The sequence below is a fragment of the Flavobacterium notoginsengisoli genome, from assembly GCF_042686225.1.
Taxonomy (GTDB): domain Bacteria; phylum Bacteroidota; class Bacteroidia; order Flavobacteriales; family Flavobacteriaceae; genus Flavobacterium; species Flavobacterium notoginsengisoli.
The window spans coordinates 57,672-173,014 of the sequence record NZ_JBHUOT010000009.1; the positions used below are offsets into that span (position 1 = coordinate 57,672).

89 protein-coding genes (2 of these 89 cut by a window edge) are annotated in these 115,343 nt (G+C 34.4%); 39 read left to right on the plus strand and 50 right to left on the minus strand.

Annotated features, from left to right (window positions below; translation table 11 throughout):
* The 3 genes from ACFS3A_RS19125 to ACFS3A_RS19135 form a co-directional block, all read left to right on the plus strand.
* Nucleotides 1-18, plus strand: the 3' portion of a protein-coding gene (locus ACFS3A_RS19125) for a hypothetical protein (RefSeq protein WP_379827166.1). 1,203 nt of this gene lie to the left of the window's left edge; the window shows 18 of its 1,221 coding nt (coding positions 1,204-1,221); the start codon falls outside the window, past its left edge; its stop codon occupies nucleotides 16-18.
* A 10-nt stretch (nucleotides 19-28) separates the two neighbouring features.
* Complete coding sequence (locus ACFS3A_RS19130) at nucleotides 29-1,078, plus strand: XAC2610-related protein (RefSeq protein WP_379827167.1); 1,050 nt, start codon at nucleotides 29-31, stop codon at nucleotides 1,076-1,078.
* A gap of 102 nt (nucleotides 1,079-1,180) precedes the next feature.
* Complete coding sequence (locus tag ACFS3A_RS19135; RefSeq protein WP_379827168.1) at nucleotides 1,181-2,614, plus strand: hypothetical protein; 1,434 nt, start codon at nucleotides 1,181-1,183, stop codon at nucleotides 2,612-2,614.
* A gap of 89 nt (nucleotides 2,615-2,703) precedes the next feature.
* Here ACFS3A_RS19135 and ACFS3A_RS19140 read toward each other — a convergent pair whose 3' ends face one another.
* From ACFS3A_RS19140 to trhO, 5 genes are all read right to left on the minus strand, one after another.
* Nucleotides 2,704-2,934, minus strand: coding sequence for a ferredoxin (locus ACFS3A_RS19140; RefSeq protein ID WP_379827169.1), 231 nt, complete (start codon nucleotides 2,932-2,934; stop codon nucleotides 2,704-2,706).
* Nucleotides 2,934-4,175, minus strand: a complete 1,242-nt coding sequence (locus ACFS3A_RS19145) for a peptidase U32 family protein (protein ID WP_379827170.1) — start codon at nucleotides 4,173-4,175, stop codon at nucleotides 2,934-2,936. The genes ACFS3A_RS19140 and ACFS3A_RS19145 overlap by 1 nt, the downstream gene beginning before the upstream one ends.
* Nucleotides 4,176-4,285: 110 nt before the next feature.
* Nucleotides 4,286-4,807 (minus strand): hypothetical protein, encoded by a 522-nt coding sequence (locus tag ACFS3A_RS19150; RefSeq protein WP_379827171.1) that lies wholly within the window; start codon nucleotides 4,805-4,807, stop codon nucleotides 4,286-4,288.
* A gap of 208 nt (nucleotides 4,808-5,015) precedes the next feature.
* Nucleotides 5,016-5,450, minus strand: coding sequence for an IS200/IS605 family transposase (gene tnpA / locus ACFS3A_RS19155; protein WP_379827172.1), 435 nt, complete (start codon nucleotides 5,448-5,450; stop codon nucleotides 5,016-5,018).
* A 25-nt stretch (nucleotides 5,451-5,475) separates the two neighbouring features.
* Nucleotides 5,476-6,834 (minus strand): oxygen-dependent tRNA uridine(34) hydroxylase TrhO, encoded by a 1,359-nt coding sequence (gene trhO / locus ACFS3A_RS19160; protein ID WP_379827173.1) that lies wholly within the window; start codon nucleotides 6,832-6,834, stop codon nucleotides 5,476-5,478.
* Nucleotides 6,835-7,107: 273 nt separating this feature from the next.
* Between trhO and ACFS3A_RS19165 the strand changes: the two genes are divergently transcribed.
* From ACFS3A_RS19165 to ACFS3A_RS19175, 3 genes are read left to right on the plus strand one after another with little or no spacing between them, the layout of a single operon-like run.
* Nucleotides 7,108-8,262: an efflux RND transporter periplasmic adaptor subunit gene (locus ACFS3A_RS19165; RefSeq protein ID WP_379827174.1), complete on the plus strand. Its 1,155-nt coding sequence runs from the start codon at nucleotides 7,108-7,110 to the stop codon at nucleotides 8,260-8,262.
* 3 nt (nucleotides 8,263-8,265) lie between these two features.
* A complete protein-coding gene (locus tag ACFS3A_RS19170) occupies nucleotides 8,266-11,412 on the plus strand; it encodes an efflux RND transporter permease subunit (protein WP_379827175.1) in 3,147 nt (1,048 codons plus the stop codon).
* The gene (locus ACFS3A_RS19175; protein ID WP_379827176.1) at nucleotides 11,409-12,773 is read left to right on the plus strand and encodes an efflux transporter outer membrane subunit; all 1,365 of its coding nucleotides are present in this window, start codon (nucleotides 11,409-11,411) and stop codon (nucleotides 12,771-12,773) included. The genes ACFS3A_RS19170 and ACFS3A_RS19175 overlap by 4 nt, the downstream gene beginning before the upstream one ends.
* A gap of 332 nt (nucleotides 12,774-13,105) precedes the next feature.
* On the opposite strand, the gene ACFS3A_RS19180 is transcribed toward ACFS3A_RS19175, so the two are convergent.
* The 9 genes from ACFS3A_RS19180 to ACFS3A_RS19220 form a co-directional block, all read right to left on the minus strand.
* The gene (locus ACFS3A_RS19180) at nucleotides 13,106-13,516 is read right to left on the minus strand and encodes a BrxA/BrxB family bacilliredoxin (protein ID WP_179003802.1); all 411 of its coding nucleotides are present in this window, start codon (nucleotides 13,514-13,516) and stop codon (nucleotides 13,106-13,108) included.
* Nucleotides 13,517-13,652: 136 nt separating this feature from the next.
* Nucleotides 13,653-14,096 carry an ArsR/SmtB family transcription factor gene (locus ACFS3A_RS19185; RefSeq protein WP_379827177.1) on the minus strand — a complete coding sequence of 148 codons (444 nt, stop codon included), beginning with the start codon at nucleotides 14,094-14,096 and terminating at the stop codon, nucleotides 13,653-13,655.
* A 99-nt stretch (nucleotides 14,097-14,195) separates the two neighbouring features.
* Complete coding sequence (locus ACFS3A_RS19190; protein WP_379827178.1) at nucleotides 14,196-15,365, minus strand: lycopene cyclase family protein; 1,170 nt, start codon at nucleotides 15,363-15,365, stop codon at nucleotides 14,196-14,198.
* Between the two features lie 104 nt (nucleotides 15,366-15,469).
* Nucleotides 15,470-16,666 carry a glycosyltransferase gene (locus ACFS3A_RS19195; protein WP_379827179.1) on the minus strand — a complete coding sequence of 399 codons (1,197 nt, stop codon included), beginning with the start codon at nucleotides 16,664-16,666 and terminating at the stop codon, nucleotides 15,470-15,472.
* 318 nt (nucleotides 16,667-16,984) lie between these two features.
* The gene (locus ACFS3A_RS19200) at nucleotides 16,985-17,449 is read right to left on the minus strand and encodes a thioredoxin family protein (RefSeq protein ID WP_379827180.1); all 465 of its coding nucleotides are present in this window, start codon (nucleotides 17,447-17,449) and stop codon (nucleotides 16,985-16,987) included.
* Between the two features lie 176 nt (nucleotides 17,450-17,625).
* Complete coding sequence (locus ACFS3A_RS19205; RefSeq protein WP_379827181.1) at nucleotides 17,626-19,878, minus strand: TonB-dependent receptor; 2,253 nt, start codon at nucleotides 19,876-19,878, stop codon at nucleotides 17,626-17,628.
* 216 nt (nucleotides 19,879-20,094) lie between these two features.
* Complete coding sequence (locus tag ACFS3A_RS19210; RefSeq protein ID WP_379827182.1) at nucleotides 20,095-21,009, minus strand: NAD(P)/FAD-dependent oxidoreductase; 915 nt, start codon at nucleotides 21,007-21,009, stop codon at nucleotides 20,095-20,097.
* A 12-nt stretch (nucleotides 21,010-21,021) separates the two neighbouring features.
* Nucleotides 21,022-22,227 (minus strand): GTP-binding protein, encoded by a 1,206-nt coding sequence (locus tag ACFS3A_RS19215; RefSeq protein ID WP_379827183.1) that lies wholly within the window; start codon nucleotides 22,225-22,227, stop codon nucleotides 21,022-21,024.
* Nucleotides 22,224-22,577 carry a MerC domain-containing protein gene (locus tag ACFS3A_RS19220; protein ID WP_379827184.1) on the minus strand — a complete coding sequence of 118 codons (354 nt, stop codon included), beginning with the start codon at nucleotides 22,575-22,577 and terminating at the stop codon, nucleotides 22,224-22,226. Before ACFS3A_RS19220 ends, ACFS3A_RS19215 begins: the two co-directional genes overlap by 4 nt.
* Before the next feature lie 92 nt (nucleotides 22,578-22,669).
* Here ACFS3A_RS19220 and ACFS3A_RS19225 point away from each other — a divergent pair, with 92 nt between their 5' ends.
* From ACFS3A_RS19225 to ACFS3A_RS19235, 3 genes are all read left to right on the plus strand, one after another.
* Nucleotides 22,670-23,062 (plus strand): Fur family transcriptional regulator, encoded by a 393-nt coding sequence (locus ACFS3A_RS19225; RefSeq protein WP_068841836.1) that lies wholly within the window; start codon nucleotides 22,670-22,672, stop codon nucleotides 23,060-23,062.
* 74 nt (nucleotides 23,063-23,136) lie between these two features.
* A complete protein-coding gene (locus ACFS3A_RS19230; protein ID WP_379827185.1) occupies nucleotides 23,137-25,008 on the plus strand; it encodes an Nramp family divalent metal transporter in 1,872 nt (623 codons plus the stop codon).
* A 103-nt stretch (nucleotides 25,009-25,111) separates the two neighbouring features.
* A complete protein-coding gene (locus ACFS3A_RS19235; RefSeq protein WP_179003815.1) occupies nucleotides 25,112-25,765 on the plus strand; it encodes a metal-dependent transcriptional regulator in 654 nt (217 codons plus the stop codon).
* Between the two features lie 477 nt (nucleotides 25,766-26,242).
* Here the strand turns inward: ACFS3A_RS19235 and ACFS3A_RS19240 are convergent, their stop codons facing one another.
* From ACFS3A_RS19240 to ACFS3A_RS19270, 7 genes are all read right to left on the minus strand, one after another.
* A complete protein-coding gene (locus tag ACFS3A_RS19240) occupies nucleotides 26,243-26,644 on the minus strand; it encodes a hypothetical protein (RefSeq protein ID WP_379827186.1) in 402 nt (133 codons plus the stop codon).
* A gap of 128 nt (nucleotides 26,645-26,772) precedes the next feature.
* Nucleotides 26,773-27,555 (minus strand): enoyl-CoA hydratase/isomerase family protein, encoded by a 783-nt coding sequence (locus ACFS3A_RS19245; protein WP_379827187.1) that lies wholly within the window; start codon nucleotides 27,553-27,555, stop codon nucleotides 26,773-26,775.
* Between the two features lie 11 nt (nucleotides 27,556-27,566).
* Nucleotides 27,567-28,982, minus strand: a complete 1,416-nt coding sequence (locus ACFS3A_RS19250; protein ID WP_379827330.1) for a sensor histidine kinase — start codon at nucleotides 28,980-28,982, stop codon at nucleotides 27,567-27,569.
* Between the two features lie 128 nt (nucleotides 28,983-29,110).
* Nucleotides 29,111-29,659 (minus strand): CopD family protein, encoded by a 549-nt coding sequence (locus ACFS3A_RS19255; RefSeq protein ID WP_379827188.1) that lies wholly within the window; start codon nucleotides 29,657-29,659, stop codon nucleotides 29,111-29,113.
* Nucleotides 29,660-30,232, minus strand: coding sequence for a hypothetical protein (locus ACFS3A_RS19260; protein ID WP_379827189.1), 573 nt, complete (start codon nucleotides 30,230-30,232; stop codon nucleotides 29,660-29,662).
* Nucleotides 30,233-30,250: 18 nt separating this feature from the next.
* Nucleotides 30,251-31,264 (minus strand): ferrochelatase, encoded by a 1,014-nt coding sequence (gene hemH / locus ACFS3A_RS19265; protein WP_379827190.1) that lies wholly within the window; start codon nucleotides 31,262-31,264, stop codon nucleotides 30,251-30,253.
* Between the two features lie 195 nt (nucleotides 31,265-31,459).
* Nucleotides 31,460-32,335, minus strand: coding sequence for a helix-turn-helix domain-containing protein (locus ACFS3A_RS19270; RefSeq protein WP_179003821.1), 876 nt, complete (start codon nucleotides 32,333-32,335; stop codon nucleotides 31,460-31,462).
* Between the two features lie 227 nt (nucleotides 32,336-32,562).
* On the opposite strand from ACFS3A_RS19270, the gene hemA reads away from it, so the two are divergent.
* The 11 genes from hemA to ACFS3A_RS19325 all read left to right on the plus strand — a co-directional run bounded on the left by hemA (nucleotide 32,563) and on the right by ACFS3A_RS19325 (nucleotide 43,204).
* Complete coding sequence (gene hemA / locus ACFS3A_RS19275) at nucleotides 32,563-33,813, plus strand: glutamyl-tRNA reductase (RefSeq protein ID WP_379827191.1); 1,251 nt, start codon at nucleotides 32,563-32,565, stop codon at nucleotides 33,811-33,813.
* Between the two features lie 103 nt (nucleotides 33,814-33,916).
* The gene (gene hemC, locus ACFS3A_RS19280) at nucleotides 33,917-34,840 is read left to right on the plus strand and encodes a hydroxymethylbilane synthase (RefSeq protein ID WP_379827192.1); all 924 of its coding nucleotides are present in this window, start codon (nucleotides 33,917-33,919) and stop codon (nucleotides 34,838-34,840) included.
* On the plus strand, nucleotides 34,840-35,505 hold the full coding sequence (locus tag ACFS3A_RS19285) for a uroporphyrinogen-III synthase (protein WP_379827193.1): 666 nt from the start codon (nucleotides 34,840-34,842) through the stop codon (nucleotides 35,503-35,505). The genes hemC and ACFS3A_RS19285 overlap by 1 nt, the downstream gene beginning before the upstream one ends.
* 106 nt (nucleotides 35,506-35,611) lie before the next feature.
* On the plus strand, nucleotides 35,612-36,637 hold the full coding sequence (gene hemE, locus ACFS3A_RS19290; protein ID WP_109191131.1) for a uroporphyrinogen decarboxylase: 1,026 nt from the start codon (nucleotides 35,612-35,614) through the stop codon (nucleotides 36,635-36,637).
* Between the two features lie 82 nt (nucleotides 36,638-36,719).
* On the plus strand, nucleotides 36,720-37,406 hold the full coding sequence (locus tag ACFS3A_RS19295; protein ID WP_379827195.1) for a hypothetical protein: 687 nt from the start codon (nucleotides 36,720-36,722) through the stop codon (nucleotides 37,404-37,406).
* Nucleotides 37,407-37,412: 6 nt separating this feature from the next.
* Complete coding sequence (locus ACFS3A_RS19300) at nucleotides 37,413-37,790, plus strand: hypothetical protein (RefSeq protein ID WP_379827196.1); 378 nt, start codon at nucleotides 37,413-37,415, stop codon at nucleotides 37,788-37,790.
* Nucleotides 37,791-37,792: 2 nt separating this feature from the next.
* Nucleotides 37,793-38,356 (plus strand): GNAT family N-acetyltransferase, encoded by a 564-nt coding sequence (locus tag ACFS3A_RS19305; RefSeq protein WP_379827197.1) that lies wholly within the window; start codon nucleotides 37,793-37,795, stop codon nucleotides 38,354-38,356.
* A complete protein-coding gene (locus ACFS3A_RS19310) occupies nucleotides 38,353-40,218 on the plus strand; it encodes a hypothetical protein (RefSeq protein ID WP_379827198.1) in 1,866 nt (621 codons plus the stop codon). The genes ACFS3A_RS19305 and ACFS3A_RS19310 overlap by 4 nt, the downstream gene beginning before the upstream one ends.
* A gap of 12 nt (nucleotides 40,219-40,230) precedes the next feature.
* Nucleotides 40,231-41,133 (plus strand): oxygen-dependent coproporphyrinogen oxidase, encoded by a 903-nt coding sequence (gene hemF / locus ACFS3A_RS19315; RefSeq protein WP_379827199.1) that lies wholly within the window; start codon nucleotides 40,231-40,233, stop codon nucleotides 41,131-41,133.
* A gap of 157 nt (nucleotides 41,134-41,290) precedes the next feature.
* Entirely contained in the window at nucleotides 41,291-42,229 is a 939-nt protein-coding gene (locus ACFS3A_RS19320) for a DUF4421 family protein (RefSeq protein ID WP_379827200.1), read from the plus strand.
* Nucleotides 42,230-42,316: 87 nt separating this feature from the next.
* Nucleotides 42,317-43,204: a fructose bisphosphate aldolase gene (locus ACFS3A_RS19325; protein WP_379827331.1), complete on the plus strand. Its 888-nt coding sequence runs from the start codon at nucleotides 42,317-42,319 to the stop codon at nucleotides 43,202-43,204.
* A 259-nt stretch (nucleotides 43,205-43,463) separates the two neighbouring features.
* On the opposite strand, the gene ACFS3A_RS19330 is transcribed toward ACFS3A_RS19325, so the two are convergent.
* Together ACFS3A_RS19330 and ACFS3A_RS19335 are read right to left on the minus strand one after the other, a co-directional pair.
* Complete coding sequence (locus ACFS3A_RS19330) at nucleotides 43,464-45,260, minus strand: hypothetical protein (RefSeq protein WP_379827201.1); 1,797 nt, start codon at nucleotides 45,258-45,260, stop codon at nucleotides 43,464-43,466.
* Nucleotides 45,261-45,263: 3 nt separating this feature from the next.
* Nucleotides 45,264-45,896, minus strand: a complete 633-nt coding sequence (locus ACFS3A_RS19335) for a hypothetical protein (RefSeq protein ID WP_379827202.1) — start codon at nucleotides 45,894-45,896, stop codon at nucleotides 45,264-45,266.
* A 241-nt stretch (nucleotides 45,897-46,137) separates the two neighbouring features.
* Between ACFS3A_RS19335 and hemB the strand changes: the two genes are divergently transcribed.
* Nucleotides 46,138-47,130 (plus strand): porphobilinogen synthase, encoded by a 993-nt coding sequence (gene hemB, locus ACFS3A_RS19340; protein WP_379827203.1) that lies wholly within the window; start codon nucleotides 46,138-46,140, stop codon nucleotides 47,128-47,130.
* Nucleotide 47,131: 1 nt separating this feature from the next.
* The gene (locus ACFS3A_RS19345) at nucleotides 47,132-47,530 is read left to right on the plus strand and encodes a c-type cytochrome (RefSeq protein WP_379827204.1); all 399 of its coding nucleotides are present in this window, start codon (nucleotides 47,132-47,134) and stop codon (nucleotides 47,528-47,530) included.
* Between the two features lie 261 nt (nucleotides 47,531-47,791).
* Here the strand turns inward: ACFS3A_RS19345 and ACFS3A_RS19350 are convergent, their stop codons facing one another.
* On the minus strand, nucleotides 47,792-49,852 hold the full coding sequence (locus tag ACFS3A_RS19350) for a M13 family metallopeptidase (protein WP_379827205.1): 2,061 nt from the start codon (nucleotides 49,850-49,852) through the stop codon (nucleotides 47,792-47,794).
* Nucleotides 49,853-50,030: 178 nt separating this feature from the next.
* Nucleotides 50,031-52,088, minus strand: coding sequence for a M13 family metallopeptidase (locus ACFS3A_RS19355; RefSeq protein ID WP_379827206.1), 2,058 nt, complete (start codon nucleotides 52,086-52,088; stop codon nucleotides 50,031-50,033).
* A 180-nt stretch (nucleotides 52,089-52,268) separates the two neighbouring features.
* On the opposite strand from ACFS3A_RS19355, the gene ACFS3A_RS19360 reads away from it, so the two are divergent.
* The 4 genes from ACFS3A_RS19360 to ACFS3A_RS19375 all read left to right on the plus strand — a co-directional run bounded on the left by ACFS3A_RS19360 (nucleotide 52,269) and on the right by ACFS3A_RS19375 (nucleotide 56,784).
* Nucleotides 52,269-52,934: an SCO family protein gene (locus ACFS3A_RS19360; RefSeq protein ID WP_379827207.1), complete on the plus strand. Its 666-nt coding sequence runs from the start codon at nucleotides 52,269-52,271 to the stop codon at nucleotides 52,932-52,934.
* 104 nt (nucleotides 52,935-53,038) lie between these two features.
* Nucleotides 53,039-53,278, plus strand: a complete 240-nt coding sequence (locus ACFS3A_RS19365; RefSeq protein ID WP_341694300.1) for a FeoA family protein — start codon at nucleotides 53,039-53,041, stop codon at nucleotides 53,276-53,278.
* A complete protein-coding gene (gene feoB, locus ACFS3A_RS19370; RefSeq protein WP_379827208.1) occupies nucleotides 53,278-55,377 on the plus strand; it encodes a ferrous iron transport protein B in 2,100 nt (699 codons plus the stop codon). Before ACFS3A_RS19365 ends, feoB begins: the two co-directional genes overlap by 1 nt.
* Before the next feature lie 516 nt (nucleotides 55,378-55,893).
* Nucleotides 55,894-56,784 carry a DUF4349 domain-containing protein gene (locus tag ACFS3A_RS19375; RefSeq protein WP_379827209.1) on the plus strand — a complete coding sequence of 297 codons (891 nt, stop codon included), beginning with the start codon at nucleotides 55,894-55,896 and terminating at the stop codon, nucleotides 56,782-56,784.
* A 408-nt stretch (nucleotides 56,785-57,192) separates the two neighbouring features.
* Here ACFS3A_RS19375 and ACFS3A_RS19380 read toward each other — a convergent pair whose 3' ends face one another.
* The 3 genes from ACFS3A_RS19380 to ACFS3A_RS19390 form a co-directional block, all read right to left on the minus strand.
* Nucleotides 57,193-57,846, minus strand: coding sequence for an HD domain-containing protein (locus ACFS3A_RS19380; protein WP_379827210.1), 654 nt, complete (start codon nucleotides 57,844-57,846; stop codon nucleotides 57,193-57,195).
* Between the two features lie 185 nt (nucleotides 57,847-58,031).
* The gene (locus tag ACFS3A_RS19385; RefSeq protein WP_379827211.1) at nucleotides 58,032-59,024 is read right to left on the minus strand and encodes an acyl-ACP desaturase; all 993 of its coding nucleotides are present in this window, start codon (nucleotides 59,022-59,024) and stop codon (nucleotides 58,032-58,034) included.
* Nucleotides 59,025-59,068: 44 nt separating this feature from the next.
* On the minus strand, nucleotides 59,069-59,815 hold the full coding sequence (locus ACFS3A_RS19390; protein ID WP_379827212.1) for a lysophospholipid acyltransferase family protein: 747 nt from the start codon (nucleotides 59,813-59,815) through the stop codon (nucleotides 59,069-59,071).
* Nucleotides 59,816-59,940: 125 nt separating this feature from the next.
* Between ACFS3A_RS19390 and rnpA the strand changes: the two genes are divergently transcribed.
* The 4 genes from rnpA (at nucleotide 59,941) to ACFS3A_RS19410 (ending at nucleotide 63,714) form a co-directional block, all read left to right on the plus strand.
* A complete protein-coding gene (gene rnpA, locus ACFS3A_RS19395) occupies nucleotides 59,941-60,345 on the plus strand; it encodes a ribonuclease P protein component (protein WP_379827213.1) in 405 nt (134 codons plus the stop codon).
* Between the two features lie 70 nt (nucleotides 60,346-60,415).
* A complete protein-coding gene (locus tag ACFS3A_RS19400; protein WP_379827214.1) occupies nucleotides 60,416-61,267 on the plus strand; it encodes a DUF4349 domain-containing protein in 852 nt (283 codons plus the stop codon).
* 2 nt (nucleotides 61,268-61,269) lie between these two features.
* Nucleotides 61,270-62,907: a S41 family peptidase gene (locus ACFS3A_RS19405; RefSeq protein WP_379827215.1), complete on the plus strand. Its 1,638-nt coding sequence runs from the start codon at nucleotides 61,270-61,272 to the stop codon at nucleotides 62,905-62,907.
* 3 nt (nucleotides 62,908-62,910) lie between these two features.
* On the plus strand, nucleotides 62,911-63,714 hold the full coding sequence (locus ACFS3A_RS19410; RefSeq protein WP_379827216.1) for an OmpA family protein: 804 nt from the start codon (nucleotides 62,911-62,913) through the stop codon (nucleotides 63,712-63,714).
* A 468-nt stretch (nucleotides 63,715-64,182) separates the two neighbouring features.
* On the opposite strand, the gene ACFS3A_RS19415 is transcribed toward ACFS3A_RS19410, so the two are convergent.
* Complete coding sequence (locus ACFS3A_RS19415) at nucleotides 64,183-64,560, minus strand: hypothetical protein (protein ID WP_379827217.1); 378 nt, start codon at nucleotides 64,558-64,560, stop codon at nucleotides 64,183-64,185.
* A gap of 279 nt (nucleotides 64,561-64,839) precedes the next feature.
* On the opposite strand from ACFS3A_RS19415, the gene ACFS3A_RS19420 reads away from it, so the two are divergent.
* The 4 genes from ACFS3A_RS19420 to ACFS3A_RS19435 all read left to right on the plus strand — a co-directional run bounded on the left by ACFS3A_RS19420 (nucleotide 64,840) and on the right by ACFS3A_RS19435 (nucleotide 68,486).
* Entirely contained in the window at nucleotides 64,840-65,895 is a 1,056-nt protein-coding gene (locus tag ACFS3A_RS19420; RefSeq protein ID WP_379827218.1) for a hypothetical protein, read from the plus strand.
* Between the two features lie 6 nt (nucleotides 65,896-65,901).
* Entirely contained in the window at nucleotides 65,902-66,963 is a 1,062-nt protein-coding gene (locus tag ACFS3A_RS19425; protein WP_379827219.1) for a hypothetical protein, read from the plus strand.
* Between the two features lie 32 nt (nucleotides 66,964-66,995).
* Nucleotides 66,996-68,021 carry a hypothetical protein gene (locus tag ACFS3A_RS19430; RefSeq protein WP_379827220.1) on the plus strand — a complete coding sequence of 342 codons (1,026 nt, stop codon included), beginning with the start codon at nucleotides 66,996-66,998 and terminating at the stop codon, nucleotides 68,019-68,021.
* Between the two features lie 129 nt (nucleotides 68,022-68,150).
* Nucleotides 68,151-68,486 (plus strand): helix-turn-helix domain-containing protein, encoded by a 336-nt coding sequence (locus ACFS3A_RS19435; RefSeq protein WP_379827221.1) that lies wholly within the window; start codon nucleotides 68,151-68,153, stop codon nucleotides 68,484-68,486.
* A gap of 163 nt (nucleotides 68,487-68,649) precedes the next feature.
* On the opposite strand, the gene ACFS3A_RS19440 is transcribed toward ACFS3A_RS19435, so the two are convergent.
* The 19 genes from ACFS3A_RS19440 to ACFS3A_RS19530 form a co-directional block, all read right to left on the minus strand.
* The gene (locus ACFS3A_RS19440; RefSeq protein ID WP_379827222.1) at nucleotides 68,650-69,204 is read right to left on the minus strand and encodes a TlpA family protein disulfide reductase; all 555 of its coding nucleotides are present in this window, start codon (nucleotides 69,202-69,204) and stop codon (nucleotides 68,650-68,652) included.
* 197 nt (nucleotides 69,205-69,401) lie between these two features.
* Complete coding sequence (locus ACFS3A_RS19445) at nucleotides 69,402-71,069, minus strand: S41 family peptidase (protein ID WP_379827223.1); 1,668 nt, start codon at nucleotides 71,067-71,069, stop codon at nucleotides 69,402-69,404.
* 145 nt (nucleotides 71,070-71,214) lie between these two features.
* Nucleotides 71,215-71,658 (minus strand): GNAT family N-acetyltransferase, encoded by a 444-nt coding sequence (locus tag ACFS3A_RS19450; protein ID WP_379827224.1) that lies wholly within the window; start codon nucleotides 71,656-71,658, stop codon nucleotides 71,215-71,217.
* A gap of 238 nt (nucleotides 71,659-71,896) precedes the next feature.
* Nucleotides 71,897-72,553 carry a DUF1579 domain-containing protein gene (locus ACFS3A_RS19455; protein WP_379827225.1) on the minus strand — a complete coding sequence of 219 codons (657 nt, stop codon included), beginning with the start codon at nucleotides 72,551-72,553 and terminating at the stop codon, nucleotides 71,897-71,899.
* A gap of 249 nt (nucleotides 72,554-72,802) precedes the next feature.
* Nucleotides 72,803-73,771 (minus strand): DUF4837 family protein, encoded by a 969-nt coding sequence (locus tag ACFS3A_RS19460; protein ID WP_379827226.1) that lies wholly within the window; start codon nucleotides 73,769-73,771, stop codon nucleotides 72,803-72,805.
* A gap of 47 nt (nucleotides 73,772-73,818) precedes the next feature.
* On the minus strand, nucleotides 73,819-75,624 hold the full coding sequence (locus ACFS3A_RS19465) for a LysM peptidoglycan-binding domain-containing protein (protein WP_379827227.1): 1,806 nt from the start codon (nucleotides 75,622-75,624) through the stop codon (nucleotides 73,819-73,821).
* Nucleotides 75,625-75,734: 110 nt separating this feature from the next.
* Entirely contained in the window at nucleotides 75,735-76,922 is a 1,188-nt protein-coding gene (locus ACFS3A_RS19470; RefSeq protein ID WP_379827228.1) for a phosphoglycerate kinase, read from the minus strand.
* Between the two features lie 259 nt (nucleotides 76,923-77,181).
* Nucleotides 77,182-77,688 (minus strand): hypothetical protein, encoded by a 507-nt coding sequence (locus tag ACFS3A_RS19475; protein WP_379827229.1) that lies wholly within the window; start codon nucleotides 77,686-77,688, stop codon nucleotides 77,182-77,184.
* Entirely contained in the window at nucleotides 77,685-78,389 is a 705-nt protein-coding gene (locus tag ACFS3A_RS19480) for a pirin family protein (protein ID WP_379827230.1), read from the minus strand. The genes ACFS3A_RS19475 and ACFS3A_RS19480 overlap by 4 nt, the downstream gene beginning before the upstream one ends.
* An 18-nt stretch (nucleotides 78,390-78,407) precedes the next feature.
* On the minus strand, nucleotides 78,408-79,148 hold the full coding sequence (locus ACFS3A_RS19485) for a dioxygenase family protein (RefSeq protein ID WP_379827231.1): 741 nt from the start codon (nucleotides 79,146-79,148) through the stop codon (nucleotides 78,408-78,410).
* A 478-nt stretch (nucleotides 79,149-79,626) separates the two neighbouring features.
* On the minus strand, nucleotides 79,627-80,316 hold the full coding sequence (locus tag ACFS3A_RS19490) for a LytR/AlgR family response regulator transcription factor (RefSeq protein ID WP_379827232.1): 690 nt from the start codon (nucleotides 80,314-80,316) through the stop codon (nucleotides 79,627-79,629).
* Nucleotides 80,313-81,404: a sensor histidine kinase gene (locus tag ACFS3A_RS19495; RefSeq protein ID WP_379827233.1), complete on the minus strand. Its 1,092-nt coding sequence runs from the start codon at nucleotides 81,402-81,404 to the stop codon at nucleotides 80,313-80,315. Before ACFS3A_RS19495 ends, ACFS3A_RS19490 begins: the two co-directional genes overlap by 4 nt.
* Nucleotides 81,405-81,570: 166 nt before the next feature.
* Nucleotides 81,571-82,539 carry a PorP/SprF family type IX secretion system membrane protein gene (locus ACFS3A_RS19500; protein ID WP_379827234.1) on the minus strand — a complete coding sequence of 323 codons (969 nt, stop codon included), beginning with the start codon at nucleotides 82,537-82,539 and terminating at the stop codon, nucleotides 81,571-81,573.
* Between the two features lie 43 nt (nucleotides 82,540-82,582).
* The gene (locus ACFS3A_RS19505) at nucleotides 82,583-100,498 is read right to left on the minus strand and encodes a T9SS type B sorting domain-containing protein (RefSeq protein WP_379827235.1); all 17,916 of its coding nucleotides are present in this window, start codon (nucleotides 100,496-100,498) and stop codon (nucleotides 82,583-82,585) included.
* A 120-nt stretch (nucleotides 100,499-100,618) separates the two neighbouring features.
* A complete protein-coding gene (locus tag ACFS3A_RS19510) occupies nucleotides 100,619-104,944 on the minus strand; it encodes a PorP/SprF family type IX secretion system membrane protein (protein WP_379827236.1) in 4,326 nt (1,441 codons plus the stop codon).
* 1 nt (nucleotide 104,945) lies between these two features.
* On the minus strand, nucleotides 104,946-106,409 hold the full coding sequence (gene sprC / locus ACFS3A_RS19515; RefSeq protein WP_379827237.1) for a gliding motility protein SprC: 1,464 nt from the start codon (nucleotides 106,407-106,409) through the stop codon (nucleotides 104,946-104,948).
* The gene (locus tag ACFS3A_RS19520; RefSeq protein ID WP_379827238.1) at nucleotides 106,406-106,819 is read right to left on the minus strand and encodes a hypothetical protein; all 414 of its coding nucleotides are present in this window, start codon (nucleotides 106,817-106,819) and stop codon (nucleotides 106,406-106,408) included. Before ACFS3A_RS19520 ends, sprC begins: the two co-directional genes overlap by 4 nt.
* Before the next feature lie 102 nt (nucleotides 106,820-106,921).
* A complete protein-coding gene (locus ACFS3A_RS19525) occupies nucleotides 106,922-108,214 on the minus strand; it encodes a hypothetical protein (protein WP_379827239.1) in 1,293 nt (430 codons plus the stop codon).
* Between the two features lie 190 nt (nucleotides 108,215-108,404).
* Complete coding sequence (locus ACFS3A_RS19530; RefSeq protein ID WP_331139605.1) at nucleotides 108,405-108,857, minus strand: hypothetical protein; 453 nt, start codon at nucleotides 108,855-108,857, stop codon at nucleotides 108,405-108,407.
* Between the two features lie 435 nt (nucleotides 108,858-109,292).
* Here ACFS3A_RS19530 and ACFS3A_RS19535 point away from each other — a divergent pair, with 435 nt between their 5' ends.
* The 4 genes from ACFS3A_RS19535 (at nucleotide 109,293) to recA (ending at nucleotide 112,619) form a co-directional block, all read left to right on the plus strand.
* The gene (locus ACFS3A_RS19535) at nucleotides 109,293-110,441 is read left to right on the plus strand and encodes a DNA polymerase III subunit (RefSeq protein WP_379827240.1); all 1,149 of its coding nucleotides are present in this window, start codon (nucleotides 109,293-109,295) and stop codon (nucleotides 110,439-110,441) included.
* 7 nt (nucleotides 110,442-110,448) lie between these two features.
* Nucleotides 110,449-110,832, plus strand: a complete 384-nt coding sequence (locus tag ACFS3A_RS19540; RefSeq protein ID WP_379827241.1) for a DoxX family protein — start codon at nucleotides 110,449-110,451, stop codon at nucleotides 110,830-110,832.
* 117 nt (nucleotides 110,833-110,949) lie between these two features.
* Complete coding sequence (locus tag ACFS3A_RS19545; protein ID WP_109194728.1) at nucleotides 110,950-111,459, plus strand: acyl-CoA thioesterase; 510 nt, start codon at nucleotides 110,950-110,952, stop codon at nucleotides 111,457-111,459.
* A 152-nt stretch (nucleotides 111,460-111,611) separates the two neighbouring features.
* On the plus strand, nucleotides 111,612-112,619 hold the full coding sequence (gene recA / locus ACFS3A_RS19550; protein WP_379827242.1) for a recombinase RecA: 1,008 nt from the start codon (nucleotides 111,612-111,614) through the stop codon (nucleotides 112,617-112,619).
* 554 nt (nucleotides 112,620-113,173) lie between these two features.
* Here the strand turns inward: recA and ACFS3A_RS19555 are convergent.
* Entirely contained in the window at nucleotides 113,174-113,920 is a 747-nt protein-coding gene (locus tag ACFS3A_RS19555; RefSeq protein ID WP_379827244.1) for a lysophospholipid acyltransferase family protein, read from the minus strand.
* Nucleotides 113,921-114,058: 138 nt separating this feature from the next.
* Nucleotides 114,059-114,442 carry a GxxExxY protein gene (locus ACFS3A_RS19560; RefSeq protein ID WP_379827246.1) on the minus strand — a complete coding sequence of 128 codons (384 nt, stop codon included), beginning with the start codon at nucleotides 114,440-114,442 and terminating at the stop codon, nucleotides 114,059-114,061.
* A gap of 311 nt (nucleotides 114,443-114,753) precedes the next feature.
* Here ACFS3A_RS19560 and trpS point away from each other — a divergent pair, with 311 nt between their 5' ends.
* Nucleotides 114,754-115,343, plus strand: partial view of a tryptophan--tRNA ligase gene (gene trpS / locus ACFS3A_RS19565; protein WP_379827247.1) — the 5' portion only. Its footprint extends 385 nt past the window's final position; the window shows 590 of its 975 coding nt (coding positions 1-590); it begins with the start codon at nucleotides 114,754-114,756; its stop codon lies off the right edge, out of view.

Sequence of the window (115,343 nt, forward strand, 5' to 3'; positions counted from 1 at the left end):
TCTTTGGGCAATCAATAATATTAAAACTATGAAATTAAAAATCATTTCGTTTTTTCTACTCTTTTCAATAGCAACCGCGAGTGCTCAAAAAGCTTATCTCATTCATGATTTCATGAAAGGTTATACTTTGTATTTTATTCAGCAAAAAGCTGGCTCCCAAATAAAAGAATATTACAAACTTACCGAAGATAAGAGCACAAAAATGGTTTTAGAGTTTGGTGCGAAGGAATTGGCGAAACCACAAACAATCAAAACAGCCAAAGAAGTAACTTTCAAAAGTCTTTCTGACAAGAATATTCAAATTCTAGGCGATGTAAATTTTGATGGCAAACCTGATATTATTATTCATGAAACACAAATTAATGATGATGATGGCTGTTATTATCCAAGGGCATCATCTCATATTTTTATTAATACAGAAAACACATTTACAATTAGTCAAAGTATTAGCGATGTTTATAATGATGCTAATTGTATGCGTGGCGGTTCGTTTGATATCGATGCAAAAAACAAACGTATTATTACATCGAGTACCTGCGGTGCAGCTTGTCATGGTTGTGAGCATTACAGCGTCTCGGGTAAAGAGGCTAAAATGATTTCCAGCTTTGATGAAGATGGATTTGCCCAAGGGCCTTTCTCTAAAATAACAGGTAAGAAATTAGAAAACAACAAATGGGTTTCTTTCAATTCTTTATCTATTTACGAACCAAATTTAGATCCGGACAAAATACTTGCTTTTGATACCAAAAATGGCAAAGGGCGTATATTGTTGTTTAAAATAGATACTATCTTATATTATGCTTTTCAACAAAACGACGAGTATAAATTTATTTCTTTTGCTCATCCGTCCAGTCCTGAAAAAGCCAATAAAGCCATCTTTAAATTTAGAAAACAAAATGCAGGTTATGAACTTGAATTTAACAGTGGCAGCATAAAATATCTGGTTTATGAAACAGCAAATGGCCTCGGCATTAAAATTAATGTCAACGGAAAAATTTCCGACTGGCAGGGAATGACTAAAACTGGAAGTTTAGAAGCATTGGTTAAAAACAAATTTAGTAATGTTATAAAAGAGTAATTGGTTTTTAAAACAAGAACTAAAATTTGTTATGTTTACTTACGCTAAACATATAAAAAAGAACATAATATCCCATTTTAAATAAACCCAAAACTAACCAAAATGAACACCGAAAATGTACTTGACCAGCCAAAAGAGGAAACAAACTATTTTTATCACTTTAATTTTTCAAAGTTTAAGGCGATCACTTTTCCTCTGGCAATTATTGCCGTGCTTTTTGTTATTAAACAACTTATCATAAATAATTTTTCCGTTTCCAGTGCTGGAGGAGCTGGATTATCAGGTATGCTAATCTCTTTTCGAGGGCCTCAAAATTTACCTTTATGGGCAAATATTTTGAATACAATAATCAATGCCCTAATCTTAATAATAGCACTTTGCTGGGAAGCTGTCAATGAGAAGAAATTCGATAAAATAAAATACCTTCTTTTGTTATGCCTGCCAGCAATATTATCAGACATCATCTCTACCTTTACAGACCTTCATGAATCTTATGATAACAGTTTTTTTTATATAATTTATTTTACTCTTGGTTATTTGTACCCTTACGCACTATATGGTGCGCTAAGAGGAAAAATACTTTATGGGAAAAAAATCAATTTTTTAGGCTATTTAATAGGAATGTTTACTTCTATAAATCTAGATGCTTTATACCAAAAAATAGTTTCTATATTAACTTTCCGTGATTTTTACGGCTCGGTTTCGTCTTATGAAATAATATTTTCAAAATTATTTACGATACTGTCTTTTTTCTATTTTATACTTTTACTAGAGGCGGGATTTTCTTTTAAGAATTTTATAAAAATGCCTGCTACTGCTTTTCTAAACTATAAAAAATTCGCGATACATTTTTCCTTGCTGTTTACTTCATTCCTTGCTGTTCATTTTGTTTTTACAGAACAATTCTCTGTGAATTGGTTCAGTTCTTTGGCACCAAGTATTTCGAGAACTTACTATGATATATATACCGTTATTCGCGTGCTTTTTCAACTTACATTTGTCTATTTATTATTCTCCCAACTATTGCTTTTACAGTTAGGTGCTTTACGCAGAAGACCTTTTTGGATTTACCTGGCGAGCTTTATACCTGTAATTAATTTAATTCCGTTATTATTCTTTTTTCGCAAAAATACTCCATTGACAGATGCTGAATATTTAGAAATAGAACAAGATGAAAATCAAAGAAAATTATACTTCCAGGCATTTCTTTTGTTTATAATAAGCGTTTATGCATTTTACAAATTTATAGGACTTGGCTTAAACCGTCAGGACTTAATTTGCTTAACCGGGATCGTTATAGCATTGTATATTTCTATAATCTATTTTAGAAAAGGTGTTTGGATAGGTTTTGCCGTATTAGCTCTAGGAATTTTATTCTTTTTCTATCAGGAAATCCCAAGTGGTTTCTATTATTTCTGCGTCTTTTCTTATGGGGCAATTGGAATATATAATCTTCATATTGCCATATTTTGGGAATCTCCAGAATGGGCTGAAATTGAAGAGAATATTGAAACAGTAAAAACTGAAGAAGCATAAACATTATCATCGTAATAAATTCTTACAACGCATTTTAACCAAAAAGAGTCGCAAAATTGCGACTCTTTTTTTATGTGATTCAAATATTCCTAAGTCTCTTTAACCGTAATAATCTTCACTGGACAAGCTTTCGCCGCCAATTCACAACTTTCAACAATAGTATGATTTGGAGATTTCAACGTAAAAAAACCTTTTGCATTTACAGAATGAATCAAAACCGATTTCCCATCTTTTTTTGACATTTGAAAATGAACAGGATCCATTTCAACGCAATAATTACAGCCAATGCATTTATCTCTTTGTAAAGTTACAACAACCATTATGCTTCAACAATTTTATACAGTTTATCAGACATTCTGATTCTAAATGGCAGTTTGAAACTGCAGTCATCGCCTTTTGTAGCTTTTTTTCCAGCTGCATCGTTTACAAACATTTCATCGATAATCATTTCCTGAGCGCCTGTAGTTGGTCCTGTAACTAAAATTTTATCTCCAATTTTAATATCATAGGCTTCAATCTTAAACTGCCCAATCTCAGCTTTCGGGAAATAGTGTGTTCCTTTACCCACATAAACCTTCTTCTGAGTTGCTGCAGATCCTGGAATATCACTCCATTCTCCTAATTCCTGACCTAGATAATATCCCGACCAGAATCCTCGATTGTAAACGGTTTCTAAAGCTTTCATCCAATCTGCGGTTTTTTCTTTGGAGAAAGTTCCATCATAATACGCATCAATAGCTTCACGATAGGTTTTGGTTACCGTTGCTACATATTCCGGCGCACGGCCTCTTCCTTCTATTTTTAAAACTTTAATCCCTGAATCGATAACCTGATCTAAGAAATCAAGTGTACATAAATCTTTTGGCGACATCATGTATTCGTTATCCAATTCGATTTCGAAACCAGTTTCCTGATCAATAACGGTATATTTTTTTCGGCAGTTTTGTTTGCAGGCGCCGCGATTCGCAGAGGAGTTATGCGAATGCAGACTCAAATAACATTTTCCCGAAACTGCCATACATAAAGCTCCATGTCCAAAAATTTCGATTTCGACTAAATTTCCGTTTGGCCCTTTAATCTGTTCTTTCTCAATTTGATCGGTAATATTCTTTACTTGGCGTAAGCTTAATTCTCGACTTAAAACCATTGTATCGGCAAACAAACTATAGAATTTAATGGTTTCAATATTCGTGACATTCAACTGAGTTGAAATATGAACTTCCATTCCAATTGATCTTGCCATTGCAATTACCGCCTGATCGGAAGCAATTACGGCTGTAATATTCGCTTCTTTGGCTTTGGTTAATAATGTTTTTACAACCGATAAATCGTGATCGTAAATAATCGTATTTAACGTCAAATAACTTCGAACGTTTTTAGCTTCGCATCTATTGGCAATTTCTTTTAAATCATCAATTGTAAAATTCACTGTCGAACGTGCACGCATATTAAGCTGTTCCACTCCAAAATATACGGAATCACAGCCATTATCTAAGGCAGCCTGAAGCGACTCAAAATCTCCCGCTGGAGACATGAGTTCAATTGTATTGTTAATTGTCATTTTTGATTCTATTATTTCAATGAAATGATTTTTCAATCAGTCATCTAACAATTGACAAAAATAATGTGGGTGTAGATTAGATTCCTATGATTTATATCATAGTTTATATTTTAAAAATTATTTGTAGTGGTATTAATTATTTTTGTCGATATCCGTTGTGTTCCTGCGGTTTCAACCGCAGGATATGTTTTTTCTTTGCGTATGTTTTTTAAAATATAGCCCGTGGTTGAAACCACGGGAAACGTATCAGATTCAATCCTACGAAATAAATAATCATGGCGGACATGCGTTGCGTTCCTGCGGTTGAAACCGCAGGCTATATTTTTATTTGCGTATGTTTTTAAAATATAGCCCGTGGTTTCAACCACGGGAAACGTATCAGATTCAATCCTACGAAATGAATAATCATGGCGGACATGCGTTGCGTTCCTGCGGTTGAAACCGCAGGCTATGTTTTTATTTGCGTATGTTTTTAAAATATAGCCCGTGGTTTCAACCACAGGGAATGTATAGGATTCAATCCTACAAAATACACAATCGTTGTCAATATACGTCGTGTTCCTGCGGTTGAAACCGCAGGCTATGTTTTTATTTGCGTATGTTTTTAAAATATAGCCCGTGGTTTCAACCACAGGGAATGTATAGGATTCAATCCTACAAAATACACAATCGTTGTCAATATACGTCGTGTTCCTGCGGTTGAAACCGCAGGCTATGTTTTCTTTGCGTATGTTTTTAAAATATAGCCCGTGGTTGAAACCACGGGAAACGTTTCGTTGTCGACATTCATTGCACCCATGCTGTTGAAACCACAGGGAAACGCATCGTTAAACCAAGCAATCATTTATCCCCCAGCCCATGTAGTTTTACAAATCCATCAAATTCATCTTGCGTATTTTTCGTAAGATGATGTTCCTTTTGATTTTTAATGTAATTGTAAACAACATCTAACTGAGATTCACTAACAGAAAAGGCTGCAAATCCAGTTTGCCAAGCAAATTTTTCAAGGATAAATTCTCCTCTATTCATAAAATGAGAAGAACTTCCTTTAATTTGCTTTACAATGTCTGAGATTGTTTTTTGCGGGTTTTGTAAAAATAAAACATGCACATGGTCGGGCATTCCATTAATAATTCTAACAGGACATCCAAGTTCTGTTAACTCTAGCCAAATAAAATCGTACAGTTGTTTCTCAATTGAAAGATCAATTAATTCCTGACGATTTTTGGTTGCCCAAATGACATGAACCCATAATTTGGTAAACGATTGCGACATAAATAAATTAGCATAAAAATTTATGCTAATTTACAATTTTATACAATTTATCTGACAAACGAATGCGAAATGGAACCTCAAAAGTAACTTTATCACCAATTTTAGCTGACTGAGTTTCTTCACCATTAACAATGATTCTATTCAAAACCATTTCCTGATCACCCGTAGTTGGGCCGGAAATTAAGATTTTATCACCACTGTTTAACTCTTGGTTTTCGATAGTAAACTGTCCAACCTGAGCTTTTACATAATAATGCTCCGCTTTTCCAAGAAGGACTTTCTTTACTTTTATTTTCTGACGAATATCGGCTGGCTTTTGAGCTGTTGCCAAAGCAGTTTCTGGTAGTTCTCCTGAATGTTTGAATTTTAAGTTTTCAGATTTTCCTTTTCTGAATACTTTGTTTCCAACTTGTTTACCCGTTCTTAAACGAACCTGATCTACTAAAGGCATGTGAATTATTTCTAGACATTCTGTAGAACAGCAGTTTTCCATTGCAACTTTACAATCATCACACTGAATGAACAATAAATGACAACCATCATTTTCGCAATTCGTGTGATTATCGCAAGGTTTTCCGCATTGATGGCATTGCGAAATAATATCATCTGTAATTCTTTCGCCAAGACGATTATCAAATACGAAGTTTTTACCAATGAATTTGCTTTCCAAACCTTCTTCTTTCAATTGTTTAGCATAATTAATAATGCCACCTTCCAATTGATAAACGTTTTTGAAACCTTGGTGTTTGAAGTAAGCACTTGCTTTTTCACAACGAATACCTCCAGTACAATACATTACCAGATTTTTATCGTCTTTGTGATCTTTAAGCTGTTCGTTGATAATAGGTAAACTTTCTCTGAAAGTCTCCACATCTGGAGTAATCGCACCTTTAAAATGTCCTACTTCACTTTCGTAGTGATTTCTAAAATCTACTACAATTGTGTTTGGATCATCAAGGATTTCGTTGAATTCTTTGGCTTTTAAGTGAACGCCAATATTAGTAACATCAAAAGTATCATCATTTAAACCGTCGGCAACGATTTTATGACGCACTTTGATAGTCAATTTCAAAAAGGAATGATCATCTTGCTCTACGGCAACATTCAATCGTATGTCTTTCATGAAATCATAAGCTTCTAAAGTTTCTCTAAAAGCTTCAAAATTTTCTGCAGGAACACTCATCTGAGCATTAATTCCTTCATGGGCAACATAAATTCTTCCTAATGCATCTAGTGCATTCCAGGCAATGAATAAATCGTTACGAAATTTTTGTGGATCTTGAATTTTGGCATACGCATAGAAAGACAACGTTAGTCGTTGTTTACCGGCATCATCAATCATGATGGCTCTTTCTTCTGCGCTCAAAGTGTTATACAGTTGCATGCTATAAACAGTTTTAAGTTAAGAATAAATAAAATACGAATCTATAAATGGAATAAAATCGGGCGCAAAGGTAAGGCTTTCTTTTCAATTTTAAAAATGATAAAAACTGCTGATTTTTGAAACCATATTAAGAGATGTAAGCTCATATAAATTTAACTATTAAATCAAATTCTTAAATAGCAACAAAGTTGCGTTATTAAAAAATAGATTGTTTATCAGATTGTTACAAAAATTTCATTAAATTTATGTGGTACAATTTTAACATTTATGATTATGAATGCTTTAAAACTACCAAAACCAATCCTTCCCCTCTTCTTTCTTTTAACCTTATTTTCTTCCTGTAAAAAAGAACAACCCAAAGCGCCGCCTCCCATGCAGGCTCCTTTTGTTACGGTCAAAAGTGAAGATGTCCCCATTTACAAAGATTTTGCGGGACAGACTTTTGGAGATTTAGACATTGAATTAATCGCCAGGGTTGATGGTATTTTAACAGGTATTCATTTCAAAGAAGGTCAAAGAGTCAAAAAAGGCCAGCTTTTATATACCATCGACCCGTTAGAATATGATACCAAAGTAGAGCAGGTTCGCGGACAAGTTGCGGGCGCTCAAAGTAATTTGGTAAATGCCGAGGAAGAACTCAAAAGAATTCGCCCCCTTGCTGATATAAATGCAGTCAGTAAACGTGAGTTGGATGCGGCTGTAGCCAAAGACAAAGCGGCGCGATCAAACTTAAACAGTGTTCAAGCCAGTTTAAGAAACCAGCAGATTGAACGAAGTTACTGCGATATTCGATCTCCTATTGATGGTGTAATCGGACTTTCGAATGCGCGATTAGGTGATTATATTACCCGAATTGGAAATGATGCCAAACTCAATACCGTTTCCAAACTAGAAAAAGTCAGAGTGCAATTTACAGTCAGCGAATCTGATTATTTACGATATCAAAAGCAGGTCAAAGCCGGAGAACGTATTACTGATCTTGCTTTAATACTTTCTGACGGAAGTACCCATTCTGAAAAAGGAAGCCTTAATTTCTCAGATACCAAAATAGATCCTACAACCGGAACTGTAACTATCGAAGCGCAGTTTCCAAACCCGGACGGTACTTTACGATCTGGACAATTTGCAAAAGTTCGTGTTTTACTGAGAACTCAAAAAGATGCAATAGTAGTTCCTCAAAAGGCGGTAACCGAAATTCAGGGACTTTTCCAGGTTTCGATTATAGATGAAAAAAACACTATTCAAACCCGAATGGTCGAAGTCGGACAAAAAATTGGTGTCGACTGGATTATTACCAAAGGTTTAAAACCCGACGAAAAAGTCGCTATTATTGGCAATCAGTTTATTCAGCCCGGATCAACTGTTGTTCCAGTTCCTTACGTAGCCGACAAAGATAAAAAGCAGATTGCATCATCTCTAAACAACTAGATTATGGATAATTTCTTTGTACGCAGACCAATCGTTGCTATTGTTCTCTCCATTTTCATTGTTTTAATTGGAGGTCTTTCTGTCCTTTCGACTCCTATTGCTCAATATCCGGAAATTGCACCGCCTTTGGTACAAGTTTCAACGAGTTATCGTGGTGCAAATGCCTTAAATGTGGAGCAGGCCGTTGCAACTCCTATCGAGCAAAAAGTAAACGGAGTTGAAAACATGCTTTACATGCAATCCACCAATACAGGTGATGGGAGTATGACGTTAAATATTACATTTGATATGGGAACCGATCTGGATAATGCCACCATGCTAACCCAGAACCGAGTTAACGAAGCGACCAACAAACTTCCAAATGACGTTAAAACCACAGGAGTTACCACGAAAAAGTCGCTCTCAATGCCCATGCTGATTTTGTCCTTGTATTCTCCCAACAAAACCTTCGACGGAAACTTTCTGACCAATTATGCCAATATCAACATTGTAGATGCTTTGGCACGTATTAAAGGAGTTGGAGAAGTTACGCTTTACGGAGGAAGTAATTATGCGATGCGAATTTGGGTCAAGCCTGATATCATGGCCAAATACAATTTGACGGTGCCCGATATTATACGATCAATCCAAGATCAAAATGCCATTGCGCCCGGAGGAAAATTTGGCGCTCCGCCGGCAACCGAAAATAACGAGTTTACCTATAATGTCATGCTGAAAGACCGTTTGGTCAATCCGGAAGATTTTGAAAATATCATTTTAAAATCAAACATCAACAATCAGCAGGTTCGTTTGAAAGATATTGGAACCGTAACTTTAGGTACAGAAAGTTATGCTTCGATTGCGAAATTGAATGGAAATCCCGCAGGAACAATCGGAATCAAACAAATGCCCGGTTCTAATGCTTTGGAAGTGGCGGAAAATGTAAAAAACACAATCGAAAAACTCAGCAAAAGATTTCCGCAAGATTTAAAGTACCGAGTTTCATTAGATACCACTTTAGCCATTTCTGAAGGAATTAATGAAATCATGCATACTTTGGTCGAAGCGATTATTCTGGTAATTATCGTGGTTTTTATATTTCTGCAAAACTGGCGAGCGACTTTAATCCCGCTTTTGACTGTTCCTGTTTCGCTGATTGGGGTTTTTATGCTTTTTCCGTTACTTGGATTTTCCATAAATGTACTTTCCCTTTTAGGATTAGTATTGGCCATCGGAATTGTCGTCGACGATGCCATTGTGGTTGTTGAAGCAGTAATGCATCATATCGAACACGGAATGTCTCCACGGGAAGCTACCAATCAGGCCATGAAAGAGGTTTCGGGACCTGTAATTGCGATTGCAATTGTATTGACCGCCGTATTTATTCCTGTAGCTTTAACACCCGGAATTACAGGACGCCTCTATCAGCAGTTTGCTATTACAATTGCTATATCGGTAATTTTCTCTGCTTTAAGCGCTTTGACGTTAAGTCCCGCTTTATGTTCTCTTTTATTAAAACCCAATCAAGAAGCAAAGGGCTGGCTTGGAAAATTCTTTCACTGGTTTAATGATAAATTTGGAAAATTCACTAATAAATACACTGGTTTTTCTGGTTTTCTAATTAAAAAAACTGCCCGAAGCTTAATCTTCATTGGAATTGTCGTTGGGGCGATTATTCTTTTGGGAGGAAAAATTCCGGGCGGTTTTGTACCCGAAGAAGATCAAGGTTATATGTTTGTAAACATTGAGCTTCCCGGCGCTTCTTCATTAGAACGAACAGGAAAAGTGATTCAGAAAGTAGAGCATATTCTTTCTCAAAATAAGGGAGTTGAATATTATACTTCGGTGGCTGGATTTAGTTTAATCAAAAACTCGGTGGCAACCAACAACGGATTTTTCTTTGTCGCTTTAAAAGAATGGAAAGAACGTGAACAAGATGTTTTTCAGATATTAAAGGAAGTCAACGGAAAAGTAGTTTTCGGAATTCCCGAAGCAACCGTTTTTGCATTTGGCCCTCCGCCGATTACCGGAATTGGAAATGCTGCCGGATTCTCCATGATGCTTCAGGATCGGGAAGGAAATACACCGCAGTATCTTTTTGAAAATGCACAGCAATTTATGGCCGAAGCCAAAAAGAGACCCGAAATTGGAACAATTCGAACGACTTTTAACCCGAATGTACCTCAGATTAGTCTAGACATTGATCGAGAAAAAGTAACCGAACTCAATCTTTCTTTATCGGATGTGAATATCGCCATTGGCGCCAGTTTAGGAGGGCAATACATTAATGAATTCAATAAATTTGGGCGACAGTATATCGTACTGCTTCAGGCGGATCCAAGTTACACCGTAAATCCCGAAGACATTAATAAGATATTTGTTCGGAGCAAAGACAACAAAATGATTCCGATTTCGAGTATTGCCACAATTCGAAAAGTAAGCGGTCCCGAGTTCACAACCCGTTTCAATTTGTATCGAGCTGCGGAAATCGGCGGAACACCCGCTCCTGGATTTACTTCGGCGCAAGCCATGAATGCTTTACAGGAAACAGCAAGTAAAGTACTTCCCGCAGGAATGGGTTACGAATGGGCGAATATGAGTTATCAGGAAAAACAAGCCGAAGGAAAAGGAAATACCGTTTTTATCATGGCACTTCTTTTCGTGTTTCTAATTCTCGCCGCACAATACGAAAGCTGGAAACTGCCTTTCAGTGTTTTGCTCGGAACGCCTTTTGCTGTTTTCGGTGCTTTTCTCGGCTTATACATCTGTAGATTATTAAGTCCCGATTATGTGAATAACGTTTTTGCCCAAATTGGTTTGGTCATGTTAATTGGTCTTGCTGCCAAAAATGCGATTCTGATTGTAGAATTTGCCAAAGAAGAATATGAAAAAGGAATGCCTGCAAAAGAAGCGGCTTTATTCGCTGCAAAATTGCGCTTCCGCCCTATTTTAATGACGGCCTTCGCTTTTATTTTAGGAGTAGTTCCCTTATTAACGGCAACTGGAGCTGGAGCTCAAGCGAGAAAAGTTATGGGAATGACCGTTTTTAGCGGTATGCTCGTTGCCACTATTCTAGGAGTTTGCTTGATTCCTGTGTTGTTTGTTTTTATTGAAACCTTCGGAAAGAAAAAAACCGATGAAACCGATGAACCTAAAAAGGATGAACAATGAAAACTCTAAAAATACTTCTAGCGATATTTTTGATAGCTGTTTTTCCTTACGGATGTATGGTTGGGCCAAAGTATACCAAACCAGAACAGCCTCAGACAGATTCTTTCCGTTATAGCAATCAGCCTGCCGATAGCACAAAATCGGTTACAACTATAAAATGGTCGACTATATTTAATGACGATGTTTTAATTGGTTTAATCGAAAAAGGAATTCAGAATAATTACGATCTAAAAATTGCCATTGCACGTTTAGAACAAGTACAAGCTAATCTCGGAATGGCAAAAGCCGATTTATATCCTTCCTTTCAATATACAGGTCAGGTCAATAGTGCAGAAACCTTTATGCAGCCTTCTTCTGTATTTGCCAATATGTCTTGGGAATTGGATTTCTGGGGAAAATATCGTCATCAGACTAAAGCTTTACAAAATGAACTGTTAGCTTCTGATGAAGCCCGAAAAGTAGTGTTGTCTACTATTGTAAGTACAATTGCCATTTCTTATTTTGAACTGCGTGACTTTGATAATCAATTAGAAATTACCATTCACACTTTAGAAACCAGACAAAAAGCTTACGATATCATAAATGAGCGTTTTATAAGCGGTTATGTTGCGGAATTAGATAAAGTACAAATCGAACAGCAGGTTGCCATTGCCGAAGCTAATATTCCGTTAATTAAAAGACAGATTACGGCTTTAGAAAATTCAATTTCTGTTTTGGTTGGACAAGTTCCACAGGCTATTGCAAGAGGAAAAACCAACAGTGAATTAGTAGTTCAATCTGATTTCCCAACATCAGTTCCATCTGCTTTATTAGAAAACAGACCCGATGTGAAACGTCAGGAATATTTGTACAAAGCCGCTTTTGAAAGAATTGGTGTTGCCCAAGCTATGCGTTATCCATCATTTAATATTGGTGCACTTGCCGGTTTTGCGAGTATTACGGTTGGAGATTTATTTAACGACGGTTCTTATACGCAAAATGTTGGCGCTGGAGTTGCAGGCCCAATCTTCAACTTCGGAAAAAACAAACGCCGTGTTGAAGTGAATAGACAAATTGCAGAAGAAATGAAATTCAATTTCCAAAAAACCTATTTAACTGCTATATCTGAAGTAGAAAACTCACTTCAAAATGTTGCGATGTTTAAAGAAGAATGGACAGCCAGAAACCGACAAGTCGTAGCGGCTCAAAAAAACTATGATTTGTCTAATGCAAGATATTATAACGGTTATGTTTCTTACCTAGAAGTTTTGGATGCACAAAGATCTTTGTTTGAAGCACAATTAAGCCTTTCGCAGTTAACCCAAAAGCAATTGAGTTCTATGGTTCAGCTGTACAAAGCGCTGGGCGGAGGATGGAATTAGTTCTTTTGAGTTGCTAAGGTTCTAAGGCGCTAAGATGCTAAGTTTTTTACATTGAGTTATCATTCCGTAGGAATGTTTCATCGGTAGAAAAAAAAATTGTAATCGCCCATATTTGCGTTCCGTAGGAACGTTTGATGTGATCAGGATTAAAAAAACAATACCAAAATCAAACGTTCCTACGGAACGTAAAACATAACAACAATACATTTTTTTTCTACCGACGAGATGTTCCTACGGAACATATAAAAATAAAAAGGTCTGTTTCAAAATTTTGAAACAGACCTTTTTTAATCTTTGTACCTCTGTACCTTTGCCTCTTTGAACCTAACGAATTAACAAAACTCGTTAAACGCATCTTGCAAATTCTCAGCGATCAATTCAGCTGGACGGCCTTCGATGTGGTGACGCTCTAACATGTGAACCAATTCTCCGTTTTTGAACAAAGCCATAGATGGCGATGATGGAGGAAAAGGAAACATATGTTGTCTTGCAGCATCAACCGCTTCTTTGTCAACACCAGCGAAAACTGTGATAAGGTGATCTGGTTTTTTAGCTCCTTCTAAACTCATCTTTGCTCCCGGACGTGCATTTCTGGCAGCACAACCGCAAACAGAGTTTACAACAACTAAAGTGGTACCTTCGGCTTTGATAGCATTCTCAACAGCTTCAGCACTATGTAAATCTTGAAAACCTGCAGCTGTTAATTCAGCTTCCATTGGTTTTACCATGTCTAGTGGATACATATTCTTGTCTTTTAAATTTTACTTTTGAACTGCAAAGTTACAAAGTTTACTCGCAACTAGTTAATTTGAAGTATAAAGTTTTGTTATAGTTCGATATTAAATTTTAGTATCAAATTATCAAAAACACAAACGCTTTCTATTTTTTATGTCGAAATTGATAGTTGTATTGTTTCAAATGATGGTTTCTGCCTATTACATTGTGCGTCGTCAAAACTGTCGATTTTTTCACTTCCGAAACTTCAATTGTTGAAAGATAACTGCTAAAATATTTCTTAAGTATTTGGATATTATCTTTTTCAACAGAATAAATTATCTTCTTACCTTCATTTTTTATGTTTACCAGATTTGCTTTTTTCAGTTCCAGTAAATGTTTTGATATTGTAGATTGTGCCAATGGAATTAAATCGACAATTTCCCCGCAAGTCCTGTTATCTCTTTTCCATAAAAGTGTCATAATCTGAATTCGTGCAGGATGTCCAAGTGCTTTACAGATTTTACCTATTATTTCTGTTTCCACATCAAATTCTATGTGCTTTGAAATCCCCATATCTATATCTGTTAATTCATCATCGCAAAACATCGATTATATTTTGTGACGAACAAATCTAACTGATCCGGATATTCTTCAGCACCCTTAAAAAGTTATTAAACAAAAGAATAAGCCAATCTATTCTTTTTATCAAAGAATATCTGTGCGAAATAACGCTTTGATAAATGGTATTTTAGGACATTTTAAAATCACTTTTAAATCTTCAACAATATTGGTTTCTTCATCCAAAAATTTAAATATCAGAGCTGGTTTTCCTTTTTTAAATAAGGAAGAGAAAACCGAACTTCCTAATTCATTGTGACGGTATAAAATATCCAAAAGCAATGCATCATAAAACCAAAATCGGTTTTTTTTATGAAACTTAGTCATATTGAGCGAAGTCAACGTTTCACTTTGAAGAAATTCAATAAGTTCTGAAGATCTTTTATCGGAATTTTTAAATGTATAACCAGTACTTGCTTTTGTCCAGCCGCCGGCAGTACCAATATTTAAAACTCTTTTGGTGTTTTTATTCCAAAACGGAAAACAAGTCATTGGAATACTCCCCTCTTCTTTTTCCAATATTTGATATTTGCTTACATCAAGTTTTTTCAGGTAAATTTCAATTTCGTTTTCATATTCTTCTTTAGCGAGAAGCTTTTCTGAAAACAAAGTATATTCAATCAAAGCTTCGGATTTTGAAATGGGCAAAACATACATAAATCTTGTATTTCCTTTTTGTTCAACCGAAAAATCCATAAAAGTTACTTTATCCGGATTAAAAACCTCATTTTCCACTTTTACAAACCAACCCACAAAATGTTGTTGCAAAACGGGATATTTGTTTTGATTTTGAGTGTATATCTTTGTATAAATACTGTTGAATAAATAATTACAGGTGTATCTGTTTTCTTCTGTACCTACAAAAACATGTGTTTCGAGTTCGTTGATATCTGTTACCTTTTCGTTTAAGAACGTGATATTAGATTGTTTTAAAATCGCTTCGAAGACGAAATTATAAAAATCAATTCCATTAATTTTATTGTAATGATAAGGCTTCAACGCTAAATCACGATTAAAATCCTGATTAACAAAAACAGCTTTGTCCCATTTTTTAGAAATAACGGAATTCCAGACAGTTTCACCTTTTTCCCAAAAACACCAGGTCCTGTCACTGGTTTTCTTCAAATCCTGATCCAGTAATAAAATGGATTTATCTGAGAATTTCCCGGACAGAATCATTTTGTAAACCGTCATTAAAGATGCCAGTCCCGTTCCGGTAAAAATGTAGTCGAAATGTTTAATCTCTGAAGAATTCATTCTCAAAAATAATGAAAATTTATTTTCTCAATTCTTTAAGATTGGATTCTTCGGGATTTTTAATAAATATTGATCTTGATTGGTTTAGTCAAAATGGCATTTGACTACAAAACATCAAATCTGGAAAACACGGTTTCTAATACCTGAATCGAAAATGGCTTAAGGCTTTCTTCAGAGTTTTGCTGTAATTCTAACCAAAGTTTTTTATTGTTATACAGTTCAATTATTCCAGATGCAAATTCTTCTTTATCATTATAAATCAGGGCATTTTTCTCATGAATTAATTTCATCCCTTCTGCCCCTACAGGAGATGTTACAACTGGCAGATAATATTCGAAAGCCTGTCCAATCTTGCCTTTTACTCCGGCGCCATAACGCAAAGGAGCAACCATGAGTTTATTGCTAATAAAAAACGGTTCTATATCCGGAACATAACCATGAAAAATAAATCTTGGATCAACTATATCTGTAATTCGCTCCCGTACATTTCCAATAATATTGACTTTTATTGTAGCATCTTTCTGCCAGACAATTGGCATTATATCATTATGTAAATAATAAATTGCATCAATATTAGGTTCGTGCTGAGAGCCTATAAAAAGTATATCCTCGCGATCATCAAATGGAAGTACCTCATCAATAGTACTTTTTTGATAATGAATATTAGATAATGTAATCAGTTTACTATTATCAATATATTTTGTCATAATTTCTTTTTCGAAATCAGAAACTGTGATTACAAAATCTACATTTTGCGCTAATTTCGTTTCAATAAAAAGAAATTTTTTGTAATTTTTTCTAAGTGAAATTCTTTTTGGATCAATTTCAATGGCTCTTTTATAACGAAGAAAGTGAATATCCGTCATATCAAAAACTGATTTTGATTCGGGAAAAATACGTGATATTTTTTTAAAATTATAATCGAAAGCCCTTGCTCCGTAGTACCATACAAAATCTACTTTAGAAATTGTCTTTAAAAAATCAAAGTACGTACGGTATTGATTGGTTTCTACATATACAATAACTCCTAAATCGCTAAAATCACCTACATCCTTATTGGTTCTGGCAGTATTATTCGAACAGATAATGCAATTATACCCTTTACTTTTAAAAAACAAAATAATCTCTTTAAGCCTGTTAGAACCTGAATCCTGATCCGGAGAAGGCATACTAAGATTAAAAAAGACAATTGTTTTATTTGATGAATTGTAAGTATTAAAGTTTGGTATTGATTGATCTGATTGATTCTTAATTATTTCTTTTCTTTTATAGTAAAGCTTAATGCTTTTAAATATCCCCATCGATAGTTTGTTATTTGCTAATTTAATTATCTATATGTTTTAACAATGAATCAGTTATAACAAAATGACCCCCTTCTTCAATTCTCGTATTAGACGCTGTATTAGATTAAAAACTCATTTCACTATTTTTTTATTATCCAATAAAAAAATTAACAAAATGCAAAATGCTAATTCACAGTGCTAGTGGTAAGAAAAATTATATTAATAGAATTTAACTTTTTTGCAAATTAATAACAAAAATAATTTATAATAAAAATTATCTTAAAATTTCTTAAATATTTTCATTATTAATGAAATTAACTCTTTTTATTGATTATTTTATTCTTTTAATTTATTGAGAAGAATAAAAAATTCCTTTAAGTTTAAATAATTGGTATGCTGAAAAATAATCTCATTTCTTTCATTTAAAACGCATAAAACCGGATAAGTTATTTGATTGTTAATCGTTCCAAGCTGTAAAGCCAATTCATGAACGCCAACATTATTTCCCGAAGGTTTGTATTGAAAGGTCAGATTATTAAAAGTAATATCTCGTTTTTCTTCGGCATTAAAATCAATGAAATAGAATTCTGAATTAAGTTTTTGAATGATTTCCTGATTTTTAAAAGTCGTCGCTTTCATTCTTTGGCAAAATTGACACCAGTCGGTATGTATAAAAACAATGATTTTTCGTTTTTGAATTTGCTGTAAGCTATCCATTTCTTCAAAAGAATGGCTTTTCAGCTGACCAAAACCGGTTGCTGAAATTCCGAAGAAGAAAATAAATAGAATTAGCTTTTTCATTTGTTTTTGTTAATGACTCTGATTTCTATTACTAAAAATTTTTAAACACATAGAAACATAGATTTTTCTATAAAAAGATAAAAGAAGAAGCTAGCTTCCACACATAGCTATGTGAATTGATGCAAGTGAAACGCCTTTCTACACAAAGCTAAACTATGTTTCTATGTGTTTAAATTTTACCTCAAAGTATATCGCAATCCCAGAAACCCACGAATTGTTTGATTTTGCCCATAAACATACGTTGTATCAAAAGTCAAACCGTATGGATTATCTGGCGTAACCAATACTTTTCCAGCCGAATCATATTGCACATTTTTATCGAAAGGATCATTGGTTCTCGAAATCAAAAACGGATTATTTTGTTTGGGAGTAAAGTTCAACAGATTTTTTACTCCTCCATAAACTTCAAAATTCTTCCAGCCTGTATAGGTAAACTGAATATTCTGAATGCTGTACCAAGGCGAATTGGGATTTCTCGGATCGTATTCGCTCAACAAAGGCAGTTTCATCGGACTGTAAACATTTCCGGTATAATCCAACAATAAATTCCAGGGCTCAATTTTGTATGAAACAGTCCAGGTACCGGTAAATCGTTCTGTTAGAAAAGGTCTTTCTGAAATTCCGTCCTGAACATTTTTATTGTCCAAAACCGTTGCTCCCAATATAAACTTTAAACCATTGGTAAAATTAACATCCACATTGGTGCTGATTCCCTGACTGATCGCATAACCATCAATATTGTCATAAATGATTTTATTTGGATCAGTTTCGTAATCTGAAATGATTTTATTGCTAAAACGGGTATAAAAAGCTGTAGTTTCAATTCCCATAAAAGTTCCATTTCCGAAGTTTATTTTCTGAATATAATTCAAATTCACATTTACAGATTTCTCTGGTTTCAAATCATTTTCAATCACAACATCTCTCGAACCCGTTAACGCTGCGTGATCTTCTGTAAATAAATTGACCACTCTAAAACCTGTTCCGGCATTTAAGCGGAAAATAGTATTATCATTGGCTTTAAAGCGATAGGCAAATCTTGGTGTAAAAATCGAACCGTGAATTGAATTATAATCGTAGCGTGCGCCCAGCAAAACCTGACTTTTTGGAGAAAAAGTTATTTCATCCTGCACAAAAATTCCTGGAAGCCAAGTACTTTCAGCATCTTTTGTGGCTGGTGTATTATCATCGTAATAGGTATATCGGCTCGCGATTCCCGCCAATAAATCGTTTCGTCCAATTTTTTTATCCCAAGTTAATTGAAGAAACCCAATTTTTTGATTGGCGATATACGAAGTGGTTCCGTAACGACTATCCTGATAATGCACATTTCCAGAGAAAGAAAGCATTAATTTCTCCTCAAATGGCAATTGATAACTTCCAATCAATTCTGCTCTTTTGGTATAAATGCTTTCTCCGTAAATTTCGTCTCCCCCACGATATTTTTTCTCCCAGCGAACGTCTCCGCCCCAGCGATCTTCGTACATAGCACGTGCCGCAATGGTAAAAAGCCGATTATTATTACGCTGAAAACTCCATTTATTAAAAACCGAAATTCGTTCAGAAAGCGTTACATCGGTAAAATTATCTTTGTCTTTATCAATTACCTGGTCATAATTGAAGTAATTAATTCCTAAAAGTGAAATCGCTTTTTTGCCAACATTAAACTTCGTTCCTAAATCGAGGTTGCTTTCAAAATAAGAAGTCGTAAAATAATCTGCTGAAAACACGGGTGCATTAGTTGGATTCTTAGTAATAATGTTGATCAAACCTCCAACCGCTTCGCTTCCATAAAGTGATGATGCCGGCCCTTTCACGATTTCTATTCGTTCCACCAAAGAATTCGGAATTCCCGATAGGCCATAAACTGTCGAAAGACTGCTCACAATTGGCATTCCGTCAATCATAACTAAAGTATATGGGCCTTCTAAACCATTGATATGAATATCTCCCGTATTACAGACACCACAATTCAACTGCGGACGAACTCCATTTATATTCTGCAATGCATCATAAATACTTGGAGTTGGATTTTTCTTAAAGAAAGTTGGCGAATAAACCTCAACGGGAACCGCGCTTTCTAAACGTTTTACTGGTTTTAAAGTTCCTGAAACTACTACTTCATTTAGTTCGTTCTGATCTTCTTTTAATTCAAAATCCAGATTGAGATCTTGATTTTCTGATATTGTTATTTTTTGGGTTAAAGTTTTGAATCCAGTCGAGTTTACCGCAATTTTATAAGTTCCCGCCGGAATATTTTCTAACTGATAATGACCAATTGAATCTGCTTGAGTTTTAAAGTTTGTATTTAACAAACAAACATTAATTTCCTGCACAACAGGAATATCTGCCATTATCTTTCCAGATATATTTTGTGCGTAAATACTTTTTGTTAAAATTATTAATATTGTCAAAAATAAATATTTCATTCTTTTAAAATTAAATTTAGACAAAACTAAAAATTAAATTTGACAAATAATGATTCTCTGAGCGTAAATTTTTAAACGGATTGAATTCAATATGTTAGAATTTTGTTTTCGATCGAGCAAAGTCACAAAACACAAAGTTTTTTTAAACCATATAAGTTATATAAGAAAATGTAAGTCTAGTTTTAAATGAACTTATATAAATTATATGGTTTATTTTCATTTTGCGTAATCTTCGTCAATTAGTTCTTTATTAATGACCGCTCCGGCAAAAGATCCTGTAGAAACGGCAATCGCCACAGATCGCATTGGAGTTGTACAATCTCCGCTCGCATAAATTCCGGCAACGTTTATTTTCTGCATTGCATCAACTTTTAATAAACCTTGTTCGTTTATATCACAGCCCAGAGTTTCAGGAATTGCACAATGTTGTTTAAAAGGCACTCTCGCATAAATGGCTTTTACTTCAACTTTTTGCTGATTTTTGAAAACGATATTTTGGATATATCCCTCTTTATGTTCAAACGAATCTATTTCATCTTCAAAAATCTGAACGCCATGATTTTCTAAAGTTTTGATTTGTTCCAAAGTCAATTCTGATTTTCCATTCGTGCATAATCTCAAGTCTTTTGTCCAATTCGAAATTAGTTTAGCGTATTCAAAGCCCATTTCACCATTGGCAATGATGGCTGTTTTTTCGTTCTTAACTTCATAGCCATGACAATACGGACAATGTAAAACCGAAATTCCCCAGCAATCTGCAAAGCCTTTAATTTCTGGAAGCAGATCTTTAACACCGCTTGCAAACAGGATTTTTCTTGAATTGAAAGTTTTACCAGATTCTGTAAAAACCTCAAATCCATTTTCATTTTTAATCGCTTTTACCGCAAGTCCGTTAAAAAAATGAATTGTTTTATAAAGATCGACTTGTAATTTGGCTTTCGCCGAAATCACAGCGGGTTTTTCTCCGTCTTGCGTAATAAAATTGTGAGAATGTGGCGTTTGTCGGTTACAAGGCAAACCACTGTCAATAACCAAAACCTCACGCAAAGCACGTCCTAAACTCATTGCTGCCGATAAGCCACTGTAGCTGCCACCGATGATAATCACATCATATGTATAACTGTCTTTCATAATTTTAACGATTTAAGATATTCTTGATATTGGAAAAAGATCCTTTTTTGGAAATAAACCTTCCTGATAATCTACAATTTCATCTTCTGTACAAAGACATTTTTTAAGTTCGTTGAGAATCTCCGTCTCTTTTATTTTCTGTCCGATAAAAACAAGCTCATTAAGTCTGTCTCCAAAGTTAGCCGTCCATCGTTCTTCTATAATATCCTGAAATTCAACAAAATTATTAAATGTCATTCGCTCACTTAACGGCATACTCGCCCACCAAACTCCTGCTCCTTCCGCTTTCATAGAGCCACCGGCCTGGCTCCAGTTAATTGCCTGCTCTGGTCGGGATGCCATCCACAATAATCCTTTACTTCTAATGATATTCTCTGGAAAATCTGAAGTAATAAAATTCCATAATCGATTGGGATGAAATGGCCTTGAATCTCTAAACACAAAAGAATTGATTCCGTATTCCTCAGTTTCAGGTGTATGAATTCCTTCTAATTCTCTGATCCAACCTGCTGAATTTTCCGCTTCCTCATAATTGAATAATCCCGTATTTATAATTTCGTTCAGGTTTACTTTTCCTAAAACCGAAGTGATTATTTTCGCCACAGGATTCAACTTCTGAATTGACGCTTTCAACATTTGTAATGATGCTGCATCAATAAGATCGGTTTTATTCAAAATAATAACATTCGCAAATTCGACCTGATCTACCAAAAGATTAACTATCGTGCGAGTATCGTTTTCAATACTGGATAAATTTTGTTCCTGTAAAGTTTTAGCCGAACCAAAATCTTTAAAAAAGTTAAAACTATCCACAACAGTTACCATTGTATCGATGTAACTAAACCTTGATAAATCAATACTAGCCTCTTCATTTACAAATGAAAAAGTCTGAGCAACTGGAATTGGTTCGCTAATTCCTGTACTTTCAATAAGCAAATAATCAAATCTGTTTTCCTTTGCTAATCTTTCTACCTCAACCATTAAGTCTTCACGCAGCGTACAGCAAATACAGCCATTTGTCATTTCAACTAACTTCTCTTCCGTTCGTGATAACGTATTTTGATTTTTTACAAGTTGTGCATCAATATTAACTTCACTCATGTCGTTAACGATTATGGCTACTTTTAATCCTTCTTTATTATGAAGAATGTGATTTAGAAGCGTCGTTTTTCCTGCTCCAAGAAATCCGCTTAACACCGTAACAGGGAGTTTTCTCATTTGTGTAAGTTTTTATGATTTTTATAATTAATCAAATGACCGATGATCATTCCAAAGCCACCGAAATAAATGAGATCCAAATGAATCTCTAAGAATAAATCGGTCAAAATAGTAATCCAAATTAAGCTCATGGAAACAATCAAAATGGAAGAAACCAAAAGAGTTGATTTTTTCGTAATTTTGAAAATTGCAAACAAACCTATTGAAGCAAATAGTAAATCGATAATTGGATTGTGACTCAACCCTAAAGGAAGAATCGTTAAAAGAGGAAAAATCAAACAATGAACGAGACAAATCGTCGCGCTTGAAATTCCTAAAATATCGTAAAAGGGTGTCGTTAATTTCTTCATTTTATGTACTTTTACTTAATGCAATTTTGTTGCAAATATACAGATTAAATTCAAATGCAACATTGTTGCGTTAATATTTTTAATTTATAAAAATGAAAACAACACGTAATACTACCGCGAAAACAGCTGTATTAGAAGTATTTGAGAATTCTAAAACGGCATTATCCCACACCGAAATTCAAAAACAATTGAACGATGTCTGCGATCGCGTGACCATTTATAGAATTTTAGATCGTTTGGTTAACGATGATATTATCCATAAAATCTCCAATTTGGACGGCACGGTAAAATATGCCAAATGCAATCATTCACATCAGCGCGTACACATTCATAACCATGCTCATTTCAGCTGTGAAAACTGTCACGAAATTACCTGTCTTGAAAATGTGAAACCGAGCTACATTATGCCACACAATTATAAAGTGAACGAAATAAACTTTACATTATCAGGATTGTGCCCAAAATGTTTGAATTCTAACATTTAAATTTTAGACTCGCCTAAAAATATTGTTCCGCGAATATCATTTTTCTATATATTTGTGAAAACAATACATTTACAATGAGTAAATCTTTAGAAGAAGTCCACGAATCGGTTTCTACAGAACATAAAAAAACAGGTTTCAGAAAAATATTAGCCTTTTTAGGCCCGGCTTATTTAGTAAGCGTTGGTTATATGGATCCAGGAAACTGGGCTACAGACATTGCCGGCGGAAGCCAATTTGGTTATACTTTGGTCTGGGTTTTATTGATGAGTAACTTAATGGCTTTGCTTTTGCAAAGTTTAAGTGCCAGACTCGGAATCGTGACACAACGAGATCTAGCACAGGCTTCGCGAGAAACTTATTCCAAATACATCAACTACATTTTATATTTTCTGGCAGAAATTGCAATTGCCGCCTGCGATTTGGCCGAAGTGCTCGGAATGGCGATCGGAATTAACCTCTTATTTGGAATTCCACTTTTTGAAGGCGTTTTGATTACTGTTTTAGATACTTTTATTCTCTTATTCTTAATCAATAAAGGAATCCGTAAAATGGAGGCTTTTATTATTGCTTTGGTAGCGATTATTGGTTTTTCTTTCATTTTTGAAATGATTTTTGCCGAACCTGAAGTTTCTAAAATTATCGCTGGATTGGTTCCTTCGATTCCAAACTCAGCTGCTTTATACATTGCAATCGGAATCATCGGGGCAACTGTAATGCCTCACAACCTTTACTTACACTCTTCTTTGGTACAAACCAGAAAATTCGATAGAAGTCCAGCGGGAATCAAACAAGCTTTAAAATACAATTTGATTGATTCAACAATTGCTTTGAATTTGGCTTTTTTCGTCAATGCTGCCATTTTAATTTTGGCAGCCGCCACTTTTCATAAAAACGGAATGTTTGAAGTTGCCGAGATTCAGGATGCACATCAATTTTTGGAACCTTTATTAGGCACAAAATGGGCGCCAATCTTATTTGCCGTTGCTTTAATCGCTGCTGGACAAAGTTCAACCGTAACGGGAACACTTGCAGGACAGATTGTGATGGAAGGTTATTTACACTTAAGAATTCAGCCTTGGGTTCGTAGAATTATAACCCGTTTGATTGCTATAGTTCCTGCTTTAATTGTGATTTGGATTTATGGCGAAGATGTAACGGGAAAATTATTGATTTTAAGTCAGGTCATTTTAAGCCTTCAATTAGGATTCGCGATTATTCCGCTGATTCATTTTGTGAGTGATAAATCGAAAATGAATGGTTTTCATATTTCCAGAACTACACAAGTGGTTTCCTGGATAATTGCTTTGATTATTGTTTCATTGAATGCCAAATTGGTTTATGATGAAATTACTTCATGGCTTGCAAACTCCGATCATCCAATAATTTTATGGGTTACGGTAATACCGCTTGCGATTGCTTTTGCTGGATTACTGCTTTATATCGTTTTTAAACCTTTTATTGCAAAAGCCAAATCTAAAAAAGTTATTAATCACTCGCCGCATAACCTCAAGCTTCACTTTACGCCAAAAGAAAGTCAAAGCATTAAAAATATAGCCATTTCTGTAGATTTTTCTCATGCAGATGAAGCCGCATTAAACAAAGCCTTTGAATTGGGTGGCATTGATACGGAATATACTTTGATTCATATCGTTGAAACTGTGGGTGCGTTAATGTACGGCGTTCATGTTCACGATCATGAAACAACAATAGATGAAAAACTATTATTGAAATACAAAGAAATGCTTTCGGAAAAAGGATTCAAGATCAAAACAGAACTTGGTTTTGGAAAACCCAACAATGTAATTCCGAAAATTATAAACGAAGGCAATTTCGACATTCTCGTTATGGGAACCCACGGCCACACTGGATTGAAAGATATTCTTTTTGGCACAACGGTAGACAAATTGAGACATAAAATTTCAATACCTTTGTTGATTGTTAAATAAAGGTGCTGAGATGCTAAGGTTCTAAGATTCTAAGTTTTTTTTATTAAAGACCTCAAATGAAACTTAGAATCTTAGCATCTCAGAACCTTAGAACCTCAAAAAAATGACCTTTTCAGAAGAAAACTACCTTAAATCGATCTATCACTTAACGGCGGCTTTGGAGACAGAAGTCAGTACGAATGCTATTGCAGAAATCATGGAGACCAAAGCTTCTTCGGTAACGGATATGTTGAAGAAACTGGCGGAGAAAGATTTGGTTAATTATAAAAAATACCAAGGGGTTTCGTTAACCGAAAACGGAAAACTGGCTGCCAAAATGATTGTGAGAAAACATCGTTTATGGGAAGTGTTTTTGGTGGAGAAACTTAATTTCAGCTGGGATGAAGTTCACGATATTGCAGAACAGCTGGAGCACATCAAATCGGAACAATTGATTAACCGATTAGATGATTTTCTTGGAAATCCGACTGAAGATCCACATGGCGATCCTATTCCAGATGCTAACGGCCGAATTATTAAGATTGAAAAACATTTACTTTCCGAGTTATCTGATAACCAAACTGGAGTTTGTGTTGGTGTGAAAGATACTTCTTCGGAGTTCTTGAAATATCTCGATAAACAAGGAATTGCTTTGGGTTCCAAAATCGAATTTCTTTCTAAAGAATCCTTCGATTTATCGGTCAAAATTAAGGTTGATGAAAGGGAATTGTCGATTTCAAATAAAATTGCTTCTAATTTGTTTGTAAAGCTGGTTTAGCGAGTTATTCTGCGGAGATGCACAAAGAAGTTTCGCAGAGATACACTAAGAATTATATGGGTTGAACCTACGGCTCTCTATTTTTCTTATTGACAATTACGACGGATTGAAATCCGTCGCTATAAAATTTAACGAGCCTATGGCTTTTTCCTATTATAATCTGCAAGTCAAATAATAATATCCAGATACCTAACAGGTTTTAAAAACCTGTTAGGATAAAATATCATGCAAAAAGTTCCGAAGGAATGAAATATATTGTAGCAACGGATTTTAATCCGTTGTTGAAATGTCTGCAAATCAACAGAGTTCCGTAGGAACGGAACATACTATTTACATTTAATGCTCTAAAAAACATTCGGAAAAACAAAATTGTTATTTTGAAACCGAGTGTCCTAGCCCCGATAGAAGTGAAAATCCTTTTGTGGCGGGGTTCGCCACAAAAGATTGAAACGGATAGCGGGATTAGCTCCTAAAAATTTAAACAATCCCTTTTTCAACCATTTCCAGCATAACCGGAGAAGCATTTTTAAATGTAGGCGGCTGTTCGATAATACTTCCAGCATTCTTTTTATTTACTTTAAAAGTAACGTCATTATCTGTTGTAAACAAAAGTGCAGTTAAAAACGGTTTTTTGATGTAAGTTCCTAAAACCAATAAAGCTTCATCTAAAGTATGAATACTTTCGATTTCTTCTGTTTTGTAACGAGAAGTTAATGAAATAGAAAAAGTATTGTCTTCGTTGAGAACCAATCGGAAGTAAATGTTTTTGATTTCGGTGTCGCCCATCGTTTTGGCCAAAGTCAGTTTGGCGAAAGTTCCGTTTTGGATGCTTTCTTTAACTCGTTCACAAAAAAGGGCAAATATTGGTTCGTAAGACATATTGTTATGTTTATTTAAACGCAAAGGTCGCAAAGATTTACGCAAAGGACACAAAGATTTTAGAAAAACTTGCTCCCGATAGCTATCGGGATTGCGCTGTCCCTTGCGACCTTTGCGGTTAGAAAATTTTATTTCCCTGTAAATTCAGCTTTACGTTTCTCTAAAAAGGCTGTTGTTCCTTCTTTAAAGTCTTGGGTTCCGAAACATTCTCCGAATGATTTTATTTCAGTATCGAAACCATTTTTACCATCTTTAAAGTTGGCATTGATGGCTTTTATGGCTTTTCCAATTGCAAATGGCGCATTTTTAATTATTTTTTGAGCGATTACGTTTGTAAACGACAGCAATTCTTCCTGAGGTACGACATGGTTTACTAAACCATAATCTTTTGCTTGTTCGGCAGTTATCATCGCTGCAGTCATAATCATTTCCATGGCACGGCCTTTTCCTATTAACTGCGGCAAACGCTGTGTTCCTCCGTAACCTGGAATTAAACCTAAGGTTACTTCTGGAAGTCCCATTTTAGCATTGTCTGAAGCTACTCTGAAATGACAAGCCATCGCCAATTCTAATCCGCCGCCAAGAGCAAAACCGTTAACGGCTGCAATAACTGGTTTTCTTAGATTTTCTATGAAATCAAATAACGACTCTTGTCCTTCTGCCGCTAATTGTGCACCTTCAACAGTGGTATAATTCGCAAACTCCGAAATATCAGCTCCGGCTACAAAAGCTTTCTCTCCGCTTCCGGTTAAAATAATTACTCGAACATCATCATTTTTGGATAATGAATCAACAGCATTACTCAGGTCACTAATTGTTGCTTTGTTTAAAGCATTTAATTTTGTAGGTCTGTTAATTGTAATGGTTGCAACTTTTTCTTCAATAGAAATTAAGATATTTTCGTAGTTCATAACAGCTGGTTTTATGAGTTTGTGATGGGTAAAGAAACCCTGAAAGTTGTTCCTTTTCCGTAAGTTGATTCAAAGGTAATTGTTCCTTTGTAATTTTCTATAATGTTTTTGATAATTCCGAGTCCAAGTCCCATACCGCTGGTTTTGGTGGTAAATTTGGGCTCGAAGATTCGTCCGATGTCTTGTTTTTGGATTCCGATTCCGTTGTCTTTTACAGCAATTTCTACATTATTGTTACGTCGTTTTACGGTAACTACAATAGACTTTTGAAATTGACTTTCCGGAATTGCCTGTGTTGCATTTTTAACCAAATTGGTAATGACACGAATCAGTTGTGTACGATCCATTTTGGAAATGATTTCTTCTTCTTCTTTTTCGAAAACAATATAATCTTCGTTAAAAATATCCAAGGCTAATTCTACAACCTCAACCACATTTAAAGTTTCATTTTGCTGCGCCGGCATCGAAGCAAAGTTCGAAAATGCCGAAGCCACGGAAGTCATCGTATCAATCTGTTGAATTAAGGTTTCGGAGTAATCATTCATTTTCTGCTTCACGTCTGGATCACTTGGATCAAACTTTCTTTGGAAACTTTGAACCGTCAAACGCATTGGAGTAAGCGGATTTTTAATTTCGTGTGCGACTTGTTTTGCCATTTCGCGCCAAGCTTCTTCACGTTCACTTTGTGCCAATTTAATGGCACTCGTTTCGAGTTTATCCACCATTCCGTTATACGCTTTGATAAGGAAATTGACTTCTTTGCTATTCGCTTCCAAAACAATCTTTTCATTTTTCTGATCCAGATTGGTTTCTTCCAAACGATCTGAAATGGTTTTTAATGATTTTGTGATATAAGTCGAAAGGAAATACGCCAAAGCAAAAGCCACAATCAGCATAAAAGAATACACCTGACTCAGACGAATCAAGAAAGTATTCAACTCATTATCGTAGTAACCGTCGTCTTCTAAATACGGAAGGTTTAGAATGCCAAGAGGTTTGAATTTTTCGTCTTTTATTAAACTGTAAGATGATCGGTTTTTGATTCCGTCAATCGTCTTAATGTCTACAAAACGTTTCTCAATTGAGGAACGAACTAATTTCAGAATATATTCGGGAATTGGAGGAGCAATTTTATCAACCGCAAAAGACTCTTTGGATGATTTAAGCAGTTTCCCGTCGAGACTGTAAATATTGATTTCGATTTTATGAATCTGCGCTAATTCGTGGATTTTGTCTTTAAAAATCAAATCCAGATTTTGCGTTTTCAGCGGATAAGTTGTAGTAGCCAGAACATAATTAATATGTTCTTTTACCGCATTTTCTTTTCTCTCTAAACGCTCCTGATGATATTCTTTGGCCTCGGTCTTAAACTGAATAATCGAGATCGAAGCCAATAAAAAAGATGCCACCACAATCAATACAATCATCGACAGGAAAATCCTGGTACGAAGGGAAAGCATTGTCATTTTTATGTTTAGCATAAATTTTAGTTTTCAGTCGCAGTCGCAGTTTTCAATGCAGAGTGGAAACTGTGACTGAAAACTGCGACTGAATACTATTTTTTTTCTCGTATACGCTTGTAAAAACGAAATCCGAGCATTATTAAAACGGAGAATAAAATAATTCCGATTACGCCGAAAATCCAGTTGATGGCACTTTTTAAAACTACTAAAAAAACAACAGCAAACAAAATAATCGTTGCGCCTTCATTCCATAAACGCATAAAATTATTGGTGTATTTTACCTCATCTCTTTGTAATTGCTTAAAAATCTGATGGCATTTTCCATGATATAAATACAACAGGAAAACGAAACATAATTTTACGTGCATCCAGGATTGTGCGAGCCAGACATGTCCTGCTTCTGTAAAAAACAGCATCCAAAAAGCAAAAATACTCGCTAAAACCGCCGATGGCCATGTAATAATATACCACAAACGGTAGGCCATTATTTTGTATTGCGCCTGCAAGATTTCTTTTTCAGGTGATGTTTTTTCATTGGCTTCAATTTGATACACAAATAAACGCACAATGTAAAACAAACCCGCAAACCAAGTTATCACAAATATAAGATGCAGTGATTTTAGATAATTATAATATTCCATTTATTGTTTGAATGTAGATTTTTTAAAAAGATCAATCATTTCTTTACCGTAATCTTCATCTTCATATACAATCGTAACAGTAAAGATTTTATCATTAAGCGCTTTCGAAAAAATTACTGCTGTCGCTACTGTTTTTCCTTCTTCGGTAATTTCAATTTTAGCTTTTCTAAACGGCATACCTGAGATATTCTCACTACTCACTGAGTAATCTCCCATTTTACCTTTTGGATACACTTGTCCAATATTCTTCAACAAAAGAAAATCTTTTAATCTCATTTTCATGTCAATTGAATGAACATATCCATCAAGATTTTCTTCGTATTTTGCCGAAAAATAATTTGCATCGTCTCTTTTAAAAGCAACAATCAGATTCTTTTTTTTAATTAAAGCTGTATCGCCTTTTATTTCTCCTTTTTCTGTTTGAGTTACTTTTTCGTAATCGTCCGGAATTTCAATTTCCCAATTGAATGTTTTGTCAAAAAAACGATTGTTTTCGAAAGTGTTTGTCTTTTTACATCCAATTAAGGTTATCAAAGAAAAAAGTAAAATCGAAAAATATTTTAATTTATTCATTTACAAAAAAAATTAATACTATTTAGCCCAATCATTAATCCAGTTAGAAACCGTCTGGCACCACTCATCATCATCATTCAAACATGGAATTGCCAGGAATTCTTCTCCTCCATTTGCTTCAAAATCTTCTTTAGCACGCATAGCGATTTCTTCTAAAGTTTCTAAACAATCTGAAACGAAAGCTGGTGTTACAACTGCTAATTTTTTAATTCCTTTTGCAGGCATGTTATCAATTTCAACATCGGTATAAGGTTCTAGCCATTTATCTCCCGCTAAACGTGATTGAAATGTCAGACTGTATTTATCTTCAGGAAGTCCTAATAATTTCACAACTTGTTTTGTCGTTTCATAACATTGGTGACGGTAACAGAATTCATGTGCTGGCGAAGGTGTGTTACAGCAAGATCCGTCAATTTTACAATGTGATTTCGTTACATCGGTTTTGCGAATATGACGTTCTGGAATTCCGTGATAGGAGAACAATAAATGGTCGTATTCAAATCCAACCAAATGTTTCTGAATAGAATCGGCTAAGTTTTTAATGTAATCTGGTTTGTTATAAAATGCCGGAACATCAGTAAATTTCATGTGCGGGAATTTTTTCTTGCGAATTTCTTCGGCTTTTACTAAAATAGTCAAAGTTGAAGCCATTGCATATTGCGGATATAAAGGAAAGAGCATTACATCTGTAACTCCTTTATCGCTCAATTCCTGAAGTCCTTTTTCAATTGTCATGCTTCCGTAACGCATTGCCAACGAAACTGGGACATTTACTAACGGCTGCACTTTTTGCTGCATTCTTTCTGAAAGAACTACTAATGGAGAACCTTCTTCCCACCAAATTTTTGCGTAAGCATGTGCTGATTCTTCTGGTCTTTTTCTTAAAATAATACCACGAACTAATAATGCTCTCAATAAATACGGAACGTCGATCACGTATTTATCCATTAAAAATTCATCTAAATAAGGTTTTACATCTTTTGGAGTTGGACTTTCTGGAGATCCCAGATTTACTAATAATACGCCTTTCATTATTGTTCTTTTGCTTTAAGCTTTTTTATTTGTTTTTTAAATTTTCGACAAAAGTAAACGCTGTACTTTATTCGAAATATGATATTTATTACTTTTTAATTATTGTCGAATATCTAAAATCAATTTCTCTCGTAGATTCGGGAGATTTAGCAGATTTTTATTTTGTGCAAATTCGTGAATCTGTGGCGAAAAAAATTAGACATTCGCATTTATCGACATCAAGTATTTTTTTGGAGTCGTGGCAAACTTTTTCTTGAATGCTGCTATAAAGTGACTTCCTGTACTGTAGCCAATTTTCAGCCCAACTTCATTTACATTATACGATCCGCTGTCTAAAAGCTTTCTAGCGAAATCCATTTTATAATCGAAAAGGAAACCATAAACCGTATCGCCGTAAATTTGTTTGAAACCCATTTTAAGTTTTTTCAAATTCAAGCCAATTTCATCTGCCAATTCTTGCAATCCTGGCGGTTCGGCCATATTAGCGATAATGATTTCTTTGGCTTTTCTGATTTTTAAAACATTATCTTCATCAATCAAAAACGGACATTGCTCTGCATTTGGATCTTCTGTTCTGTTGAAATACAAACTCAACAATTCATATCCTTTTCCTTTATAATAAAGGTTTTTTATGGACGGATGAAGATTGTAATGAAACAACTGACTAAGTACAATCGCCATTGACGGACTAATATTTCCTTCGTTATAATACTTTTTATCCTTATTGTCCGGACTTAAAAAAGTAATATAGTCCGCTTCGGCAGAAAATAACGCGTGAAATTTCTTAATGGATACAATTACCGAAATGGCCCATGAGTTTGGAGCCAATTCTAAATTCAGCGGTAATTCTTTCTGCGGATTGTATAAAAGCAACGATTTTTCCTCTTTCAATTCTAAAGCATAATTGCCTTGATTGAATAAAAATTTTGCATTTCCTTTTATCCCGAAGTGAAACTGTATCAGGCCAGTACCTACTATTTCATGCTGTGCATAAAATGGTTCTGAACCATCGTTTTGAAAACGAATCAGCGTAAAGTCGTCTTCAATTTTTATAACTTCTTGAGAACTCATAGCGATATTTTTTTGAAACGAAAATCAAAACAAACTCAAAATGTTATTTAGAACGACTCTAAACTAATCACTTCAAAGGAGTTGATTTTGCTACAAAAGTAGTCCTTTTTACTCAAAAACACCTATTTAGGTTCAAAAAAACATACAGCGACATAAAAAGTACTTTTAGCGTTATTTTTATCAATGGTATAGTAATAATTTTGTTGCACTTTTATGAAAGTGAATTTATGGAAAACAATAACGTACCGAAACACCTTTATTTTTATTCAGTTGGTCTGAGTTACAAAAAAGCTGATGCTGAGGTTAGAGGTCAATTTAGTTTGGATGCCGTTGCCAAAACGCGATTGCTGGAACAAGCTAAAAACGATGGAATAGAAAGTTTACTAGTTACTTCAACTTGCAACAGAACCGAAATCTATGGTTTTGCTGAACATCCTTTTCAATTAATAAAATTGATCTGCGATAATAGTAACGGATCTGTAGACGCTTTTCAAAAAGTAGGTTTCGTTTACAAAAATCAAGAAGCTATTAATCATATGTTTCGAGTAGGAACTGGTTTAGATAGTCAGATCTTAGGCGATTTTGAAATTATCTCACAAATCAAAACTTCTTTTATTCATTCAAAATCAATGAATTTAGCCAATACTTTTATGGAAAGATTGGTAAATGCAGTGATTCAGGCGAGTAAAAGAATTAAAAACGAGACAGAAATCAGTTCTGGTGCTACTTCGGTTTCTTTTGCATCGGTACAATATATTTTAAAGAATGTTGAGGACATCAGCAACAAAAATATTTTACTTTTCGGAACTGGTAAAATCGGAAGAAATACCTGTGAGAATTTAGTAAAGCATACTAAAAACGAACATATCACTTTAATCAACCGTACTAAAGATAAAGCAGAGAAATTAGCAGGAAAATTAAATCTGATTGTTAAAGACTACTCTGAATTACATTTAGAACTTCAAAAAGCCGATGTTGTCGTTGTTGCAACGGGCGCACAAAACCCAACGGTTGACAAAGCAATTTTGAATCTTAAAAAGCCTTTATTGATTCTTGATCTATCCATCCCTAAAAACGTTAATGAAAATGTTGAGGAATTAGAAGGTGTAACTTTAATTCACATGGATTATTTGTCTCAACTGACAGATGAAACTCTGGAAAACAGAAAATTGCACATTCCGGCTGCTGAAGCCATTATCGAAGAAATCAAAGAAGAATTTGTTACCTGGATGAAAGGCAGAAAATTTGCGCCTACTATCAATGCTTTAAAAGACAAACTAAACGCTATTAAAGTTTCTGAATTGGATTTTCAAAGTAAAAAAATTGCTGATTTTAATGAAGAACAAGCTGAAATCATCAGTAACCGAATCATTCAGAAAATCACTACTCATTTTGCCAATCATTTAAAAGACGACGATACCATGGTTGATGAAAGCATCGAATGGATTGAAAAAGTCTTCAAAATAAAAGCATCTTAAATAAAATTTAAACCATATAAGTTATATAAGTTCATTTAAAAACTGTGTTTTACTCAAACCGCTTAAATTACTTATATAACTTATATGGTTCAAAAAACAAAACATGGCTGAAAAAACAATCAGAATTGGAACGCGTGACAGCGAATTAGCACTTTGGCAAGCACATACTGTCGAGAAAAAACTAAACGATTTAGGTTATAAAACTTCAATTGTTGCCGTTAAATCTCAAGGTGATATTATTCTGGACAAACCTCTTTATGAGTTAGGTATTACAGGAATTTTTACCAAAACGCTGGACATTGCTATGATCAATGGCGATATTGATATTGCAGTGCATTCGATGAAAGATGTTCCAACAGCTTTACCTAAAGGAATTGTTCAGGCTGCTGTTTTACCGAGAGCTAATGTTTTGGATATTCTAGTTCATAAAGGAAATCCTGATTTTACAAATCCGAGTACCATTGCAACGGGAAGTTTACGCCGTCAGGCACAATGGTTTAATAAATACCCAAATCATACTGTAGTTGATTTACGCGGAAATGTAAATACGCGCATGCAAAAACTTCAGGATAATAATTGGGACGGAGCTGTTTTTGCGGCTGCAGGTTTAGAACGAATCAACTTAAAACCTGAAAATTATATCAATTTAGATTGGATGATTCCTGCGCCGGCACAAGGAGCAATGCTTGTTGTGGCGATGGAAAATGATAATTATACATTGGATGCGCTTTCACAATTGAATGATATTGAAACCGAAATCTGTACGTATATTGAACGTCAGTTTTTGAGAACGCTTGAAGGCGGTTGTACTGCACCAATCGGAGCTTTAGTTACTTATAACGAAGACGAAGACACTTTGCATTTTCAAGGTGTTTTACTTTCTATTGATGGAAAACAAAAATTAGAAATCAATAAAACGGTTGATATTTCAGAATGGAAAAAACTAGGTTTTCATTCTGCGCAAGAGATTTTGAATAATGGCGGAACAGAATTAATGCAGAAAATTAAAGAATCTCTGAAGAAATAATGGCAAACCAAGTTCAAATAGTATCTACTAAAATATTATCTCCTCTTCACAAACAAGAGTTAATGAAATATGGCGTTGAATTAATCGAAGCTGATTTCATTAAAACTGAAAACAAACCTTTCGAATTAAAAGACCTCAACGAAAGTTTGATTTTTACAAGTCAGAATGCCGTTCGTAGTGTTTTATCAGATCCAAAATCAGAAGAACTAAAAAAGAAAAATGTGTACTGTGTTGGACTTAAAACCAAAAGTCTTTTAGAAGAAAATGGTTTTAATGTTATTGCTTACACCGGTTATGCTTCAGATTTAGCTGAAATTATCACTTTGATTTATGGAAATGAAAGTTATACTTTTTTCAGTGGAAATCTTAGAAGAGATACTTTGCCGGAAGCTTTAAAAGAAAACGGAATTAAATTCAATGAAATTCAGGTTTACGAAACTACTCTGCAACCACAGAAAATAAAAGCAAATCCAGAGGCGATTTTGTTTTTTAGTCCGTCCGGAGTTAAAAGTTACCTGAAACATAATACCATCAATAAACAAATCTGTTTCTGCATTGGTGATACCACTGCAGAAGCTTTATCAAAAATTACAAAGAACATCATCGTCGCAGATCAACCCACAATTGAAGACGTGATCGAAGATGTAATTCACGAATACAAATAATGTTTACGACGTCCTGCAAGGTTTTCAAAACTTTGTAGGTCTAAATATAAATCAACAAACAATACCTAGAAGGTTTTGAAAACCTTGCAGGAAAAACAAATAAGAGATGTTAAAAAACGACCTATTTTTAAAAGCATTAAAAGGAGAAACAGTTCAGCGTCCACCGGTATGGATGATGCGTCAGGCAGGAAGATATTTACCGGAATTTAGAGAACTTCGTGACAAATATGATTTTTTCACACGTTGCGAAACTCCGGAATTAGCTGCTGAAATTACGGTTCAGCCAATTCGTCGAATCGCTCCGGATGCTGCAATTTTATTTTCAGATATTTTGGTTGTGCCTCGCGCAATGGGAATTCACGTAGAATTGAAAGATAATTTAGGCCCGATTATTCCAAATCCGATTCGTTCTTTGGCAGATGTTCATAAAGTTTATGTTCCGGATGTAAATGAAACTTTAGGTTACGTTTTTGATGCAGTGAAATTGACTAAAGAAATGCTGAACGACGAAGTGCCATTAATTGGTTTCGCAGGTTCTCCTTGGACCATTTTCTGTTATGCAGTTGAAGGAAAAGGTTCTAAAAGTTTTGACACTGCAAAAGGATTCTGTTTTTCAAATCCTGCTGCAGCACATACATTATTGCAAAAAATCACAGACACTACTATTTTATATTTAAAAGAAAAAGTAAAATCGGGAGTAAATGCCGTACAGATTTTTGATTCTTGGGGAGGAATGCTTTCTCCTGTTGATTATCAGGAATTTTCATGGAAGTACATCAATCAGATTGTGGATGCTTTAGCAGATATTACTCCGGTTATTGTTTTCGGAAAAGGTTGCTGGTTTGCTCTTGGTGAAATGGGAAAAAGTAAAGCTTCTGCATTAGGAGTTGACTGGACTTGCTCGGCTAGAAATGCGCGTTATTTGTCAGGTGGAAATATTACTCTACAAGGAAATTTTGATCCGTCAAGATTGCTTTCTCCAATTCCGACTATAAAGAAAATGGTTCACGAAATGATCGACGAGTTCGGAAAAGACAAATATATCGTAAATTTAGGTCACGGAATTTTACCAAATATCCCTGTTGATCACGCAAAAGCGTTTATTGACGCTGTGAAGGAATACGGGAATTAGTATTTAGTTTCCAGTCGCGGTCGCAGTATTCAGTTTTATTCTGAGGCTGGAAACTGCGACTGAAAACTTTAAACTCAAAAATATGCTGGCAAATCTAAACCTCAACAGAAACTCACCCTTTTCATTTATTGAATATGGATTTCAGGCTTATTACGCCTATGTGTTTCTAATGGTTTGGCTTCATCCGGAATTACATCCTGTAAGTCTTATAAACGATCTGGCCATTTTAATGGCTTTTGAATTTATTATGGTCCATTCGGGAGTCTTTATGGCAGTTATGCCCAGAAAATGGTCTCTTTTCGTATTTTTTCCGCTGTATGGTTTGTTTGCTTATTCTTTTAATGAATCGGTCGTTAACACCAATATTTTATATATTTATCTGTTGACCGTTTTAAATAGAATGCGTTTTGCCTTTTCAAATGTAGCTCCGGAAGTCAGAATGTATCAAATGGGAAAATCTGCAGTTAAAGCAATTTTCTACTTTTTCTTAATTCTGGCGGTTTGTATTGGAAATACTATAATTCCTCCGTTTGGACTGACGCAAGAGTTTTTAGAAAAATCCCATTATTTTCAAACGGTTAAATCCAGCGGGTTATTTATAGAAAAACCGTATGTTCCAATCTGCATGGGTTTTATATATTATTCAGTACCCGTTTTGTATTTTGTTTATCGTGTAATCAAAAACTTTGGAAAAAGAAGCGAAACTTCTTTTACACAAAAGCCTATAATTACATTTCAAAAAACAACTATAAGCAACAAAAAATTCTAAAACATTATGCTTAATAAAGGTTTACGAGACGAAGAAAAAATAAGAATTGATAATGTTCTGAAAACATTGCGAACTCTTGTTTATGTACCTTATCCTTTAAGTCAATTACAGAAATCAGATATTGAAAACCAGCTAAAAGAGTTTGGTCTTACCATAACTACTTTAATTGAGTATTCTAACGAAGAATTAATCACGTTGCTAACTCGTCTTCATTTTGACTGGGAACAATTAGAACAATTCGGCGATTTATTGATCGAATTTTCAAAAGAAGAAAACTATCATTTTGAAGAGAAAGCCTTGGCTGTTTATCAATATATCCAAACAGAAAGCAAGGTTTTTTCTTTTGGAATCAATACTAAAATCTCTTCCTTAAAAAGTAAATAGCAATGAATTTTACAGATTGGAAAACAGACCGAATTGAAAATATTCTTCCTGAAGAGTTTTATAAACTAATTGATAAAAATAGAAATCATATCGGAAAAACTTTTCCTGTAACACTTGCTAATTCTGATTCACAAGAAAATGCCGAAAATTTTATAGCCGTTAGTAAAGACAAAGAAAGAAACAGCGAAGGATATTATTTTTACGCAAGAGAAAGCACAACGAATAATCTAATTGGTTATTTATGTGTAAAAACAATAGATTATCGCATTTCTAAATGTGAGCTAGGTTATTTTATTGATGAAGATTACCAAGGAAAAGGAATCACATCCAAAATGGTTTCTGATGCACTTGAGTTTTGTTTTAACGAATTGTTGATGAATAAAGTTTTCATTTGTACCTCAGAAGTCAATTTAGCAAGTCAGAGAATTGCATTAAAACACCATTTTAAACAAGAAGGAATTTTAAGAGACGAATTTAGAAATGGTGATGGCGAATTGCAAAACTCCGTTTATTTCGGACTTCTTAAATCAGAATATAATAAATATTCCAAATCAAAAAACCAATGAGAAAACTATTCTTATTCTTATGTCTATTTTTAAGTTTTAAAAATTATGCTCAAGATTCTCTAAAGAAAGATAGTATTTCTATAGCAAGTTATATCAATAGCCAGAATGTTTTAAAGAAAAACCCAAAAATATTGGTAATTGAAGACAAAAAATGGGTTGATTTAATCCAAAGCTATTCAAATTCAAAAGAAAAATTTAAAACGGACAGAATTTATGAAAATTTGAAAAAAAAATCTATTGGTGAACGATTTAACTATGATGATAATACATCTATAAAAGAAATTATTTCTATCATAAATACAGGTAATAATGATTCAATTAATCGTTTATTTAAAGATATTGTTTTTAATGATCGTTATGCTGGAACTACTGATCCAAATAGAAGAAAAACAATCGATCCAGAATTAAGATCCTTATTTTTTAAATGTTTGAAAAATCCACAACTGGAAAGCCAAACTGCAAAAATGCTATCTATTTTGCAAATTGAAGATTATGAAAAACCAATAAAAGAGTTATTGTTATCTGGTCAATCTGACGATGAAATTAAATTATTTTGTGCACTTCATTATGCTGATTTTGGAGATGTTATCGATTACTTTTTTAATTCATTAATTAATAATAAAAAATATACGTCAGAGGATATTTTTAGGAAACATAATTTGATTTATTCATTAAATTCCAATTATTTTAATAATACAAAAATCGATTCTGCAACTAGAAAAAAAATAATAACTTACAGTGTTGAACTGCTCAAAAAGTTTCCGCTTGATTCTGTCTTTATACAACGTCATCGTGAATCATCAAATTGGATTCCTGCAAGTCCTGGTAATTATTGGGATCAATTTGATGTGATTTCTTTTTTATTCTCAACTGGCGATGAGGCAGTAATTCCAGTTATCGAAAATTTAAAAACACTAGGATTTAAGGATAATCTAACTTTTAAGTTTTTAAAATGGAAACTGGGAGTTGATACTACAAAAGAAAATTTTAACGCTCTCTTAAATAATTGTCGATTCTATAACTTTACTGTAAATGAATTGTTTCTGAAGGGTTTACTGACAATGAAAAATGAACAGCTTTTTGTAGATGTTTTATCTAAAATTGAAAAACCTCTTCCCAAAATGAACTCATCAAATGAATGGTCAGATTGTTTACCATACGGTTTTCCGGAAATTTTTAATTTATTAGAGAAAAAAGAATTTGATCAAATTATAAATAAAGCGATTAAAAAAGATTCTAACAAACAGGAACTTACAAAAAATTTCAATAAATTCAGGAATCGAAATATTATTTATGCATTGAATAATAGTGAACATTGGTGGAAAAACTTGCCATACAGTTGGATACATCCATATAATTATGAAAATTCTGATACGCTTCGAATTCCTAAAAGACTTTTAGATTTAAGTAATTCATTAAAAGAAGAATTAAATGCTAAAGGATATAAAGTGTTTAGTGATTTATCCCCTTTTGACTTTATATCAGATGACTTAAATACTTCGAGAGACAAATTAAATGCATTTAAAGCGCAATCTAATAAAGAATTAAATAATTTAAACTTTTTTATTGACAGTAAATATTTCGTTAAGAAGCAATATAAAAGTACACTTGAAGAAGATAAATACGAATATCGTTGTTTTATCTTTTTTAATGACATTGTTTATTCTGTCACAATAAATAATGAGACCGACGATACAAAACTAATATTTAATGAAATTTCAGAAGTTTTATTAAAAAGCGTAAAAAGTCCAAATAGATTTATAGAAATTAATCCTTTAAATCAGCAAAATTTAGGTTACTATATTTTTGGTAATCCAAAAACAGCAAAAAGTATATTAACTAAATATAATTTTACAAACTAGAGTACAATCAACATGAAAGATAAATTTTACGCATACATACAACAATTACAAGACCAAATCTGTGCAGGATTAGAAGCAGTTGACGGGACGACAAAATTCCGTGAAGATTTATGGAAACGTCCAGAAGGCGGTGGCGGAAGAACACGTGTTATTGAAAACGGAAATGTTTTTGAAAAAGGCGGTGTAAACATTTCTGCCGTTCACGGAAAACTGCCGGATACCATGCAAAAAATGTTTGGTGTTGGCGAAGCCGATTTCTTTGCCTGCGGATTAAGTTTGGTTATTCATCCAAAAAATCCAATGGTTCCTACAGTTCACGCGAATTGGCGTTATTTTGAAATGTATGACGAAACTGGAAAAGTAATCAATCAATGGTTTGGTGGCGGACAGGATTTAACGCCTTATTATTTGTTTGAAGAAGATGCTAAACACTTTCATCAAACCTGTAAAACGGCTTGCGACAAACATAATCCGGAGTTTTATCCAAAATATAAAAAACAATGCGATTCATATTTCTGGAACGCACACCGAAACGAAGCGCGTGGACTTGGCGGTTTGTTCTTTGATTATTGCAAAGCAAATGAAGAAATGTCAATGGAGAACTGGTATGATTTTGTAACCGAAGTAGGTAACAGTTTCCTTGAAGCTTACGTTCCGATTGTGGAAAGAAGAAAAAATTTAGAATATTCTTCAGAACAAAGAACTTGGCAAGAAATCCGTCGTGGCCGTTATGTTGAATTTAATCTGGTTCATGATAAAGGAACTTTATTCGGTTTAAAAACCAACGGAAGAATCGAGAGTATTTTAATGAGTTTGCCTCCACATGTGCAATGGGTGTATGACCATCATCCTGAAGCAGGAAGTGAGGAAGAAAAATTGATTAATGTATTAGCGAATCCGATTGATTGGGTTTAATTTTATTCCACTAAAAAATTTATTTAACACATAGAAACATAGATTTATTGACCTATCTTAGAGGTGTTTTTTAGAAAATTGCATTTTATCACATAACACAATGTGATTTATTTTGAATGAAATGTCTTTTTTAAAACAATCCAAAAACTATGTTTCTATGTGTTTAAAAATCATTTACACGACATTCTTTACCAGCATTTTTGGATGTTTCGCCCAAAGCGATTCCCTGCGAAATCCTTATTTTAAATCTTACAACGATAAAATTACAGCAAGCGTTTATTATTTAGATACTTCCAATAGTTTTCAGATTGCTTCAGATAATCCGGAAACCAAAATGTATGTCAACCTTATTCCCAATCGACGAGAGCAGATTGGTTTTAACTTAAACTACAAAATCATTGATGTCGGTTTTGGCTTTGCGCCTAAATTTCTGAGTCAGAACAAAGGCGATTCACATTCCAAACATTTTAATTTCAATACCCGTTTTTATTTAAAAAAATGGATGCAGTCCTTTACCTATATCAACCAAAAAGGGTTTTATATTAAAGATGACTACATTACAGCGCAATTGCCTAGTATGAGGACTATGAAAATTGGCGGATCGACAGCTTATGTTTTCAATGATAAATTTTCGTTTAAAACCTTGGTAAGTCAAAACGAATGGCAGACCAAAAGTTCCGGAAGTTTCATTCCTACTTTCTCTTTTTATTACACGAATTTAGATTTAAATACGCCCGATTCATCGCCAGGAGATATTTATGTTTTTACGCTCGCTCCTTCCTACTTCTACAATTTTGTGATTAGCGATCGGGTTTTAATTGGCGCCGGACTCGCTTTAGGCGCTGGGCTGAATTTGATTGATAAAGATAGCTCAGCTTTATATCAAGCCGATTTCAATTTAAAATTAGCCTACAATAAAGACCGTTTCTTTGCTTTTGCAACTCTAAACACAATCAGCTTTGCTCAGGACGATAAAATTGATCCGAGATTAAATGATAATATTGTGACCTTAAAACTTTCTGCAGGTTATCGATTTGATCCTCCTAAAAAAGTAAAAGAGGTTTATGATAAAGTGAATCAGAAAATTGGCCTTTAAAAAACCTACTTATTCATAATCAATAAGTTGTGAAAATTGCTTAAATTACATGGATTTACAAAACTTAAATTCATTATTATGGCAAATGTGAACCAGGAACAATTAAATCGGATGCATTTTGGAAAAGGATTTATCGCTGCATTAGATCAAAGCGGCGGAAGCACCCCAAAAGCATTATCGCAATATGGCGTTCAAGAAAACAGCTATTCTAACGACGAAGAAATGTACACTCTTGTACATGAAATGAGAACCAGAATTATTAAAAGTCCCGCTTTTGACAGTGATTATATTCTAGGTGCTATTTTGTTTGAAAACACCATGGATCGTAAAATTGATGGTCTATGGACTGCCGATTATTTATGGGAAAAGAAAAATATTGTTCCTTTCCTGAAAGTAGACAAAGGACTAGCTGATCTCGCCAGCGGTGTTCAATTGATGAAACCCATTCCGAATCTGGATGAATTGCTGACCAGAGCTGTAGAACGAAATGTTTTTGGAACCAAAATGCGTTCTGTAATCAAAGAAGCAAATCCCGACGGAATTCGTGATATAGTAGAACAGCAATTCAGAGTTGGTTTGCAAATTTTCAAAAAAGGATTAATTCCTATTATCGAACCTGAAGTTGACATTTACAGTCCTGACAAAGAAAAATCAGAACAGATTTTAAAAGATGAAATCCTAAAACAATTGAATTCTCTAGACAAAGAAGTAAGAGTAATGCTGAAATTATCTATCCCAACAGTAAATAATTTCTACAGCGAATTGATAACAGATCCGCATGTGGTTCGTGTTGTGGCATTATCGGGTGGTTATTCGCGAGAAGAAGCCAATACAAAACTGGCTCAAAACCATGGCTTAATTGCCAGTTTCTCCAGAGCATTGTCCGAAGGTCTCAGCGCAGGTCAATCTGATGCTGATTTTAATGCTGTTCTTGGTGATACCATAAAAACCATTTACAACGCTTCCATTACTTAAAAGCTATTCTTAATCTGTGGGCATAATTATTTCAACACATAGAAACATAGTTTATTAAAGATGTAAAAAAGGCGCTTCACTTGCATTAATACACATAGTTTAGCTATGTGTGGAAACTAGTTTCTTCTACTCTCTTTTTTCAATATAAAAATCTATGTTTCTATGTGTTAAAATATTCTCCTTTTAGTTTCATCCAACAGATTCTCTTACAAACAAAAATCCCCGAAATCTAATGTTTCGGGGATTTTTGTTTTGAACTTTATTTTGAAGCCATCATATCATTGGCCAAATCTAATGTCTGCAAAATGATATTTTTATCGGTTTGTAAAGAATTCAATTTAAACACAAACTTGAATTTATTATCAATCAGCTTTTTAGGCGATTCCATGGTAAAATCTGAAAACTGAGATGCGAATCTATTCATTTTATTTAATTCATCATCTTTAGCGTTTTGTCCAAAAGCTTTAATTGTCTGTGAAATATTTAGTTTTCCGAAAATAGCATTCTTGCTTAAATCTTTCTTTGTTTCTTTTACAAAAGAACTATTTCCTTTGCTAAAATAATCCAATGTATTACTTACCGCAACAACGTCTTTATCTTTTAGAATGTAAATATCGCCATATTCTTTAGTCCCTAAAATCTGGTAATAATTTCCGTTTTGAATCAGCATTTTTTTGCGAACGCCTAATTGCAATAATTTATCTCCAAAAGTCGGATGTGTTGATGTAAAAACTACCGAAAATAGCGGAATTGTTTTCTTAACTTTCTCTTCCGTAATTTTTTCCTCGTAATTTTCATCATAACCGTATTTTTTGGTCATTACCTCAACTTCCTTCACATCATATAAAAAAGCACTTAAATCACCATCAAAAAGCTTCGCTGTGGCTTCTTCATCAACTATGGTAGAAATTAAATCTGTTATAACTAAAATATCTTCCTTAGCAAACTTTGGATTCTGAAACATATCGGTCATTAAAGACGGAAACTTTTCAAGTGCCGCTCTAGTGTTAATATGATAAGACATATATCCCAATGGTTTCTCCGAAGGGAAATAATTAAAGATGTTTTTGTTGATTTTTCGATCTCCAATTTTGCTTACTGCCTCAGCAATTTCTGTAGAATATTCTACAATTTCTTCGATTCTCGCATTGTCATTATCAAAATAGAAATCAAGGTTTATTCCTTTTACAAAATTCCCGAAATTCTTTTGCATTGGAAGATATTTATCATAACCTCCAAAAAGTCTCATCGGATAACTATACGCCGAATATAAAGTCGAAATCATGCCGCCGTAATCTACCCAAGAAGAAATATCAGCTCCAATAGTAATCTTAGAAGAAGTTGGCGCCGTAAAACCATTTTCGAACAGACGTTTTATAATTTCACTTTGGTTTTCTGCCAATTTTCGATCAAATTCTGCTTGTTCTGCTGAGTATGCTTCATAAGGATTTTCGTCATATTGGTCATCTTCCAAAATAATATCTGAAGCTTTTGGTTCGACATCAGCTACAGCCGGCGCTGCAATAGTATCGTTTTCATAATAATCTATTGTCGCAGCAGAATCGACTGCTCTCATAGCAGCCTCTTCATTATAAAATTTCGTCGGAAGTCTTTTGGTTAATTCAAATATCACTAAATAATCATCATTCCACACCAATGACTTTTTAGCTCCTTTTGATGTAAAAACAGCATATTTCCCAAAATCCTGAATAGCATTGTTCTCGGCTTTTAAATTCTCAACTAAATACTGCTTTACAGCTTCTTTGTTTTTTATCGGAATCGTAACTTGATAATAGGGAACGCTGTCTAGAAAACTTCCATGGATGGTAATCTTCTGATCCAATTTGATGATTGAAGTATATTTTCGAAGATCAAAATCAGGTTTTTTACTAGTGAATTTTGTAATAATGGGATGATTCAGCACTTGATTAACATCTACTTTTTTCGAAAGCTGATTTCCGTTAAACTGTACAAAATAATCGTATTTATCTAAACTGGCTTGGCCAAAAGTCAGCACCGAGGCGAATAATAAAAATAAGGAATAAAACTGCTTCATAAATTAAGGCGTTAATTGAATTGTATTGTTCATTAGGGTCGATTTCTTAAAAACACTATACATGCTTTGTTTTAAAAAAACCGTTTTTTTGTTTTTCGAAATTTTACTGTTTGCATTATCAGCAGTTAAAATATCACGATCAAAAGTGTAAATAGATGTAATAGAGGCTTCTTCAAGATCTTTCTTTTTCTTCGGATCGTTGACTACTTTTTCTGGAACTGGATAGGATGCAATTCTTTCAAAAGTTTTACCGCTTCCGCTAAAGTGAATCTGTTCACGCTGATTGTTTATCGTATTGACAACAGCATTTAATGCTTTCAAATTGGCATAATTGAGTTTGATAATGAAAACATAATTGCTAAAATCGGTTTTGGTCGTCACATTGGAAATACCGTCAATCTTCAATGCTTTTACTTTAAAATCATCTAACTTTTGGGTAATTTCTTGTTCATTCGGAATTTTGACGCCATCAACTTCTTCTAAAAAAATAGCCGATTTGGTTTTAAACCAAGATTTTGAAAAGTCGATCATCAAAGTATATTCGCCACTTTGATCGTCGTGATGTTTGATTCTTTCTGTAATCTCAAAACAACTGGTTAAGAGCAGACAGCAAAATAAAGCGAGAATTTTCTTCATCTTACAAATTTAGACGGAATTTTTAAGAAATCATACTTTCGCTAAGAACAATAAAAAAGACCAAACTTTTAGATAATATTAACGGATTCTAAGGCTAGCTAAACACCTTATTCTGTTGATTTTTATTTAACTTTGCGCCACTTAAAAGTAGAGCAAACTTTAAAAAAACAAAAAACACAACTTCATTTTTAGAAACAAAGATTAATCAATCTGAAATCTAAAATCTAAAATCTAAAATTATATGTTCCCATTACAACGAGGCAGACGATTAAGAGTAAATGAATCAATTCGTTCTTTAGTACGTGAAACCAGTTTAAGTCCGTCGGATTTTATGTTTCCAATGTTTATTGCTGAAGGCGAAAATGTAAAAGTAGAAATTCCATCAATGCCGGGAATTTTTAGAAGATCTATAGATTTAACAGTTAAAGAAGTAAAAGAACTTTATGATTTAGGAATTCGCGCGGTTAACATTTATGTAAAAGTGAGCGAAAACCTAAAAGACAATACTGGAAAAGAAGCTTGGAATCCAAACGGATTAATGCAACAAGCTATTCGTGCCATAAAAGCCGCTTGTCCAGAAATGATCGTTATGCCAGATGTGGCTTTAGACCCATATTCTATTTACGGTCATGACGGAATTATAACAAATGGCGATGTAGAAAATGACAGCACAGTCGATGCTTTAGTAAAAATGGCCGTTTCTCACGCAGAAGCTGGTGCCGATTTTGTTGCGCCAAGTGATATGATGGACGGACGCGTTTTACGACTTCGCGAAGGTTTGGATGCTGCAGGATTTCAGAATGTTGGAATTATGAGTTATTCTGCTAAATATGCCTCAGCTTTTTATGGTCCTTTTAGAGACGCATTGGATTCTGCTCCTGTTGACACAACAGATATTCCAAAAGATAAAAAAACCTATCAAATGGATTATGCAAACCGAATTGAAGCAATCAAAGAAGCTTTGTCTGATGTAGAAGAAGGGGCAGATATGGTTATGGTAAAACCAGGAATTGCTTATTTGGATATTGTTCGAGAGATAAAAAACACCGTACACGTTCCTGTAACCGTTTATCAGGTTTCTGGAGAATATGCTATGATTAAAGCGGCATCTGAAAGAGGCTGGTTGGATCACGACAAAATTATGATGGAACAATTAATGTGTATTAAACGTGCTGGTGCCAACCTTATTTCGACTTATTTTGCTAAAGAAGCAGCAATACTTTTAAATAAATAAAATGAAAAAGGTTTTGTTTTTATCTGTCGTTTTAGCTTTTGCATCTTGTAAAAAAGAAGGTTCTGAAAGTAAAGACCAAACAACAGAAGCACATTCTGAAGACGAATCGGCGAAAGCCAAAACACCAGAAGCTTTAGGAAAAGAAATTTTTGAAGGAAGAGGAAATTGTACCGCATGTCATCAGCCGGATCAAAAAGTAATTGGGCCAAGCATTAAAGAAATCGCTAAGATTTACAAAGACAAAAAAGGCGATATGACGACTTTCTTAAAAGGAAATGGAGAACCAATTGTTGATCCAAGTCAGTTTTCGGTAATGCAGACCAATTTTGCCATTACAAAAGAAATGTCTGATGAAGAATTAAAAGCAATTGAAGCTTACATCTACAGTCATTTAAAATAATTATATGTTCCGTAGGAACATCTCATCGGTAGAAAAATTATTTCACGTTCCGTAGGAACGTTTGATTGGCATCATTTTTTAACAATCCAAAATATAAAACGTTCCTACGGAACGTGAAAAAACGGGGTGGATAATATTGTTTTTCTACCGATGAGACATTCCTACGGAATGATAACAGATATGAAGTTTTGGACACAATAATATAGCAGAAGGGCTGTCCCGAAAAATCAGGACAGCCCTTTTTATATCATTAGAATACGATTACCAGATTTTAACTCGTTTTTCCGGTTCTAAATACATTGGATCTCCTTTTTTGATTCCAAAAGCATCATAAAAAGAGTCTAAGTTTTTAATTGGCACAACCGCTCTGTACATTCCTGGAGAGTGTGGATCTGTTTTCACCTGACTTTTAATGGCTTCGTCACGAGATTTTGTTCTCCAAACCGTAGCCCAGGAAATAAAGAAACGCTGCTCCGGAGTAAATCCGTCGATTAAACCAGGATTTCCGTGTTTTTTCAAGTACAATTGCAAACCATCGTAAGCGGCATTTGTCCCTCCTAAATCTCCGATATTTTCACCTAAGGTAAACTTACCGTCTACAAAAATCCCGGGAAGAGGCTCCAATGCACTGTATTGCGCTGCAAGATCACCACCAAGAGCTGTAAATTGTTTTAAATCATCAGCTGTCCACCAGTCGACTAAATTTCCATCTGCATTGTAACGCGCTCCTGAATCGTCAAAACCATGAGAGATTTCGTGACCAATTACAGCTCCGATTCCACCATAATTTACCGCTTCATCAGCCTGATAATTGTAGAACGGCGGTTGTAAAATTGCAGCTGGGAATACAATTTCGTTGTACGAAGGATTAAAATATGCATTTACAGTTTGCGGCGACATTCCCCACTCTGTTTTATCAACCGGTTTTCCTAGTTTCGCTAAGTTTTCAGAATAAGCCCATTTTGATAAATTTTTCATATTATCAAAATAAGTACCGCCTTCGTTTACATTTTTAAGTTCTAATTTGGAATAATCTTTCCATTTATCAGGATATCCAATCTTAACGGTTAATTTGTTTAATTTTTCAATCGCTTTTACTTTAGTCTCTTTTGACATCCATGGTAAAGCATTAATTCTGTTTTCATAAGCCAGCATTACATTGGCAATCATATCTTTGGCTTTGGCTTTGGCTTCAGCCGGAAATAATTTTTCAACATACAATTTTCCTAAAGCTTCTCCGGTTGCTCCATTGATTACCTGCAAAGCTACTTCTTCACGTGGACGTTGTTTTAAAGCTCCGGTTAATGTTTTTCCATAGAAATCAAAATTGGCATTTTCTATTTCAGTCGTTAAAGTTGAAGCCGATTTATTCAATAAAGACCATTTTAAATACTCTTTCCAGGCTTCTACTTTCTTTTCTGTAAAAGTTTTTTCTAGAGCAATCATGTAACGAGGCTGTGCCACATTTACGGTGTCTAATTTTGCCATTCCGATTCCTGTGAAATATTTTTCCCATTGAATAGATGGCGTATTCTTTTTCAAATCAGCAACAGCGGTTGGATTGTATTGTTTTCTTCTGTCTCTTCTCTCTACGCGATCTAATCTTGGTGCAGACATTTCAACTTCTAAAGCCAGAATTTGTTTGGCGCTTTCCTTTGCTTTTGCTGGAGATTCTCCAATGTATTGCAACATTCTTGCAACGTGAACTTCGTATTTTTCACGTTTTTCTTTAGAATCTTTATCATCAGAATTGTAATAATCTTTATCCGACAATCCTAAAGTACCAGGACTTAAAGTCACCGAATTTTTATTACTGTTTTTCGCATCGGCTCCCACATAAACTCCAAAGAAACCTGATCCGCCTGCAAGCTGCATTTCAGTAATATAGTTTTGAAGGTCCGCAACATTTTTAATGGCATCAATTTTTTTCAAATAAGGCTGAAGCGGTGTGGTTCCTCTTTTGTTTCTTCCAACAGTATCCAAAATAGTATTGAACAAAGCAATTGCTTTACCCTGATCCGTATTGGATTTATACTTTGGATCTTTTGACGCTGCTTTTAAAATAGCAAGTGCATCATTATCTGTTTTTTGACGCAGTTCGTTAAAACTCCCCCAAGAATTACGGTCACTTGGAATCTCTGTTTGATCCAACCAGGTACCGTTTACATAACGGAAAAAATCCTGACTTGCACTAACTTTAGGATCCATGTAGGAAACATTTATTCCAGGTTCCGTTGGCTTTGTATTTTGCGCTTGTACTGCTGTTACTGAAAACATTGCAGAAACCACACAAAACATCGGTTTAGAAAGCTTTTTAATCATTTTTGTTTAGTGTTTTAGTATATTAACAAACATATTGCTATTATTTTTAATTCTGTGTTAAAATTTCCGAATATATCATTGTAAGAAATATATTTCTTTATTTGAATAAAAGACTATCAACAGGTCCAAAAAAAATCGGCGCTTAATTAGCGCCGATTTTACTATTTTATTTATTTCATTACCAGATTTTAACTCGTTTTTCTGGTTCAACATACATTTTGTCGCCTTTCTTAATATCAAAAGCTTTGTAAAAAGCATCAACATTTTGAATTGGCACATACGCTCTGTACATTCCTGGAGAGTGCGGATCTGTTTTTACTTGGTTTTTGATCGCCTCGTCTCTAGATTTTGTTCTCCAAACGGTAGCCCAAGAAATGAAGAAACGTTGCTCAGGTGTAAATCCGTCAATTAAACCCGGATTCCCATTTTCTTTTAAATACAATTGTAAACCGTCAAAAGCAGCATTAATTCCGCCTAAATCTCCAATGTTTTCTCCTAAAGTAAAGTGACCATCAACGTGAACTCCCGGTAATGGTTCAAGAGCACTGTATTGATTTGCCAAATCAGTTCCTAAAGCTGTAAATTGTTTTAAGTCGTTTTCTGTCCACCAGTCAACCAAATTTCCTTCAGCATTGTAACGAGCACCTGAATCATCAAATCCGTGAGAAATCTCATGTCCAATTACAGCACCAATTCCACCATAATTAACTGCTTCGTCAGCTTGGTAATTATAAAAAGGCGGTTGTAAAATTGCAGCTGGGAATACAATTTCGTTATAAGATGGATTGTAATATGCGTTTACCGTTTGTGGAGACATTCCCCATTCTGTTTTATCAACCGGTTTTTTCAACTTGTCGATACTTTCCTGAAATCCCCATTTTGATAAGTTTCTCATATTATCAAAATAAGTTCCGCCTTCAGCAACACTTTTCATTGTTAAAGCAGAATAATCTTTCCATTTATCAGGATATCCAATTTTGATTGTAATTTTATTTAATTTTTCAATCGCTTTTACTTTTGTTTCAGGAGACATCCAAGTCAAAGAATTGATTCTGTTTTTGTAAGCTAAAATTACATTCTGAATCATTTTTTGTGCTTTGTCTTTTGCTTCAGCCGGGAATAATTTTTCTACATATAATTTCCCAAGAGCTTCCCCAACAGTTCCATTAACTATATCCAGCGCTCTTTCTTCAGCAGGAAGCTGTTTAATTGCACCTCTTAATGTTTTACTGTAAAAATCAAAACGTGCATCATTAATCGCTGTTGATAATTGCCCGGAAGCTCCGTTTAATAAATCCCATTTTAGATATTCTTTCCATGCTCCTACTTTGTTTTCTTTGAAAACAGTTTGTAGCGCCGTCATATATTTAGGCTCAGAAACAATTACAGTTTCTAATTTTGTAATTCCTAAACCGGCAAAATATTCATTCCATTTAATAGCCGGAGTCAATTTTTGAATCTCAGCCACTGTCATTGGATTGTATTGTAAACGGCTGTCTCTTCTTTCTACTCTGTTTAATCTTGGTTGAGACAATTCTGTTTCTAAAGCCAGGATTTCTGCAGCACTTTGTTTTGCTTTTTCAGGAGATTCTCCGATAAACTGAAGCATTCTTGCTATATGCTGTTCATACTTTGCACGTTTTTCTTTAGAATCTTTATCATCAGAAGTATAATAATCTTTGTCCGGAAGTCCAAGTCCGCTTGGTGCAAGATTTACAGAATTTTTAGAACTGTCTTTATCATCAGCGCCAATATAAATTCCGAAGAAACCAGAACCTCCTTCTTTTTCCATTTCTATTAAATATCTCTGAACATCAGCAACATTTTTAATAGCATCGATTTTTTTCAGATAGGGTTTTAGTGGTTCAATTCCTCTTTTATCCCTTCCTATTGTATCCAAATAAGTGTTGAATAAATTAACTGCTTTCCCCTGATCGGTATTCGATTTGTACTTCGGATTTTTTGCGGCATCTTTTAAAACTGTCATAACGTCTTTATCAGTTCGTTTAATCAGTTCATTAAAACTTCCCCAAGTTGTACGATCGCTCGGAATTTCTGTTTTTTCCAGCCAGGTACCGTTTACATATTTGAAAAAATCCTGACTTGGACTGATTTTCGTATCCATATAAGATACATTAATACCTGGTTCCTTTGGAGCATTTTGAGCCTGAGCTGCCGTTAATGAAAACATTGCAGATATGACACCAAACACAGGTTTAGCAAATTGTTTTTTCATAAAAAATTATAGTTTAAGGGAAAACACAAACATATTGTTATTATTTTAAAAATTGTGTTAAAATTCCAATTGTTGTATTAGTATACAAATTGATAGTAAAAGTTACAAAAGCCTGTTAAAAAAATAATGGAGTAAAGTTTTTAAAATCTGCTTTTTGTATTTTTGCGCCAAATTATTTTTATGAAATCGCTTTTATACAAATACCGCAAATTCTTTATTGTTTTAATAGTATTTTCGGTGGTCACGATATCTTTGTTTTATTCTGCCTTAAAGCCTAAAAAGACACTTCCAATATACAATCCTGCCGATGTAAACCCTGAATTAGTCGACAGTACGGTTCAATACAAAAGCAAATATCACACGATTGCCGATTTTTCATTTGTAAATCAGAACGGTGATACGATTACACAGAAAAACTACGAAGGGAAAATTTATGTTGCCGATTTCTTCTTTACAACTTGTGGTTCTATTTGTCCAAAAATGACAACCAATCTGGAAGAAGTTCAAAAAGCGGTTATAAATAATCCGAAAGTAATGCTGCTTTCTCATACCGTTTTCCCTGAAGTTGACAGTATTCCGGTTTTAAAAGCCTATGCCATCAAACACGGAGTAGTAGACAGCAAGTGGAATTTGGTTACCGGCGATAAAAAAGAAATTTACACTATGGCTAGAAAATCCTATCTGGCTGTGAAATTAGGAAGACCAGATCAGCTTTATGATATGGTTCATACCGAGAATTTTGTTTTAGTAGATCAAAAAAGAAGAGTTCGCGGATTTTATGACGGAACAAATAAAGAAGACATAAAACGACTTTTAGAAGACATCGATTTCCTCTCAAAAGAGTAAAAATCCCTTATTTTTAGAAACATTTAGCATTTGTCGAAGGGTTAAATGCCTTGCCTTAAAGAATAATTGCCTACTTTTGCAATCTAAATTCAATCTAAATAAGCTTGCAAAATACAATCCACACTCTGAAAAAAGGCGAGAAAGCCATTATCAAAGATTTTGATATCGATCTTATTCCACTTAAATTATTAGAAATGGGTTGTCTGCCGGGCAGCTTAGTTGAATTACTACAGATTGCTCCTTTTGGAGATCCATTATATTTGGATATTAACGGTTCGCATGTGGCGATTCGCGTTGAAACGGCTCGTGAAATTGAAGTTGAACTTATCCAAAACAATTTATAATGAGCGTTCAGAATATCAATGTTGCCCTTATCGGGAATCCAAATACCGGAAAAACTTCTGTTTTCAATCAGCTTACAGGTTTAAATCAACAAGTGGGAAATTATCCCGGAATTACAGTTGAGAAAAAAATGGGGTTCTGTAAGCTGCCTCATAACATAAAAGCCAATATTCTGGATTTACCAGGAACGTATAGTTTGAATGCCAGTTCGATGGACGAAAGTGTTGTTATTGAACTTTTATTAAACAAAAACGACAAACTATATCCGGACGTTGCCGTTGTAGTGACTGATGTTGAGAATTTAAAAAGAAACTTACTGATTTATACTCAAATCAAAGACCTTGAAATTCCTACTATATTAGTCATTAATATGTCTGATCGTATGGAAAGAAAAGGTATTACTTTGGATATTCCCTATTTAGAAGAAAAACTAAAAACCAAAATTGCTTTAGTAAGTTCCAGAAAAGGTTTAGGAATTGAGGAATTAAAGGAACTAATTGTTTCTTATAAAACCATTCCAAACGAACCTTGTCTAAATGCTTCTGTAATTGATCCGGAGTATTTTGAAAAACTGCAACATGCTTTTCCAAATCAATTGATGTATAAGTTGTGGCTGGTAATTACGCAGGATGTGAACTTTTCAAATTTAGACCGAAATGAAGTCCGCAATACTTTTACCAAATCACATTCAGAGTTAAAACGTTTACAGCAAAAAGAAACCATCAAAAGATATCAATTTATAAATGATGTCCTAAAGGAGGGTTTAAAAGTAGATACTTCGAATGCAACAGATATTCGTGCCAAATTAGATCGCGTTTTGACCCATAAAGTTTTTGGTTACATAATTTTCTTTGCGATTTTATTCTTGATTTTTCAATCCATTTTCAGCTGGTCAACCATTCCGATGGATTTTATTGACAGCACTTTTGCTTCGTTAAGCAGCTGGGTGGCCGCAGAACTGCCAAGCGGTATTTTAACCGATTTACTTTCGCAGGGAATTATTCCGGGAATTGGTGGAGTTATTATTTTTATTCCTCAGATCGCTTTCTTGTTTTTATTCATTTCCATTTTGGAAGAAAGCGGTTATATGAGCCGTGTGGTCTTTTTAATGGATAAAATCATGCGCCGATTTGGACTTTCAGGAAAAAGTGTTGTGCCTTTAATTTCTGGAACAGCATGTGCAATTCCGGCAATCATGGCAACCCGAAATATTGAAAACTGGAAAGAACGCCTTATTACGATCTTAGTAACGCCATTCACGACTTGTTCTGCAAGATTACCGGTTTATGCCATTATTATTTCACTGGTCATTCCGAGTAAACGTGTTTTTGGAGTTTTAAATCTTCAGGGGCTAACCTTAATGTCTTTATATGTTTTAGGATTCTTCGCTGCAATATTATCAGCTTACATTTTGAACAAAGTAATGAAACTTGAATCTAAAACCTATTTCGTAGTAGAGATGCCAAGTTATAAAATGCCACTTTTGAAAAATGTTGGAATTAATGTGGTAGAGAAAACAAAAGCATTTATTGTTGGTGCCGGTAAAATTATCTTAGCAATATCTGTTATTTTGTGGTTCTTGGCTTCTTATGGACCTGGAAAAGAATTTAATGATGCTGAGAATATTGTAAAAGAACGATTTGCAAACACAACTTTGGATGAAACGCAATTTGAAAACGAAGTGAATTCTCAAAAATTAGAAAACTCTTATATCGGATTAATGGGCAGAGCTATCGAACCAGTAATTCAGCCTTTGGGTTATGACTGGAAAATCGGAATTGCTTTGATTAGTTCGTTTGCTGCACGTGAGGTTTTCGTTGGGACATTGGCAACTATTTATAGCGTTGGTGATACTGACAACGAATCGACTATAAAAAGTAAAATGCAGGCAGAAATTCATCCGGATACTGGAAAAAAAGTATTTGATTTCCCAACTGGAATTTCGTTGCTGCTCTTTTATGCTTTTGCGATGCAGTGTGCCAGTACATTGGCGATTACGAAAAAAGAAACCAATTCTTGGAAATGGCCGGCAATGCAATTGGGCTTAATGAGTGCGCTGGCTTATTTTACCGCATTAATTGCGTATCAACTTTTAAAATAAAAAATTATGATCCAGCAGATTATAGCTTTTGCCATATTAGGATTTGCAGTTGCTTTTCTGATCAAAAAATACTTTTTTAAATCAAAAAAGAAAAAAGACTGCGGCAATGGAACTGATTGTGGATGTAGTTAAAATGTTATTCCACAGAAATTCGCAAAATTTAATAAAGCTTCACAGAGATTTTTAATTCTTTGTGAAGCTTTTTGATTTTTTGATGTCTCTTTACAGAAGAAAAAAGTCTTTTATTGTTGTTTTGAAAACTTTTTAAAGCTATTTATTAAATCTAATTGTACTTGTTTTGAAAAATTTAAAACCTTCAAAATATGTCAGAACAAGATAAAATAGAAATAATTAGAGACAACAGAGTTGCTCGGTTATTGTGGTTTACAATTGGTTTTCTGTGTGCGTTAATAATTACACATCTCATAATCAAAAATCATTAATTTTAAAAAAACATTTGATAATGAAAACCTAAAGCTTTTTTTAGTAAAAAAGTCAATCTAAAATTAAACTAAAATGGGAAAAAACTTTAAAACAAGATTTTGGATATTAAGTAAATGGTCTGTAAGCATTTTCATTTTGTTATTTGCATTTAGACTTTTATATGGTTATGTTGCTTCAGATTCTACTTCCCGAAATGATTACAGTGATAACTTTTTTTCAAGTATAGACAATTTGAGAAAAAATTATGCCTCTGAAAAAATTGCTATGAAAGCTGATGTTAAAACAGCTTCTCCATCAAACAATTTGGCGTCAAATCAAAAATTTGAAAAGACAGCTTCAATAAAAACAAAAACATCTGAATTTGATAAAGATCAAAATCTTATTAAAGCAAAAACAAAATCTTATAATGCCATCATTCAATATGAACAAAGTTTAGGGCAAAAAGGCAATAGACAGATTCATCTACTTATTGGAATAAATCCTTCAAAGTTTGACAATTTTTATCTTGACCTTCAAAGAATTGGCAAGCTCAAAGATATTGAAATTACAAAAGTTGACAAAACAAATGAGTATCGTCAACTGAATGCTAAAAAGATTTCTATAGAAAAAATACTTCAGTCATTAATCGAATTAAAATCTAAAGGAGGAAAAATTTCAGATTATATTTCCCTAAATGACAAAATTTTAGAAGTTGAAGAACAATTACAAGGACTTGGAGTTGAACTTGGAAATTTTAATACCGAAAATGAATTTTGTACTGTTCGTTTTTCAATGTATGAAGGTGCCGCAGAAAAAAGCATCAGTTTTATTCATAGAGCGAAAGTGGCTCTTGAGTGGACAATAAAGCAATTTGCATTACTGGTAATTACTGTTTTCTTCCTTTCGCTGACAATTTTTATTTTATTAATAACAGTTGATAAACTGAAAATTATAAGTGCTTTAAACAAAAAAATCAACGAATAATAATACTAGCTAAAATTTGTTTTTCGTTTTCATAATTAAACTAAAAATAATTCTACAAAGGATTTTTGCCTTTGTGACTTACTATTTTGACAAGAAACAAAATGTCTTATTATAATGGTTATAAGACTTTTACATCCTAACATTAACTAAAACAAAAATTACTTTTGCAAAAGTAAATATATCAAAAATGACAAAATTTGAAAAAAACGAAATGATTAGGAAAAAAAGTGTTTCCAGATTACTCTGGTTTTCCTTTGGATTTTTATGCGCTTTTGTAATAATGTGCTTTTTAAAATCCAGATTATAAATGAATGTAAAACTTTTACGATTTATAACTTAACTTTAAATCCAAAACGGTTCTAGTTTAATAGAGCCGTTTTGTGTTTAAATGATTCTCTTATTCAAAATTTATTTCAATCCTTCCCACTCTGCATAAAACTGCGCTAGAAATAATTCCATAAAACGATGTCTTTCTGCGGCGATTTCTTTTCCTTTTACAGTATTCATTTTATCTTTTAAAAGCAAAAGCTTTTCGTAAAAATGATTTATCGTTGGAGCATTATTCTTTTTATACTCTTCTTTTGTCATATTGGTAACCGGAGCAATTTCCGGATTGTATAAAGCTCTGTTCTTAAATCCGCCGTAATTGAACGCTCTCGCCACTCCAATTGCACCAATTGCATCAAGACGATCGGCATCCTGTACAATATCCAATTCAACAGAAGAGAACTTTCTTTCGAAATTTCCGCCTTTATAAGAGATATTTTCAATGATATTGACCACATGTACAATTATGTCTTCTGAAACATTTTCGCCCTCTAAAAACGCTCTTGCTGTTTTTGGCCCGATAGTTTCATCTCCGTTATGGAATTTACTGTCGGCAATATCATGTAGTAAAGCTCCCAATTGAACAACTGTAAGATCACATTCTGTATCTTTTGCAATCAGAAGAGCGTTTTTGTAAACACGTTCAATATGAAACCAATCGTGTCCGCCTTCGGCGTCGTTTAGTTTTTCTTTTACAAAAGTGATTGTCTTATTTATAAGTTCAGAAGTATTCATAAAGTTGTGATTTGTGATAAAAAAGGCAAACGGATTAAACGAATTTGCACAGTTGTTTATTTTAAATAAAAAAGTTGATTGTTAAAGCTTTGAAACTTCAACAATCAACAAATATAATTTATTCAAATTCCAAAAATCTAAAATTTCAAATTGCAATCTGAAATCTACATTCTAAAATCTAAAATTTAAAGTCTAGCTGGTTCAACCCATTTAAAGATATGAGATTCTTGCGGAATAACAATTCTTTCAGAAATTTTAGCCATACGTGCAGGTAATTTCATTAAATAATCACGTGCTTTTTCTGCTTCATCCGTTAAATTGGTAATTTTATCAACTTCCCATTTATTGATTAATTTCTGCATAATCTCCACATAATCTGTAGCGGTATAAACACCAATACGCTGTGCAGAATCTGAGAACTGCTCAAACGCGGTACTGATTTTTTGTCCGGATTCTCTCAAAAAGTGAGCCGGCATAACGATTTTCTGCTTCATCATGTATTGAAAAGCCAACATCATTTCGCTTGGATCAACCTGAAAAATTCTCGTAACAAATTCACTATATGCATGGTGATGACGCATTTCGTCACCTGCAATCATTTTACACATTTTAGACAACTTATTATCGCCAAATTTCTTTGCAATCTGCGATACTCTATTGTGAGAAACATAAGTTGCTAATTCCTGAAAACTAGTGTATACAAAATTTTTGTACGGATCAGTTCCAGTTCCAATATCAAAACCGTCGTTAATCAAATGCTGTGTCGTCATTTCGATTTCACGCATATTTACACGACCAGACAAATACAAGTATTTATTCAAAAGATCTCCGTGGCGGTTTTCTTCTCCGGTCCATTGACGGATCCATTTAGACCAACCGTTACCACCATTTTCTACCTGATTTACTCCTTCTACATCCATCAACCAGGACTCATATGTAGGTAAAGCTTCTTCGGTGATCGTGTCACCCACAAGCGTAACCCAGAAATCGTATGGTAATTCTTTAGCAATTTCGCGCAATTCTTTTACCTCTTCAAAGAAATTTTCTCCTTCAGAATTGGGTAAAAAATCCGACGGTTGCCAAATTTTTTCCACTGGAATTAAATACTGTTCAACGAAGCTATCCACGTTTTTTTCCAAAAACTGCATTACTTCTAATCTAATGTTTTTTATAGACATTACTTATTTTAAATTTGAGTTTACGTCTTAGCTCGGACTAAAACTTAAACCTGTTTATACTCATTTATTCCCTCTTTAACTGCTTTCTCAGTAATCTCCATCAACTCTTCAAACTTATAGTCTTTTACAGCCAAAGCCTGGTGTGCCGTAAATGTCAGATGGTTTCCTAAACCAACCGGAAACATTCCGTATCGAACGATTTTCCAGGAATTATTAATACTCACCGGTACAACATATGCAGATGGCGCATATTTGCATAAAATTTTTAAACCGCTTTGAGCGAATTCTTTTGGTTTACCCGTTTTGCTTCTTGTTCCTTCCGGAAAAATAACGGCAGATCTTGTGTTTTTTTCGATATATTCAGACAAGCCTTTGATAACTGGTATCGCTTGTTTAGGGTCTTTTCGGTCAATTAAGACAGATCCGCCGTGTTTCAGATTATAAGAAACACTCGGAATTCCGCTTCCTAATTCCTTCTTACTTACAAATTTACAATGAAAACGTCTAAAGTACCAAATCATTGCCACGATATCGTACATACTTTGATGATTTGCCACAAAAATAATCGGAGCACCTTTCGGAATTGTGTCTACACCTTTAACGGTATATCTTGTACCAATTAGATTTGTACATTTTAAAAGACAGAAGTTTAAATAATCAACACTTTTTTTATGAGCCTGGTAACCAAAAACATTTAAGCAAATCCACTGAATTGGGTGAAAAACAACCAAACATAAACCAAATAATAAATAATAAATTACCGATATTGGATAAGAAATAATTTTTTCCATGCTTCAAAAATTAATGCGCAAAAGTAGTAAATATATTTTTAGACTTATTAAAATTGAAAACAATAACCGTTTTTCTGGTTTAATTGTACCTTTGTGGCAGAATTTGCAAATCTTTTCTGAATTAAATGAACTTCAAATACCCTAAAAACGAGCGTTTAAAAAGCAAAACCACTATTGGATTACTGTTTTCTGAAGGAAAATCGGTTTCCAAATATCCGCTTCGTTTGGTTTACCGTCAAGCGGAAGAAAATTCAGAAGAACAGACTAAAGTTGGTGTTTCAGTTTCTAAGAAGTATTTCAAGAAAGCTGTTGACCGCAATTACTTCAAGAGAGTTTTGAGAGAAACCTATCGTTTAAACAAACATTTGCTTTTGGATAATCTAAATGAAAAGTATTCGATTATGCTTTTTTATCAAACCAAAGACCGATTATCTTACGAAGAAATCAACACCAAAACGATTCAGTTATTTGAGAAGTTTACTGCTCAGATAAACAAAACACAGGATTCTGAACCGAAAACCGAATCGTAAATCCCAAAACGTAAGATTAATAATCAAATTAGACAAAAAAATCGTAGTTTTAGCTCTAAATTGAAATTTTATGCGTCAACTTTTCTTTTTATCGGTTTTAGTTTTGATTCTTTTAGGTTGTAGTAAATCTTCAGCTTCGGCAGAAGAAAATTATGCTATTGCCACAGTGCAGCTTCCTCCAAAAGGTGAATCTGAAGCTTATGACAAAAAACCAAGTCCGAACGATGCACCTCCTCCACCTCCGCCTAAAGTAGGTCAACAAATCGAGCAAAAAATCATAAAAGAAGCGACTTTAAAATTTGAGACTGATAATTTAGAAAATTCATTCAGTCAAATTCAAAAAGCCGTTGCGAATAGTAAAGCACGAATTATAAACGATTCTGAAGGAAAAGATTTTGCAACTCTTTTTAGAAATCTTACTATAAAAGTACCAAGTCAAAATTTTGACCGTTTTATAAATGATGTCTCCAAAGGAGTTTCTTATTTTGAAGTTAAAAACATTTCTGCTGAAGATGTTACAGAACAATTTATTGATCTAACTTCAAGGCTAAAAACAAAGAAAAAACTCGAAGAGCGCTATCTTGAAATTTTAAAGAAAGCCAATAAAGTCAGTGAAATTTTAGAAATTGAAGAACAGATTTCCACCATTCGTGAAGAAATTGAAGCCAAGGAAGGTCAGCTGAAATATTTAGAAAGCCGTGTTTCTGAAAGCACCATTACTATTGAATTTTATAAAACAATACCTGAAAAAGAAGGTGTAAAAATATCTTATGGTTCCAAACTTTGGAGTGCGATTGAATCTGGATTCTATACTTTATCTGATTTATTGCTTTCATTATTAAGTGCCTGGCCGTTTGTAATTTTAATTGTTGTATTTGCCTATTTTATTAGAAGAAGATTAAAAAGAAGAAAAAAAGAATAATCATGTATCCGTATTTCAAAAAGAAATTTATTATACCAGTCGCTGCTGCGGGAATGTTGTTTGTTGGAACCAGTTTTAAAGAAGATTTCTTTGAGATTGCTAAACAGATTGAGATTTTCACAACCTTATTCAAGGCCGTAAATACGAATTATGTAGATGACACCAATCCGGGCGATTTGATGGATAAAGCCATTAAAAGCATGCTGGCAAGTCTTGATCCGTACACGGTTTATTTTAACGAACAGGATGTTGTTAACTTCAAAATCAATAATACGGGAGAATATACAGGAATTGGCGCTTTGATTTCCAGAAAAAAAGATCGTTTGGTTGTTCGCGAACCTTATAAAAATTATCCTGCCGATAAAGCCGGATTAAAAGCAGGCGACGAAATTATCCAAATTGGAGATGTTTTAATTGCCGATTTTAAAGACGATGCTTCTCAATTGTTGAAAGGAACGAAAAACACTAAAATCAATATCAAATACCTGCGTCAGGGAAAACCACTTACTACTGTTTTGGTTTTGGATGAAGTCGATATTAAATCGGTTCCTTTTTATGGAAAAATAGATGATAAAACAGGATATATTGTTTTAGCACATTTTAGCAGAAAAGCTTCCGCTGAAGTAAAAGAGGCTTTGGAAAAACTGAAAGCTGATGGAGCCAAACAAATCGTTTTAGATTTAAGAGGAAATCCCGGTGGTTTATTAAACGAAGCGATTGATATCTGTAATTTATTTGTTCCGAAGAATGAGGTAATTGTAACAACAAAATCAAGAATTGAAAAACATAACAATACTTATAAAACCCAAAAAGAACCAATCGATACCGAAATTCCGCTGGCGATTTTAGTTAACGGAAGAAGTGCTTCGGCATCTGAAATTGTTTCGGGTGCTTTGCAGGACTTAGATCGTGCCGTGGTTTTAGGAAGCAGAAGTTTTGGAAAAGGTCTAGTACAGCGTTCTGTTGATCTGACTTACGGAACGCAGTTAAAAGTTACGATTTCAAGATATTATACGCCATCCGGAAGATGTATTCAGGCTTTGGATTATGCTCACAAAGACAAAAACGGTGTAGCACAAAAAACAGATGCTAAAAATTATAATGCTTTTAAAACCAGAAAAGGAAGAACGGTTTATGACGGCGGCGGCGTTTTACCGGATATCGAACTGGAAGAAGCCAAAACCAGCGCCATTGCAACTGCTTTAATTAAAAATGATGGCGTATTTGATTATGCTACATCTTACTATTATAAAAATCCAAATCTTGGAGATAAAATCCCAACGATAACAGATGCAGATTATTCGGCTTTCAAGCAATATTTGAAAACCAACAAAATTACATTTGATACTGAGACTGAAGTGGCTTTAAAAAATACTTTAGCTGCAGCTAAAAATGAAAAAATAGACGAAACTATTGCTCCTGAATATCAGCAATTATTGGCTGCTTTAGAAAAAAGCGAAACTACTTTATTGGATAAAAACCAAAAAGAAATCAAAAACATGATTCAGGAAGAACTGATTAAGAGATATCAATATCAGGAAGGTTTGTATCAGTTTTACATCAAAAACAATTCAGAAATTAAAAGAGCAGTAAGTGTATTAAATAACCAGACAGAATATAAAACGATTTTAAAAATGTAGTGAATGAAGCTATCTCTGGCCATACTTCTTCTTTCATTTTATACAGTATCGGCGCAGCAAAAACCTGTTGAAACTATCTATTTCGAATTTGACAGATATGATTTAACAAACAAGCAAAAAACAGTTGTTTCGGGCTTTATAAAAAATATAGACACCTCTAAGGTCGAGTCTATACAGATTTATGGTTATTGCGATGACAGAGGGACAGATTCATACAATTTTAAATTATCAGATAAGCGGGCAATTACCATTCAGAATCTCCTGGTTCATTACGGATTCAAAAAGAATAAAATTGTTATTCTGGAAGGACGAGGACGTATTAAAGTAAAGACAGATACCGTAAAAAATCTTCATGAAACCCGTCTGCAAAACCGGCGGGTTGATTTAATTGTTGTCAAAAAACATAATTTTGGAAAAGATATTCATACTTCTTTTAAAGACAAACTAAAAGTTGGAGACCGGGTTTACCTGGAAACCATTCTTTTTAATATTGGAAGTGCCAAACTTACTTTAACTGCCAGAAAAGAATTGGATAATGTTGCGATAACTCTTCAAACCCATCCCAATCTAAATTTTGAAATACGAGGTCATGTCTGTTGCACTCCGGAAATTTACAATGACGGAATTGACAGAGATACCAAAGAGCGAAGGCTGTCATGGAATCGTGCCAAAACAGTTTTTCATTATTTAATGAATAAAAAAATCTCTAAAACCCGTATGACTTATGTAGGATGTGGGAATAAATATCCGCTCGGTCATGGAGACAAATACGACAGACGCGTGGAGTTTTTAATTACTAAGATTTAAGTGTTTTTGCCACGAAGGCACTAAGACGCTAAGGTTTTTCATTTTGTTAGAGAAAATCAATCTCATAAAGACGCTAAATCTCAAAGTTTTATTTTTTTCATTCTGACACAATAAAGATTATAAGTTTGCTATTAAAAATTTGCTGCTCGGCGTTTTTGTGAGATTCAAAACTTAGCTCCTCGAAAAAACTTTGTTAATTAATGCCTTCGTGGCAAAAAACCATAAAAAAAACCGCTAAGAATTACTTCCAAGCGGCTTCAAAATACAATGGTTTTGGTTAGAAAAATTAGCTTATTTAAAACTATGAATAAATGAGAAATTACTTATATTCATTACAAAGAAACATATCATTTTTTATAAACCTCTCCAATAGAAGTTTTAAAAACGACAGAAAAAGCCAAACTTTTTAAAAATGGATTTTCTTAAACTGCTTTAGGTCGTAAACAATTTGATTTTGCTATTTGTTTTTTAAAGTTCCTTATTCTTAAGCTGTACTTCCAGATTCTCAATGTATTTCTTTTGTAGTTCTATAGTATATTTTGCTTCTTCATACAAAACCTTATAATCCGGTTCCTGCCTTTCTGCAGAAATAACTTTTACATCTTCCGCTTTCGCAGCTGTTTTTAGCATTTCTCCTTTTCCTGTAAGGAGCCATATTAAATCAATTTCTGGATAATTGGTGATTAAATCTTCTATCGCATTTGAATTTATAGGGGTAAGTTTCGATTTTCCTTTAAAATTACCATAAGTCATTCCGATAATTTCAAAAAACTTTTCTTTACCAATCCCTTTAAATTCAGCAATCTGTAATATTCTCTCTTTTATTTTGGAAGATTTATCTACCATTTTTACATCTTTAGAAGATTTATTTGCTACATTTACTTAAATGTAAGAGCAAAAACAAAGGTATAGTTTTAAAACAATTGGCATACAATAGTTCAAACTTTAACCTGTTTCTATACGTACCTCAAAATTTCCAACTTCAATTTTCATTCAAAAGAAGTCTATGACTTCTGTGTAAAAGCCACTATTTACGCAACTTAAGCTTTTATGCGGTAAAATTCGCATAAAATCGCATGAGAAAAAACTTACTTATCAAATAATTTTGCACAAATTTTATGATTTATGAAAAAGTATTTAAAAATGAGTTTGGTGTTATGCTGTATGGGAACGATGAATGCTTATACACAAGTTGGTATGCCAACAAACAACCCAAATAAAAATTCTGTTTTAGATTTAAACAGAACCGATGGCACAAGCGAAAAAGGATTATTACTGCCCAAAGTCGCCTTAAAAGCAACAAACAATGTCTTGCCAATGTCTGCCCATGTTGCCGGTATGTATGTTTATAATACTGCTACAGACGGAACAGGCGGAACAGCCGTAACTCCGGGTGAGTATTACAATGATGGTACCGAATGGCTACGAATGCCAACTGCTCCCTGGAATATAACGGGAAATGCCGGGACAAATGCTTCTACCAATTTTCTGGGAACTACCGATGCAGTTGATCTTGCTATTAAAACCAATAATACAGAACAAATGCGCATCACCAAAACGGGAAATGTATTGGTTGGAACCACCACAGTACCTACAGGCGGCACAAATGCCAAACTTATTGTAAACAACGGCACTACAGCCGGTGCTTTACAAATTATTGATGGTTCTCAGGCAGATGGAAAAGTGTTGACCTCTGATGCTAATGGAGTGGGTTCATGGGAACTACCTGCTACACAAAGCCCAATAAATGCGACTCTAGGAGCTGCTGTTTATTTACCTAGTTCTGCAGTAGCCACTGGAACATGGTTCAATTCTGGAACCACTATTACATTGCCTCCCGGAAAATGGCTGGTATCTGTAGATATGCTTTTAGCCAAAGAAGGTGGATTCACAGCAGCAAATGAAACATGGTGGATTCGTTCTACTTTTAGTAACAGTCCTACTACAATGGCAAAATCTCCTGATATAATCTCAGTATCTTATTTTATTAGTGGATTACTTCCTAGCAGTAGTCAATTAGCTATGATGAAAGGAAGTGTTGTAATTAATAATACCAGCACTACCAATAAAACTTATTATTATATAGTAGGATCATTTGATGGAATGAATGTTACCGGAAGAGTTTTTACAGCTTCATCAACTAACGCAGAAAATAGAATCACATATCAACGTATATATTAAAACGATATGAAAAAAAATTTAAAAATAATAATGATTGTTTCATTATTCTCAACCTATGCAAATGCTCAGGTTGGATTACTGTCTAATAACCCTAATAAAGATGCCGTTCTAGATCTAAACAAAACAGATGGAACCAATACTAAAGGATTATTATTGCCAAAAGTAGCTTTAACAGCTATCAATAGTGCCTCGCCAATGACCGCTCATGTAAAAGGAATGAGAGTTTACAATACCGCTACAGCAGGAAGCGGTGCAACACGAGTAATACCGGGAATGTATTTTAATGATGGAACCCAATGGGTAGATATATCAGCAGATTGGGAAGTAACCGGTACGGGAGCAACAGATGTCACAGTAAATTTTATTGGTAATATGAATGCTGTTGACTTTCCTGTTCGCACTAATAATAGTGAAAGAATGCGTGTTACCAACACTGGAAAAGTTTTAGTAGGTTCTACAACAGTTCCTACTGGAGGAACAAACAGTAAAATGATCATTAATAATGGAACGACAAAAGGAGCCATTCAAATTAAGGATGGTTCAGAGGGTTTAAAAAAAGCATTTGTCTCTGATGCAAATGGTGTCGGTACTTGGAAAGATCAATCTGTTGATGTAATTTTTATCAATCCAGAAGTTTCGTCAGGAGTAGATATTCCTTTTAATACTGGTCCTAACTGGCTATATACTAAATCAAAAATAACACTTCCGGTGGGAAAGTGGCTTGTTACCGTAAATATGTTATTAACGAAATACAAAACAGGAGTTCCTACATGGTGGACAGCAAGTAATGAAAGCTGGTGGGTTCGAACAACATTCAGTGACAGTAGTACTGCTATGGCTATTTCACCTGATATTATTTCGCGATCAACTTTGATCAGTGGCTTACTGCCTGCCAACTCATATTATGCGCTTATGACGGGAACATTAATAATTAATAATACTTCCGGTGCTAATAAAACTTACTATTATATCGGAGGACAAATGGATGTTTTAAATCCTACAGGAAGTCTTGCAAGTTTTGGAGGAACATGGGCAGAAAATAGTTTTATGCTACAAAGAATTAATTAATGAAAATGAAAAAAATAATTAAAATAGCTTTAATGTTGTTGGTAATAACATTAAGCAATTCGTATGCACAAGTGGGTATTCCTGGTAATAATCCAAATAAAGATGCTGCACTTGATCTAAATAATACAACAGGTACTGCTTCTAAAGGCTTGTTATTACCACAAGTTGCTTTAACTGGCTTAACAAGCCCTGCTCCATTAAGTACAAACACAGCGGGTATGCATGTTTACAATACTGCCACAGCAGGAAGTGGCAGTACTCAGGTCATTCCTGGTGAATATACTAATAATGGAACTTCCTGGCAAAGGATAGCAACAATCGGATGGGGATTACAAGGAAATGCAAATACAACTGCCAGTAATTTTATTGGAACTACCGATGCTGTTGATTTAACTATTCGAACTAACAACACTGAACAAATGAGAGTTTCTTCGGCTGGGAAAGTATTGCTTGGAACTAGCACTGTACCAACTGGAGGAAACAATGCAAAAGTTATAATAAATAATAATACAACCCCTGGTGCCTTGCAACTAAAAGACGGAACTGAAGGATTGAATTATATACTCACAGCAGATGCAAATGGTTTGGCAACATGGAAACCACAAACCTTGGAATCTTTTTCTACTAATACTTATGGAGCAGGTTATAATATACCTAGCAGCCCCTTAAACAAATGGTATTACACAGGAACATCAATAACTTTACCACCAGGAAAATGGCTAGTTAGTGCGACTATGCTATTATCTAAAGGTGCAACTATGTATACTGGTCCAACAGAAAGTTGGTGGATTGGAAGTTCTTTCAGTGATAGTTTGACCACATTAGGCTTTTCTCCAGATATTATTGATGGTAAATACATAAGTGGTTTGTTACCTCCTAATTCACCCTATAACATATTATCAGGATCCACAATAATTAACAACACAACTGGCTCTAATAAAGTTTATTACTATATAGCTCTGGTAGGTCAAACAAGTCCTACTGCTTCAGGCCAGCTTTTAAATTTTGGATCAGGAAGCTGGGGAGAAAACAACATTCGTTGGCAAGCCATAGATTAAACATACAAAACCTTTGTCAATAAATTTATGACAAAGGTTTGCCTTTTTGGTTTCAAAAATTGAAACCTTTTAACTGCCCTTATTAAAAGTTTGAAAAGCCTTTTTATTAATTCTCAAAAGAACATCAAAATGACTAAAGTAAAACTTACTAACGCCAGATTGTCTAAAGGAATGTCGCAGGAAGAACTGGCAGATTTAATAGGCATGACACAGTCTAATTATAGCAGACGCGAAAACGGTCATAAAAAAATCTCTGAAGTAGAATGGGTTAAAATTGCCAAAGAATTAGGAGTATCCAAAGAAGAAATTTACGAACCTGATGAGGAAATACTACCCAAAAATGATACTCTAAAAATGCTTCAGTTTACTATACCCAATTTTATACTCGAACATATCGAACTTTTAAAAAAGGAAAACAAGATCCTTAAAGACAAACTCAAACAAGTCAAAAAGCAAAAACCTTAGTTCTAATCTAGATAAACGATTTACAAAAAAAGTATTATAGTATAAATAAAAGTCTCTTTTTCATGGTTACAGTTTTTCGGTATATCTGAAAAAGCCATTTTATTCCGTTTTATTCAAACACCTTTTTATCTTTAGAAATCCCATTAAAATACTACTTGTATATTTATTTAACAATTGGTGGAGGTGGTCTGTTCGAAATTGTATTATCTGATTCCAGAATTTCTTTTCCTTCGAGAAATTTAGTAATTACAGTATCATTAATTGTATAAGGAACTCCAATCCATCTTATAATTCCTTTATTATCAATTAAAATAGTCTTTGGTAGAGCAATAGTTCCTTTGTCGTCTAACACAAAATCGTTTAAAGCTTTTTTAGTCTGATCGCTTACTACAATAGAATTAAATTTTACCCTTTCTAAAGTTTTCTTCGTTTTTTCTGGAGACTCGTATGTAATAGAAACAAAAATTAAATCCTTTTGGTTCTTAAACCTTTCCTGCATCTGATTTAATTTTGGAACTTCTTCCAAACAGGTTGTACACCAAGTTGCCCAAAACTCCAGTAACATAAACTTTTTATCGAAATTCTTATCTTCAGGAACATTCTGCAGATAATCTGTAATATTGAGCTTTGGAGCTTTTTCGCCAACTTTCAATTTATTTTGACAGAAATTATATTGTGACAATATCAATACAAAAATGATTAGAAGAATCTTTTTCATAGTTTTTTTCTTCTAAAATTAAATAAATATCGCATTCAAAAAACAAAAAAATCTTCTCCTTAAAAAATAAAAATGCTTTTGTTCACTATATCCTATTTTATACTCGAACATATCAAACTTAAAAAAAGGAAAATAAGATCCTTAAAGTCAAAAAGCAAAAACCTTAGTCTTAATCTTAACATACGATTTACAAAAAATTACGTTTTATTCGAATTTAAATACGCTTTGGCGGCTTCTAAAACCTCATCTCTGCCTTCCTGAATTCCTTTTATAGTAGGTCGAGCCTGAATATCAACTTTAACACCCACTCTTTGTGTTTCTCTTCCATCAGGATAAAAAACACCAAGACCGCTCATAAAAGAACGAAAACCAATAAATTCAATTTTTGAAACATCACCATCTGCGGCAGCTGTTTGACTTCCAATAGTCATAACATTATTTCCCGTTTGTAATAGCATTGTCAAATACTCTGCGGCGCTTTGTGTTTCTTCATTTACCAATAAAATGACCTTACCTGTGTAAAATTCATTTTTAATAGGATCTATCGTTTGTGGTTTTTTCCAAATAAACTTTCCCGGATAACTCAAATCAGGTTTTATTAACTTGACATATTCTTTATCCGATTGAATTAACCTTCTGGCAATTCTGTAAGGTCTAAAATTTGGATAATTTCTAATTTCAATGATTAACCCTTTTGTTGAGCTAATTTTTTTCATGATTTCATCCTGCTCTTTCATTTCTAAATTGTCCAGATTAATGTAGGCAATATTATTTTCATCAGCCGTAAACTTTTCCTTATTGTATTTAATTTCAGGATATTTCAAAAATCTATCGTATCGCTTTATTGTCTTGACCAAAACATTCTGGTCTCTTCTGAATTTAATTGTAACTGAATCTGTTGAGCCGTTAAAAATATAATAATGGTAATTTTTTGCTTTTGTGTTTTTATTTGATCCATTCACATATTTTGCCCGCTCTTTCATTATTTCCAAAGCATTTTTACCGTTTACTTCTTCAACAATATCTCCTATCCTGATATCGTTTATTTTTGCTAACGAATCATTGTAAAGTCCAGCTACAACAATTTTATTTTCTATAACATTTACAAATGCCGGAATATATTTTCGTCCAAAAAAATCAAAATTTATATCTGAATAAAAACTTGCATGTGTATCATCTAATTTCACAACCGTTTCATGCATTGCTAATTGATATTCCAGTGCATTCTCTGAATTTTTAAATTTTGGAATCATTTCCAGCAAAACTGTATCCCATTTTTGATCCATCATATATTTGTATGGAAAAAAATATTCAACAGTATTCCAATATCGAAACAAGCTTAATAGTCGATAATTTTTGTCGGGGTATTGAAAATTAGGATATTGTATTTCATTTTTTATTTCTATGTTATCTCTGGAAGTAGTTGTAACATAAAAATTAGAGCCCTGGGCACGATTTTCTTCAATATATTTAAGTTTTTGAGAAAGTTCGTTTGTAAACACATCGGAATTTTGTGTCCATGAAAGATCAAAGTTTTTATCAAAGTATTCTTTCCCTGAAACTGATTTACAAGATTTACATTCTTTAATCGTTCCTAAATCCGAAATCCATTCTGCATAAATTTTAGATAATTCTTCTTTATTTTGAGCCTTCTCAACTTTAGGTATGATCTTTATTAACTGCTCATCCCAATTGAAATTTCCTTTTGCCACATTTGGATGATAATATTTTAAGAATCCCCAAACTTTTGCTAAACTGGCTAAGTTTTCAATTTGTTTATTTTCTATCTGTTTCTCTGATAGATTCTGACCAAAAGTTATAAAACTGCAAACAAAAAAAAATAAAACCCACTTTACTTTACTCATTTATACTATTTTTTACTAAAACAATTAAAAAATCTAAATTATAAATTGTGAGTTCTAAAAATGTTATTGTAATCATAAAATTACAAAACCAAAAAACCTTCATTTACTTTATTGTTTAATGAAGGTTTTAATAATTATTTTTTTATTATTCCCGAATCATCTCAATATGCGGGATATCATCTTCCAGATACATTTCGCTGGTCTGCACAAATCCGTGGCTTTCATAGAATTTCTTTAAATACAATTGTGCGCCAATAGTAATTTTATCTTTTCCAAAATTGGATTTAACTCCCGCGATGGCTTCCCGCATTAATTCATGTCCCCATTTTTTATCTCTATAACTGGCATCTACTACTACTCTTCCAATTGAGGCATTATCAAATGATATTCCGGCATCAAATAAACGGGAATAAGCCACAATTTTGCCTTCATACTCGCCAATTAAGTGTAAAGCTTTCTTGTCTTTACCGTCAAGATCCAAATAAACGCAGTTTTGCTCTACTACAAAGATCTCACTTCTCAATCTGAGCAAATCATATAGCTCGTTTACATTTAATGCCTCAAAAGGCTTTATTTTCCATTTTAACATTTTGCTGTTTTTTTTGCCACGATCCCGATAGCTATCGGGACTAAGGCACAAAGTTTTATTTCTACTACAATCCCGATAGCTATCGGGACTAAGGAGCAAAGTTATTATTTTATGTTAAAAGTAGTAAAGCTTTATAGTTTCCCGCTTTGTACAAATACAAAAGGCTCAAAGACACAAAATTTCATTATATATTTAAACAAAACCTTTGTGTCTTTGAGCCTTCGTGGCAGAAAAAAAATTACTTTTTCTTCATTAGGATTTCCATACTTTTATATTCGGTACCATTTTTTGTGTCGAACATTTCCATTTTACGTGTTTTTGGATCTACGATAGTATAAACTTCTCTATAGGCATTCTTTTTGCCTGTAACAGGATCTGTAAACTCTCCTTTGAATGTAGCACTTTTTGTGCTTTCGTCATATTTACCAATTCCAACCATCATTCCGGTTCCCATATTGTCAATAAAAGTGGATGTATATTCTTTACTGGCATTATTGAACGCTAACGTACTTTTACCTTCAAACGGAGCTCCCATAATTTTTCCAACATAATTTGCTTCCTGATAACGCCCTCCCAGAATCATTTTGATAGTGGCTACCGAAGATGCTTTTTCCGGTTTTGAATCCGGTCCGTACCAGAAAGTCATATCGCAATTCCATGTTCCTGTTTCATCAGCCATCCATTTATGAGGTTCAGATGGAGTTGCAAATTCCTGCCAGGCTTTGGCTTGTGCAGCAGAATCAACCGGAGCTGCGGTTGTTGTTTCTTCTACCAGGGGCTCTTCAGTTTTAAGACTATCGGAAACCTTTACCGTCTCATTTTCAGCTTTTACCTCTTTTTTACAAGAAATAAAACATAGCGAAATCAGTACTAATGTTGTGGTTATTTTTTTCATAACTATTTGTTTTTATGTTTGTTATAAAAACAAAAGTAAGAAATATATTAAAGTGAATTGTTTCGGGTTGGAGGTTTTATGTTTCAGGTTTTTGCGCAACTCAATATTTAGCCGCAATGAACGGAAGGATTTACATTAAATTATTTGCTACATGCCAATGATTATAAAGACAGAGTCCGCAAAGTTTAAAAACTTTGCGGACTCTGCGTAGATCTAAGCTTCGGATAATTATTGCGTTAAGAGCAAAAATTACCTTTTATCTACCTTAACGGATTTAATAATGGCTTCTAACTCCAACATAAGATCTCGTTCCTGATTGGAAGGCGAATAGCAAAATCCTTCAATAACCAATAGACGATTATAGCTTTTGTCAACAATCGCATAATTGACAAAAGGACCTGCCATGAAATCATTTTTTAGTTCCCATGTTCCTTTTGTTTCAAAAGCATCTTTATTGTCTAATATTACTCTCAAAAAATAAGGTGCATAAGCTTCGCTGGTAATCATTGGCGTATTGGGTTCACGCCCTTTGATATAACGTCCAACAGAGTCACGCATACGAACGATCGAATTGATTATATCTTTTCTTTTTTGAAAATTATGCAAGGGTATCTGATAGACTAATAAACTGGTATTACCACTAATGATTTCTTTCTTCAACCAGATAAAATTCTTTTTGTGAAGCATGTATTCATATCCGGTTGGAATCTGAAGATCGATATGAAATTTATTCTTGATGATTGCAGGATTTAACAATGACTTACTGTTGTCTTCCTGTATTTTTTGAATTTCGGCATTTCGGATTTGTCGTATTATTTCGGGCGAATTTAATTCGATACTGCAAATAATATCGTCAACCGATTTTCCGTAAATGCGGAAAGTATTGTGCGGTAGAGCTTTGTTATGAATGATTTCGAATTTATCTGTCGCAGCTTTCTTAACTACAATAATGCTTCGGCTATCGGTTACAAAACCTTCGAGTAAGCGGGCAGGATATTGATTGATGGTAAAAAGTGGTTCTTCCTGTGTTAGTCCGAGAACCGGAGATGCAAATTTATTTCGAATACTATCACCCACTTCTCCATACCATAACTGATCATCAATAATGATTGAAATGGTATTGGTTTTTCCGGAAACTGATTCGTTTTGTTTCTCTCCCTTGAAACAGGAAGTGAGGAAAAATGGCACTAATAGCAATAAAAAATGGGTTTTATTCATTTTCTTAATTTATGAAATAAAACCCAAATTTAAATAAGATTTTTCTTTTATCCGTTTATTTTAAGTTTCATTCCCGGTTTAATATCTTCATCTTTAATACCATTCCATTTTTTAATATCTGAAATTGTTACTCCAGGATATTTTTTAGAAATACTGTATAAAGAATCTCCTTTTTTAACGTAATAATCTTCGCTAACATTTTTAGAAGGAGCTTTTTTCTTAAATGAATCAACCGAGTTTGATGCAATTGCTGTTGAAGCCGGCTCTTCTATAACTATCGCTGCTTTAGAAATAATCAGTGTTTTTCCTAAACCAATGTTATTTGAAGTTAAATTGTTAAGTTCTTTTAACTCCGCAATAGTCGTACCGAACTTCTTTGCTATACTGCCTAAATTGTCTCCAGCTGCTACAACATAGTCCATATCTACAGCTGTTTTCTCTTTATTTTCAACAGCTGCAACAGCTTGTTCTTTTTCTATAGCCTGAACTGATTTAACAGGAGCTTCCTCTTCTCCTTTTATTTTCAAGCTTCTTCCAATGGCAACAGCATTTGTTTTTAAGTTGTTCCATTTTTTAATATCAGAAATGCTAACATCATATTTAGATGCAATTGCTCCCAGATTGTCTCCTTTTCTAACTTTATAAAATTCGAAATCACCTTTGTCAATTGTTGCTGCTTTCGTAGCAGCCGGTTTTGCTTTTGGAGCATATTTTACAGCCAATCTCGATGAAGTCGATCTAAGCTCTGTGTCATGTTTCACGTAAGCATAAATCTGCTCTTCATTGGAAACGAAGGTTGAGATTTTATCTTTTGGAAGTCTAATAAAATGCTGTTCTCCCTGATAATAAGGAACCACATTCATTTTATAAGATGGATTTAAAAGCTGAATTTGAGATTGAGGCATGTCTAACAAATCGGCAATTTGCTTGAAAGACATTTGATTTTTGATTGCTATCGTATCGGTTTCAAAGTTTTTAACCACTGCTCTTTCCGGGTTAATTCCGTGTTCTTTGTGATATTCAAAAAGATACATTGTAGCTAAGAAAGCCGGAACGTAACCTTGAGTTTCTTTTGGAAGATAGTTACGAATGTCCCAGTATTTTGTTTTTCCTCCAGAACGACGAATTGCTTTGGTAACATTTCCCGGACCTGAATTATAAGAAGCTAAAACCAGTTCCCAGTCTCCAAAAATATTGAACATTTTGGTCATGTATTCAGAACATGCGGCTGTAGCTTTAAGAGGATCGCTTCTTTCATCGATATAAGAATCAATTTTTAAAGCGTATTGTTTTCCGGTTCCGTACATAAACTGCCAAAGTCCCGTTGCGCCCATTTTAGAAACTGCTTTAGGATTTAAAGCAGATTCTACAACGGCTAAATATTTTATTTCCAAAGGAACATTGCTTTTTGCAAAAGACTCCTCAAAGATTGGGAAATAATATTCTGATAAAGCCATTAATCGGGAAAACGATTTTTTACGGTTCTTAAGAAATGACTTTATTATATTTTCTAAACCCTGATTGTATTCAATCTCAAAAGGTGATTTCTCATTCATCGCCGCCAAACGCTGTTTTAGCAATTCGGTTGGCAGTTCTTCATCAACAGTAACATCCTTGTTGATGGTTTGAATGTCTTTGGTCAGGTCGTCATATATATCCAGACTTACTAATTCGTTCATCCATAAACTATCCACTTTTGAAGCCAGATCGTTTTTTTTGAATGTGCTTTTTATAGAATCTAAATATGTTAACTTAACTTCTGGTTTACTTTCAAAATTCGATGCTGTTTCCTGTGAAAAGGCAGCCATCGTAAAGAAAGCAGAAACCACTAATGATATTTTCCTTACAATCATATAACATTTTTTTAAAATTCTGTAATTCAAATAATTACGAGAAGTGTACTTTTGCAAAAATAAGCCCTTTATTGAAGAAAACTAATTAAAAAAATGTTAATTGTGATATTTTAGTCTAAAATCGCAGCGATTCCAGGTAAAATTCTTCCTTCTAACATTTCAAGCATTGCCCCGCCACCAGTAGAAACATAGCTCATTTTATCTTCAAATCCGAACTGTTTTACAGCGGCAACAGAATCTCCACCTCCAACTAATGAAAATGCTCCATTTGCAGTAGCTTCAGCAATATAATCTCCTAATGCGATTGTTCCTTTAGAGAAAGTTTCCATTTCAAAAACGCCTAACGGACCATTCCAAAGAATTGTTTTTGACTCTAAAATTACTTTTTTGAAGTTCTCTAAAGATTTTGGACCTGCATCTAAACCTTGCCATCCGTCAGGAATTGCAGTTACATCTACAATCTGAGTATTTGCTGTGTTTGAGAAATCGTCTGCAGCAACAACATCAACCGGAATATGAACCTGAACGTTTTTCTCTTTTGCTAATCTTAAGATCTCTAAAGCTAAATCCAGTTTATCATCCTCGCAGATAGACTCACCGATTTTTCCGCCTTGCGCTTTAATGAAAGTAAATGTCATACCTCCTCCGATAATCATGTGATCTACTTTATCTAAGATATTTTCGATAACTGTGATTTTAGAAGAAACTTTAGAACCTCCAAGAACAGCTGTTACAGGTTTTTCACTGTTTTTAAGAACTTTATTTAAGCTATCAATTTCTTTAGCCAATAATGTTCCAAAAGTTTTATCGTTTGGAAAGAACTGCGCGATAATTGTCGTAGATGCGTGTGCTCTGTGGGCTGTACCAAATGCATCATTTACATAAATATCTCCTAGAGAAGCCAATTCTTTAGCGAAAGCTACATCTCCTGCTTCTTCTTCAGCATGAAAACGTAAATTTTCCAACAATAAAACTTCACCTGGCTGTAAATTTTTAGCAGCTGTTTGAGCTGGCTCTCCAACACAGTTTTCAGCAAACTTAACCTCAACCCCTAAAATTTCAGAAGCTGTTTTTAAAATATGTTTTAATGAATATTTTTCTTCAGCACCTTTTGGTCTTCCTAAATGCGACATTAAGATTACACTTCCGCCTTGCGCCAAAATTGCATCAATAGTTGGCTTTGCAGCTTCAATACGTGTGGTATCAGTTACATTAAAATTCTCATCCAACGGCACGTTAAAGTCTACACGGATAATTGCTTTTTTATTTTTAAAATCGAAATCGTTTAAAGTTTTCATCTTGATAATTTTTTAGTTTTTTTAGAAAGAAAAACAAATATAGGACTTTTAGAGTTCTAACAAATTCGGATAAACTAAAAAAGAAGCAATAAAAAGAACGAAAACGTTATAAATTTACAAAAAAAATGGTTTATTTAAGAATAAAAACAATTTTAGATGGTAATTTAGTACTGCCTTTTATAAAAAAACCTTTCCTGTCAACAGAAAAACAGGAAAGGCAAAAAATCAATTTAGATTATTTTTGTTTTTGGAGGATCAATTAGTCTTCTGTCTGAATGTAACAAATAGACAAATTATTCTGTACCGGAAACATGATGGTTTCGTATTCGTTTTGGTTTTCAATGTTTTTAGAAACCAGATAATTTCCTTCTATAATTCCGAAATAATTTAATAAAGGCGTATAAAAAGTAATTCCTATTTTATGTTTTGATATATCGGCTATATCTGTATTTATAATATCTAACTGATAATTGATGAAAGGAAAATAGTTGTTCCCTAAAACGTCTGTCACACGATGAAAGTATCCTTTTAATTGTTCAACATAACCGCTTGCAGCCATACCGGTCAGAAAATGGAGCTGACTGGCTTTTTCGTTTTCGCTCATTAATTCCCTAAATGTATTTTTTTTGTTTGCTCCCAAATTAAACTGTTGGCTCTGCATCTGATATTCTTTGAAAGTATCTTCAAAAACATATTTATCCCACAGAAATGTAGACGATTTGTCTATTACAATGCGGTAGGCCAGTCTTATTTTGGTGATCTTCATGAATGAAATGATTTTAATGGAACTTCAATTACAATTAAAATTGCATTTTCTGAAAGCGCTTCCCATTCTATTTTTTCTGTTTCTTTTAATGCCAGACCATCTTTTGCTTCCAAAAGTCTGTTTTCTACTTCAAAAGCACCATTGAGCACAAATGCAAAAACGCCATTTTTGGAATTTCTTAATTTAAATGATCCCTCTTTTCTTCCGTCGTATATTCCAATAAATCCTAAAGCTCTTTCGACTTCAAACAAAGAGTAGAGTTTGTTGTGTGTACTGAAATCAAATTTATATTGTTGAAAATAGTTTTTGAAATACTGTTTTCCCATATCGAATTCAATTTCGAGATAACTCACATTTTCATTCTCATACGGATTAAAAATTTCAAGCGTTAAATCATCATCTGCAGCAATAACCCTAATTTGGTCTACACACAGGAACTCAGCATTGCCAATACTATCTTTGTATTCTATTGCACCAAACAAAGGCAAAATGATACTATTTGTTTTTGAATTTATAAATCGGCTAATACGCTGCTGTGGGGCAAGTATTACTTCATTCAAAATTTTTAACGATCCAAATGCATTACGGGATAAGTCCTGATATTGTTCAAAATTAAAAGTGGCAAAACAGTTGTGCTTTTCAGAATTGAAAACTCCTCTTGAATCAGACTTATAAATTTGGGCTGGAATCTGCGCTATCATTATAAACTACTTTTTAAACTAACTTGCTACATTGATCGTATGGGTTAAAACATAGCCATCACTAATGCTTCCGGTTACGGTTCCAAGCTCATTTGCAACTGAATCTGAAAAGACATTATCGGATGCATTATAAGTATAGCCGGATAATCCTTTGGTATAACCATTTGCACTTGATGCATTTACTGTTGCAACAGCACTATTTGTTCCTTCCGGAAAAGCAATTTGAGTTACCAGTAAAGAAGTTCCTCCCGAATTATAAATATGCACATGAATATGAGTAGCACGACCTGAATACCATCCCGGAAAAATAGACGTAAAGGTTACTAAACCATTTTCATCTGTAGTTTGTCTTCCTCTTAAAAAGTGAGCTGAAGTGTAATTTACTGATTGCATTGAAGTTCCTCCATACTCTGAATAATAACCGTCTTTATCGCAATGCCAGATATCTACAATCGCATCTTTTAATACAGCACAATTTGCTTTGGTATTTTTGACTGTAATTTTAATTGTAAAGGCCACCCCTGTTCTATCCATCACAATATTTGATTTGACTAAAGATGATGGCGAAATAGTTGGAAACGGACCCGCAGTTTCTGATGGTGTAACGGAGCAGCTTCCTGAAGATGAACCTGAACCTGAATCAGTACCCGTTGAAGTATCTGCTGAATCATCATCTTTACTGCATGAATTTATAATTGGAATTGCCAAAGTGCTAATTCCTACTAAACCCAAACCTCTTAAAAACTCTTTTCTTTGCATTTTTTTGCTTTTTTAATGTTATTCAATGAAATGATTAACAGTTATTTTGAAGTAAAATTATTGGAATTTAATGTGTTGTAAAAAGTTTGAGGTAAACGATATTATTTATGAGGTAAACGAATAAAATATTTTTTTTTGTAGTAAAATTTACCTGTAAAAATTATCCCATTTTATATTTATATAATTAATGAAACATATTCTTGTATAATCCCAATATAGCATGAAAGAAACAGCCTGAAAATAGTAGAGAAAAAATACGCTTCGGAGAAGCAGAATATTTATAGCAATCAAAATAACCGTGGAGGATCTAAAGCTCCAGAGGAGCTACATTTTTTTTACAATGACTGTAGATTTCGCTCCGTTGGAGCTCTTTTATATTGACGTAATTGAATTTCTATAAATATTTTGCTGCTCTGGAGCTTATAAAAAAATACAGATAAAAAAGATGCTCTAATACTAATATACAATCGGTATTATATCACTTTCCTTCGAAAAGCGTAAAGAAAGCTTCCTCGTAACTGGTGCTTATTGGAATTTCAGTCTGATCTATAAAGATGATTTTGTTTCTTATTTTAGAAACTTTAGAAACAGGGACAATGAAAGAACGATGCACTCGGACAAATTCAGTTTCAGGCAATTTTTGAATTATTGCCTTTAACGTCATACGCGCTACAACCGTTTTTTGATCTCTAATATGAATTTTAAGATAATCATCGAGACCTTCGATATACAAGATGTCTGAAAATAAGATTTTAATGAGACTGTAATCTGCACGAATAAAAAGATACTGCTGTTCTATATTTTGGTTTTGTGTTTTCCATTGTGAGTATGCTTTTTCTGCAGCCTGTTGGAATCTTGCAACAGAAATTGGCTTTAATAAATAATCTGTTGCACTAAGAGTAAAACCTTCTACGGCAAATTCAGAATAAGCCGTTGTAAAAATAACCATTGTTTTGTGTGGTAGCTTTTTGTAGAAATCCAAACCGGAAATTGATGGCATATTGATATCCAAAAACAATAAATCTACCGGATATTTCTTTAAATATTTAAATGCTTCATCAGATTTCGTAAACGTTTTTCGAAGCTCAATGTAATCAATTGTTTCACATAAACTCTGAAGAATTTCTAATGCCAATGGCTCATCATCTAATGCTATTGCTTTTATCATCGAATTTTAATACTCAAATTTACAACGTACTTTTCTGCTGAATCTTCAATCATTAAAGCATGTTTGTTTGGATATACTAATTTCAGTCTTTCAATTGTATTTTGCAAGCCGATACCTGAATCTGACTGAACGGAAAATGTCTTTTTATTAGAAACGTATAAAGTTAGTATTTCTTCTTCAATATCTATTTTAATGTAGATTTCTGAAGTCTGGTCAGGATTGACTCCGTATTTAAATGCATTTTCAATAAAAGAAATTAAGATCAGAGGAGTTATTACTTTTCCGAAAGTTTTTCCAATAACCGAATAATTAATGGCAACTGTATTTCCTAAGCGGGTCTTTTGGAGTGAAATAAAGTTATTGATATAATTGATTTCTTTGGTTAAATCGATAACCTCATCGTTTGAATTGACCATGATATAACGCATCAGTTCTGATAACTGCACTACGGCATCAGGAGTTTTATCGTCTTTTTTTAAGGCGAGTGCATAGATACTATTTAATGTATTAAACAGAAAATGCGGATTTATCTGTGCTTTTAAAAATGCTAATTCAGATTTTACTTTTTCTTTCTCGACACTTTGTAACCTTCCTGAAATAGCAAAAAGTAAACTTGTAGCAACTCCAATTAAGTACACAAGCGTAGTATGTCCATATTGCGTAGGCGGACCTCCATTAAATTCAAAAGGCATTAGATGATTTCCATGTGGAGGCGGAGGAAATCTACCGTCAAATGGTTTTGGATGACCTGCAAACTTTCCTGAATGATATTCAAAATCCAAAAAATTACGGCTTGGGTGATCCAGAACTGTTGAAATCCATAGAAAGAATAAAAGAAAAACGATTATGATTAAATAATATAAAAGCTTCTTTTCTGAAAAGTATAGTTTCGGAATGAGATAATAATAGTTGAAGTAAAAGAAACAAAGGAGCGTAAAATAGATGAAAAAATAAATGCGGTCATGTGCATTTGTATACAAATTTGGTAATGAAAAAACAGTATCTGTAGACGTAAATGCATACGGCAAAAATAAAAAAGCGAGGCACAATACTGTGTGTTTCGCATAAAGTGAGAATTTTGCTTTCATGAATCAAATTTGATTTATACCTTTTTGAAAAACAAAACGATAGGATTCCAAATTTAATGTTATTGAAAATTTATTTCAAATTATTGCGGTAAAAACACTTAATGTTGCGACTCGCTTTAAAAATATTAGCCTTTTTCGGGCTTAAATTATAATCGTTATTTGACGATTAGTCGTGAACAGGGCTCTGTGTACATGGACAGTTACTGATCGATTGTAAGAAATCAAATCCGATTGTTATCGAATGTGTTCCTGAATTATAACTTCCAAGACCGTTAAACATCAACTGGTAAGAATATGCAAAGTAGAACTTTGATTTCATAAAACCAGCCATTGGACCTGCAGCCAAAGGTTTTGGAAACTGGTCGTTTAAGAAACGATACGAAACTCCAATCCAATAATAATCTTCGTAACGATTGTAACGTCTGTATTTGAAGTTAAAATCGGTAGTAGAACGCTGGTCACTTGCAAAATACTGAAAGAAAACCGATGGTTCATATTCGATACGTCTGTTTTCACCATCTCTAAATGTGAATCCGGAATATACCTGGAAGTTAGAAAGCAAATCCGGTTCATTTGTTCTATCCCTAGTCAGGTTTTTCTTTAAAACGTTATTGGCGTTAAAACTTAAATAAAATCCTTTATGACGGTACAAAGCACTAAGGTCAAAGTTATTATTTGAAGTTTGACGATTATCTGTTACAGAAGGATCAAGACCACCTCCAACTCCTTCAAAATTCCCTGTTTCTAAACGAAAGGTATTGATGTTATACGAGATACCAAACGATAGATATTTTTCAGAATAATAATCTAAAATAAGGTGGTGTGCAAACGAAACTTTAGCTCCTGTTTGTCTGGTGTTTCCGTTACTATCGTTATAGAGTGATATACCAACTCCCGAACGATCCAGGACACGAAAATCTGCATACAATGATTGGTTATCCGGTGCATCTTTAATTCCGACCCACTGTGTTAAACCATTGGCCCTGATACGGAGGTTATCTCCAATACCGGCATAAGCAGGTGAAAGAATAAAAGGGTTATCCGCTAAATACTGCGTAAACACCGGTAGGTTTAACTCTTGGCTGTAACTTGTTGTTACAGCCATGAGTACTAAGGATAAAATAAACTTTTTCATTGTAATAATTTTTTTAGATAACATCATTGGGGCTATAATTTTGTTATCTGTATAATGTGAAATGTCCAACAAACTCTCTCGGATCTTTAGGATCATTCAGTTTAAGAACATACCAGTAATCTCCTGTTGGTAATTCGTTTCCGTTGTATCTACCATCCCATTTTCCTCCAACTTTATATTTACCAACTACTCTACCGTATCTGTCGTAAACATCGAATGTCAGATCTTTGTAAGCTAATGCTCCACAATCAGGACCAATAGTAGTATTAGCACCTGAACCGTTTGGTGTAAAGTAGTTCGGCAGACAGAAATCGTAGAATATACCAGGAACATCAATTGTTGCCTCACAACCATTTTTGTCTCTTACAATTACTTTGTAAACATCTGTTTTGTAGATTCTATACGTGTTTGATGAAGAGAATGGTTCTCCGTTGAAACTGTACTCGTAAGGAGCAATACCTCCCGAAGCTTTTACTGATATCGTATTGATTTCATTGCTTTGTTTTGTTGTATCAATCAGGCTTACCGGATCAACTGCGTCTACATCAAACAAGTCTGTCGATACTTCACATCCGTTAGTATGTCTTACTGTTACATAATGTGGTTCTCCTCCAGAAACATCTGTAAAGATATTGCTTGGCTGGAATGTTCCATTATCTAGTGCATAACTAATTTGCGTTGGATCTGTATTAGATTCATCTATCGAAACAATAACCATATTTGACTGCGCATTGTTCACACAATCATAAGTTACTTTAACTTTAGGATTAAGAGTAACCGGCAATGGTACACTCACTTCTACTTCCTGAGGGCAGTTTCCACCATCTTTCACAAATACGGTGTAAATACCTCCTGCAAGATTCTCAAATGTATGTTGTGTTCCGTTAACCGGTTGGTAAGTACCATTAATATCATTTAAACTAACCATATAAGGAGCTGTACCACCCGCAATGTCAATTGTAAATGTACCATTACGTTCTCCTGCACATTGTTCTCCCTCAGTCTTACCAGGAGTTTCTACAACTGAAAGTGGTGCTAAAGGTTGTTTAACCTCAACTACTTCAGGATCATAACATCCATTTTCATCTGTTGCTATAACAGTATAGAAACCAGCTTTTAATTTCGTAAAAATGTTTGTGTCGAAGAATTGATCGTTTCTTGGTGAAATAGAATACGTATAACGTCCTGTTCCTCCTTTACCAATTACTTCAATTTGTCCATCATTACCACCAAAACATTTCACTGCTGTTGGGATAAATTCTGCCGAGAATACCTCTTGCGGCTGACTAATATTAACATCCTCTGGTGGAGTTTGACAATCACCACTTTTCACAACTACTTTATAATCACCAGCTAAAAGCTTATCAAATCTACCTTCTGACTGTGGTCCTTTCAGTACATTTCCATCTTTATCTAACAAAGTATATTCGTAGTTTCCTAATCCTCCTGTAGCATTTGCTACAATTACTCCACTTGCATCTTCACGACATAATACTACTGCGTGTGTTGTATCTACATTAGCCAACAATGGTTCAAGTGCCGGAATTGTAATTTCGTTAGTATCAAAACTAATACATCCGTTGGCATCCTTCACATAATACTTGTATTTACCTGGAATTACCTCAAACTGAACTGAACTTGGAAACGGAACTGTTGAATAGTTTACACCATCGGTACTATAAGTGTAAGGAGGCGTACCACCAATAACACTTAAAGTAAGTTGAGTATCTGTAAGACATGTTCTTTGTCTAGTTTCAGCCAAACTTGGTTGAACTTTAGAAGGTTCCGTAATTGTTATTGGAGCAGATTCTCCAATACAATTAAATCCATCTGTTACGGTTACTGTATATGTTCCTACGCCTAAACCAGCAAATGAAGGTGAAAGCTGAGGTCCTGAAGATCTCACAGGAGTAGAAGAAGTAGTATTTAAAGTATATAAATAATTACTACCCTGTCCACCTGTAACCGAAGTCGCAGTAATAGTCGCGCTCATATCTCCATTACATAATAATAATGTAATGTTTGATGAAGCTGTAACCACAATTGGTTTTGGATCCTCTAATAGAATCTGATCAGTATCAACACAACCGCCAGCATCTTTAACAGAAACGGTATACAATCCTGCTTTTAATCCCGGGAATATGTTTTGAGTAGAAAAATCTACTGTAACCGGACCATCCAATTTATATAAATAATCACCTGACCATCCGCCTTGAGCACTTACACGAATTTCTCCGTCATCATTACCTGTCACACAAGTAATATCTTTCTTAGATGGTAAAATTTCTAATGCTGCTGCCGGACCTTCGATAGTGAAGCTTGTCGTAACAGGGCAATATGGAACTCCATCTAATGTTGCGGTGATCGTATATTTACCAGCTGCCAAGTTAGGAAGTACTAATGTTGTACTATTTGAACTTCCGCTTATCGGCGCATCAGATCCACGTGTTAATACATATGTAAACGGACCTGCTTCATCTGTTGGTGTTGGAATATCATCAACGAATGTTAATGTTATACTACCATCTGTATCTGTGAAACAAGTCACATTTTTAACATCTGAAGCTACAAAACGGAACGTGTTTGGCTCGTTAACAATATATGGTTTTTCTACACCACAACCTGTTACCGGATTGGTAACTTTAATTAAATATGTACCTGGTCTAAGCCCTGTGAATAATCCATTTACTCCATTTGTAACAGGGTAAACTGTACTATTTGTTCCTTCAATTGTGTATGTCAATGTTGGTAATGTTCCTCTTGTTGGAATAGCTGTTACCTGAACTGACTCAGCATCTCTACAGTTAATTTTTGTTGTAGCAAGATCTAAACGAGCTATATCTACATACTGAGCAATTGTAACTGAAGAGTATCCGCCCTGACAACCTTTACTGTCAAATACATAGACATCATATCTACCACCTAAGTAATCCGATTCAGTATAAGTATTTCTGTTATCATCCTGAACTACTTTACCGTCTCTCACAAATTGGTATCTGATATAAGTAGTAGAACCTCCTCTTACTGAACCTGCAGGAACTGTAATTGTAGCGTCTATAGCTGTATTACCTACATTACAAAGGTACTGTGTAACGATTGGTTCATCTACCACAATCGGAGCCGGCTCACCTACAGTTACATCAGCAGTTCCAGGACATCCTTTACCAGAAATTACCGTTACCACATAATCACCTGCTGGTAAATCGTAGAAGTATGGCGAATCCTGAATAGCTCTAGTTTCCGGACCAGAAGTAAGACTGTATCTGTACTCTGGGTTATTATTTGCAGCATCAAGTTTAACCTCTATACGTCCATCTCTGTAAGTATTACAAGTTACAGCATAACCTGTTGCGGTGATTCCAGTTATTAGAGTTGGTATTTCGATTTTAACATCTACCGATTTCTCACATGTTGGAGTTGTACTAATATCTCTTACAATAAATGTATAATTTCCTGGTGCTAAGTCTCTAAATATGTTATCTACAGATGTCGTATTCCAATTATCTTTTGTGTATAAATAATTTGCCGGCATTTTACCTCCGCCTGCAGTTAATGTAACCACACCAGTAGCTGTCATACAAGTTGGGTCTGTAGTAATTTCTGCTTTTAGCGTAAGCGGTGCAGGAATGTTAAATGCAGTTGTAGTTTGTACAACACATTGATTCGCATCTCTTACCCATACAGTATAATCTCCAGCATTTTTTACAATGAAAGAGGCATCATCCTGATATTGTTTTCCATCTAAGCTGTATTGTAACTTAGCTACTCCTGTCGCAACAACATTAATTTTGTAACCATTAACATCATAACAAGGACTATCTACAGTTACATTAGTAATAGCTGGCATTGGATCTAATGAAATGTTTACTGGTACAAATGCTTTACAACCTTTTGCATCCATTACATAAACATGCCAAGTATCAAATGCCGGAGCAATTGCTGCAGTTGGAATTGTTATTATTTTTTCATCTTTAAATGAGGCATCAGCCGGAACTCCTGCTGTTGGTGAAACCACAACATATTTATATCCTTTTGTACCTCCCACAATTTGTGTTTCATCGATTGTAATAACCGCACCTGTCGAACGACAATTTTGATTTTTAACCGTTGGTTTGAAACTAATCAAATCTAATACTGGTGGTTGAGTAATTTCAAATGTATTAGAAGTCACAGAACAGAATGGATAATCATTCTCTTTAATAACTACTGTATAAGTGCTTCCTGCACCAACTCCAACCGGAATTGTAAATGGATTAGTCGTTGCACTATCTATAGGTCCTAAAACACCTGTTACAGCTACACCACCATTGAAAACCTGGTAAGTGTAAGTTCCTGTATAATCTATCACATCGATTGTGATTTCACCATTTGTTCCACCATTACAAGATACTGCTGTAGAAGCTTTTGCAACAACTTTTGCTGTTTCGTATAATGGTACATTATAAGCATCTGTCATAACAGAACAAAATGTAGTATTATCAATAATCTTAAACTGATAGAAATGACCTGCTGTTGGAGCTATGTAATCGAAACTAGTGTTTCCTGCTCCAACTGGAGTAGCCGCTTGTAAAAGCAGACCATCTTGGTAAACTTCATAATCAAAATTAGCCGGAGATGAACCACCTGAAATTGCTACCTTAATTGTTTCATGTCCATTGTTATCACAAGAAGCTCTTTCAAATAAAGTTGCTGTAGCAGCCGTTAATTTAGGGAATGCCTCAAGTGGAATTGTAACATCATCAATACAACCATTAGCATCTTTAGCATAGAATGTTAATGTTTGCGCTACCTCATTATCTACAATGAATTTATTGTCTTCTTTCCAGTTTGTTCCATTTTCACTATACAAATAATCTTTAATTGCACCACTTCCTGCACCACCTGTAGCTGTAACCTCTACTATTGTAGAATTTGTAGTATTAGTACCTGAACATGTAAATGCTGAAGGTGTAGCAGTAGCTTCTACTAAAGAAGGATTATTGATAACAACCGTATTTGGTGCATCACAATTTCTTCCAGAAGTTACATTTACTGCATAAGTACCTGCTGTTAAACCTGTAAATAAAGGTGTGTCTTGTGTAATCAAAAGACCTCCCGGAGCAGATGTAAGCTGTATGCTATATTTGTAATCAATATCGTTATTACCTGCTGCTAATTCAAGCAAGATTGTACCATTAGCCATATTCCCCTGACCTCCTGCACAATATGGCGAAGTTGGTTTTGGAGTATATACAACCGGAGTTGGAGCAGTCATTTCAATTGGTTCGATTAGGTATTCACAATCATGCTGATCGTATACTGTAAATACATAAGTACCCGGAGTAGCTGCATTAACTGCGTAATCTACAAAAGTTGCACCCGGTCCAAATGGAATTTTACCAGAAGCCAGTGCTCCATTAATAGCCACTGTGTAGCTATAATCAGGGTAACCACCAATAGCACTTACTCTAATTGTTCCGTCAACATTGGTACAGAAAATATCTTCTCTTTTTTTTGCTGAAGCAAAAAGCTGCGGTTTAATCTCTGTACTTGTTGCTGCAGATTCGCAACCATAGTTATCTCTAACTTTTATCAAATACGTTTTCGGAGTTAATTTATCGAATGTATATGTTGAATGCCATGTTTCACCATTATCAATAGAATACTCATAAGTCACTGGGAAAGTAGATGTACTTGCCGCAGTAATCTCTATAGTAGTTGAATTTGTATTGTAATAACAATAATCAGATGTTGTCGCAATTGTTAATGTTGGTAGAGGAGCAACAAGCAATTCAAATGAATCTGTTACTTTATCTGTACAATTGTTTGCATCTTTTACTTCAACGTCATAAGGTCCTGTTTGAGTAAGATTTTCGAAAACACCATTCGTATTAGATATTTGAGTATTATCTGGTTGTGTTAACGTAAACGTGTAATCACCCCATCCACCAGATGCTGTTAAAATAACTTTACCACGAGTTGTACAACCTAATGGTGTTACTACCGGAGTCGCTAAAACTAAAGCTGCAGGCGGAGCTGCGATGTCAAACCCTAATACCAAAGAACATTCTGTTTCGTCGTCATACACAGTTATTGTATGGTGTCCGGCACTTAATCCTGTTAAATTGATTACTGGATTTGTTAAGCCAGTAACCGCAGTGCCTGGTGCATCAACCGTATATTGATATGTTCCTGAATTTGAACCAAAACCAGAAACGAAGAAACTAGCTTTTCCATCAGTTGCAGTAGCACAAGTAATTCCATCTGTAGACAGTTCTTTGATATCAATTTTGATAACGTTATCAATCTTAAGTCTTTTTTGAAAAGTACATTTATTTTCATCTGTTACCTGGAATACATATTCAACATCTGGTAAAAGGTTTGTAAATGTCGTAACAGTACCGTTATCTCTAACTGCAGAAGCAGGCGAAATAATTTGGTACGTTAATGTTCCAACACCTCCAACAACTCCTGAAATAGTAGCAGTTGTAGTCCCTCTCGAACATGTAATTGCAAGTCCTGGTGTTAATACAAAATCACTAGGAGGAACTAATCTCAATATATCAACAAAACCATGTACTACACAATCATTTTCATCTTTAATTGAATAAAGAATATGCTGATCTGTTTTGGTACTATTTTCGTTTACAGTATAAGTGTCCTTATCTATAAAATCACCTCCGTCAAAACTGTACGTATAATTACCAGTACCACCAGTAGCTTTTAGTACTACTGTTGCAGATTGCGCCACGTTTCCAGTTCCACAAGTAAGTCCTGTAATTTCCGGAGTTAATAACTCTAATAAAGTAGGTTCTCCTAAAGTTGCTGAACTGGTAACCTCACATCCTAAAGCATCTCTTACAATAAACGGATAAGTTCCTGCTGCAACTGTATATAGCGTTGTTTTAGAGAATCCTAAATTATTAAAGTTATAAGTATAAGGGCCTTTTCCTCCTTTTGCAGATACTTCTATAGTACCATTGCCACCGTTACATAAAGGTTGGATTGGTGTATAATCCGGATCAATTGGTACAATTTCCTCAACAGTAACTTCCGAAGTCTCAATTGGACAACCATTTGCATCTGTAATTCTAAATTTATATACATCAGCATCGGCTGCAGCAACAGGATAGGTAAATGTTGTAACACCAGCTGCTACAGTAGTTGTTGGCGTAAAAGCAACGTATGAACCTGACGCACCTTTTTTAACCTCATAACTAAAATAAGGAAGAGTACCTTTTTCAACTTTAACCGTTATTGTAGCATTTGCTACCGCATTTCCAGAAACTGAACAATCTAATTGTTTTGTTACTTGCGCACTAGCCTTAGGTGTTTCTGTAATCGTGATATTATCTGAATCCTCGCAATCGTTAAAATCTTTAACTTTTACAATTACTGGTCCAAAGCTTAAGTCTTTAATCGTATAAGGGAAAGGAACTGCGTCTTTAATTTCAGTCCAATCACCTCCATTTACACTAACGTAATAAGGAGCGATACCTTGAGTTGTCATTGAAACTGTAACTTCAAACTTACCGTCAACAGCACATTTGTCTACAATTTCTAATTTATCAATTTCCGGGCTTGGGTCTAAATCAACATCTACAGTCGTAGATTTAATACAATCGTAAGCATCTTTAACCCAAACGTAGTAAGAACCTGATTCTACATTAAAAATATTATCATTATCTGCACCCCACGCATCAGTTACTAATGGAGGTGTAGCAGATTGATTAATAATATACTTGAATGGACCTGTTCCTCCTTTAGGAGTCGCAACTACCTGTCCGGCATCGTTTTTACAGTTGTCCTTTTTTGGAGAATTTGCAGTTACAGATAAATCTACAGATGACTCTGTTACAACAAAAGGAGCTGATGCCGATGTACAACCTATAGCAGAACCATCTAGTTCTGTGAATTTCACATAGTAAGTTCCAGGATTAAGACCTCTTACTTCTACAGGAACAGTAGTAGGCATAGTTATTACATCAGTAATGCCTGCACTTTTGTCTGAATTATCATAAAAGATTTCATAGTTTACTTGTGAAGCTGCTGTACCACTAAGAGAAATAGATACGCCACCTGTTGGTGTATTTTTACAAGCAACAGGAATTGCAGTAGCTACACTAGCTAACGAAGTTATTGGGGCAACTGCACCATCGGCTTTTTTAAAGTAATAACAATTAGTAATTGGATCATATATAACAAAAGTATAAACTACTCCCGGAGTTAAACCTGTAAAAGTATGTCTTAACGGGAATCCAGGATCAGCCGGCAATAAGACACTTGCAAATGGTATACCTGGAGTATCATAAATTCCAAACCTATAATCAGGATTTGCAGGGTAAACAAGTGGATTTAAATCAACAATAATAGTTGCACCATCAGAACACGTAGCAATTGGTATCGTTAAATCAATATTTAAATCGCTTGGCGGAGCAATAATTTTAACATCCTTTTTAACACTAGGACAGCCATTACTATCATAAACTGTCAATATGAAATCTCCATAACTTAAATCGTCAAATGTATATGGTGTAATTCCATCCTGATTATCAACAATTTTAGTACCTGTAACTATATTTCTTAATTCATATGTATAAGGACCATCACCATTGGTAACGGCGCTAACCGTAACCGAACCTAAAGATGGACCAGGACATAGCATGTCAACTGTTGAGTATGTAAACTGAATTTCAGCAGGTTCTTTCACAACAGCATACGCTACATCAGATATACAGCCTTTAGCATCAGTAATAGTATATGGATATCCAAGACCAGTAGAAGCCGCTAAATTTGTGAATGTAGGGTTATCTGTTGGTGTACCTCCATTAAAACTATATTTAAATGGACCTACTCCTGTTTTTGGAACAATTGTCACAACACCATCAGCAGATTGGAAACAATTTAAGTCTGTAACGTCTGCGTCTGCAGTTGGTTTTACAGGATCTGTTAGCTCTACACCAACTGTAGATGATTGAGAACATCCGGCAGAAGTCACATTAAAATAATAAGTTCCCTGAGTTGATGTGTTAAATACATTACCAGGCATTGTTGTAAATGGTCCTGAAATACTTGTACTGTATCCATACACATAACTATTGTCTCCCCCGCTTGCGCTTAATGTAACTTGCGCCTGAGCTGTTGTAAATGGGGCAACAGGAGTACATGTAATGTTTTTATCTGGTTTTACTGTAAGTAATAATTTATCAGAAATATTTAAATCAAACACTGCAGATATACAACCGTTGTCATCTTTAACTGTTAATTCATAAGTACCTGAATCTGTAATTGTTTTCACAGGATTTGTACTATAATTTCCGTCTATACCATATAAAATACCTGATCCAGGGAATACCGTTCCAGACATTGAAATAGTAATTGGAGAACCTGCAAAACATGTAACACCAATTGGATCAACAGTTGGTACTGCATCTCTGGTAATATGAGCAGTTGTTTGAGCCGGACATCCTTTCGAATCTCTTACATAAACATCATAATCCTCTCCATCAACAAGCGTGTTTTTAGAGAAAGTTTTTGTAGTTGTATAATCTGCCGGATAAGTTGGTTCTGTTGAACCTGCTTTAACCACAGCATAATACAATGTTCCTGTTCCGCCATTAGCGGTAACAGTTATAGTTGTATCATTTCTATCACAGAATACTTTAGGTCCTGTTGCACTTACAATTGTAACTGCAGTAGGATTTGTTAATACGATAGTTTCATGAGCCTCACATTTTGTAAGGTTGTTAGTAACACTAAATGTATATGAGTCTGCTTTTAATCCAGAATATGTAATTACATCGCCTGTTTTAGAAATACCTGTAGTAATTACACCTGTGCTTCCGGTTAAGCTATAGTTATAACCTGTAGTTCCGTTAGTATTTCCGGATATGGTGAAAACAAGTCTACCATCAGACAAATCTCTACAAGATACATTTGCATCAATTTTACCTGATTCCAAAATTGGAGTTACAGGATCTATTACTGCTGTCCCTGTTTTTGTACAACCGTTATCATCTGTAATAGTGAAATTATAAGTTCCAGAAACTAAACCTGTAAAAGTATAAGTGTTAGCGTTGATATTTGTTGCAACTAATCCACCAGTTGGTGCAGTTGCAGCTGTATAACTAGTAATTTCATATTTCAACGGTAATTTACCGCCAGTAACGTCAACTTTTAAATCTGTTGTTAATTTAGAAACCTCACAAGTAATAGCCGGCGATGAAAAAGCTATAAGAGTTGGAGGAGTCAATGGTACAACCGTAGCTGAAGTTGCCACCGTACAACCATTAGCATCTGTAACTGTAATATTTACAGTACCATCAGCATTAATTGTAAATGTATTTGAATTTGATAAACTTACTGATGTCGCCGGGTTTCCAGTATCATAAGTATATCTGTATTTGTTTGTTCCTGTATATGGAGTTCCTCCTGAAGCAGTAACTGTTATAACAGCTGCCTGAGAAGCATTATTTGTTGCACATTTTAAGTCAGTTGTAACTTTCGCATCTGCTTCAAATATAGCCGCCGGACCTGTAACAATCACTGGTTTAGCAACAAAACATTTTGTATTAGTATCTCTAACTACGATATCGTAAGAAGCGGCTTCTAATCCTGCAAATTCGTTAGATGCTTGCCAATTAAGCCCATTATCTTTACTGTACTCATAAGTCCCAGAAGTTGGAGTTGCCGTTACAATTATTTTTCCTGTAGAGGCTCCAAAACATTTAACAACTGTGATATCAGTCGTAAAATCTGGAGTTACTTTAGTAGCAATATTTTCTGTGAAACCTGTTTTACATCCTTTACTGTCTAAAATTTCGAACACATAAGAACCAGCCACAGCAGCAGGATATGTAAATGTAGTTACTCCCGCTCCAAGATCTGTATATGTTGCAGGGAAACCAGCTCCATTAACATTTACTCTATATCTGTAGTCCGGATATCCCTTGCCAATTGTAACTTCGATAATAGCATCTGTGCTAGTGTTACAATCTAATTTTTTAGTGATTTTATGATCTGTAACTACTACAGGAACAGCCACTACTTGTTTTGGTAAGTCTATTGAACAACCTGTAGTAATATCTGTAACTGTAACAATGTATTCATCAGGAATTAATCCTGTAAAAATTCCACTAGTTTTTTGTGCTCCTTTATTGATGCTATATACAAAATTAGGATTATTGCTAGGAGTAACTGTAATTGTAGCTCCCGCGCCACCAGCACATAAATCAGTTGCTGTTGCATCTATACTTGCAGTCGGATAAACTTTATCGTTAATAGTAAAGCTTCCATCTACTGAACAACCTCTCAAATCAGTAACCGTATAGGTATAATTTCCTGCTCCTAAATTAGTAAACAAGTTTGATGGTTGGCTAATTGCCGGACCTGTAGGAGGCGTTACTACATAAGTATTATTTCCCCATCCGCCAACTACATTAATTGTAGCGGTTCCATTGTCTTTACAAGTAACATGAGTCAACGTTTCCGGATCTAATGCTAATTGTGCTGTTGGTGCAGCTATTGTAACCGTTTGTTCAACAAAACAAGTTGTATCTGTATTCGTAACTCTAATTTTATGATCTCCAGCACTTAATCCCGGTACAGAAATATCAAATGAAGTTCCTGATGAAGGAGATTGTAATCCTGTAACTGCTGCTAAAGCATCAACTTGATAGCTGTATCTAACAACATTACCTAATCCGGAAACTGTAAATACAGCACTTCCATCAGTAGCATTTAAACATGAAATGTCATTTTTAGATTTAACTGAAACTGTAAAAACCGGTAATGCTTTAATTTCATAAACTTTTTCATAAAGACATTTATTTGCATCTCTAACTTCAAAAGTATAGGTTACACCGGCATCTAATCCAGGAAATGAATTACTAGATTGGAATGTAGTTGTTGCGTAAGCCGCTGGTGCTTTTATTCTATATTCTAAACCTGTCGTCGGTACTGCTACATTTGAAGCATTAACAACATCAGTAATAGTCACTGTTGCTTTATTTGAAGGACAAGTTACTGCAGAATTATTAATCGTCATTCCTTTTGGAGGATTCACTGCATTAATTGTTCCTGCAACAACTGTTTTAGAACAATTTTTACTATCTGTAACCGTAACAGAATAACTTCCCGGAGTTGTTAAATTCTCGAAAAGACCAGTAGTATTACTTCCTACAGTCGTGTTTGTAGTTGTATTTTTTAATACAAAAGTATAACCACCAGCATTACCACCTATAGCAGAAGCTGAAATTGTCGCAGATGTTTCGCAAGTATATGGTATCGTGATTGATGCAGAAGGATTTAAATCTTCTGGTTGGTAAACTTTAAATTTATACGTTTGCTCACAACCTAAGTCATCTTTAATGATATAGCTGTACTCAATTCCGGCAACAGAACCTTCTAAGTTACCATAATGAGTGTCTGGTCCAAAAGTACCTGTTCCATTAAACTGATAGCTAAATGGAGCAACACCTGTTAATGGCGTAATATCTACATAACCATTTTTAGCATCATAACATGTAACATTTTCAACTTTATGTTCTGCAGTTACAGGCTCTGTTTGTTTAACTTCTATTTCTTCAACTGCTTTACAACCGTTTTTATCTGTGATTGTGAAAACATAAGTTCCCGGAACATTAGTATATGTAAATGTTGGACCAGTAATATCTCCGCTTGTGAATAAAACAGCATTTGTTGTTTTATTCTTTACTTCATATTTATATGGAGCAGTTCCTCCATCGATCTTAACTTCAATAGTTGCATTCCCTGTTGTACAAGTTAATGCGCCGCTAATAGATGAACGAGCTGAAATTTGCTTAGTAATTGTTTGACTTACTGCCAGAGCATCACAGCTATTACCGTCTGTAATCAAGAAAGTGTAAGTACCAGGAGCAGTCACAGGATAATCAAATGATGTTTCATTAAATGCTGCACTTACAGATCCGTAATTAGTACCTCCATCAGTACTTACTTTATACCTAAAAGGACCAACTCCTCCAATAATATTAACAGTAATCTTAGCACCGGTATTATTATCAAAACACAAACCTGTATTTTGAACTACCTCAGCCTGTGGTATAGATGCAGGATCAATTACCAGTTCCGTATCCATATCATCAGTACAAGATTTAGAATCTACTCCTGAGATAATATAAGTACCAGCTGGAACTTCGTTCAAAATCCCGTCGCTTGGGAAAGTTTTAGTGTATGGAGAATTTTTATCTTTTATCGTAATCGTATAACCAGGTGTTCCTCCAATTGCCGTAGCCGTAACAGTTGCACCTTTACAAGTAGCTGCGGATGCAGTTGCATTTACAATAAATGGATCTTTAGATGGAACTAATGTTGGAATTGTAAAATTACAAGATGCAGCATCATTTGCATAACGAACGCGAACATCATAAGTACCTGAAGTACGCCCTGTAATATGAACAGGAGAAACTGTAGATTGTACCCATGTTGGAGATGTAGCGCCACCATTTAAAGTATAATAGAATCCGTTTGTAGTATCAAAGTTTTCTACGTAAATGCTAAATCTACCATCGGCACTATCACTACAAGAAACACCATTAATATCTTTAACTTCAGCCTTAAATCCTTTTCCGTTTTCTACTTTTAAATCTAATACTTCAGCAGATAAACATGATTTTGGTAATTGATAAACTAAAATATCATCTACCGCCAAATCACTTCCGTCAACAATTGCAATATTCGTTTTAATTACAAAATCAAGATCTGTATTATCACCCGGATTAATTGCAAGTTCAATTTTATTCCATTGCTCGTTCTGAGTAATTTTTGCTGTTTTTATAGAAGCTCCGGGAACTGCTACTCCATTTTTACTCAACTCGATCGTTAAATCTGGTGCCGCCTTTAAATTTGTACTTTTTAATAAATTTAAAGCGTAAAAAGTAACCTTAACATCTTGTTTTGGAATAACATCATGAATTGGCTTACTATAAATAATTGTTCCAACAGGAATACCTTCTGCTTCACCACCAATATTAATTGCCAAATACCTACCATCAGGTATGCCAGGTGCTTTAGTATGGTCTGTTGGTATTACCCATCCAAAATCTGGATCATGATCAGGAAGAATACCTTTTGTAACTGTATATTCTCCATCGTTCATTAACCAAGGATGCCATACATTGAATTTATTACAATCTACAATAGCATCTTGTCTTTCAAAACAGTAAACACTATTAATTCCAGGCGAAGTAGTATCAGCTCCGTTTCCAAAATCTTCTTTTAACAAATTACTGAATGTAGGAACCTGTACTAAAGTGTATTCTACTTTAATTTTATAATCACCAGCTGGTAAATCTTTATAAACGTTAGCAGGAGTATTTGTATTTAGTGTATAAATATAACTACCAGGATTTGCCGGGTCTGGCTTACCGATATAGTAGGAATAGGTATAACTTGCACTTGTAGAAACATTAGCTGTTACTGTCACTGTCCCTTGTCCGTTACAGTTGTAAACAGCATCTGAAACATCAAAAGTAGGTTTTGCAGGTTTTGGATCTAAGACAATTCCTTTAACCTCAAATATACAACCTGCAGCATCTTTAATTAATAAAGTATAAGGCGTTGCACGAGGCTCAACATAAGCCTGATTACTTGTAATCCAAGTATCGCCATTATCAAAACTGTATCTGTAAAGATCTGGAGCAGGGAATGGAACACCTCCCTGAGCGTTAGTAATTCTTACTAAACCTTGGTCTTCATGTCCAGTTGGTCCACAACCAGATAATTCAGCCACACCACCAGAAGCTGTTAACTCTGATGCTGGCCCATTAATTGTAATTGTTTTTTCCGGGTCAGTACATTCTACTCCGCCAATTGTATATTTTACAATAACCTTGTAATCCCCTTTAGTCAAACCTGTTGTTGGTAAAGATGTATATGTACCTCCATTAACACTATAAGAAACGGTATAACCAGAATCTGCCGGAGAAACTGAAATCGAAATTTCTCCTTCTTTAGCATTGTAACAACTTAAATTTTTCGAATTTATAGTAACCGTTGGTTTAGCAATAGGATTTACTGAAAATGTTGGAATTGTATAGGCACAATCATGGCTGTCAACTACTATAATACTGTAGCTGCCGCCCGGATTTATTACAGGAATTTTATTCTCAGCAACAAACGGTTCCGCATTTATAGAGTAATAATAAGGTCCTGTACCTCCTTTAGGATTTACTGTAATTTCTCCGTCTGAACATGCCGTTAATGATTTTACATCATAAGTCGCAGTAAGCGCCTCTGGTGCAACTATTTTTACCTCACTTGTATGAGTACAACCATCAGATGTTGTAACAATAAGATCATAATTACCTGGAAGTAAATCGAATTTTGCATTATTTGGAGAAGCTGGCCCAACGGTCTGAACTGTTGTCGTACCTTGTTTGATAACAAAAGTATAATTTGGATTCACATTATTTGCTGCAACTTCTACACTACCCTTATTACCTGCACAAAGAGGTTGGGTAATTACAGTCTTAACATCAACATCAAGATTTCTGATAAGGATCTTTTCAACTGTAAAATCACATGGAAATGTAGTTACAGCTGTTTGTTTAATATGTACGGTATAAGAACCTGGAGTACTAATTGGAAATATATTACTTGACTGATACGCCCCAATAGGTCCACTTGGATCTTTGCTTATTGCATATTCATATCCGGCCGGAACATCTTCAATAGTAATACTACCATTTGTTGAACAAATAATATCGGTGTGTTTTTCTTTTGGAGTTAATGGATTTTGATAAACATCAAAGTAAAAACGATTGAAACAAACTCCTCCTTTATAGGTAACAGTTAATCTGTATCTTCCTTTTGCATTTGCAGTATAATCAGGTCCTATACCTACCTGATCCCATTTACAAAGTTCGCTTGGGTTTCCAGTACTTGTCAATGATTCGTTCGGACAGTTTTGACCTGTTGATACAGTACAACTACCTTCAACGAAGCGTTCCCATACTATATTGGATGCATCTGTAATACTTGTTTTTATTTCCTTTTTATCATTACCTCCACACAAATAAATGTTTGGAAATGGTTGACCAGTATCAGCACAAGTTAAAACTTCACTTGCGAAAGGTAACACAGGGTTTGTGCTTGTACTTTTAAAACGGGTTACCACAAAAGATTGAGAGATAGATCTACATGGTGCTTCTGCTAAGTTATACACATAATATGTCCCTTCTTTGGTCACATTAAATGGATTTCCTTCCCCAATTTTATTTTTCATTTCAGCATCACTGTACCAGGTGTACTTATCATATCCTTTTGCTGGAATAAGGTCAACACTTTCTGTACATAAGGTTACATTTTCAGTATATTCGCAACCGGTTACTCCTACTAGAAAATTGGTAGCTTTTGGTGTAACAGCACATCCTTCTGTTGAATTAACACTCCCTTGAGGATCTCTTTCATCTATTGAAAAGTTGGTATTTTCTTTACCTTTGTAAGTAGCAAAAGCCTGATTATCGATACTGTTAGAACAAGCCTCACTTAGCGAACGACAATCCGGAACTACGTGAACTTTAAAAGCGATAGTACTTACAGTAGGACTATTCTTTTTTATTAATTCAGGATCTGTTACCTCAAATACAATTTTTCTTGTAACCGGGTCATAAGGTGTTTTTACTATTATTCCTTTTGGCAATGGAAGTAAATCATCTTTTTGATTAAAAATAACGTTTATCGGCAGTTGGTCAGTTATAATTAATGAAGTTGCATCATCATTACCTTTATTTTGAATACTAATTTCATAACGTAATTCCTGACCAAGAGTCACATTCTTTCCTCCGATATCCTTCCCGTCTGTGTCCTTTACAATTTTTGTCAGAGCAATTTGAGGAGCTATAACTTCTACGTTAAAAGCATTAAAATAAACACCATAACCATCTCCACTGGTCGTTAATTTTAAATCAGCTCTAGTATCATTATTTTTAATAATAGCGTTACTCGCATTATTCAATTCGATAATACCTGCATCAAAACCCAGTGTATTTGTACTGGCTGGTCTTCTTGCAAGATTGTGTCCCGAAAGATCATTAATTACACTACAAAAGAAATTGTTTTTTGTACGCTCGGTAGTAAAAACCTGTGTACCATTTACAGAATAAGTATCTCCGCTTGTTCCCTTATCTCCTTCTAAAGCTGCAAAAGCTAATTTTACTTTTACATTCCCTGTTGGTATGGTTTTAAAACCTGATATTCTATAAGTCAAATCGGCACCACCAGCTTTAATCCAGCTGAAACCATCATAAGCAGTAATGTATTTTGCACTTGAATTTGGATCTTCATAAATAACAAATAAGGACCACCCTGCAGCATATCCTCCATTACCCAATTTACCGCGAGCAGAATTAACATTTGCTACCGTATATTCTCCTTCAGGATTTTTTGAATCTTTTAAAAGTTGTGTTACGTTAGCATAATAAGCATACGGTATTTGATCTCCATTTGTTGTCTTTGGATTATTATTATAATAATCGTAAATTAAACTTCCTGTAATATTATTATAAGTCGTTTCATTGGCAAGCATAAACTTAATATTGCCCAAATCACTTCGCTTTACCGTTTTGTTATCTAAAGAAGCTTGTGTGTAGACACCAGACCAATACAATCCGGCATACACAATATTGTAACATGCTCTACTTGCATCCGGCACCTTTAGAGTTGCAGAACTTGAACTAAAGGTATCGGGATCATTATCAATATCAATATATTGCATGTTCTCGTTGTTATTATCTGTACCTCCCGTAAAAGCATCGTTCGCATACTCAGTTTTCTTATTGTTATCTCTATTAACAATACTATTACCAATAAGCATCATATCTCCTCTAATACTTGTATCAAACCTTGAAGTAAAAGGTACATGATTTTGTCCAAGCATAAGATAACTTTGCAATAAAAACAAAGTCAATAAAATCAATCTCAGGTTAGTAGGCTTTCTCATAATCTTTTTTTTGTTTACTTAACATTTTATCCTATAAGGGGCATTATTGAATAAAACACTTTGTATGATATAACATTTATTATTATGTCCTCTCTTTACAGAGGACCGACTTTTATTTTATTAATTCTCCACTTTCGCAATGGCCATTTTGCCGTTGTATGGTTTATTTCCTTTTGCTTCTAATGCTTTTGTTGCCTCTTGTAAACCATCATATTTCTCGTAATAGATGTAATACTTACTTGTTGCCACATTATAAAAGAAATTAATATCTGTACGTCCTGCAGCTACTGCTTTAGTTAAGAACTCATCACGTTTCTCTATACTGCTGTGAACTGCAACAATTAAATAATAGCCGTTATCAGAGTTTTTAATATTCTTAATAATCTGCATGTTTGACTGCTCTTCTCCAAAATCGAAATCATTTGCTGTCAATGGTGTATTACTTAGTTTCGTTGTTTCTTTAATACGTTTAAGAGCGGCAACATCCTGTGCATATCTTCCCTGATCATTCTCATAAGCGGCACGTTTAATTCTACGTTTACGCTCGATTTCAGTCTCTGCTTTAATACGCTCTAAATCGGCAATTAAGGCTGCTCCTTCTCTTTCCATTTTCAATTGAGCCGCTTTCAGTTCGTTTATCTTATCAAGATACGCTTTGTTTAACGGATCGTTTTTAGGGAACTTTTTAAGTCTATCATTATAAAGAGCCGTTAATCTGTCAATCTCATTCTTCATGCTCTTATTAGCATCGGCAATCTGAAGTTTTAAGGCTTCAATCTGACTGTTTTCGGCTGCTACACTCTTGAATGGTTTTGGCTCTCTATAAATTCCTCTTTCACTTAAATCATTCTCTTCTTTTAAATCATTTAGATCTTTTTGTTTATTCGCAACTGTTGCTTTGAATTGATCTAATAAATCACTTTGAACTTTACTTGTATTTTCAACAGACTGAGTTAAACTTTCGATTGCTTTTCCTGTATCATCTTTCGCTTTTGCTGCAAGTGCTGCTGCTTCTGCATCGGCTTTCGCTTTTTCAGCTGCTAACTGCGCCTGGCGATCTTCTTCTTCTTTTAATCTTCTGGTCTCTTCTTCAGCTCTTAACTTTTCTGTTGCTTCAGCATCTGCTTTCGCTTTTGCATCAGCTAAAAGTTTTGCCTGAAGTGCTACCATATCCGCTTTTGCTTTTGCATCAGCAGCTAGTTTAGCCTGAAGTGCTTCTGCGTCTGCTTTCGCTTTTGCATCAGCTGCCAATTTTGCCTGACGGGCTTCTTCATCTAATCTTGCCTTTTCATCAGCAGCTTGTTTTATTCTCAATGCTTCTGCATCGGCTTTCGCTTTTGCATCGGCTGCTAATTTTGCCTGACGGGCTTCTTCTGCTTCTTGTAATTTTTTCGCTTCCGCTTCTGCTTTGGCTTTTGCAGTAGCTTCTGCATCAGCTTTAACTTTTGCGTCGGCTAATAATTTCGCTTGTAAAGCAGCCATATCCGCTTTTGCTTTTGCATCGGCAGCAAGTTTTGCTTCCAGAGCTTCTGCATCGGCTTTGGCTTTAGCATCTGCTGCTAATTTCGCCTGGCGTGCTTGTTCTTCTACTCTTGCTTTTTCATCAGCAGCTTGTTTTATTCTTAGTGCTTCTGCATCTGCCTTAGCTTTTGCATCTGCTGCTAATTTTGCCTGACGTGCCTCTTCTTCTACTCTTGCTTTTTCTTCAGCAGCAAGTTTTGCTTGTAAAGCTTCGGCATCTGCTTTAGCTTTGGCTTCAGCTGCCAATCTAACTTTCTCTGCTTCAGCATCAGCTTTCGCTTTGGCTTCTGCTGCTTGCTTCACTTTTAGTGCCTCTGCATCTGCCTTAGCTTTTGCGTCTGCTGCAAGTTTTGCCTGACGTGCATTTTCTTCTTCTTGTAATTTTTTCGCTTCTGCTTCCGCTTTAGCTTTTGCTGTAGCTTCTGCATCTGCTTTCACTCTTGCATCAGCAATTAGTTTGGCCTGTAGCGCTTCCATATCTGCTTTGGCTTTCGCTTCAGCTGCTAATCTTACTCTTTCAGCTTCGGCATCAGCTTTTGTTTTCGCTTCTGCTGCCAGTCTTGCTTTTTCAGCTTCGGCATCAGCCTTCGCTTTATTCTCTGATTCTAATTTAGCTTTTGCTGCAGCTTCTGCATCTGCTTTTGCTTTTGCATCGGCAACCAATTTAGCCTGAAGTGCTTCGGCATCGGCTTTGGCTTTTGCCTCAGCTGCTAATTGTGCCTGACGAGCATCTTCTGCTTGTTTTAATTTTAATGCCTCTGCATCTGATTTTGCTTTGGCTTCAGCAGCGATAAGCGCTTGTCTTGCTTCTTCATCTGCTTTAACTTTTGCTTCAGCGGCTAATTTTTCTTTAAGTGCAGCTTCTTCAGCAGCTTTTGCTTTTGCATCTGCAGCCAGTTTAGCTTTGTTTGCAGCATCAATGGACACTTTAGTTTTAGCTTCTGCTGCAGCCTTAGCTTTAGCTTCTGCTGCTAATCTTGCTTGCAAAGCATCCGAATCTGCTTTTGCTTTTGCATCGGCTGCTAAAATTGACTGCATATCAGCTGCTTCTGCTTTTGCTTTTGCATCGGCTTTGCGTTTTTCCTCTGCTGCATCTGCCTTTGCTTTATTATCAGCAATTAATTTTAATCTTGCAGCTTCTGCATCGGCTTTCGCTTTTTCTGCAGCAGCCAATCTTGCCTGTCTTGCAGCTTCTGCATCGGCTTTAACTTTTTCAGCAGCTGCCAGTCTTATTTTTGCTGCAGCCTCAGAATTTGCTCTTGCTTTTTCTATGGCAAGCTGTGAAGCCGTTTTTTGCTGTGTTGGTGTAGCTGCATTTGCAGCAGCAGCTTTTGCTTTTGCAGCCTCTGCATCTGCTTTAGCCTTATCTGCCGCTGCTAATTTTGTTTGTAACGCTTCTGCATCGGCCTTGGCTTTGGCATCAGCAGCTAATTTCAATTTCATTGCTTCAGCATCAGCTTGTGCCTTATCTGCTGCCAGCTGTTCCGGTGTTTTTTGTACAGCTCCGGATTTATTAGCTGCAGCTTTTGCTCTGGCGGCAGCGGCAGCATCTACTCTCGCTTTATTATCAGCAGCCAGTTTTATTCTGCGTTCCTCCGCATCAGCTCTTGCTTTATCAGCAGCTAATTGTGCTTGTGTTTTTTGTGTTTCTGCAACGGCTTTATTTGCGGCTGCTGTTTGTGCTCTCGCTGCGGCTGCTGCATCTGCTTTCGCTTTTGCCTCAGCAGCAAGTTTTATTTTTATAGCTTCAGCGTCTGCTTTTGCTTTATTATCTGCTTCTAATTTAGCTTTTGCTTTAGCCTCTGCATCTGCCTTCACTTTTTCTGCGGCTGCAAGTCTTGCTTGTTTTGCTTCGGCATCTGCTTGTGCTTTTGCTTCTGCAGCCAATCTGTTCTTTTCAGCGATTTCAGCTCTGTTAACCTGAGTTGCTTCTGATTTTGGTTTAGCAGGGACTGGTTTCGGTTTAGCCGGATCTATTATAGATCCCTCATCATCATCTCCGTAATAGTAATTTCTATTTTTGAATTTATAGGCAATAGCGAATTCATGTGATCCACCCAGATTAGAGAAATTGCCCATTCCTCTTTCGTAATTGTATTCTATCGCAATACTTGGAGAAATATTAATTCCAAGTCCTGCAGAAACTCCATATAGGGTGTTATATCCTGCCTGAGCCCAAACTCCTTGTTTAAGACTTAGCATAGCCAAACCGGAAATAACTGTTTTATCTTTTTTAATTTCTGTTCTTACAATACCGGAGAATTTACTTCTGTCAAAAAAGCCATAACTGTCAATATAACCTGTGTACATTGCATGCAACTGAATGGCTCTTTCCGGATCGTCTTTCACCATTCCCGATCCGAAATTGTAAAGCACTAAATTGTTAATTGCTAATCCGAAATCTAAAAATTCTGTACCATAGTTAATTCCCGGATTTACAGTAAGCAAAGTACTTTTTGGAAAATCTCCCTGTCCGATAGTAGCATCATCTGAAATAATTTTTCCTGTATTTAATCCGCTTTGGTAAACACCAACGTTCAATCCAAAAGTCAAATTACTGTCCTGTTCCAAAACAATATTATGAGCAAAGTTTCCAATTGCTCCAAATACTGTCATTAATCCGTAATTCTGTTGAAAAAGACCTGCAGCAAACGCTTCATTTTCTCTGAAACGTCCGGAATAATTGAACAGATAAGATTGTGGTGCATTATCAAACTGTACCCATTGTCTTTTATTATAAAAACTGATATACGGGTTTGATTCGCGAACAAAACTGAATGCCGGATTAATTATATATCGGTTAAACTTTAAAGAATTTCTGATAGGTAATGAAAACGAAACAACTCCATCCTCAGAACCATCCTGAGCATAGAGTACATTTGATAAACCATAAAATAAAGTGATGAATAGTAGGATTTTCTTCATATTATTTTATAACAGTTATTGATCCTTTTTTTTCACCTGCGTCGCCTTTAATGACATAGTAATAAACCGGATTTACATTTTTAAAATCTATATTGCTTTGAGGCCAATCGCCTTGATAGTTCATAACATCGAGTACTTTATCCCCGTTAGAACTTATAATGATTACTTGGGTACTTGCATTTTTGTATTCATCAGGAATATTCCAATACGGGTTCATTCCGCTTAATTTTATGATATTTGGAATAACACTTGATGGTCCCGAATCTCCGTTTATTCTGAATGAAAATTCTTTACTGGCCACACAACCTGATGCCTGTGAAACTTTAACTTTATAATTACCTTTTACAGATATCACATAAGAATTTCCTGTCTCTCCGGAAATTAGATTGTTATTTAAATACCATTCGTAAGTAGCATCTGCTGCATCTGTAGTCACACTCACATTTAATGTTTCACCTTCACTTAATTTATATCCGTCTTGAGCATCTATACTTGCATCAAAACTGTTACTTTTAAGATCAATTGTTCCTGTTGCTTTACATCCTCCAAAATCAACCTCAACTGTGTAAACTCCAGATTCATTTGTAGAATAGGTTCTACTAGTTGCACCGGTAATTGTTGTACCGTCTTTTTTCCAAACATAACTATTTCCGGAAGTAGCAGTTAAAACAGTTCCTGTACCACTTGCACAAAATGGGTTTCCTAAACTTGAATTTATTGCAACATTAGAGCCAGAAGATGATGAAGATACTGTAACTCTATTTGAACTAAAATTTACATTCGAACATTCCCCATAATCAAGTTCAGCAAAATAAACACCTGCTGAATTTACTACTAAAGAAGAAGAATTTTGTCCTGAAATTAGAATATCATCTTTATACCATTTGTATTTAATATTTGGATAGTTTGCAGGAGATGATTCTGCTACTGCAGGAGTAGGATTATCAACGGATAAAGTAAAACTACCGCCCGAACAGAAAACAGCAGTATTTCTATTTTGATTTATTAAAAAAGAAGATACATAGTCTTTATAGTAGACTGAAAAAGAGTATGCCCCTGAAAAATTTTGTGCTCTTGGACTATTAACACCGTTACTACTTACTATTCTTAAACTGTAAGTATTAGAACCTTTTAGTGTCTTAGGAATTGCAAATTTAATTGTTTTTTCAGTACTTGATAATGGAAAAACATTAAGAGTTGTAGTAGCTATTGGATTGGTAAAACTACCAAATTCATCAGATAACTGAACAAAAAAAGTAACATCCGAAGCAAAATTTAAATACGAAAAAGTTGCTGAATATTCATTGAATTTAGCGCCATCAACAATATCTCCAGCACAAATATCTTTAAAAGGTAATTGTTGTGGAGATATTGAAGATTGCGCATATAAATTTGCTTCTAAAAGAAAAAGAAGTGCAAAAAATATAATGCAATTAAAAAAAGATAAAGTAATTTTTTGAATCATATAGTGCGTGTTCTTGCTAAGTCTATACGCTCAAAAAACAAAATATCTATGAATGTTTCTGAAAAATCATACTTATAGTTTTCGATGATATCTTTTGCAAGAATCGAAGTTGCTGTAATAGATGAATCTTCTTTACAATCGTTTGATACCGTATTTGGTTCAGCCGCAATAGTAAGGCTATCCTTGGGGGTGGACATCCTTACTATTAACTGATTAAAATTGTCTGAACTGCTGTTTTCAATTACAGCATTATTAGTTTTATTTTGGTCAATATTAGCCAACGTTACGCAACTATCAGAACCGGCAGCCATAGCAGGTTTTTCTGCTGAATTCTGTGCATATAGAGTTAACGAAACAGGCGAAACCAAAAATATTATTATATATAAAAAATATTTTTTCGTAGATACCATTATGTTTTGATCTTTATTTGGGTCCGTACAAGACGATACATAAATTGTGTCTGGGGACTTTATTAATAAAATTTACGCTTGGAAATAAAAATCGAAATCTATTTATCTATTGCCGCTTGAAGCCGTGATTTTTCCTAATTGTAATCTGTAATCTGGTTTTTTAGGATTTGCGATATCAATGAATGTTTCATTGTTACTGCTTTGAGAATATACGTTAAAAAATACGCTATTTCCATACCAGCTCTCTAAATCTTCGTTGTTAGAATTGTACTCTGTAAAGATATTTCCGTTACATAAGTTAAAGTACATTTCTTCAAATTTGATCTTTTTAAGATTAGCATCGTTGATCTCAATTTTACTGTCTAATAAAACAGCAGGATTAAATCCTGAGATTACACTACGCTTTAATTCAAGAGAAGCTGTTTCTGCAACATAAACACATTCTTTTACTAATCCTGCCTGGATATCAGCTTTAATGTTTTCACTGTCATTAAGCATAGTAATGTTTGTAGCAGCTACAAGAGTTTGTTTTTTTGTAAAGTCAGTTTCGTTCTTTTTCTCATAAGATTTCACCTCCATACAACGAGATCCGTCTTTGTTACTTGATAAATAAGAAGATCTAACTGCTAAAGAGTTGAATAAACGACATTGTACTCCTTGAGTAAATTTGAAGTCGTCATTGATAGATTTATAAGAAACTAATTTAGAAGCATTCACATCGCCACCAAAGAAAGCAAATGAATCACCTCCGGAATAGCTTACCATTACATTGTCAATAACTGTTTTGCTACCAACTCCAGCAATAGTTAAACCGTTGAAAGTATCTGCACCTTTTACTTTTTTACCTGCAAACTCGATTCTGACAAATCTTAAGATTCCAGAGTTTGAAGCTACGTTGTCTCCACCGTAAGTAGTAAGTGTTGGATCTAAATCAAGATTATAAGAACCTACATTTCCAAATTTGTTAATTGGAGCATCACCAAGAATTACAACTCCACCCCAGTCTCCAGCTTTTTTCATGCTGCGGTTTGAAGTAAATACGATTGGATCTGTTTCTAAACCATCTGCAATAAGTTGTGCACCTTTTGTCACTACCAGTGTTCCTTTTGTTTCGAAATCACCAATAATTAAAGTTCCCGGTTCAATTGTTAAAACAGCGTTGTTTGTAACATATACGTTTCCTTGCAAAACGTAGATATTTCTTTTCAGCAATTTAGTATTAACAGAAATGTTTCCTGCTAAAATTTGGTTTGCTTCTCCATAGTCCACTTTATTAGGCTTAAATTCGGTCCAGTTATTTAACCAATTGTTGTAGCCCATAATTCCTTTCTCTTGTTGAGCACTCATACTCGTAACTGTCAAAAGAACGCAGATTAATTGAGTAATTTTTTTCATGATAAGGGGGTATTAGGGTTAATAATAAATTTGGGTATGCGTAAATGAAAAAACTCCTCCCGGGTTTTCTGAAATTATCAGAATTCCCGAGAATGAGTCTTTTTTTATTTTGTTTTTCAAAGGCATCCACATTAGATTTTATCCATCTACGTAAACACTTCGAAAAAGGTTTTAAAAAAAAATTACTTTATTACATTTCGTTCAAATCGTTGAACTCGTGTAATGATTTCAATGTACTTTCGTAAAATAAAATAGCCGCAATTAGATTTCCTTTATCAGAATATGGCATCATTTTTCTTTGAAAATCAACCGTAGTATCCAGAAAAGTTGAAGTACCAACCGCCTGAGCATCTAAAACTTTTTTGTGATCATTATCGTCCGGAATACCAAGGTCTGCCATAGTAACTCCAGGTTTTGTAACCAAAGCAATGTAAGGAAGAGTTTTCACTAAAACTTTAATACGCTCAATGTAAAGCTCCAAAAGTTCCCCTTTTTGCATACCACTTAATTCTTTTTGATCATGGTATTTACGAATAAGAGCTGTTGTACTAATAATACTTCTTGGCGCGTTTTTAGCCTGTGCCGAAACGGCTGCAGTAGTTAAGATAAAAAGTGCACTTAGCAGAGTAATTTTCCCTTTCATAGATTCTTATTTATAATTGGTTGTTGATAAAAACAAAAATATAGAAATTAACTTAAACTGCAACTGTAATGATTTATTTTTTCAAAAAAAAACCTTAAAAAAACCTTAAAAATCAGTCTTATGTCGAGAAAATGTGCGTTTTAACGGGCTTTTTGTTAAAATAGTTAAAATCAAAATCGTAAGATTATAGTTATAAAAAATGATTTCTTTTTCTTTTAAATAATCAAAAAAAACTTACGTTTTACGCAGTTTCGAAAAAAAATATTAACAAAAACATCGTGATATCTGCTCATATTGAGCGATTTATTAACAAAATTATTCTCGATAACGATCAAAAAAAAACTTAAAGAGCACGTTTAATTTTAAAATTATAAGTATAAAATAATCTTTAACTGGAAAATTTTTGACTACATCATTTTCTTCTATCTTTGCCTCATGCAATTTTCTCAAATTTTAGGTCAAGATTACATCAAAAGCCACTTGATAAAAAGTGCTGCTTCTGGTAGAATTCCTCATGCACAATTATTTGTTGGACCGGAAGGCAGCGGTACATTAATAACCGCCATTGCTTATGCACAATATATTTTGTGTGGTAATACCGGTGATGAAAATTCAAACGGAAATGATTCCTGTAATCTGAAGTTTGACAACATCTCCCATCCCGATCTGCATTTTATCTATCCAACCGTTACCACCGAAGATGTTAAAACAAAACCAAAAAGTTTAGATTTTATTCAGGACTGGCGCAGTTTTATTCAGGAAATGCCTTACGGAGGTTTATTCGATTGGTACAAGATCTTAGGTGTGCAGAACAAACAGGGAGAAATTCGTGTAGAAGATGCACAGGAAGTTTTAAAATCGCTAGCGCTGAAATCTTACGAAGGCGGTTACAAAATCATGATTATTTGGATGGCCGATAAAATGAACATCGCCGCCTCTAATAAACTTTTGAAACTTTTAGAAGAGCCTTCGGAGAAAACCATGTTTATTCTGATCTCAGAAAATGAAGAAGATATTATACAAACTATCCGTTCGCGCTGTCAGGTAATTCACTTTAACGGACTTCCAGAAAAAGTAATTGCCGAAGCTTTAGTTGCTCGCGAAAACACAGATCCTAATTTAGCCAAAAAAATTGCACATCAAGCGCAGGGTAACTTTAGCAAAGCTTTGCATTTGTTAAAAGAAGACGATGACGATTTACCGTTTGAACAATGGTTTGTCAATTGGGTTCGTGCTGCTTTTAGGGCAAAAGGAAATGCTGCGGCCATTCAGGATTTGATTACCTGGAGCGAACAAATTGCAGCGCTGGGACGCGAAAGTCAGAAAAAATTCATTCAGTACTGTATCGAAATGTTCCGTCAAGCTCTTATGCTTAATTATCAGGCACAAAGTCTGGTTTACATTGAACCAAAAGTTGATAAATTTAAATTAGAAAATTTTGCTCCTTTTGTTAACGGAAACAATATCCACGAAATATTCAAAGAACTTTCAGATGCTATGTATCATATTGAAAGAAACGGAAATGCAAAAATAATTCTAACCGATTTATCAATCAAACTGACGCGTTTAATTCATAAAAAATAGATTTCAAATGAACAATGTTGCCTCAATCTTAATTCTGGCTTTTTTGGCTTTAACTTTCTTACAGTCAGGCTACGAAAAAATATTTTATTGGAATGATAATGTGACTTGGCTAAAAGAACATTTTTCTAAAACGAGATTAAAAAATCATGTGCCTTTAGCATTAGCGCATCTATTAATTGTAGAATTAATTTCAGGTATTTTGTGTGTGGTTGGTGGTATCCAATTGTTTACAAACAATGGTCGAGAATTTGGCTTTTACGGAGCTATATTTTCATGTATCTCTTTGTTAATGATGCTTTTCGGACAAAGACTGGCAAAAGATTATGATGGTGCGAGAACCATTGTAATTTATTTCATACCAGCTGTAATGGCTGTTTATTGGTTGAATTAAAGCAACCTAAATTTTTAAAAAAGTTAACCACACCCGATAACTATCGGAATTCACAAAATCTGGAGATTTTTTAATCTATGGAATCTGTGGCAAAAAAATAAATTTATTATCAAAAAAATGAATCCAAAACATCCTTCAGAATCTCTAACTATTTTAACTGACTTAGTTTTACCGAGCGAAACTAATCCTTTAAATAATCTTTTTGGTGGTGAATTATTGGCCAGAATGGATCGCGCTGCAAGTATTGCTGCCAGAAGACATTCACGCCGTATTGTAGTTACAGCTTCTGTAAATCACGTTGCTTTTAACAGAGCCATTTCGCTTGGAAGCGTAGTAACGGTCGAAGCTAAAGTTTCCAGATCATTCAAAAGTTCTATGGAAGTTTTTATAGACGTTTGGGTTGAAGACCGCGAATCTGGAAACAGAACCAAAGCCAACGAAGCTATTTATACTTTTGTGGCTGTAGATGATACCGGAAGACCAGTCGAAGTACCACCAATTGTACCAGAAACAGAACTAGAAATCCAGCGTTTTGATGCTGCACTTCGTCGTAAACAATTAAGTTTACTATTGGCAGGAAAAATAAAACCAGCTGATGCCACTGAATTAAAGGCTTTATTTTTATAGTTCAAATTTGTGACAATTTGGAACAATTGGAAATAATGAAACTTCAAAAAAAGAAGTAATTTTACAAATTAGAAATCAGACCTGTAAAATTAATAAAGAATTTTCTTATTTTTATCCGGAAAGACAAATAACAATTTAGATATTTAGAAAAAATGAGTTCAGACAAAGAAGCCAAACTAAAAGCGTTACAGTTAACACTTGATAAACTTGATAAAACCTACGGAAAAGGAACCGTAATGAAAATGGGCGACAGAGCCATTGTGGAGGTAGAAACAATTTCTTCAGGTTCACTTGGTGTTGATTTAGCACTTGGAGTTAACGGTTATCCAAAAGGAAGAATTATTGAAATATACGGTCCTGAATCTTCAGGAAAAACCACTTTGACACTTCATGCTATTGCAGAAGCTCAAAAAGCCGGAGGTATTGCTGCATTTATCGATGCAGAACACGCTTTTGACAGAAACTATGCTGAAAAATTAAATGTAGATATTGAGAATTTAATCATTTCTCAACCAGACAACGGAGAGCAGGCATTAGAAATTGCCGAAAACTTAATTCGTTCCGGAGCAATTGATATTGTAGTAATTGACTCTGTTGCTGCCTTGACTCCAAAAAGTGAAATCGAAGGTGAAATGGGAGATTCTAAAATGGGTCTTCATGCACGTTTAATGTCTCAGGCCTTAAGAAAACTTACCGGGACTATCAGTAAAACAAATTGTACTGTTTTCTTTATCAACCAGCTTCGTGAAAAAATCGGAGTAATGTTCGGAAATCCTGAAACTACAACAGGAGGTAACGCATTGAAATTCTACGCTTCTGTACGTTTAGATATTCGTCGTTCTGCTCAAATTAAAGATGGCGAAAACGTAATTGGAAACAGAACTAAAGTTAAAATTGTTAAAAACAAAGTAGCACCCCCTTTTAAAACTGCCGAATTTGACATTATGTACGGAGAAGGAGTTTCTAAAACAGGTGAAATCTTAGATTTAGCAGTTGAATTTGACATTGTCAAAAAAGCAGGATCTTGGTTCAGCTATGGCGACACTAAATTAGGACAAGGTCGTGACGCTGTTAAAGCTTTAATTAAAGATAATCCGGAACTTGCTGAAGAACTGGAAGTTAAAATTAAAGAGCATATCAAAGAATTAGCAAACGCTTAGTCTTATATAAGACAAAAAAATAATTTTAAAAGTCCGATAGATTGTAGAATCTGTCGGACTTTTTTATTTTTTAGAAAATTTAAAAAACACACGCAACCTTTTCTTTGAATCTGCATCTTATAAAAAAACAGGTCTTCAAAATTGATAAGCCATATATCGATTTGGAGTTTTTTTAGAATTTACATTGGTTGGTTATTTGAACTAAAATCCGTTAGCTATTGGGTGCTAACGGATTTTTATCAAAAAATTTTTACTTTTTAGACGCAACCTTTTTTATTTTTCTATATCTATACTAATGTGACGTTAACTTGAGTTATTATTAAACTCTTTATTATCAACCATTAATATTTTTAACCATGAAAGAAAAAATAGAATTGTTGTACAGTAAAAACCGAAGAAAAACCAAATTGAAATTTAAAAAAGTATTACGTTTTATTTCAGAGAAGATAATTCACAGATAGTAACTTTTGAATAAAAATAGGGGGTTTTTAATTCAAAGAAAAACCGGTAGATTTAATAAATCTACCGGTTTTTACATTCTAAAATTATCTGAATTATTTCTTTTTTTGAAAATCAATCAGTCCGTTGTAAATCACATTTCTAACCTGATCTCTCAATTCTTTTCTGTGATCAATGGTTAAATCTTTTGTTTCTATAAAAGGAAGAATTCTGACTCTCATTTTTCCGGGACTTCCACTCAAAAAGGTGTATGAAAAACGCTCTTTGTTATCTGGAAAGACAATTGGGACAATTGGAATTTGGTGATCAATTGCTAATCTGAAAGCGCCGTCTTTAAATTCATCCAACAAAATACTTTCATCATCCGGAACACCTCCTTCAGGGAAAATACAAATACTTAAACCTTGATTTAAACGACTTTGTGCTCTTTTAAAAACTTCATTTTTACTTCTAGAGGAACTTCTGTCAACCAAAATACAAGTTCTCTTATAGAAAAATCCAAAAAGCGGAATCTTCACCAATTCTTTCTTACCAACAAAAACAAACGGATTCTTAATTAAAGCCAGCATAAGCATAATATCCGTCATGGAGGTGTGATTAGCCACGATCATATAACTTTTACCTTTAATGAGCTTCTGTTCGCGTTTTACGATATAATAAAAACCCATTCCGAAAAGGATAAATTTTGCCCAAATACGAGCCATTTTAAAGAAATACGGATATCCTTTCTCTGAAAGAATAGAAATCACTAAAAAAGGCAGCATAATCAAGATTGGAATCGCCATTACGACATAAAACCAAATGCGCCAAAGAATCCAAAAAGCAATTTTAAATATTTTCATAACTTCAAATGTAGTAAAAGAGAAGTGAATTTTTATAAAGATTTTTTTCCTGTAGTCTATTGCTTTTTTAACGCAAAGAACGCAAAAGATTTTAGCAAAGTTTTTGAAATTGTTTTGCTATGCAATAAGTTCACAAAGCTATGTTGTTAAATTATTTGCAACTCTTCTCACGCCATTTTTTAAAAGACTTTCGTTGAAATTTATAAGTAGCCCGAGTCTAAAGTTTCCAAGTTTTAAGTACGTTAGTGTTTGAGCCAAATGGTTAACAGTAAGTGATTCCACTGTTTTTATTTCTATTAGAAATTTGTTTTCCACCAGTAAATAAATACGGTATCCACAATCAAGTTTAACTTCTTCAAAAACCAATGGCAAAGCTTTTTCTTTTTCAACAAGAAGTCCACACTCTTTAATTTTATAGAACAAACATTCTTTATAAACATTCTCTAATAAACCTGGTCCCAATTTTTTATGAATTTCAATAGCAAGCCCAATTACAATATTTGATATTTCGTTTTCTGTCATGATTCAAAAAAAATCAAATTTATAAATATTTTCTTTCAAATTAAGGATAATTATCTTGCTTCAAAAATTTTCAAATAGATTGCTTCATTTGAGACAAAGCTTTGTGAGCTTATTGCAAAGCAACCTCTCCAAGAAATAAAAACTTCTTTTCTTTGCGAAAATCCTTTGCGTTCTTTGCGTTAAAAAAGCTCAAAGAATCTTCCTAAATTCCTCGAAAAAAACCTTCGCTATTCCGCTTTATAAAGAAAAACATATCCAACTTTGCGGTTAAAAAAAACATCACGACATTTGCAATTCAGAAAAAATCGAGAATGGCAAAAATACTTACGGGTGTTCAAAGTACAGGAACACCGCATTTAGGAAATTTATTAGGAGCAATTATTCCGGCAATCGAATTATCAAATAATCCGGAAAACGAATCTTATTTGTTTATTGCTGATTTACATTCAATCACTCAGATTAAAGACGGAAAAACTTTAAGAGAGAATACCTACAGTACAGCGGCTGCTTGGCTTGCTTGTGGTTTAAATCCTGAAAAAGTAACGTTTTACAGACAATCTGATGTGACGCAAACTACTGAATTAACTTGGTATTTGAGCTGTTTTTTTCCTTTTCAGAGATTAACTTTGGCGCACTCATTCAAAGACAAAGCCGATCGTTTAGACGATGTTAACGCTGGACTTTTTACTTACCCAATGCTAATGGCTGCTGATATTTTATTGTATGATGCTGAATTTGTTCCTGTTGGAAAAGATCAGTTGCAGCATTTAGAAATTACTCGTGATGTGGCTGCTCGTTTTAACCATCAAATGGGAGAAACATTTGTTCTTCCTGAAGCAAAAATTCAAGAAGATATCATGTTAATTCCTGGAACCAACGGAGGAAAAATGAGTAAATCTGC

What these genes read in the sequence shown, in the direction of transcription:
- ACFS3A_RS19545 (WP_109194728.1), top strand. Translation starts at nt 110,950, where the DNA reads ATGAATCCAAAACATCCTTCAGAATCTCTAACTATTTTAACTGACTTA.
- ACFS3A_RS19255 (WP_379827188.1), bottom strand. Translation starts at nt 29,659, where the DNA reads ATGGAATATTATAATTATCTAAAATCACTGCATCTTATATTTGTGATA.
- ACFS3A_RS19535 (WP_379827240.1), top strand. Translation starts at nt 109,293, where the DNA reads ATGCAATTTTCTCAAATTTTAGGTCAAGATTACATCAAAAGCCACTTG.
- ACFS3A_RS19360 (WP_379827207.1), top strand. Translation starts at nt 52,269, where the DNA reads ATGAAATCGCTTTTATACAAATACCGCAAATTCTTTATTGTTTTAATA.
- hemA (WP_379827191.1), top strand. Translation starts at nt 32,563, where the DNA reads ATGGAAAACAATAACGTACCGAAACACCTTTATTTTTATTCAGTTGGT.
- ACFS3A_RS19415 (WP_379827217.1), bottom strand. Translation starts at nt 64,560, where the DNA reads ATGGTAGATAAATCTTCCAAAATAAAAGAGAGAATATTACAGATTGCT.
- ACFS3A_RS19145 (WP_379827170.1), bottom strand. Translation starts at nt 4,175, where the DNA reads ATGACAATTAACAATACAATTGAACTCATGTCTCCAGCGGGAGATTTT.
- ACFS3A_RS19245 (WP_379827187.1), bottom strand. Translation starts at nt 27,555, where the DNA reads ATGAACTACGAAAATATCTTAATTTCTATTGAAGAAAAAGTTGCAACC.
- tnpA (WP_379827172.1), bottom strand. Translation starts at nt 5,450, where the DNA reads ATGTCGCAATCGTTTACCAAATTATGGGTTCATGTCATTTGGGCAACC.
- trhO (WP_379827173.1), bottom strand. Translation starts at nt 6,834, where the DNA reads ATGCAACTGTATAACACTTTGAGCGCAGAAGAAAGAGCCATCATGATT.
- ACFS3A_RS19185 (WP_379827177.1), bottom strand. Translation starts at nt 14,096, where the DNA reads ATGTTTTGCGATGATGAATTAACAGATATAGATATGGGGATTTCAAAG.
- ACFS3A_RS19475 (WP_379827229.1), bottom strand. Translation starts at nt 77,688, where the DNA reads ATGAAGATCACCAAAATAAGACTGGCCTACCGCATTGTAATAGACAAA.
- ACFS3A_RS19230 (WP_379827185.1), top strand. Translation starts at nt 23,137, where the DNA reads ATGAGTAAATCTTTAGAAGAAGTCCACGAATCGGTTTCTACAGAACAT.
- ACFS3A_RS19390 (WP_379827212.1), bottom strand. Translation starts at nt 59,815, where the DNA reads ATGGAAAAAATTATTTCTTATCCAATATCGGTAATTTATTATTTATTA.
- ACFS3A_RS19195 (WP_379827179.1), bottom strand. Translation starts at nt 16,666, where the DNA reads ATGGGGATATTTAAAAGCATTAAGCTTTACTATAAAAGAAAAGAAATA.
- ACFS3A_RS19375 (WP_379827209.1), top strand. Translation starts at nt 55,894, where the DNA reads ATGGGAAAAAACTTTAAAACAAGATTTTGGATATTAAGTAAATGGTCT.
- ACFS3A_RS19250 (WP_379827330.1), bottom strand. Translation starts at nt 28,982, where the DNA reads ATGATTGTATTGATTGTGGTGGCATCTTTTTTATTGGCTTCGATCTCG.
- ACFS3A_RS19180 (WP_179003802.1), bottom strand. Translation starts at nt 13,516, where the DNA reads ATGTATCCACTAGACATGGTAAAACCAATGGAAGCTGAATTAACAGCT.
- ACFS3A_RS19460 (WP_379827226.1), bottom strand. Translation starts at nt 73,771, where the DNA reads ATGAATAAAACCCATTTTTTATTGCTATTAGTGCCATTTTTCCTCACT.
- ACFS3A_RS19540 (WP_379827241.1), top strand. Translation starts at nt 110,449, where the DNA reads ATGAACAATGTTGCCTCAATCTTAATTCTGGCTTTTTTGGCTTTAACT.
- ACFS3A_RS19355 (WP_379827206.1), bottom strand. Translation starts at nt 52,088, where the DNA reads ATGAAAAAACAATTTGCTAAACCTGTGTTTGGTGTCATATCTGCAATG.
- ACFS3A_RS19420 (WP_379827218.1), top strand. Translation starts at nt 64,840, where the DNA reads ATGAAAAAGTATTTAAAAATGAGTTTGGTGTTATGCTGTATGGGAACG.
- ACFS3A_RS19335 (WP_379827202.1), bottom strand. Translation starts at nt 45,896, where the DNA reads ATGAAGAAAATTCTCGCTTTATTTTGCTGTCTGCTCTTAACCAGTTGT.
- recA (WP_379827242.1), top strand. Translation starts at nt 111,612, where the DNA reads ATGAGTTCAGACAAAGAAGCCAAACTAAAAGCGTTACAGTTAACACTT.
- ACFS3A_RS19440 (WP_379827222.1), bottom strand. Translation starts at nt 69,204, where the DNA reads ATGAAAAAGATTCTTCTAATCATTTTTGTATTGATATTGTCACAATAT.
- ACFS3A_RS19165 (WP_379827174.1), top strand. Translation starts at nt 7,108, where the DNA reads ATGAATGCTTTAAAACTACCAAAACCAATCCTTCCCCTCTTCTTTCTT.
- ACFS3A_RS19400 (WP_379827214.1), top strand. Translation starts at nt 60,416, where the DNA reads ATGCGTCAACTTTTCTTTTTATCGGTTTTAGTTTTGATTCTTTTAGGT.
- ACFS3A_RS19270 (WP_179003821.1), bottom strand. Translation starts at nt 32,335, where the DNA reads ATGAGTTCTCAAGAAGTTATAAAAATTGAAGACGACTTTACGCTGATT.
- ACFS3A_RS19215 (WP_379827183.1), bottom strand. Translation starts at nt 22,227, where the DNA reads ATGAGAAAACTCCCTGTTACGGTGTTAAGCGGATTTCTTGGAGCAGGA.
- ACFS3A_RS19410 (WP_379827216.1), top strand. Translation starts at nt 62,911, where the DNA reads ATGAAGCTATCTCTGGCCATACTTCTTCTTTCATTTTATACAGTATCG.
- ACFS3A_RS19490 (WP_379827232.1), bottom strand. Translation starts at nt 80,316, where the DNA reads ATGATAAAAGCAATAGCATTAGATGATGAGCCATTGGCATTAGAAATT.
- ACFS3A_RS19480 (WP_379827230.1), bottom strand. Translation starts at nt 78,389, where the DNA reads ATGATAGCGCAGATTCCAGCCCAAATTTATAAGTCTGATTCAAGAGGA.
- ACFS3A_RS19310 (WP_379827198.1), top strand. Translation starts at nt 38,353, where the DNA reads ATGAGAAAACTATTCTTATTCTTATGTCTATTTTTAAGTTTTAAAAAT.
- ACFS3A_RS19240 (WP_379827186.1), bottom strand. Translation starts at nt 26,644, where the DNA reads ATGTCTTACGAACCAATATTTGCCCTTTTTTGTGAACGAGTTAAAGAA.
- ACFS3A_RS19430 (WP_379827220.1), top strand. Translation starts at nt 66,996, where the DNA reads ATGTTGTTGGTAATAACATTAAGCAATTCGTATGCACAAGTGGGTATT.
- ACFS3A_RS19330 (WP_379827201.1), bottom strand. Translation starts at nt 45,260, where the DNA reads ATGAAGCAGTTTTATTCCTTATTTTTATTATTCGCCTCGGTGCTGACT.
- ACFS3A_RS19510 (WP_379827236.1), bottom strand. Translation starts at nt 104,944, where the DNA reads ATGAAGAAAATCCTACTATTCATCACTTTATTTTATGGTTTATCAAAT.
- ACFS3A_RS19450 (WP_379827224.1), bottom strand. Translation starts at nt 71,658, where the DNA reads ATGTTAAAATGGAAAATAAAGCCTTTTGAGGCATTAAATGTAAACGAG.
- ACFS3A_RS19500 (WP_379827234.1), bottom strand. Translation starts at nt 82,539, where the DNA reads ATGAAAAAGTTTATTTTATCCTTAGTACTCATGGCTGTAACAACAAGT.
- ACFS3A_RS19300 (WP_379827196.1), top strand. Translation starts at nt 37,413, where the DNA reads ATGCTTAATAAAGGTTTACGAGACGAAGAAAAAATAAGAATTGATAAT.
- ACFS3A_RS19520 (WP_379827238.1), bottom strand. Translation starts at nt 106,819, where the DNA reads ATGGTATCTACGAAAAAATATTTTTTATATATAATAATATTTTTGGTT.
- ACFS3A_RS19210 (WP_379827182.1), bottom strand. Translation starts at nt 21,009, where the DNA reads ATGAAAGACAGTTATACATATGATGTGATTATCATCGGTGGCAGCTAC.
- sprC (WP_379827237.1), bottom strand. Translation starts at nt 106,409, where the DNA reads ATGATTCAAAAAATTACTTTATCTTTTTTTAATTGCATTATATTTTTT.
- ACFS3A_RS19425 (WP_379827219.1), top strand. Translation starts at nt 65,902, where the DNA reads ATGAAAAAAAATTTAAAAATAATAATGATTGTTTCATTATTCTCAACC.
- ACFS3A_RS19305 (WP_379827197.1), top strand. Translation starts at nt 37,793, where the DNA reads ATGAATTTTACAGATTGGAAAACAGACCGAATTGAAAATATTCTTCCT.
- ACFS3A_RS19220 (WP_379827184.1), bottom strand. Translation starts at nt 22,577, where the DNA reads ATGAAGAAATTAACGACACCCTTTTACGATATTTTAGGAATTTCAAGC.
- ACFS3A_RS19555 (WP_379827244.1), bottom strand. Translation starts at nt 113,920, where the DNA reads ATGAAAATATTTAAAATTGCTTTTTGGATTCTTTGGCGCATTTGGTTT.
- hemH (WP_379827190.1), bottom strand. Translation starts at nt 31,264, where the DNA reads ATGAAAGGCGTATTATTAGTAAATCTGGGATCTCCAGAAAGTCCAACT.
- hemF (WP_379827199.1), top strand. Translation starts at nt 40,231, where the DNA reads ATGAAAGATAAATTTTACGCATACATACAACAATTACAAGACCAAATC.
- ACFS3A_RS19260 (WP_379827189.1), bottom strand. Translation starts at nt 30,232, where the DNA reads ATGAATAAATTAAAATATTTTTCGATTTTACTTTTTTCTTTGATAACC.
- ACFS3A_RS19530 (WP_331139605.1), bottom strand. Translation starts at nt 108,857, where the DNA reads ATGAAAGGGAAAATTACTCTGCTAAGTGCACTTTTTATCTTAACTACT.
- ACFS3A_RS19560 (WP_379827246.1), bottom strand. Translation starts at nt 114,442, where the DNA reads ATGACAGAAAACGAAATATCAAATATTGTAATTGGGCTTGCTATTGAA.
- ACFS3A_RS19200 (WP_379827180.1), bottom strand. Translation starts at nt 17,449, where the DNA reads ATGAAAAAGCTAATTCTATTTATTTTCTTCTTCGGAATTTCAGCAACC.
- ACFS3A_RS19445 (WP_379827223.1), bottom strand. Translation starts at nt 71,069, where the DNA reads ATGAGTAAAGTAAAGTGGGTTTTATTTTTTTTTGTTTGCAGTTTTATA.
- rnpA (WP_379827213.1), top strand. Translation starts at nt 59,941, where the DNA reads ATGAACTTCAAATACCCTAAAAACGAGCGTTTAAAAAGCAAAACCACT.
- ACFS3A_RS19205 (WP_379827181.1), bottom strand. Translation starts at nt 19,878, where the DNA reads ATGAAATATTTATTTTTGACAATATTAATAATTTTAACAAAAAGTATT.
- ACFS3A_RS19405 (WP_379827215.1), top strand. Translation starts at nt 61,270, where the DNA reads ATGTATCCGTATTTCAAAAAGAAATTTATTATACCAGTCGCTGCTGCG.
- ACFS3A_RS19135 (WP_379827168.1), top strand. Translation starts at nt 1,181, where the DNA reads ATGAACACCGAAAATGTACTTGACCAGCCAAAAGAGGAAACAAACTAT.
- hemE (WP_109191131.1), top strand. Translation starts at nt 35,612, where the DNA reads ATGTTAAAAAACGACCTATTTTTAAAAGCATTAAAAGGAGAAACAGTT.
- ACFS3A_RS19175 (WP_379827176.1), top strand. Translation starts at nt 11,409, where the DNA reads ATGAAAACTCTAAAAATACTTCTAGCGATATTTTTGATAGCTGTTTTT.
- ACFS3A_RS19455 (WP_379827225.1), bottom strand. Translation starts at nt 72,553, where the DNA reads ATGAAAAAAATAACCACAACATTAGTACTGATTTCGCTATGTTTTATT.
- ACFS3A_RS19235 (WP_179003815.1), top strand. Translation starts at nt 25,112, where the DNA reads ATGACCTTTTCAGAAGAAAACTACCTTAAATCGATCTATCACTTAACG.
- ACFS3A_RS19225 (WP_068841836.1), top strand. Translation starts at nt 22,670, where the DNA reads ATGAAAACAACACGTAATACTACCGCGAAAACAGCTGTATTAGAAGTA.
- ACFS3A_RS19435 (WP_379827221.1), top strand. Translation starts at nt 68,151, where the DNA reads ATGACTAAAGTAAAACTTACTAACGCCAGATTGTCTAAAGGAATGTCG.
- ACFS3A_RS19140 (WP_379827169.1), bottom strand. Translation starts at nt 2,934, where the DNA reads ATGGTTGTTGTAACTTTACAAAGAGATAAATGCATTGGCTGTAATTAT.
- hemC (WP_379827192.1), top strand. Translation starts at nt 33,917, where the DNA reads ATGGCTGAAAAAACAATCAGAATTGGAACGCGTGACAGCGAATTAGCA.
- ACFS3A_RS19345 (WP_379827204.1), top strand. Translation starts at nt 47,132, where the DNA reads ATGAAAAAGGTTTTGTTTTTATCTGTCGTTTTAGCTTTTGCATCTTGT.
- ACFS3A_RS19385 (WP_379827211.1), bottom strand. Translation starts at nt 59,024, where the DNA reads ATGTCTATAAAAAACATTAGATTAGAAGTAATGCAGTTTTTGGAAAAA.
- ACFS3A_RS19465 (WP_379827227.1), bottom strand. Translation starts at nt 75,624, where the DNA reads ATGATTGTAAGGAAAATATCATTAGTGGTTTCTGCTTTCTTTACGATG.
- ACFS3A_RS19495 (WP_379827233.1), bottom strand. Translation starts at nt 81,404, where the DNA reads ATGAAAGCAAAATTCTCACTTTATGCGAAACACACAGTATTGTGCCTC.
- ACFS3A_RS19320 (WP_379827200.1), top strand. Translation starts at nt 41,291, where the DNA reads ATGTGTTTAAAAATCATTTACACGACATTCTTTACCAGCATTTTTGGA.
- hemB (WP_379827203.1), top strand. Translation starts at nt 46,138, where the DNA reads ATGTTCCCATTACAACGAGGCAGACGATTAAGAGTAAATGAATCAATT.
- feoB (WP_379827208.1), top strand. Translation starts at nt 53,278, where the DNA reads ATGAGCGTTCAGAATATCAATGTTGCCCTTATCGGGAATCCAAATACC.
- ACFS3A_RS19525 (WP_379827239.1), bottom strand. Translation starts at nt 108,214, where the DNA reads ATGAAAAAAATTACTCAATTAATCTGCGTTCTTTTGACAGTTACGAGT.
- ACFS3A_RS19190 (WP_379827178.1), bottom strand. Translation starts at nt 15,365, where the DNA reads ATGAATTCTTCAGAGATTAAACATTTCGACTACATTTTTACCGGAACG.
- ACFS3A_RS19285 (WP_379827193.1), top strand. Translation starts at nt 34,840, where the DNA reads ATGGCAAACCAAGTTCAAATAGTATCTACTAAAATATTATCTCCTCTT.
- ACFS3A_RS19130 (WP_379827167.1), top strand. Translation starts at nt 29, where the DNA reads ATGAAATTAAAAATCATTTCGTTTTTTCTACTCTTTTCAATAGCAACC.
- ACFS3A_RS19295 (WP_379827195.1), top strand. Translation starts at nt 36,720, where the DNA reads ATGCTGGCAAATCTAAACCTCAACAGAAACTCACCCTTTTCATTTATT.
- ACFS3A_RS19470 (WP_379827228.1), bottom strand. Translation starts at nt 76,922, where the DNA reads ATGAAAACTTTAAACGATTTCGATTTTAAAAATAAAAAAGCAATTATC.
- ACFS3A_RS19350 (WP_379827205.1), bottom strand. Translation starts at nt 49,852, where the DNA reads ATGATTAAAAAGCTTTCTAAACCGATGTTTTGTGTGGTTTCTGCAATG.
- ACFS3A_RS19170 (WP_379827175.1), top strand. Translation starts at nt 8,266, where the DNA reads ATGGATAATTTCTTTGTACGCAGACCAATCGTTGCTATTGTTCTCTCC.
- ACFS3A_RS19380 (WP_379827210.1), bottom strand. Translation starts at nt 57,846, where the DNA reads ATGAATACTTCTGAACTTATAAATAAGACAATCACTTTTGTAAAAGAA.
- ACFS3A_RS19485 (WP_379827231.1), bottom strand. Translation starts at nt 79,148, where the DNA reads ATGCAAAGAAAAGAGTTTTTAAGAGGTTTGGGTTTAGTAGGAATTAGC.
- ACFS3A_RS19505 (WP_379827235.1), bottom strand. Translation starts at nt 100,498, where the DNA reads ATGAGAAAGCCTACTAACCTGAGATTGATTTTATTGACTTTGTTTTTA.